Origin of the sequence: Paraburkholderia phenazinium (assembly GCF_900142845.1) — a bacterium.
In the GTDB taxonomy this organism is placed as follows: Bacteria; Pseudomonadota; Gammaproteobacteria; order Burkholderiales; family Burkholderiaceae; genus Paraburkholderia; species Paraburkholderia phenazinium_A.
In genome coordinates, this window is record NZ_FSRU01000001.1 from 3,154,485 (window position 1) to 3,269,827 (window position 115,343).

General features: G+C 62.2%; 105 protein-coding genes and 1 riboswitch (1 of these 106 only partly in view). Of the genes, 42 read left to right on the plus strand and 63 right to left on the minus strand.

All coding sequences use genetic code 11. From position 1 onward, the window contains the following. Positions 1-225: 225 nt before the first annotated feature. Positions 226-1,377, plus strand: a complete 1,152-nt coding sequence (locus tag BUS12_RS13815) for an acyltransferase family protein (RefSeq protein WP_074296200.1) — start codon at positions 226-228, stop codon at positions 1,375-1,377. 252 nt (positions 1,378-1,629) lie between these two features. On the opposite strand, the gene BUS12_RS13820 is transcribed toward BUS12_RS13815, so the two are convergent. The 4 genes from BUS12_RS13820 to BUS12_RS13835 all read right to left on the minus strand — a co-directional run bounded on the left by BUS12_RS13820 (position 1,630) and on the right by BUS12_RS13835 (position 5,262). Then, a complete protein-coding gene (locus tag BUS12_RS13820) occupies positions 1,630-1,950 on the minus strand; it encodes a pyrimidine/purine nucleoside phosphorylase (RefSeq protein WP_074296201.1) in 321 nt (106 codons plus the stop codon). A gap of 70 nt (positions 1,951-2,020) precedes the next feature. Then, entirely contained in the window at positions 2,021-2,731 is a 711-nt protein-coding gene (locus tag BUS12_RS13825) for a hypothetical protein (RefSeq protein WP_074296202.1), read from the minus strand. Between the two features lie 146 nt (positions 2,732-2,877). Further along, entirely contained in the window at positions 2,878-4,098 is a 1,221-nt protein-coding gene (locus BUS12_RS13830; protein WP_083640473.1) for a multidrug effflux MFS transporter, read from the minus strand. Positions 4,099-4,278: 180 nt separating this feature from the next. Further along, the gene (locus BUS12_RS13835; RefSeq protein WP_074296203.1) at positions 4,279-5,262 is read right to left on the minus strand and encodes an aldo/keto reductase; all 984 of its coding nucleotides are present in this window, start codon (positions 5,260-5,262) and stop codon (positions 4,279-4,281) included. A gap of 129 nt (positions 5,263-5,391) precedes the next feature. Here BUS12_RS13835 and BUS12_RS13840 point away from each other — a divergent pair, with 129 nt between their 5' ends. Beyond that, positions 5,392-6,291: a LysR family transcriptional regulator gene (locus BUS12_RS13840; protein WP_074296204.1), complete on the plus strand. Its 900-nt coding sequence runs from the start codon at positions 5,392-5,394 to the stop codon at positions 6,289-6,291. On the opposite strand, the gene BUS12_RS13845 is transcribed toward BUS12_RS13840, so the two are convergent. Continuing rightward, positions 6,288-7,292, minus strand: a complete 1,005-nt coding sequence (locus tag BUS12_RS13845) for an aldo/keto reductase (RefSeq protein WP_074296205.1) — start codon at positions 7,290-7,292, stop codon at positions 6,288-6,290. The genes BUS12_RS13840 and BUS12_RS13845 overlap by 4 nt on opposite strands. Before the next feature lie 156 nt (positions 7,293-7,448). Here BUS12_RS13845 and BUS12_RS13850 point away from each other — a divergent pair, with 156 nt between their 5' ends. From BUS12_RS13850 to BUS12_RS38795, 3 genes are all read left to right on the plus strand, one after another. Beyond that, a complete protein-coding gene (locus tag BUS12_RS13850) occupies positions 7,449-8,342 on the plus strand; it encodes a LysR family transcriptional regulator (protein ID WP_074296206.1) in 894 nt (297 codons plus the stop codon). 236 nt (positions 8,343-8,578) lie between these two features. Continuing rightward, on the plus strand, positions 8,579-9,676 hold the full coding sequence (locus BUS12_RS13855; RefSeq protein ID WP_074296207.1) for a hybrid sensor histidine kinase/response regulator: 1,098 nt from the start codon (positions 8,579-8,581) through the stop codon (positions 9,674-9,676). 207 nt (positions 9,677-9,883) lie between these two features. Next, positions 9,884-10,042: a hypothetical protein gene (locus BUS12_RS38795; protein WP_171991637.1), complete on the plus strand. Its 159-nt coding sequence runs from the start codon at positions 9,884-9,886 to the stop codon at positions 10,040-10,042. Between the two features lie 64 nt (positions 10,043-10,106). Here BUS12_RS38795 and BUS12_RS13860 read toward each other — a convergent pair whose 3' ends face one another. Then, the gene (locus tag BUS12_RS13860) at positions 10,107-11,075 is read right to left on the minus strand and encodes a response regulator (protein WP_074296208.1); all 969 of its coding nucleotides are present in this window, start codon (positions 11,073-11,075) and stop codon (positions 10,107-10,109) included. A 124-nt stretch (positions 11,076-11,199) separates the two neighbouring features. Here BUS12_RS13860 and BUS12_RS13865 point away from each other — a divergent pair, with 124 nt between their 5' ends. Beyond that, positions 11,200-11,697, plus strand: a complete 498-nt coding sequence (locus tag BUS12_RS13865) for an acyl-CoA thioesterase (RefSeq protein ID WP_074296209.1) — start codon at positions 11,200-11,202, stop codon at positions 11,695-11,697. On the opposite strand, the gene BUS12_RS13870 is transcribed toward BUS12_RS13865, so the two are convergent. Beyond that, positions 11,694-13,154 carry a sensor histidine kinase gene (locus BUS12_RS13870; RefSeq protein WP_074296210.1) on the minus strand — a complete coding sequence of 487 codons (1,461 nt, stop codon included), beginning with the start codon at positions 13,152-13,154 and terminating at the stop codon, positions 11,694-11,696. The genes BUS12_RS13865 and BUS12_RS13870 overlap by 4 nt on opposite strands. Before the next feature lie 625 nt (positions 13,155-13,779). Here BUS12_RS13870 and BUS12_RS13875 point away from each other — a divergent pair. Continuing rightward, a complete protein-coding gene (locus tag BUS12_RS13875; protein WP_074297502.1) occupies positions 13,780-14,499 on the plus strand; it encodes an autoinducer binding domain-containing protein in 720 nt (239 codons plus the stop codon). A 494-nt stretch (positions 14,500-14,993) separates the two neighbouring features. On the opposite strand, the gene BUS12_RS13880 is transcribed toward BUS12_RS13875, so the two are convergent. The 15 genes from BUS12_RS13880 to BUS12_RS13950 form a co-directional block, all read right to left on the minus strand. Beyond that, positions 14,994-15,332, minus strand: coding sequence for a hypothetical protein (locus BUS12_RS13880; RefSeq protein ID WP_143788319.1), 339 nt, complete (start codon positions 15,330-15,332; stop codon positions 14,994-14,996). Between the two features lie 637 nt (positions 15,333-15,969). Then, positions 15,970-16,992 carry a CDF family Co(II)/Ni(II) efflux transporter DmeF gene (gene dmeF, locus BUS12_RS13885; protein ID WP_074296212.1) on the minus strand — a complete coding sequence of 341 codons (1,023 nt, stop codon included), beginning with the start codon at positions 16,990-16,992 and terminating at the stop codon, positions 15,970-15,972. An 8-nt stretch (positions 16,993-17,000) separates the two neighbouring features. Continuing rightward, positions 17,001-17,276, minus strand: a complete 276-nt coding sequence (locus BUS12_RS13890) for a metal/formaldehyde-sensitive transcriptional repressor (protein WP_074296213.1) — start codon at positions 17,274-17,276, stop codon at positions 17,001-17,003. Between the two features lie 212 nt (positions 17,277-17,488). Beyond that, on the minus strand, positions 17,489-18,145 hold the full coding sequence (locus tag BUS12_RS13895) for a DapH/DapD/GlmU-related protein (protein WP_074296214.1): 657 nt from the start codon (positions 18,143-18,145) through the stop codon (positions 17,489-17,491). Positions 18,146-18,196: 51 nt separating this feature from the next. After that, entirely contained in the window at positions 18,197-18,997 is an 801-nt protein-coding gene (gene phnE / locus BUS12_RS13900; protein WP_143788320.1) for a phosphonate ABC transporter, permease protein PhnE, read from the minus strand. Beyond that, positions 18,994-19,854, minus strand: a complete 861-nt coding sequence (locus BUS12_RS13905) for a phosphonate ABC transporter ATP-binding protein (protein WP_253190072.1) — start codon at positions 19,852-19,854, stop codon at positions 18,994-18,996. Before BUS12_RS13905 ends, phnE begins: the two co-directional genes overlap by 4 nt. Then, positions 19,851-20,750: a phosphate/phosphite/phosphonate ABC transporter substrate-binding protein gene (locus BUS12_RS13910; RefSeq protein ID WP_074296215.1), complete on the minus strand. Its 900-nt coding sequence runs from the start codon at positions 20,748-20,750 to the stop codon at positions 19,851-19,853. Before BUS12_RS13910 ends, BUS12_RS13905 begins: the two co-directional genes overlap by 4 nt. 229 nt (positions 20,751-20,979) lie before the next feature. Next, on the minus strand, positions 20,980-22,113 hold the full coding sequence (locus tag BUS12_RS13915; RefSeq protein WP_074296216.1) for an alpha-D-ribose 1-methylphosphonate 5-triphosphate diphosphatase: 1,134 nt from the start codon (positions 22,111-22,113) through the stop codon (positions 20,980-20,982). 339 nt (positions 22,114-22,452) lie between these two features. Then, complete coding sequence (locus BUS12_RS13920) at positions 22,453-23,625, minus strand: ROK family protein (protein WP_171991638.1); 1,173 nt, start codon at positions 23,623-23,625, stop codon at positions 22,453-22,455. A 191-nt stretch (positions 23,626-23,816) separates the two neighbouring features. Further along, on the minus strand, positions 23,817-25,088 hold the full coding sequence (locus tag BUS12_RS13925; protein ID WP_429306974.1) for an ABC transporter substrate-binding protein: 1,272 nt from the start codon (positions 25,086-25,088) through the stop codon (positions 23,817-23,819). A gap of 155 nt (positions 25,089-25,243) precedes the next feature. Continuing rightward, positions 25,244-26,002, minus strand: a complete 759-nt coding sequence (locus tag BUS12_RS13930) for a GolD/DthD family dehydrogenase (protein ID WP_074296218.1) — start codon at positions 26,000-26,002, stop codon at positions 25,244-25,246. A gap of 35 nt (positions 26,003-26,037) precedes the next feature. Next, positions 26,038-26,814 (minus strand): L-iditol 2-dehydrogenase, encoded by a 777-nt coding sequence (locus BUS12_RS13935; RefSeq protein ID WP_074296219.1) that lies wholly within the window; start codon positions 26,812-26,814, stop codon positions 26,038-26,040. Positions 26,815-26,849: 35 nt separating this feature from the next. Beyond that, positions 26,850-28,133, minus strand: a complete 1,284-nt coding sequence (locus BUS12_RS13940; RefSeq protein WP_074296220.1) for a D-tagatose-bisphosphate aldolase, class II, non-catalytic subunit — start codon at positions 28,131-28,133, stop codon at positions 26,850-26,852. Continuing rightward, positions 28,126-29,112, minus strand: a complete 987-nt coding sequence (locus BUS12_RS13945) for a tagatose kinase (RefSeq protein ID WP_074296221.1) — start codon at positions 29,110-29,112, stop codon at positions 28,126-28,128. Before BUS12_RS13945 ends, BUS12_RS13940 begins: the two co-directional genes overlap by 8 nt. Before the next feature lie 70 nt (positions 29,113-29,182). Then, the gene (locus tag BUS12_RS13950) at positions 29,183-29,947 is read right to left on the minus strand and encodes an SDR family NAD(P)-dependent oxidoreductase (RefSeq protein ID WP_074296222.1); all 765 of its coding nucleotides are present in this window, start codon (positions 29,945-29,947) and stop codon (positions 29,183-29,185) included. Between the two features lie 972 nt (positions 29,948-30,919). Between BUS12_RS13950 and BUS12_RS13960 the strand changes: the two genes are divergently transcribed. Both BUS12_RS13960 and BUS12_RS13965 read left to right on the plus strand, forming a co-directional pair. Continuing rightward, complete coding sequence (locus BUS12_RS13960) at positions 30,920-31,642, plus strand: SDR family oxidoreductase (protein ID WP_074296223.1); 723 nt, start codon at positions 30,920-30,922, stop codon at positions 31,640-31,642. A gap of 462 nt (positions 31,643-32,104) precedes the next feature. Continuing rightward, complete coding sequence (locus BUS12_RS13965; protein WP_074296224.1) at positions 32,105-33,208, plus strand: alkene reductase; 1,104 nt, start codon at positions 32,105-32,107, stop codon at positions 33,206-33,208. Between the two features lie 242 nt (positions 33,209-33,450). On the opposite strand, the gene BUS12_RS13970 is transcribed toward BUS12_RS13965, so the two are convergent. Then, positions 33,451-34,383, minus strand: a complete 933-nt coding sequence (locus BUS12_RS13970) for an AraC family transcriptional regulator (protein ID WP_074296225.1) — start codon at positions 34,381-34,383, stop codon at positions 33,451-33,453. An 86-nt stretch (positions 34,384-34,469) separates the two neighbouring features. On the opposite strand from BUS12_RS13970, the gene BUS12_RS13975 reads away from it, so the two are divergent. Together BUS12_RS13975 and BUS12_RS13980 are read left to right on the plus strand one after the other, a co-directional pair. Beyond that, positions 34,470-35,459, plus strand: a complete 990-nt coding sequence (locus BUS12_RS13975; protein WP_074296226.1) for an SDR family NAD(P)-dependent oxidoreductase — start codon at positions 34,470-34,472, stop codon at positions 35,457-35,459. 122 nt (positions 35,460-35,581) lie between these two features. Then, complete coding sequence (locus BUS12_RS13980; protein WP_171991639.1) at positions 35,582-36,337, plus strand: Pr6Pr family membrane protein; 756 nt, start codon at positions 35,582-35,584, stop codon at positions 36,335-36,337. A gap of 71 nt (positions 36,338-36,408) precedes the next feature. On the opposite strand, the gene BUS12_RS13985 is transcribed toward BUS12_RS13980, so the two are convergent. Continuing rightward, on the minus strand, positions 36,409-37,188 hold the full coding sequence (locus tag BUS12_RS13985) for an AraC family transcriptional regulator (RefSeq protein ID WP_083640475.1): 780 nt from the start codon (positions 37,186-37,188) through the stop codon (positions 36,409-36,411). A 187-nt stretch (positions 37,189-37,375) separates the two neighbouring features. Between BUS12_RS13985 and BUS12_RS13990 the strand changes: the two genes are divergently transcribed. The 7 genes from BUS12_RS13990 (at position 37,376) to BUS12_RS14020 (ending at position 49,210) form a co-directional block, all read left to right on the plus strand. Beyond that, positions 37,376-39,658 carry a TonB-dependent siderophore receptor gene (locus BUS12_RS13990; RefSeq protein WP_171991640.1) on the plus strand — a complete coding sequence of 761 codons (2,283 nt, stop codon included), beginning with the start codon at positions 37,376-37,378 and terminating at the stop codon, positions 39,656-39,658. A 37-nt stretch (positions 39,659-39,695) separates the two neighbouring features. Then, entirely contained in the window at positions 39,696-40,655 is a 960-nt protein-coding gene (locus BUS12_RS13995) for an iron-siderophore ABC transporter substrate-binding protein (protein ID WP_074296228.1), read from the plus strand. Then, positions 40,652-42,682 carry a Fe(3+)-hydroxamate ABC transporter permease FhuB gene (gene fhuB / locus BUS12_RS14000; protein WP_253190073.1) on the plus strand — a complete coding sequence of 677 codons (2,031 nt, stop codon included), beginning with the start codon at positions 40,652-40,654 and terminating at the stop codon, positions 42,680-42,682. The genes BUS12_RS13995 and fhuB overlap by 4 nt, the downstream gene beginning before the upstream one ends. A gap of 21 nt (positions 42,683-42,703) precedes the next feature. Then, positions 42,704-44,338 carry a cyclic peptide export ABC transporter gene (locus BUS12_RS14005; protein WP_074296229.1) on the plus strand — a complete coding sequence of 545 codons (1,635 nt, stop codon included), beginning with the start codon at positions 42,704-42,706 and terminating at the stop codon, positions 44,336-44,338. Positions 44,339-44,557: 219 nt separating this feature from the next. Further along, on the plus strand, positions 44,558-45,610 hold the full coding sequence (locus BUS12_RS14010; RefSeq protein WP_074296230.1) for a porin: 1,053 nt from the start codon (positions 44,558-44,560) through the stop codon (positions 45,608-45,610). A 66-nt stretch (positions 45,611-45,676) separates the two neighbouring features. Further along, on the plus strand, positions 45,677-47,869 hold the full coding sequence (locus tag BUS12_RS14015) for an autotransporter outer membrane beta-barrel domain-containing protein (RefSeq protein ID WP_074296231.1): 2,193 nt from the start codon (positions 45,677-45,679) through the stop codon (positions 47,867-47,869). 48 nt (positions 47,870-47,917) lie between these two features. Then, on the plus strand, positions 47,918-49,210 hold the full coding sequence (locus BUS12_RS14020) for an autotransporter strand-loop-strand O-heptosyltransferase (protein WP_074296232.1): 1,293 nt from the start codon (positions 47,918-47,920) through the stop codon (positions 49,208-49,210). Between the two features lie 250 nt (positions 49,211-49,460). Here BUS12_RS14020 and BUS12_RS14030 read toward each other — a convergent pair whose 3' ends face one another. After that, positions 49,461-50,360, minus strand: a complete 900-nt coding sequence (locus tag BUS12_RS14030) for a LysR family transcriptional regulator (protein ID WP_074296234.1) — start codon at positions 50,358-50,360, stop codon at positions 49,461-49,463. 124 nt (positions 50,361-50,484) lie between these two features. Between BUS12_RS14030 and BUS12_RS14035 the strand changes: the two genes are divergently transcribed. Beyond that, positions 50,485-51,267, plus strand: coding sequence for an SDR family NAD(P)-dependent oxidoreductase (locus BUS12_RS14035; protein WP_074296235.1), 783 nt, complete (start codon positions 50,485-50,487; stop codon positions 51,265-51,267). A 42-nt stretch (positions 51,268-51,309) separates the two neighbouring features. Here the strand turns inward: BUS12_RS14035 and BUS12_RS14040 are convergent, their stop codons facing one another. Beyond that, on the minus strand, positions 51,310-52,614 hold the full coding sequence (locus BUS12_RS14040) for a GNAT family N-acetyltransferase (RefSeq protein ID WP_074296236.1): 1,305 nt from the start codon (positions 52,612-52,614) through the stop codon (positions 51,310-51,312). A gap of 48 nt (positions 52,615-52,662) precedes the next feature. Next, complete coding sequence (locus BUS12_RS14045) at positions 52,663-53,226, minus strand: histidine phosphatase family protein (protein ID WP_074296237.1); 564 nt, start codon at positions 53,224-53,226, stop codon at positions 52,663-52,665. Positions 53,227-53,289: 63 nt separating this feature from the next. Then, positions 53,290-53,421, plus strand: a riboswitch (cobalamin riboswitch). 40 nt (positions 53,422-53,461) lie between these two features. Between BUS12_RS14045 and BUS12_RS14050 the strand changes: the two genes are divergently transcribed. After that, on the plus strand, positions 53,462-53,671 hold the full coding sequence (locus BUS12_RS14050) for a CbtB domain-containing protein (RefSeq protein WP_074296238.1): 210 nt from the start codon (positions 53,462-53,464) through the stop codon (positions 53,669-53,671). Between the two features lie 13 nt (positions 53,672-53,684). After that, entirely contained in the window at positions 53,685-54,431 is a 747-nt protein-coding gene (locus BUS12_RS14055) for a CbtA family protein (RefSeq protein ID WP_074296239.1), read from the plus strand. A gap of 139 nt (positions 54,432-54,570) precedes the next feature. Here BUS12_RS14055 and metE read toward each other — a convergent pair whose 3' ends face one another. Beyond that, complete coding sequence (metE, locus tag BUS12_RS14060; protein ID WP_074296240.1) at positions 54,571-56,862, minus strand: 5-methyltetrahydropteroyltriglutamate--homocysteine S-methyltransferase; 2,292 nt, start codon at positions 56,860-56,862, stop codon at positions 54,571-54,573. 110 nt (positions 56,863-56,972) lie between these two features. Between metE and BUS12_RS14065 the strand changes: the two genes are divergently transcribed. After that, positions 56,973-57,863 (plus strand): LysR family transcriptional regulator, encoded by an 891-nt coding sequence (locus BUS12_RS14065; RefSeq protein WP_074296241.1) that lies wholly within the window; start codon positions 56,973-56,975, stop codon positions 57,861-57,863. A 66-nt stretch (positions 57,864-57,929) separates the two neighbouring features. Here the strand turns inward: BUS12_RS14065 and BUS12_RS14070 are convergent, their stop codons facing one another. Continuing rightward, positions 57,930-58,214, minus strand: coding sequence for a DUF3303 domain-containing protein (locus BUS12_RS14070; protein WP_074296242.1), 285 nt, complete (start codon positions 58,212-58,214; stop codon positions 57,930-57,932). A gap of 374 nt (positions 58,215-58,588) precedes the next feature. Here BUS12_RS14070 and BUS12_RS14075 point away from each other — a divergent pair, with 374 nt between their 5' ends. Beyond that, on the plus strand, positions 58,589-59,413 hold the full coding sequence (locus BUS12_RS14075) for a response regulator transcription factor (RefSeq protein ID WP_074296243.1): 825 nt from the start codon (positions 58,589-58,591) through the stop codon (positions 59,411-59,413). Here the strand turns inward: BUS12_RS14075 and BUS12_RS14080 are convergent. Then, a complete protein-coding gene (locus BUS12_RS14080; RefSeq protein WP_074296244.1) occupies positions 59,355-61,211 on the minus strand; it encodes a hybrid sensor histidine kinase/response regulator in 1,857 nt (618 codons plus the stop codon). The genes BUS12_RS14075 and BUS12_RS14080 overlap by 59 nt on opposite strands. 477 nt (positions 61,212-61,688) lie before the next feature. Between BUS12_RS14080 and BUS12_RS14085 the strand changes: the two genes are divergently transcribed. Continuing rightward, a complete protein-coding gene (locus BUS12_RS14085) occupies positions 61,689-61,958 on the plus strand; it encodes a hypothetical protein (RefSeq protein WP_074296245.1) in 270 nt (89 codons plus the stop codon). Positions 61,959-62,032: 74 nt separating this feature from the next. Here BUS12_RS14085 and BUS12_RS14090 read toward each other — a convergent pair whose 3' ends face one another. Then, positions 62,033-63,436 carry a DHA2 family efflux MFS transporter permease subunit gene (locus BUS12_RS14090; protein WP_074296246.1) on the minus strand — a complete coding sequence of 468 codons (1,404 nt, stop codon included), beginning with the start codon at positions 63,434-63,436 and terminating at the stop codon, positions 62,033-62,035. Positions 63,437-63,443: 7 nt separating this feature from the next. Further along, positions 63,444-63,872 (minus strand): MarR family winged helix-turn-helix transcriptional regulator, encoded by a 429-nt coding sequence (locus tag BUS12_RS14095; RefSeq protein WP_074296247.1) that lies wholly within the window; start codon positions 63,870-63,872, stop codon positions 63,444-63,446. Positions 63,873-64,800: 928 nt separating this feature from the next. On the opposite strand from BUS12_RS14095, the gene BUS12_RS14100 reads away from it, so the two are divergent. Next, positions 64,801-67,545 carry a TonB-dependent receptor gene (locus BUS12_RS14100; protein ID WP_074296248.1) on the plus strand — a complete coding sequence of 915 codons (2,745 nt, stop codon included), beginning with the start codon at positions 64,801-64,803 and terminating at the stop codon, positions 67,543-67,545. Positions 67,546-67,718: 173 nt separating this feature from the next. Here BUS12_RS14100 and BUS12_RS14105 read toward each other — a convergent pair whose 3' ends face one another. The 14 genes from BUS12_RS14105 to nac form a co-directional block, all read right to left on the minus strand. Next, complete coding sequence (locus BUS12_RS14105; RefSeq protein WP_074297517.1) at positions 67,719-68,474, minus strand: glucose 1-dehydrogenase; 756 nt, start codon at positions 68,472-68,474, stop codon at positions 67,719-67,721. Positions 68,475-68,628: 154 nt separating this feature from the next. Continuing rightward, complete coding sequence (locus BUS12_RS14110) at positions 68,629-69,477, minus strand: transporter substrate-binding domain-containing protein (protein ID WP_074296249.1); 849 nt, start codon at positions 69,475-69,477, stop codon at positions 68,629-68,631. Positions 69,478-69,519: 42 nt separating this feature from the next. After that, the gene (locus tag BUS12_RS14115) at positions 69,520-70,248 is read right to left on the minus strand and encodes an amino acid ABC transporter ATP-binding protein (RefSeq protein WP_074296250.1); all 729 of its coding nucleotides are present in this window, start codon (positions 70,246-70,248) and stop codon (positions 69,520-69,522) included. 27 nt (positions 70,249-70,275) lie between these two features. After that, the gene (locus tag BUS12_RS14120; RefSeq protein ID WP_074296251.1) at positions 70,276-71,025 is read right to left on the minus strand and encodes an amino acid ABC transporter permease; all 750 of its coding nucleotides are present in this window, start codon (positions 71,023-71,025) and stop codon (positions 70,276-70,278) included. 2 nt (positions 71,026-71,027) lie between these two features. After that, entirely contained in the window at positions 71,028-71,729 is a 702-nt protein-coding gene (locus BUS12_RS14125) for an amino acid ABC transporter permease (protein WP_074297519.1), read from the minus strand. Positions 71,730-72,070: 341 nt separating this feature from the next. Next, complete coding sequence (locus BUS12_RS14130) at positions 72,071-73,081, minus strand: 2-hydroxyacid dehydrogenase (protein WP_074296252.1); 1,011 nt, start codon at positions 73,079-73,081, stop codon at positions 72,071-72,073. 63 nt (positions 73,082-73,144) lie between these two features. Then, the gene (locus BUS12_RS14135; protein ID WP_074296253.1) at positions 73,145-73,894 is read right to left on the minus strand and encodes an SDR family oxidoreductase; all 750 of its coding nucleotides are present in this window, start codon (positions 73,892-73,894) and stop codon (positions 73,145-73,147) included. 195 nt (positions 73,895-74,089) lie between these two features. Further along, a complete protein-coding gene (locus BUS12_RS14140) occupies positions 74,090-74,857 on the minus strand; it encodes a LamB/YcsF family protein (RefSeq protein WP_074296254.1) in 768 nt (255 codons plus the stop codon). A 92-nt stretch (positions 74,858-74,949) separates the two neighbouring features. Then, positions 74,950-75,420, minus strand: coding sequence for a hypothetical protein (locus BUS12_RS14145; RefSeq protein ID WP_083640386.1), 471 nt, complete (start codon positions 75,418-75,420; stop codon positions 74,950-74,952). Positions 75,421-75,423: 3 nt separating this feature from the next. Next, complete coding sequence (locus tag BUS12_RS14150) at positions 75,424-76,419, minus strand: 5-oxoprolinase subunit C family protein (RefSeq protein WP_074296255.1); 996 nt, start codon at positions 76,417-76,419, stop codon at positions 75,424-75,426. Beyond that, on the minus strand, positions 76,416-77,087 hold the full coding sequence (gene pxpB, locus BUS12_RS14155; RefSeq protein ID WP_074297524.1) for a 5-oxoprolinase subunit PxpB: 672 nt from the start codon (positions 77,085-77,087) through the stop codon (positions 76,416-76,418). Before pxpB ends, BUS12_RS14150 begins: the two co-directional genes overlap by 4 nt. A gap of 83 nt (positions 77,088-77,170) precedes the next feature. Next, positions 77,171-78,523, minus strand: a complete 1,353-nt coding sequence (accC, locus tag BUS12_RS14160) for an acetyl-CoA carboxylase biotin carboxylase subunit (protein ID WP_074297523.1) — start codon at positions 78,521-78,523, stop codon at positions 77,171-77,173. 73 nt (positions 78,524-78,596) lie between these two features. Next, a complete protein-coding gene (locus BUS12_RS14165) occupies positions 78,597-79,103 on the minus strand; it encodes an acetyl-CoA carboxylase biotin carboxyl carrier protein (protein WP_074296256.1) in 507 nt (168 codons plus the stop codon). Positions 79,104-79,236: 133 nt separating this feature from the next. Further along, positions 79,237-80,163: a nitrogen assimilation transcriptional regulator NAC gene (gene nac, locus BUS12_RS14170; RefSeq protein ID WP_074297526.1), complete on the minus strand. Its 927-nt coding sequence runs from the start codon at positions 80,161-80,163 to the stop codon at positions 79,237-79,239. A 289-nt stretch (positions 80,164-80,452) separates the two neighbouring features. Here nac and BUS12_RS14175 point away from each other — a divergent pair, with 289 nt between their 5' ends. The 5 genes from BUS12_RS14175 to BUS12_RS14195 all read left to right on the plus strand — a co-directional run bounded on the left by BUS12_RS14175 (position 80,453) and on the right by BUS12_RS14195 (position 85,366). After that, positions 80,453-81,661, plus strand: coding sequence for an aspartate transaminase (locus BUS12_RS14175; RefSeq protein WP_074296257.1), 1,209 nt, complete (start codon positions 80,453-80,455; stop codon positions 81,659-81,661). A gap of 122 nt (positions 81,662-81,783) precedes the next feature. Then, positions 81,784-82,896: a porin gene (locus tag BUS12_RS14180; RefSeq protein ID WP_074296258.1), complete on the plus strand. Its 1,113-nt coding sequence runs from the start codon at positions 81,784-81,786 to the stop codon at positions 82,894-82,896. Positions 82,897-82,996: 100 nt separating this feature from the next. After that, positions 82,997-84,031, plus strand: a complete 1,035-nt coding sequence (locus BUS12_RS14185; RefSeq protein WP_074296259.1) for an L-idonate 5-dehydrogenase — start codon at positions 82,997-82,999, stop codon at positions 84,029-84,031. 286 nt (positions 84,032-84,317) lie between these two features. After that, complete coding sequence (locus BUS12_RS14190; protein ID WP_074296260.1) at positions 84,318-84,779, plus strand: mobile mystery protein A; 462 nt, start codon at positions 84,318-84,320, stop codon at positions 84,777-84,779. Continuing rightward, positions 84,770-85,366: a mobile mystery protein B gene (locus tag BUS12_RS14195; RefSeq protein WP_083640389.1), complete on the plus strand. Its 597-nt coding sequence runs from the start codon at positions 84,770-84,772 to the stop codon at positions 85,364-85,366. Before BUS12_RS14190 ends, BUS12_RS14195 begins: the two co-directional genes overlap by 10 nt. A gap of 43 nt (positions 85,367-85,409) precedes the next feature. On the opposite strand, the gene BUS12_RS14200 is transcribed toward BUS12_RS14195, so the two are convergent. From BUS12_RS14200 to BUS12_RS14225, 6 genes are all read right to left on the minus strand, one after another. After that, positions 85,410-86,078 carry an RraA family protein gene (locus tag BUS12_RS14200; protein WP_074296261.1) on the minus strand — a complete coding sequence of 223 codons (669 nt, stop codon included), beginning with the start codon at positions 86,076-86,078 and terminating at the stop codon, positions 85,410-85,412. Between the two features lie 147 nt (positions 86,079-86,225). After that, a complete protein-coding gene (locus BUS12_RS14205) occupies positions 86,226-87,698 on the minus strand; it encodes an NAD-dependent succinate-semialdehyde dehydrogenase (RefSeq protein WP_074296262.1) in 1,473 nt (490 codons plus the stop codon). A gap of 14 nt (positions 87,699-87,712) precedes the next feature. Further along, entirely contained in the window at positions 87,713-88,795 is a 1,083-nt protein-coding gene (locus tag BUS12_RS14210; protein WP_074296263.1) for a tartrate dehydrogenase, read from the minus strand. Positions 88,796-88,971: 176 nt separating this feature from the next. After that, entirely contained in the window at positions 88,972-89,754 is a 783-nt protein-coding gene (gene hpaI, locus BUS12_RS14215) for a 4-hydroxy-2-oxoheptanedioate aldolase (protein WP_074296264.1), read from the minus strand. Further along, on the minus strand, positions 89,726-91,009 hold the full coding sequence (locus BUS12_RS14220) for an MFS transporter (protein WP_074297530.1): 1,284 nt from the start codon (positions 91,007-91,009) through the stop codon (positions 89,726-89,728). Before BUS12_RS14220 ends, hpaI begins: the two co-directional genes overlap by 29 nt. Positions 91,010-91,106: 97 nt before the next feature. Beyond that, positions 91,107-92,654, minus strand: a complete 1,548-nt coding sequence (locus BUS12_RS14225) for a UxaA family hydrolase (protein WP_074296265.1) — start codon at positions 92,652-92,654, stop codon at positions 91,107-91,109. 224 nt (positions 92,655-92,878) lie between these two features. On the opposite strand from BUS12_RS14225, the gene BUS12_RS14230 reads away from it, so the two are divergent. Continuing rightward, on the plus strand, positions 92,879-93,856 hold the full coding sequence (locus BUS12_RS14230) for a LacI family DNA-binding transcriptional regulator (protein ID WP_083640479.1): 978 nt from the start codon (positions 92,879-92,881) through the stop codon (positions 93,854-93,856). Between the two features lie 33 nt (positions 93,857-93,889). On the opposite strand, the gene BUS12_RS14235 is transcribed toward BUS12_RS14230, so the two are convergent. Next, a complete protein-coding gene (locus BUS12_RS14235) occupies positions 93,890-94,819 on the minus strand; it encodes a LysR substrate-binding domain-containing protein (RefSeq protein WP_083640480.1) in 930 nt (309 codons plus the stop codon). A gap of 154 nt (positions 94,820-94,973) precedes the next feature. Between BUS12_RS14235 and BUS12_RS14240 the strand changes: the two genes are divergently transcribed. The 6 genes from BUS12_RS14240 to BUS12_RS14265 all read left to right on the plus strand — a co-directional run bounded on the left by BUS12_RS14240 (position 94,974) and on the right by BUS12_RS14265 (position 100,348). Next, the gene (locus BUS12_RS14240) at positions 94,974-95,891 is read left to right on the plus strand and encodes an amino acid ABC transporter substrate-binding protein (protein ID WP_074296266.1); all 918 of its coding nucleotides are present in this window, start codon (positions 94,974-94,976) and stop codon (positions 95,889-95,891) included. Positions 95,892-95,942: 51 nt separating this feature from the next. Next, the gene (locus BUS12_RS14245) at positions 95,943-96,719 is read left to right on the plus strand and encodes an amino acid ABC transporter permease (protein ID WP_074296267.1); all 777 of its coding nucleotides are present in this window, start codon (positions 95,943-95,945) and stop codon (positions 96,717-96,719) included. Between the two features lie 11 nt (positions 96,720-96,730). Beyond that, the gene (locus tag BUS12_RS14250; protein WP_074296268.1) at positions 96,731-97,417 is read left to right on the plus strand and encodes an amino acid ABC transporter permease; all 687 of its coding nucleotides are present in this window, start codon (positions 96,731-96,733) and stop codon (positions 97,415-97,417) included. 18 nt (positions 97,418-97,435) lie between these two features. Beyond that, positions 97,436-98,170 carry an amino acid ABC transporter ATP-binding protein gene (locus tag BUS12_RS14255; RefSeq protein ID WP_074296269.1) on the plus strand — a complete coding sequence of 245 codons (735 nt, stop codon included), beginning with the start codon at positions 97,436-97,438 and terminating at the stop codon, positions 98,168-98,170. A 16-nt stretch (positions 98,171-98,186) separates the two neighbouring features. Then, on the plus strand, positions 98,187-99,257 hold the full coding sequence (locus BUS12_RS14260; RefSeq protein ID WP_074296270.1) for a threonine aldolase family protein: 1,071 nt from the start codon (positions 98,187-98,189) through the stop codon (positions 99,255-99,257). 392 nt (positions 99,258-99,649) lie between these two features. Continuing rightward, positions 99,650-100,348 carry an HD domain-containing protein gene (locus tag BUS12_RS14265; RefSeq protein WP_074296271.1) on the plus strand — a complete coding sequence of 233 codons (699 nt, stop codon included), beginning with the start codon at positions 99,650-99,652 and terminating at the stop codon, positions 100,346-100,348. A 44-nt stretch (positions 100,349-100,392) separates the two neighbouring features. On the opposite strand, the gene BUS12_RS14270 is transcribed toward BUS12_RS14265, so the two are convergent. Continuing rightward, on the minus strand, positions 100,393-100,968 hold the full coding sequence (locus tag BUS12_RS14270; RefSeq protein ID WP_074296272.1) for a helix-turn-helix domain-containing protein: 576 nt from the start codon (positions 100,966-100,968) through the stop codon (positions 100,393-100,395). 507 nt (positions 100,969-101,475) lie between these two features. Between BUS12_RS14270 and BUS12_RS14275 the strand changes: the two genes are divergently transcribed. Both BUS12_RS14275 and BUS12_RS14280 read left to right on the plus strand, forming a co-directional pair. Then, entirely contained in the window at positions 101,476-102,900 is a 1,425-nt protein-coding gene (locus BUS12_RS14275; RefSeq protein ID WP_074296273.1) for an aminotransferase-like domain-containing protein, read from the plus strand. 92 nt (positions 102,901-102,992) lie between these two features. Then, entirely contained in the window at positions 102,993-103,607 is a 615-nt protein-coding gene (locus BUS12_RS14280) for a LysE family translocator (RefSeq protein ID WP_074296274.1), read from the plus strand. A gap of 82 nt (positions 103,608-103,689) precedes the next feature. Here BUS12_RS14280 and BUS12_RS14285 read toward each other — a convergent pair whose 3' ends face one another. Both BUS12_RS14285 and BUS12_RS14290 read right to left on the minus strand, forming a co-directional pair. Beyond that, positions 103,690-104,034, minus strand: coding sequence for a fucose-binding lectin II (locus BUS12_RS14285; RefSeq protein WP_074296275.1), 345 nt, complete (start codon positions 104,032-104,034; stop codon positions 103,690-103,692). A 53-nt stretch (positions 104,035-104,087) separates the two neighbouring features. Then, on the minus strand, positions 104,088-104,441 hold the full coding sequence (locus BUS12_RS14290) for a fucose-binding lectin II (RefSeq protein WP_074296276.1): 354 nt from the start codon (positions 104,439-104,441) through the stop codon (positions 104,088-104,090). A gap of 475 nt (positions 104,442-104,916) precedes the next feature. On the opposite strand from BUS12_RS14290, the gene BUS12_RS14295 reads away from it, so the two are divergent. Continuing rightward, positions 104,917-105,636 (plus strand): autoinducer binding domain-containing protein, encoded by a 720-nt coding sequence (locus tag BUS12_RS14295; protein WP_074296277.1) that lies wholly within the window; start codon positions 104,917-104,919, stop codon positions 105,634-105,636. 43 nt (positions 105,637-105,679) lie between these two features. Here BUS12_RS14295 and BUS12_RS14300 read toward each other — a convergent pair whose 3' ends face one another. Then, positions 105,680-107,098, minus strand: a complete 1,419-nt coding sequence (locus tag BUS12_RS14300) for an aminotransferase-like domain-containing protein (protein ID WP_074296278.1) — start codon at positions 107,096-107,098, stop codon at positions 105,680-105,682. A gap of 227 nt (positions 107,099-107,325) precedes the next feature. Between BUS12_RS14300 and BUS12_RS14305 the strand changes: the two genes are divergently transcribed. Then, entirely contained in the window at positions 107,326-108,654 is a 1,329-nt protein-coding gene (locus BUS12_RS14305) for an omega-aminotransferase AptA (protein WP_074296279.1), read from the plus strand. Positions 108,655-108,700: 46 nt separating this feature from the next. Here the strand turns inward: BUS12_RS14305 and BUS12_RS14310 are convergent, their stop codons facing one another. The 5 genes from BUS12_RS14310 to BUS12_RS14330 all read right to left on the minus strand — a co-directional run bounded on the left by BUS12_RS14310 (position 108,701) and on the right by BUS12_RS14330 (position 114,097). Further along, positions 108,701-109,675 (minus strand): nucleoside hydrolase, encoded by a 975-nt coding sequence (locus BUS12_RS14310; RefSeq protein WP_074296280.1) that lies wholly within the window; start codon positions 109,673-109,675, stop codon positions 108,701-108,703. Between the two features lie 46 nt (positions 109,676-109,721). Beyond that, entirely contained in the window at positions 109,722-110,135 is a 414-nt protein-coding gene (locus BUS12_RS14315; protein ID WP_074296281.1) for a cytidine deaminase, read from the minus strand. Positions 110,136-110,196: 61 nt separating this feature from the next. Beyond that, on the minus strand, positions 110,197-111,516 hold the full coding sequence (deoA, locus tag BUS12_RS14320) for a thymidine phosphorylase (RefSeq protein ID WP_074296282.1): 1,320 nt from the start codon (positions 111,514-111,516) through the stop codon (positions 110,197-110,199). Between the two features lie 73 nt (positions 111,517-111,589). Beyond that, entirely contained in the window at positions 111,590-112,864 is a 1,275-nt protein-coding gene (locus BUS12_RS14325; protein ID WP_074296283.1) for a NupC/NupG family nucleoside CNT transporter, read from the minus strand. 711 nt (positions 112,865-113,575) lie between these two features. After that, a complete protein-coding gene (locus tag BUS12_RS14330; RefSeq protein WP_074296284.1) occupies positions 113,576-114,097 on the minus strand; it encodes a DUF6496 domain-containing protein in 522 nt (173 codons plus the stop codon). Positions 114,098-114,265: 168 nt separating this feature from the next. Between BUS12_RS14330 and BUS12_RS14335 the strand changes: the two genes are divergently transcribed. After that, positions 114,266-114,517, plus strand: a complete 252-nt coding sequence (locus tag BUS12_RS14335; RefSeq protein WP_074296285.1) for a hypothetical protein — start codon at positions 114,266-114,268, stop codon at positions 114,515-114,517. 96 nt (positions 114,518-114,613) lie between these two features. Here the strand turns inward: BUS12_RS14335 and BUS12_RS14340 are convergent, their stop codons facing one another. Beyond that, positions 114,614-115,343, minus strand: the 3' portion of a protein-coding gene (locus tag BUS12_RS14340; protein WP_074296286.1) for an ABC transporter substrate-binding protein. It continues 479 nt past the right edge of the window; the window shows 730 of its 1,209 coding nt (coding positions 480-1,209); its start codon lies beyond the right edge, outside the window; the stop codon is at positions 114,614-114,616.

Here is a 115,343-nt window from a genome sequence, read left to right on the forward strand (position 1 = left end):
TTATGGCGAAAATTTTCCGGCGACGGGCGCGTCAAGCAGCCGGGACAACGCGCGAGGCCGCCGGACCAAGGCCGGCCCATGCGCATTAAATATTCCCACCGGCGAATTTTTATTCAATTTTGCTTCAATATTTTTCGAGGACACTTATCGCTGCACATCCACGTTGATTCCCACCGCGTTGTGCACCGGGCCGGGCCACCCACACTGCAGGCAGGGAACAGATCAATGAAACATCGTGTGCAAGAGCTGACGGGATTGCGTGCCATCGCGGTGACGATGGTCGTCGTGGGTCATGCGCAGCGTTTGTTCGCCGGCGGCTATACCGGCCTGCTCAAGCCGCTGCGGCTGTTTGCCGATGGCCGCCTGGGCGTGCTGGTGTTTTTCGTCCTGAGCGGGTTCCTGATTACCAGCATCCTGCAGGCCGAGTTGAAGAGCACCGGCAGCATCAAACTGCTGCCCTTCTATGTGAAACGGGCACTGCGGATATGGCCGGCTTTCTATACTTACCTCGCGGCTGTCGTCGTTCTGTCGATGATCGGATGGATCGACCTCGACCGTCGCCAGGTCCTGTTCGCGGCGTTGCATGTGTGGAACTACTCCGCGTTGGCAGGCATGTCCGCCGACAATGCGCTTCATGCCGACGGCGCCTGGTACCTCGGCCACTTCTGGACACTCGCGCTGGAAGAGCAGTTCTATTGGTTGTGGCCGCCACTACTTTTTTATATCTGGCGGCGCAATAGCCAGCGCGTGCTCGTGACGCTGATCTTCGCCGTGCCGTTGATCAGAGTGGCCACCTATTTCGCGGCGCCGCAATTGCGCGGGCAACTGAGCATGATGTTCCATACGGGCATCGACCCGATCCTGATTGGCTGTTTCGTCGCGCTCAACAAGGACCGCCTGGACGCCTGGGTTCGCTCATGGCCTGGCGGCCCGCTTATTCCTACCTTGATGGTGCTCGTGCTGTTCGTTCTCATGCCGGTCGCCGAATCGCGGCTCGGCGGATTCTGGAGCGCGACCTACGGGACGACCTTCGAAGCGGCGCTCGTCGGCCTCGTGATCGTAGTCCTCTACTATCAGCGCGATTTCTGGTGCTCGCGACTCTTCCGGACAGCGCCGTTCGTTTTCGTCGGCACCATTTCGTTCAGCCTGTATCTCTGGCAGCAACTGTTTGCGAATGTGAACCTGCCGATCGCCCATGCGTTCCCGCTCGGCATTCTGGAGGCCCTGGGGATGGCAACCGCCAGCTACTATTTCATCGAAGCCCCGTTCCTGCGCCTCAAGGACCGCGTGGCGAGCCGGCTGCGGCGCCTGCCTGCCAACGACGCGGGTCTGCTGACGCCCGCCTCCGACGGCATCGGGCCAAAGGCGCTGGAATAAGCGCTGAGGTGCGAGGTGCGCGCCGTACGCGCGACCTTTTCCCTACCAACGCGCAGGCACATGAAACTTGCCTTGCCTGCCGGATTTCTCCACCGCGGCGATCAATTCGCGCGCGGCGGCACCTTGGATATCCGCTCGAGCGCCGAACCGGGTCCCTGCTTCACGGCTCGCCTTCCGGCCAGCCAGGCCGCGTGCGACAAAGCGACGGAGGTACCCGATTCGCTTCGTCGCACGCCCTCCGCTCGTGCGTCGTTACAGATAGCTGCAGACGTAGTCGAGCGTTTCGATCACGTCGATATCGAAGCGGCTCTTGCCCGGCACCGAGAACGTCTCGCCCGCGCCATACGTCGTCCACTCGTCGCTGCCGTCGAGACGGATACGGCATTGGCCGGCCTGCACTTCCATCAGTTCCGGCGCGTCGGTGCCGAAGTTGAGCGTGCCGGGTAGAATCACGCCGAGCGTCTTGCGCGTGCCGTCGGCGAACAGCACGGTATGCGAGACACACTTGCCGTCGAAGTAGACGTTGGCGCGTTTGATAACGGAAACCTGATCGAATTGCGTTGCGGCCGTCATGGCGGTCTTCCTATGGGTCAACGTGAATGGATGCGTTGGCGCGGTCTGTCGGGCCGGCGCCAGCCCGCCATCATACAGGCACAACCGGACACCAACGGCCCGAGTCCGGACACACCGTGACCGCCTCGCCGTGCAGCCGCACGCCCTCTTCATCGGGTGGCAGCGAGCCAACAGGGGCAACGTCGAAGGCAATCTTCAGTGCGCTCGCAACGCAGGCCTCTTCGATGGGCAGCTCCCACGTCAAAAATATCTGGATGCAGTCCCGATCCGGCGCGAAGTCGGCCGCGTTAAAGCCGCTGCTGCCGCGTTGAATCACGCCATGGGGTTGACCCGTGTCGAACAGGATGACCGTGCCCCGCGTCAATGGAATGCGCTGGCCCGACGAAGGAAAGTGCACATCCAGTCCCTTGTCCTCGCTCAGGAACAGATTGCAGAAGGCGGCGCCGCCATATTGCGCACCGTCGTGGTGATACCTCGCGCCGCGACAGGCCATGAGGGCAACGTCGCTGCCGGCGAGTATCCCGGGCAGTCCAAGCGCGCCGGTCCAATCGGACACCGCTTGCACGCAGCGCGTGTAGTCGGGCCAGCGCGCCCGCGCTCGCGCCAGGGGCATGACCTCGACGTCGCCGGGCTCGAGATCCATGTGCGAGGCGATCTCGCGGTCCCAATCTGCCAGCAGGCGTGCGGAGGGCATCGGCACGTCGACCATGCCCGACAGCACGACGTCGCTCACGCACCGACTGCGGATGGCGTCGTCACTCCAGAAGTATGAGGTCAGCATGTGTTGCGCTTGATGCGGCCGATGCGGTTGAGGGGTGCATCTGCGCCATTGTAATGATTCCAGGGGGGCGCTTCGGCGTAAGCCGCGCGGGGAACCCGCCGTCAGCCATGCTGAAACCACCGGAATATATAGCACGCGACATGGAGCTAATGTGAAGATAACGCCTCGTTCGGCATGCGCGTGTCGGCTTGCACGAGAAACCGCGCACACAGCAACGAGCCGACACCCGCGAGGGCGATGACGCAGCCCATCGGCCAGGGCGTGCCGTCGGTGAAGATCCCCACCAGTGCCGATCCCAGGATGCCGGTTCCATACTGAATCGCCCCGATCAGCGCCGACACTGCGCCCGCGCGCTCCGGGAACAGGCCCAGCGCACCGGCAATCGAATTGGCCACGATGAAACCGGTTGCAGAGATAAACAGAAACAGCGGAATCACCAGACCCGCCAGGCCGCCCCAGTCGGTGCGTGCATCGACGGCAAGCAGCATGCCCGCGAGCGCGGCGCCGAGCGTGCCGACACGCATGAGGCGGTCACTGCCGAGTCGTCTCACGAGCCGCGAGTTGAGCAGATTCGTGATCATGATGCCGACAATGCCCGCACCGAACAGCAGCCCATAGAACTGCGGCGAAACGTGATGGTAGGTGATGTACGCGAACGGCGTGCCCGCGATATAGGCATACATGCCGCCGTAGAAAAACCCGCCTGCGCCGGCATAGCCGAGCAGCCGGCGATGCCGCAGCAGTTCGCCGTAGCGGCCCAGCGCGCGCGTGAGCGGTTCATGGCTGCGGCGCTGCGGCGGCAAGGTTTCAGGCAGCGCATAGAGCGCTGCCAGCGTCGCCAGACCGACGCCCACCAGCGTCCAGAAGATAGCCTGCCACGACGCCACATGCAGAATCTGTCCGCCGAGACTCGGCCCGACCAGCGGAGCGATCGCCATCACGGTCATCAGCGTGGACATCATCTGGGCCGCACGGTGTCCCACATAGAGATCGCGCACCATGGCGCGGGCCAGCACCACACTGGCGCATGCGCCCACCGCCTGCAGCGCGCGCCAGCCGATCATCATGGCCGCGCTGGTGGACACGGCGCACCCCGCCGAACCGGCGATGAACAGCACGAGTCCGATGGCCACCGGCAAGCGGCGGCCGTAGCGATCGCCGATCGGCCCCCAGAAGAGTTGCCCCACGCTGAAGCCGATCAGATACCCCGAAATCGTCAGTTCGACGGCGCCCATACTGGCATGCAGCGCCGTGCCCATGACCGGCAGCGCGGGCAAATACAGGTCCGTCGAGATGGAGGCGAATGCCATCAACATACTCAGGATTGCCAGGATTTTCAGGCTGTGCCCCTGCGCGCCCTGCTGCATGGATGCATCGGCGCCGAACACGGCCGGCTCGTCTGAAGCGGCGGAATGCGTGTGCGGCAGAGCCGATGGCGGTTCTTTCACTGACATGATTCGAAGTTCCATTTTTCATAAACGCGGCAAGCCGCCGGTGCCAGACTCGCTGGCAACCGGCGGCTTGCTGCGACAGGTCAAGCTAGTCGATCAGCGATCGACGCGCTGCTGCAAATGCGCCGGATAGCGATCGCCGACCACCTTGATCTGCTCAAGGGCAGCCTCGATCGCGGCGAGGTCCCCAACCGAGAGGTCGACCGCCGCCGCGCTGATGTTTTCCGTCAACCGGTGCAGTTTGGTGGTGCCCGGAATCGGCGCGATCCACGGCTTCTGCGCCAGCAGCCATGCAAGGGCGATCTGCGCGCGGCTTGCGCCTCTATCCTCGGCGATGCCGCCCAGCACCTCGACGAGCCCCGCATTGGCCTTGCGGTTCTCCTCGGAGAAGCGCGGCGCGATGTTGCGGAAGTCGGTTTTGTCGAACGCGGTGTTCGCATCGATGGCGCCGGTCAGGAAGCCCTTGCCAAGCGGACTGAAGGGCACGAAGCCGATGCCCAGTTCCGCGAGGGTCGGCAGCACCTTCTCTTCCGGCTCGCGCCACCACAGCGAATACTCGCTTTGCAGCGCCGTCACCGGCTGCACTGCGTGAGCGCGGCGGATGGACTGCACGCCCGCTTCGGACAAACCGAAGTGCTTGACCTTGCCCTCTGCGATCAGATCCTTGACCGTGCCGGCGACGTCCTCCATAGGCACGTCCGGATCCACACGATGCTGGTAGAACAGATCGATGCGGTCGGTCTTCAGGCGCTTGAGCGAGGCCTCGGCCACCGCGCGAATGTTCTCCGGACGGCTGTCGAGTCCCTTGAGGACTTCACCGTCCTTGAAACCGAACTTGGTGGCAATCACGACCTGATCCCGAAACGGCGCCACCGCCTCGCCGACCAGTTCCTCGTTGAGAAACGGGCCGTAGGCCTCGGCGGTATCGAAGAACGTGACGCCCTGTTCGAAAGCAGTCCGAATCAGTTTGATGCCTTCCGCTGTTTCGGTGGCCGGGCCATAGCCGAAACTCAAGCCCATGCAGCCGAGGCCGAGTGCCGATACCTCGAGACCGCTGTTACCTAGTTTGCGCGTTTGCATATCCTTTCTCCTTTCGTTAGGCCGCAAGCGGAGCCTTGCGCCGACCGTTCAATGCGATCGATCTTATGCCGTTGCACATGGCTCAACAATCCAACTAAACTTGCACGGGCTATTGAGAGAATTTCAACTATGCTGCGCGCCGGACTTGCCGAACTGACTGCTTTCGTCGCTATCGCCGACCAGCGAAGCTTTCGCGCGGCCGCCCGCACGCTCGGGGTGTCGCCGTCGGCCCTGAGCCACTCCATGCGCGGCCTGGAGGGACGGCTGGGCGTGCGGCTGTTCAACCGCACTACCCGCTCCGTCGCGCTGACCGAGGCCGGCGAACAACTCCTGTTGCGCGTGAGGCCGGCCATGGCGGACCTCGAAGATGCGGTAAATCAGGTTGCGTCCGCGCACGACCGGCCGTCCGGTTTGATTCGCATCAGTGCTTCGGAGGCCTCCGCGCGGCAGATCGTCCGTCATGTTCTTCCGGGCTTTCTTGCCGCCTACCCCGATATCCACGTGGAGTTTGTCGTCGACACGCGGCTCGTGGATATCGTGGCCGACGGTTTCGATGCCGGCATCCGGGTCTTCGAAGACGTGCCGCGCGACATGATCGCGGTCCGCTTCGGCGCCGACATGCGCTTCGCCGCCGTGGCTTCGCCCGATTACCTGGCGCAGCACGCGCCACCTAAAACGCCGGACGATCTGGCGCAGCATCGCTGCATCCGTTTTCGCTTCGAGAGCGGTGCGCTCTACCGGTGGGATCTCGAACGCCGCGGCAAGAGCGCCAGCATCGACGTCGATGGGCCGATGACGCTCGGCAACCTCAATCTGATGATCGAAGCCGCCTTGGCCGGCATCGGCATTGCCTGGATCCCGGAAAATCAGGTCACGGAGGAACTGGCATCGGGCCGGCTGGTGCATCTGCTGCCCGAGTGGAGTCCGTCCTTTGCCGGCCTGTGCCTCTATTACCCGGCAAACCGCCATCCGCCTACCGCGCTGCGCTTGTTCGCCGACGCGGTACGCGAGTGGGCCCGCAGCCGTTAAGCAACCCGTCGCCCTTCGATCGGATACCCCGGATCCGTATAGCCCGGCGTCGACGCGTGGCCCGGTGCGACAAGACTGTCGACGAGCTTCTCGTCTTCCGCTCCGAGTTCCAGCTTCAACGCTTCGCCATAGCTGTCCCACTGCGCTTCGGTACGCGGCCCCGCGATCGCGCTGCTGACCAGCCGGTTTTTCAGCACCCACGCCAGTGCAAAGGCAATCGAAGTCGTCCCGCGCTGTGCGGCGTGAGCGGCGATCGTCTGAGCGATCTTGAGCGACTCAGGCCGCCATTCGGTCTGCTGGATCCGCTTGTCGCCGCGTCCTGCGCGCGAGTCGGCCGGTGGCGGCGCATCCAGCGCGTATTTGCCGCTGAGCACGCCGCGAGCGAGCGGGCTATACGGCACCACGCCGAGACCGTAGTGGGCAGCCGCCGGCAATTGCTCGACTTCCGCCGTGCGGTCGACCAGGTTGTAGAGCGGTTCGCTTGCCACCGGCCGGTCGATGCCGAGTTGATCGGCCAGACGCGCGATCTCGGCAATGCGCCAGCCGCGGAAATTGGACACCCCGTAGTAGCGGATCTTGCCCTGGCGGATCAAGTCGGCAATCGCCCGCATGCCCTCTTCGAGCGGCGCATCCGTGACGGCGCGGTGAAAGTAGAGGATGTCGAGGTAATCGGTGCCGAGGCGCTTCAGACTCGCGTCGACCGACTGCATGATCCACTTGCGCGATTGCCCCTGCTCGTTCGGGCCCTGCGTGGTCGGATAGCCGAATTTCGTGGCGATCACCCAGCTATCGCGTTGCTGCGCCACCGCGCGTCCGACGATCTCCTCGGAACGCCCTGCGTGATAGACGTCGGCGGTGTCGATGAAATTGACGCCCTGGTCGAACGCCTTGTCGATGATGCGCTTCGCGGTTGCCTCGTCCGTCTCGCCGCCGAACATCATGGCGCCGAGGCACAAGGGGGACACTTTGAGCGCGCTACGGCCCAGATATCGATAATCCACTGTGTATTCTCCGTTCGGGCCAAAGCCCGCAATAGACATTGCGAAAACATTGGCGGGTTGCAGCCGGTTCGACTGCCTATACCGCGCAATTTAATGGCTGCAGCCGGACGTGACTAGGCGGTAGAATTGGCATGCACATATGAATTGGATTCATGAATGGCACGCGAAAATTTTAACGACCTGCTGGCGTTCCTCGCGGTAGCGCGCGAACGCAGCTTTACGCGGGCGGCGGCGCAGCTCGGCGTGTCGCAGTCGGCGCTCAGCCACACGATCCGCGGACTCGAATCGCGCCTGGGGCTACGCCTGCTGACACGCACCACACGCAGCGTCTCCCCCACTCCGGCCGGCGAACGTCTGCTCGCAACCGTGGGACCGCGCTTCGAAGAAATCGACGAAGAGCTCGCCGCGTTGAGCGAGTTGCGCGACAAGCCAGCCGGCACGATCCGCATCACCACCGACGAAAACGCCGCGCGCAACGTCCTGCGCCCCAAGCTCGCGCAACTGCTGCGCGAGTATCCGGACCTCAAGGTCGAGCTGATGGTCGACTATGGCCTGACCGATATCGTCGCGCAGCGCTTCGACGTCGGCGTCCGGCTTGGCGACCGGGTGGCGAAAGACATGATCGCGGTCCGCATTGCGCCGGACATGCGCATGACGGTGGTCGGCGCGCCTTCGTACTTTGCGAAGCGAACGCGGCCGAAAACGCCGCAAGACCTGACCGACCACAACTGCATCAATCTGCGGCTGCCAACGTATGGCGGCCTCTATGCCTGGGAGTTCGAAAAGTCGGGCCACGAGCTCAAGGTGCGTGTCGAAGGCCAGTTGGTGTTCAACGCAAGCACTCAGATGCTCGATGCCGCTGTAGATGGTTGCGGCCTCGCGTATGTGCCGGAGGAGATGGCGCGACCGTATCTCGCCGACGGCAGCCTCAAGGCGGTACTCAAGGACTGGTGCCCGGCGTTCCCTGGCTATCACCTGTATTACCCGAGCCGACGTCAATCGTCGCGGGCTCTCGGTGTGCTGATCGATGCGCTGCGCTATCGGGCGTAGTGGTGCGTGCCGTCAGGTCAATTAACCATCCTTAACAGATTCAGCGCTTTCCGGCGCCGGGCTTCCCTTTACACTGGTTCGCCTGCTCGAACTATCGACAGGGCAATGCTCCGGTACCGGCCTTTCCTGTCCCCCGCCTGATCCACTCAAGGCGCAGCGATGCAGACAGCCCGATAGGTCGATGACGCCGATGTCACCGTGCATCTCGCCTTGATGCCTGATCGCTTATCGCCATCATGAATACACTGCCGACTTCAATCGCCCCTGCGGCAACCGTGCTACTGGTCGACGATCAGCCGATTGTGGGCGAAGTGATCAGGCGGGCGCTGGAGAGCGAAAGCGGTATTCAACTGCATGTCTGCATGGATGGACGCGAGGCCCTCTCTACAGCGTCGCGCGTGAAGCCGACGGTGATCCTGCAGGATCTGATCATGCCTGGCGTGGACGGCCTGGATATTGTGCGCAGCTATCGCGCCAACCCGGTCACGGCCAATGTGCCGGTGGTGGTGCTGTCTTCGAAGGAGCAGCCGATCGTCAAGAGCGAGGCCTTTCTTGCCGGCGCCAACGACTACCTGGTCAAGCTGCCCGACGCGATCGAACTGATTGCGCGGATCCGCTATCATTCGGCTTCCTATATAAGTCTGCGTCAACGCGACGATGCGATCGACTTTCTCTCGCATGACATGCGTTCGCCGCAGACGTCGATTCTCTCGCTGCTGGAGAGGGTCCGGCTGGAACAGGGCACGCTCACGCCCCTGCTCGAACGGATTGCCACGCACGCCACCCACGCGCTCGAGTTGGCGGACGGTTTTCTGCACCTGGCGCGCGCGCAATCCGAATGGCGGCAGTTCGAAACGATCGACCTGAACGAGATCGTGGTCGTTGCGGTGGATCAGCTCTGGGAAAAGGCGCTCGCCAAAGGCTGCCGCATCGCCATCGATGCGCCCGCCACTTCGCTGACGCTGTTCGCCGACCCGTTGCTGCTCACGCGCCTCGTCACGAACCTGCTCGACAATGCCCTGAAGTACGGACCCGACGCTTCAACCGTGCGCTGCATTCTCGCGGATACGCAAGAGGGCGTGCTGATCGGGGTCGAGGACGAAGGGACCGGCATACCGGCACGCGAGTCGGACCGGGTCGCGGAACGCTTTGTCCGGCTGCCGTCGGGCGTGATCAATGAAGGCAGCGGCTTCGGACTGGGCCTCGCCTTCGTCAACTTCACCGCCACGAAACATCGTGGACGCGTGATCATGAACCGCACCGAGCGAGGATTCATGATCGGCGCGCTGTTTCCCAAAGCGGAGTCGCCGGCGCGAGCCACTGTGGGACGGTGAGTTCAGGTCGAAACGCCCGGCTCGTACATCGGGCCATGGCGAACGAACGGGCACGCCAATTTCCGACGCTAAAGCCCCGCTAACTTTCGAAGTCTTTCGAACCCTCAAGCGTGGGCAAACTCAGGTCGTTATGCGAGTGGTCAGAGCAATGCACAACAGACCTACGCCGATCAATCCATGGCCGCAGCGACGGCCGGAGATGCCAGGATGAAACGTTCAGAATCGCTGTCACGCAGGAAGCGCGCACTGTCGACATTGAAGCTAACCAAACTGCTATGGTATTTCCGGCTTCGGCTCAACCTGCACGACCTCGACGCCATACTGCGCCGCGCGCGGCGTCTGAACCGCGAACCGGCGGGACAATGAAGCCGCTCAAGCTACCCACATCGCCGTTCGTACCCAAGCCGCGGATGCTCAAAACGGTCTGACCTCAAGAATACAGCCCTAAGGTCTGGCGTTGCCGCCATTGCGCGCAGGTCTGCAGGTCCAGGTCGAGTTCACGCGGATCGATCCGGCTCCAGCAATAGAACGCACCTGGCCAGTCGGGAATCGGTACCGGCGACTCGAAGCGGATGTCCGACAGGCCGGCGCGATAGGTCTGGGACGGCCAGAACAGCGGCATCACCCGGCGCGCCTCCATTTCCCTCAGCAGTTGGGGGGCGCCGCCCTCGTCGGTCAGCACACCGCACTGGAATCGCCAGTCGCCCTCGGCCCACGCGAGAAAGAGGCCTGGATTGCCGTCGGCGTCGAACATCAGCACGGCGTCCTGCTCCGGGCGCCAGTAATACTCCGCAATGTGTTCGCGGGCAACGATCTCGTCGAGGGCCTTCAAGGTGCGCGGATCGCAGTAAGTCGAACCGACATCGTGAACGCTGATGTAGCCACGCTGCGCGCAGTGCCTGGCTTTGGCTTCCGCCAACGCGCTGAGCAGTTTGCGCGTCATCCCGGCATCGGTCTTCTTGAGGTAGAAATCGATCAGCCCGGCATTGAACGCGTCGACGGCCTCGGTCTCTCCGGCCGCTCCGGTTAGCAGGATTTTCGTGCACGCGATGCCGCGAATCGAGGCGAGAAACTCGATGCCGTCGATTTCCGGCATCTCGTAGTCCACCACCACGGCCGCGACCTCTTCGAAGCGCGCGTCGTCGATCAACACGTCGCGCCCAAGCGCGCTTCCCCCCTTCTTCTCGAACTCGGAATAGTCCGCGCCCGACAGCCGGTTAGGCAAGCTCGCCTGCGCACGCGACGAGATGAAATTGAAGGCCTCGCGAGGCCGCGTGAAAAACCGGTTCAGATGTCCGTCCGGGACAATCCCTCGCAGCGCATGCAGGAAGTCAGCACTGTCGTCGAGAAAAACAGCGGACACAGGATAGAGGACAGGCTGCCTGACAAAGCTACTCATACATTCCTCGAAGAACGTGTTTATAGGCACAGATAAAACGCTTGGCATACCAAAATAATGCATTCCTCCACTCAGGAGGAATGCGTGGCTGCCGCTAGCAGCCATTACGATTCAGGAGTTTTTCATGTTCGTTCGAGATGCAATCCCCCAGGTTCTCTCTCGCGGTACCGCACTGCTTTCGCAGGAAATGCTCAACGCCACGACCGAGAAAACGTTTCACCACAGCATCGACGTCTATCTCAAGGATTCCAATGCCTTTATGAACACCTATTTCGCCCGTTACTTCGAATGGCAAGGCGTGTGTCGCGAACGCTGGTTCCATGATTGCGTGCACAACAATCTCCTTGCCGCCGGCGGCATGTTCGTGACGAAACGCGCCCACCAGGAATATGTCCAGGAGACTTTTCCGTTCCAGCGCGTGGACTGCTACCTCAACACTTTCCAGGTCAGGCAGTGTTCGGCCTACCTGCTGTTCCGCTTTTGCGTGGACGGCAAGCCCGTTTCGATGGGCTACCAGCAGATCCTGTTCGCCGACACCAACCGGCGCATTCAGCGTTTCCCGTCTGGGATCGTCGAACGGGTCAAGGAATATGAACTTCTCATGCCGTCTAATGTGAGCTAACTGACATAGTCCTGCCTTTTGCTGTACCAACGGTGGGACCTGTCCGGCGGGCCGCGCTGCGCGCGGTCCGCCGACGAGCCTGGCTCCGGCAACCTCAACGTGAAGGTCGTATGCTCGCGCGGCACCGATTCGCACGAGATGCTACCGGAAAACACCTCGCAGACGCGCCGGCAAAACACCAGCCCCATGCCCGCGCCATGTCCATGCGACTTGGTCGAGTAGAAGGGATCGAAGATATACGGCAGCACGTCCGCCGCGATGCCCGGACCCGTGTCGCGAAAGCTCAGCACGCAGAAGCCGTTTTCCTGCTGCGCGCGGATCTCGATCTTTCCGTCGCCGCTCTCACGGATCGCGTACAAGGCGTTCTTGAGCAGATTGAAGATGACGAAGACGATCAACGAATCGGAACCGGAAAAACGCAACAGCGGATCGATGGGCGCCACGAACACCAGATTGCGCTCCCCAGGGTGAAAGGGAAAACGTTCCAGCGCCGAGTCGATGCAGGTGCGGATCGAATGCGGCGCGAAGCTTCGGGGGTCCAGCCTGTCCAGCGTAAACGACGCCAGCGACATCTCGACCACCGTACTGGTACTTTCAACCTGACGGCGAATCGCCGAGGTGAGACTGGCGAGCCGCTCGGATTGACCGGGGTACAGGCCTTCACTGCACAAGCGGTGCTGCACGGCCAGATGGTAGCCACGCAGCAGTTCCGGCAGAACCGTGCCGATCTCCTCCGCATGCATGCCAATGGCCGCAAGCGGCGTGGCGACCTCGTGCGCCACCGTAGCCGCCAGCAGAAATGGCCGCATCAGCCCGTGACGAACGATCGTGATGCCGAGAATGCCCAGTCCTGTTGCGATGAAGATGACGCCCGGCGGATAGAACGTGTAGCCATAGTTCACGGCGTAGTCCACCGCCGCGAGCGAATACAGGCACAGGCTCAGCAGACACAGGTCGAGGAGCCGGCGTTGCGACTTGCCGCGCACCTCGCGCCGCGCCGTCACCAGCAGCCAGCCGCTCCGGCAGGCGAGGAAGAGGGTCTGCAGGACGTGCACGGGATGGAGAACGCCGGCCTTGGGATAAGGGCCGAAGAAATGCATCTCGAAGCCGGCCACTACCCCGTCGCCCGTGAGCAGCAGAATGGCCAGCAATACGCTCAAGCCGTAAGAAGCAAGCAGCAGGCGGCGCTCGGCGCGCCGCCCCGTCACTTCGGTGACGAAGTGATAAAAGGTGGTGGGTAAAAACAGAATGAACAGGTAGCCCAGCTTGACGAGCGGCGCGGCGACGTCGGCGCTGGTGGTCTGGAACAGGAAGGCCCACGTACCCTGCCAGGCAAAGGTGGTGACGCACATCAGCGCAAAGGGCACGGACAGGCGCGTCGCGCCCTCGGTGAGCAGCACGTATAGCCCGAACCCCAGAAACAATGCGGAGACGAAGGCAGGCAATATCGAGTACATGGCGCTCTGTTTGCGTGTTCGCTGTTTACCAGTCGTGATCGTTCAGGAGCGGCCGCCACGACGAATCGACCCCGGTTCGTCACGGGCCGCGGCGCAAATCGTATCATCCCGGCCGTCAACGCCGACCGCGAAACCGCCGCCAACCCCGGGCGGGCATTTGCAGGAGCGTATTACAGCCACATAGTGGTGAGGTAACTGTCAATGTTGACAGGGAACACCCGTGCGGCCCCTTTTTACATGGTTTGCCGCAGCCTTGAATGGAGATTGAAAACCGCTGCGATTTTGTTTATAAGTGAACTTTGGCGTGGTTTATGCCGAAAAGCGCGCGCAACGCGCGTTCGGCCCGATGGTGAGATACTCGCTGTCATTCTGCGCTGCCACGCTGTTTAACCGGTGTACCGGGCGCCCATGGCGCCGCCGCGCCGGTCTGCCGTCAGTCTCATGTCTACGGTCGATTACACGTGAATCAGCAGCAACCCGGTCAGCACATGCCCGGAAACAACTACAGAGCCAACAGGCAACAACGGATGAAGGTGTATTGGCGAGGGTTTTTTGCGGGCACTGCACCTGTTCGCGGGATCTGCGGCGACCCACTGCAACTCGTCGTCGCTACGGGGAGGTGATGATGGACCCACGCTTTCATGATGCTTACCAGCGGTTTCTCGCTGCGAAAGACGAAGATCAGCTGTTCAAGCAGATCGCGTCGTTCGCGGAACAGCTCGGGTTCGAATATTGCTGTTACGGCATCCGCATGTCGGTGCCCGTATCGAAACCCGTGGTCGCCATCTTCGATACCTATCCGCGCGGCTGGATGGAGCACTATCAGGCGAGCAGCTTTCTGGACATCGACCCGACGGTCCGTGCCGGCATGCGCGGCTCTGAGCTCATTCTCTGGCCGGAGTCCGAGCAAGGCGACGCGGCGCGGTTGTGGAGCGACGCGCACGATTTCGGCCTGAAGGTGGGCGCCGCCCAGTCGAGCTGGGCCGCGCAAGGCGCTTTCGGCCTTCTGACGCTGTCGCGCCCGGCGGACACGTTGACGGGAACCGAGGTCGATTCGTTGACGTTGCCGATGAGCTGGCTCGCGAATGTCTCGCACACCCTGATGAGCCGCTTCCTGATGCCGGTCCTCGCCCCCGAAAGCGCCGCGACGCTGACGCTACGCGAACGCGAGGTGCTGTGCTGGACCGGTGAAGGAAAAACCTCGTACGAGATCGGGCAGATCCTCAGTATTTCCGAGCGCACCGTCAATTTTCACGTCAATAACGTGCTGCTGAAGCTCGCCGCGACCAACAAGACCCAGGCGGTCGTCAAGGCGATCGCCATGGGCTTGATCTATACCACCTGAGCGCGCCTGAGCCGCCTGGGCCAACTGACAGCTCCGCCCGGAAGCGGTGTTGCGAAACTTGACGTCTTGGTCGAGCACCTCAGTATGGATCGGGATGTGCCGCCCGTTCCACTCGCCCCGGAGCGCCGGCGCGAAGGCGGCGACTAACCCTGATCCGGCGCCATGCGCATCAATGTCAGCGCTGAGATCCCGGATCAGCCCTGGCACGGCCTGGCGGGACGCCGGGTCGCGGCTCTTGGGATAAACCGTCAATACCGGCCCAAACACGGAGCGCATCGGCAAGCCGCGTTACGCCCCTTCTAGCGTTGCGTCGAGCGTCATTGCAAGGTCTCCATGTGCTCGTGTGCTGCCCGTTCGGAATTTTTATGTCGCAACAAAGCCATCGCCCGGCACGCTAAAACGATATCAGCCAATCTGAAATGGGGGTGTTCTGCGAATTGCGTCAGACGACATGGAATGACTCGCCGCAAGCGGGTCATTCCGGCGCGCGGGCATTATCTGCAGCGGTCGCGCGCGAGCAATGCAAGGCGCGAGCGGGCGGCCAGCTCCTGGTCATAGTTGGACAGGCAACCTTCGACGTTGCGCGTGACGGGAAATGTCGCCACGGCGCGGCTATCCACACCGCCCGATTGCTGCGACTCGGGCAGTTCGCGTGTGAAGTGGATGACCCGTGAGTTGGTGCGTGTGACTTGCAACTGGCCTTCGTCGACCAGCGCACGCAGCATGCCGAGAACCGTCACCCGCGAGACAGAAAACAAATGGGACAGTTGAGTGGCGGTGTATTTATGCCCGCATTGCATGCGGCTTAGCAGCGAGATTTTTGTCAGTGTCATGGAGCCTCGAATCCAACTGGTGATCCGGCAACGCGAGAACCGCGTTGCCGCTAGACCAACAACATGACCGGCTCTGCTGAATACCAGTCAATCCGGAAAAAGGAGAAACCCTGCCACTTTTTCGCGTATCGAGACACGCGCATCTTTACAAAACACCAACAGCGGCGCGATCCGCGCATTCCTTCTTGCGGCTTGCCCGTCGCGACGCTCGTCGCGCGGGCCTGCTCGCGTTTCTTATCGTGCTCTCAGGTTCCAGCAGCCCTCGGTAAGGCTCAAAACTCTTCTTGGCGCCGCGGGGCGCAGCGCCATGCTCGCGGGGCGGTACAGCGGAGCCCTTTGCTACGCAGGACAGGCTTTCACCATCCCGGAGCGCACCGACCGATCCACGAAATCCGATTATGCGCGTCGACTATCCGGCGGGTAACTGTCAGAAATGACAGTGCCGTTGTAGGGCTGGGCGTGGTGTGGGTCAGAGCTCGGCCGGGTCACGATGACTCGATCCGCTCGCTCTCTCTGCTCCCGCCATCCATTGGCCTAAGACACCTTTGCCGCCGTCACCGTCACCTCGACCAGCCAGCCGGGTTCGACGAATCGCACAGTCAGGGCCACCAGCGCGGCGTAGTTGCGACGTTGCAGTTCACGCCATCGCATTCGCGAGCTGGACCTCGACCGTAACATGCGACAGTCCCTTGAAGCGCTCGAGCACCGCATGATAGAAACGGGAATCCCGCTGTGACTCGCTGGTCGCCACAGACACAACCGCGCTCATGTGACCTGGGCCCACCCGCCACACATGCAGGTCGATCACCTTGTCGCCACCGTCTTCGATAGCATGGCGGACGTTCTCCGCCATGCGCCGGTCCGGATTGATGTCGAGCAGGATTGCACCGGTGTCGCGCATCAGCCCATACGACCAGTTTGCAATCACCAGAGCGCCAATGACGCCCGCGAGCGGGTCCATCCAGAGCCAACCGAACGCACGCGCCAGGACGAGCCCCAGGATTGCCAACACGGAGACTGCTGCATCGGCCATGACGTGGATGTAGGCCGAGCGGATATTGTGGTCCCGGGTCGCGGCGTCGTGGGCGTCATGGGCGTGGTCGTGCTCATCGGATTCGACCTCATGCTCATGCCCGTCATCACCATGAGCATGATCGTGGCCATGAGCATGGCTATGCCCGTGGCTATGCCCATGATGGTGGCCGCTCAGCAGCCACACACTCGCCAGATTGACGAGCAGTCCGACAACCGCGATGGGAATCGCCTCGCCGAAATGAATCGGCACAGGCGACAGAAAGCGCGCCACTGCCTCATACCCTATCAGCACGGCGATCATGGCCAGCACGATGGCACTGGTGAAGCCGGCCAGGTCGCCCAGCTTGCCGGTGCCGAACACGAAGCGGGAATCGGCGGCATGCTTGCGCGCATAGGTATAGGCGAGGGCGGCAATCAGCATCGCGCCCGCATGCGTCGACATGTGCAGACCGTCGGCGACCAGCGCCAGCGACCCGAACATACTGCCGCCGACGATTTCAACCAGCATCATCGCGCTGCACAGCGCGATGACCGCCCATGTTCTGCGCTCGTTCTGCTCATGGGCCGCGCCCAGAAAGATATGGTCGTGGCCCGCCCCAAACGCAGCGTCTTCGAAATCACTCATGGTTTGCTCTACTTGAAATAGCTGTGCACGACTTCGATGAGCTGGTCCGTCGCACTGACGCCCGGCTCCTTGTGGGATTCGGCGTCGACGAGATGAGAGCGGATATGGTCTTCGAGCACGACGGCCAGCAGGCCGTTCATCGCCCCGCGGCAGCCGGCTATCTGCTGCAGCACATCGACGCACTCCCGCTCTTCCTCAAGCGCACGTTCGATGGCCTCCACCTGCCCCTTGATGCGGCGGACGCGGTTAAGCAGCTTCTGTTTCTCGCGAATGGTATGGCTCACTGATCACCTCCGATATACCCGGGGGGAGTATATATCAGATAGGGGGGAGGGGTATATGATCAGGGCCGCGCAGGCGGTCAGTCGTAATTCAGTCCGCTGCTCGAAGTGCAGGCGTCGCCGTCGCCGCAAACGCTCTCGCTGCAGCAATACGTGCTCGACAATCGGCATGTGAATCACACCGTGAGCACGCTTGCCGACTACTTATCGCCAACCTAACTCCCATACTTCTCCGCAAACTCCTCCGCACCAAGCGCGCGAAAATCGGCCAACGCCGCGTCGATCTGCTGAGGACTCCAATCCCACCACGCAATCTGCTGCAGACGCTCCGCAACATGCGGCTCAACCCGGAAGCGCAGCACCCGCGCCGGCACGCCCACGACGATCGCAAACGGCGGCACGTCCTTGGTCACAACGGCTCCCGACCCAACCGCCGCGCCCGTACCAATCTTGACGCCCGGCATGACGATGGCGTTATGCCCAAGCCACACGTCATGGCCGATCTCGACCTGATCCTCGGCGCGCCATTTGAATATGCCCGCGTCGTCGTCGAGAGACAGGCCATAAGAACGCGAGCGATAGGTGAAGTGATGATGCGTCGCGCGCCACGTAGGATGATTGGGCGGATTCACCCGCGCCCCGGTGGCAATGTTGACGAACTTGCCGATCACCGCATGAGCGATCTGATTGTCGCCCATTGCATAGCCATAATCGCCCATGACCGTTCCGGCAACGTAACTGCGTGGACCCAGATACGTATAGCGGCCAAAGTCGCTGGCCCGAACCACCGCCGTCGGATGGATCTCCGGATCTTCCGACATGACGCGACCTTGCGTCCACGGATCCACCGCGACGCCATGATTGATCAACATAGCAGTACGAATTTAAATAATGAGGTATTGAAGATGGCCTTCGCCGCGCACTCACAAAACGAGGCTGCGCAGCCAGGCAGAAACGCGCTCGGCGCACGCCACCAGCAGGAACGTGGCGATCAGCAGAAACGACACCGTCTGGTACTGGAACAGGTTCATTGCAGTCAGCAACTGAAAGCCAATGCCGCCCGCGCCGACAAACCCCAGTACCAGCGAAGAGCGCAGGTTTTCATCGAAGCGGAACAGCCCAATGCCGAGCAGCGACGGCAACACGCCCGGCACCACGGCATGGCTCAACACCTGCAAGCGGCCGGCGCCGGTGAGTGTCAGCGCTTCGACCGGCCCCATGTCCATGTCTTCGATCACTTCCGCAAACAACCGCCCCAGCATGCCGACCGAGTGCACGGCCAGCGCGAGCGCACCCGGAAACGGTCCGAGCCCGACGGCGGTCACGAACAGCAGCGCCCACACCAGATCGGGCACCGCGCGCGTGACGCCGATCAGCGCGCGCGAAACGACATACAAGGGCTTCGCCGGCGTGACATTCGCGGCGGCCAGAATGGCTAGCGGGAAAGCCAGAATGACCCCGAACACGGTGCCGAAAATCGCCAGGTCGATCGTCTCGAGCACGGGCCAGAGATTCGGCACGAACTGATCGAATGCCGGTGGCATGGCGCGCGAAATGATGTCGGCCATCCCGTGGGCGCCGGTCACCAGGTCCTGCGGACGCGCCTGCACAACGATCCACGCCTGCACGAACAGCGCAAGCGCGACGACGATCACGCACACCGTCCAGAATGGGCGTGCGCCCGGCGAGCCGGTCGGCGCGCGCATTGCCAGAGCCTTGTTCATGAGGCCTCGTCGACGTAGAGCTGCGCGATCTGCTGGCTGGAGACCTGCGATGCCGGCCGGTCGAATTCCATCCGGCCACGCCGCAAGCCAACCAGCCTGTCGGCATAACGCGCCGCCAGTTCGGGCTGGTGCAGGACGCAGACCACGGCAAGGCCGTCTTCGGTGGCGAGGCGGCGCAACAGCCGCATGACTTCGTCGGCGGCTTCGGGGTCGAGGCTCGCTACCGGCTCGTCGGCGAGCAATACATGCGGACGTTGCGCGAGCGCGCGTGCGACCGCCACCCGCTGCGCCTGTCCGCCCGAGAGCGTGCCGGCGCGCTGGCCGGCCAGATGCAGCAGGCCGACTTCGTCCAGATACGCGCGGGCCGGTTCGATTTCCTCGCGCGGCACGCGTCCCAGCGCGGTCCCCAAGGTCCGATGACGCCCCAGCGTGCCGCAGCACACATTAGCCAGCACGCTGCGGCGCTTGACGAGATTGGCGTTCTGCGAAATCAGCGCAAGCGGCAGACGCGCCCGGCGCAGAGCCTTGCCCGAGAGCGCGGCCAGATCGCGTCCGGCGACCTCGACCGAGCCGGACGTCGGCCGGTTCAGTCCGACCACGCACTTCATGAAGGTCGACTTGCCGCTGCCGTTGCTACCCAGCACCACCACCATCTCGCCGCCGCTGACCGAGACATTGAAATCGCGCAGCGCGGTATGACCGTTCGCGTAACGCATCGTCAGGTCGTGGACGGCCAGTTTCTCGCCGGGAGCCAGCGTGGTGCGCGGCGCCATCGCGCGTGAGCTGGACCCTGCGACGCCGAATGCGGCCGCGGGGTCCAGCGGCAGATCGCCGGATGCGCTGATCGAGGTATTCACAGTTTTGCCAGATCGATATGGAGCGTGGACACCAGATCGCGAATCTGGTTGTAGGCGGCATCCGATTGCGGCACCGTCTTCAGTTCCGGGTTTTCGTTCGACGCCAGGAACTTCTGATCGGCCTCCGGCAATTGATGCAGATCGAGCGAACTCAGCACGCTAGCCAAACGGGCCTTGAAATCAGCGGGCAAATCGGCGCGCACGGCCAGCGGATCGAGCGGAATGGGCTGCGACTGCCACAGCGTCACGTAAGCGGCGGGATCGTACTCGTTGTGCAGCTTGGCGCTGGCGATTTCTTCGCTGTTCAGTTCGCCCGCGTCGACCTTGTGGTTGCGCAACGCCTCGAACGATGCCGTGTGGCTGCCCGCATAGATGGCCTTGATGCCCTTGTCGGGGTCCACACCGTTTTTGCTCAGACCATAAGCCGGAAACAGATGGCCCGAAGTGGAAGCCGGATCGGCGTACGCGAAGGAGCGACCGTTGGTGTCGGCGAGCGTCTTGATGCCCGAGCCGGGCCACGTGACGATGGACGCGTAATAGGTAGCCGGCTTGCCCTGCTCGCCGGCGAACGTCGCCACGGCCTCGGCATGCGCGACCTGATGGGCGAGCACGTAGCCGAGCGGGCCGAATTGGCCGAATTCGAGCTTGTTGTTGCGCATCGCCTCGATCTCGGCGTTATAGCTGGTTGCCACATAAAGCTGTACCGTGCAGCCGAGCTTGTCGCCGATCATCTTGGCGAGGTCCGTGTAAACCGGCAGCATGCGTTGCGCCGATTCGTACGGTTCGACGCCGAAGCGAACCACGCCGTTGTTCGGGCAGGTGCTGTCTGCATGTGCCGCGCCGGAGGCGAGACCCGCCGCAAACGCCAGGACTGCGAAAACTTTGGATACCTTCATATTGTCCTCAAGTCATGTTTAAAGCGTAGCGTGCGATTCAACGACGTTTTCCCGCTTCCGCGCGAACCGGCCCGTGACGGCGGTCGGCGCGGCCCTGCTGTCCAACCTGGCGCATTCTAGAAATCGCATGTGACACATCCATGTCTACATGGAGACGTCTAGATGAATGGAATGCCGTTGCGCTACCTGACTGCCCTGCCCGTGTGCATGATTCGCCGCATGACGCGCTTCAAACGACGCGCTCGCCGGCGCGCCAGGTTTCGCGCGGTACGGGCAGCACATCGTGCATCCGCACGCGCACAAAGTCGGCCCGCAAGCCGGGCTCGATCGCACCGCGGTCGTGCAGTCCCGCTGCGCGAGCCGGTTCCGCGGATACGGTTGTCATGGCGCGCGGGAGCGTCCAGCCGGCCTTGTCGACGAGCTCAAACGCCGCCGTCAGCAGACTCGAAGGCACGTAGTCAGACGAAAGGATGTCGAGCAAGCCGGCCTGCGCGAGTTCGAGTGCGGAGACGTTGCCCGAGTGCGAGCCGCCCCGCACGATGTTGGGCGCGCCCATGATCGTCGCGATGCCGTGCTCGCGCGCGGCTTGCGCGGCGACACGGGTGGTTGGGAATTCGGCCAGCGCGACGCCTTCGGCGGCCGCCTGTTCGACGTGCTCGACCACCGTATCGTCATGGCTCGCCACCGGAATGCCGAGTTCGACGCAACGCGCCACGATGTTTCGGCGGTGCTGATCGGCGTAGCGCTCCTGGCCGTCCGCAAGCTCGGCCACCACGGCGGCGAAGCGTTCGTCGGTCAGCTTGCCATGGCGTTCCTGCCAGCGGCGCCATTGATTGGCATCGTGCCATTGCCGCTGTCCCGGCGTGTGATCCATGACGGAAACAAGCCGCAGCAGCGGATGCGCGTAAAGCGAATCGAACACCTCGACCACGTCCGGTGCGGCGATTTCGCAGCGCAGGTGCAGGAAATGTTCGGCACGGAGCAACTCGCTCTGCGACAAGCGCGCGAGTGCCTGCGTGCACTGCGTCTGCAGTTCGCGGTGGTGCATGTCCACGTCGGAGCGCGCACCAATTCTGAGCGAATCGAACACGGTGGTAATACCGGCGGCCGCGACCTGCGCATCGTGAATCACAAACGCCGCGTCGATATTCCACCGCACGCCGGGGCGCGGCGCGAGATGCTTCTCGAGATTGTCCGTGTGCAGTTCGATCAGGCCCGGCAGCAGATAGTCGCCGTCCCAGTCGACGGCATCGCGCGCGGCCGTGCTGCCGCGTTCGACGTCGCGGATGATCCCGTCTTCGACGCGCACGGTCCCGATAAACTCTTCGTCTCGCGTCACCACGCGAGCGTTACTGATCAACATCGACTGACTCCGTATGCGAATCCGCCCCGCGGAGCGTTGCCGCAGGGCACAGTAATGGCGGTTGCAATTAGCGGCGGCGCGGCGCTCAGAGGCATCCCGATCTTCCAGAGCACGGTTATCGCGCCCCTAATATCATCTAAACGTCTAGATGTATAGGGATGAACTGATAACGCCGGTAACGCGAGCAATCCACGTCACATTTCCGTCACGGCTCGCGCACGAAAATGCGCAGGCAGCATGATCATTTGATCCGTTGGGAATGACAACACAATGACATGGGCCGAGAAAGTCGCGCCGCGCATCGTGAGCGGGCCGCGTCGCCGGCCCGCCGGGTTCAGTTCAGAACAGGTTGCCGTAGAGCGGCACCGTGGCGGCGCCGAGCGCAGCCGAAATCTCCCGGTTGGCGCGCCCCTGGTGGAAGGTAAGGCGCCCCGGTCGGCCGTTCATCTCGTACTCGGCCGCCACCTCGCGCGTGCGCGCGAGCAGGCGCTGCAGCAACTCGGGCGGCAGCAGGCCGTTGACGATGATGTCGGACACGTCGACCACATTGGATACGCCGGCAAGCACCCGGCCCAGGTCGGTGCCGGCCTGTTCGACCCATGCATCGAACGCCTCGCTTTGCCTGGCGTGCAGCGCGGCAAGATCGAGTTCCGCGACATGGTCATGCCCAAGCGCATGTGCCAGTCCGCGCAAGGACACCACGGTTTCGAGGCAGCCGCGTGCGCCGCAGAAGCAAGGCTTGCCCTCTCGATGGGCATTGACGTGGCCGATCTCGCAGCCGTTGCCGGTGAGGCCGCGCACCGCGCGGCGATTCATCAGCAATGCGCCACCCAGGCCGTTGCCGATAAAAACATGGAGATAGCTGCCGAGGCGCCGGCCATCGCCGAACCAGTATTCGCCGAGGCCCGCGGCCGTGCCGTTGTTCTCGATATGGATTTCATGGTCGACCAACTGGGACAACGCGTCGCGAAAGCCGAACTCGCGCCACGCAGGGTATTCGGCTGACTGGCAAACGAGGCCGCGCACGGGGTCGATGGCGCCCATCACCGACACGCCCACGCCTAGCAGTTTGCCGACGCGGCGCGGATGGTCGCGCAAGCCGTCGTACAGCTTGGCAAGCACTCGCACCGCGCTGGCGGGATCCTCGATCGACAATTGTTGGCGTGCTTCATGAATCACATTGCCGGCCACATCCACCAGCACGCCGGTCGCGAACTCGTGGTCGAAGTGCAGGCCGATCGTAGCCGCATAGCCGGGGATGATGCGCAGGCTGCGCACCGGCTGACCGGTGGTCCGTGCTTCGCGTTCAGCCGCTTCTTCGACGGCGCCCTCCCCGATCAACGCGGTGACGATATTGGTGATCGTCGCGGCGGTCAGGCGCGTAGATGCCGCGATCTCGGCACGCCCGATGCCCGGGTCCTGGCGGATGGCTTCGAGCACGAGCGCCCGATTGAGGTCGCGCACACGAGGCCCGTTGAATCCATGCTGATGTCGGGAATGCTTGATCGACACGCGAATATGCTCCGTTGCAGTTGAGCCCTTCGCGAGCTTGCGCAGTACGAGGGCGGTACGTTTCGGCAGGTAGTATACCTACCGTCAAGCATCGGCACTTCGCCGGTGGTCACGTAGCGGGCGCGGGCTGACAGGCGTCAGCCCGCGCATGCCACTGTCGACCAGTGGCTGACTTCCGCATGACTTCTGCTTTACTTCTGATAGCCCGCCTGTTTCACCGCGCGATCCGCGGCGGCCTGACCCGCGGCCAAGGCCTGGTCGACCGTCAACTGCCCCGCCACCGCGCCGGAAATGCTCTGCCCGACCACCGTACCGAACGACTGAAACTCTGGAATGCTAACGTATTGCACGCCGGTGTACGGGACCGGCTGCGCGCTCGGATGGGCCGGATCCGCGGTCTCGATTGCGTTACGCACGAACTCCGAAAACGGCGCCGCCTGTTTGTATTCAGGCAACTGGTAAGTCGAGAGACGCGTACCGGGCGGCAGCGAGGCCCAACCAATATCGGCGCCCACCAACTTGATGTATTCCTTCGAAGTCGCCCACTCGACAAATCGCTTTGCCGCATCTTGCGAGCGCGACGTCTTCGGGATCGCGAGCGCCCAGGACCACAACCAGTGCGAGCCCTTGGGTGTCGCCTGAATCGGAGCGGCGGCAAATCCCACTTTGTCCGCCACCGTGGACTCGTTCTTGTTGTAGAGAATGCCGGCAGCCGAAGTGGCATCGACCCAGATCGCGCACTTGCCGCTCGACATCAGGGAGAGATTTTCGTTGAAGCCATTCGAACTGGCGCCAGGCGCACCGTCCTTCTGCAACAGGTTCGTATAGAAACTAATGGCGCTCTTCCATTCGGGCGAATTGATCTGCGCATGCCACTTCTCGTCGAACCAGCGGCCACCGAACGTGTTGACGAGCGTACCGACGTAGGCCATGTTCTCGCCCCAGCCTGCCTTACCACGCAGGCAGATGCCGTAGATGCCGTTGCTCTTGTCGGTCAGCTTGTCCGCGAAGTCCTTGATCTGTTCGTAAGTGGGCTGATCGGGCATGGTCAGGCCTTTTGCCGCGAACAGATCCTTGCGATAGAACGTCATCGAGCTTTCTGCGTTAAACGGCAGCGCATAGAGTTTGCCGTCATAGGACAAACCCTCCCGCACGGTCTTGAACATATCGTTGAGATCATAGTCTGCCGGCAAACCGCTAATCGGCACGAGCCAGCCGCGTTTGCCCCACAGCGGCGCCTCGTAGGTTCCGATGGCCAGCACATCGAACTGACCACCGTTGGTCGTGATGTCCGTCGTCAGGCGCTGCCGCAAGACGTTTTCTTCGAGCACGACCCATTTCAGCTGAATGTCCGGGTTAGCCTTCTCGAACGCCGTTGACAGCTTCTTCAGTTCAATCTGGTCGTTATTGTTGGGAACGCCGACTGTGACGGTGGTTGCCTGCGCAACGTTGCTTACCGCCATGACACTGCACATGGCGGCAGTCATTGCGACACCACGATATAACGTGCGCAGGATTCCCTCTCTGCGATAGAGCTTTGCTTTCATTTCGTCTCCTGGAAAATTATCTAGCACCTAGATCGAACAGAGAACTTCAATCACGATGAGTCGTGCCAGGCTCAAGTGATGGTGTAACCGCCGTCAATCAACACGTTGGCTCCGTTTATCATGGCGGCGTCCGTGCTAGCCAGATACAGAATGGCGGAAGCGATTTCAGCAGGCTTGGCAAAACGGCGGGTTGGAATGGCGGCTCGGGCGCGCACTCCCGTCTCCCCTGCCCATCCGCTTAGTCCTAACTCGGTCTCGACCACAGTCGGTGAAATGGCATTCACGGTGACGCCATGAGGTGCCCATTCGAGCGCCATGCAATTGGTCATGCCGAGAATGCCGGCCTTGCTGGCGCAGTAGGCAAGATGGCCTTCGATGCCGATCACGGCGGCTTGCGACGCCAGGTTGATGATCCGGCCGCTTTTGCGCGCGAGCATGCTTGACGCGAAGGCACGCGCAATTAGAAACGGTCCGGTCAGATTAACGGCGATCGTTTTATCCCAGGTCTCCAGGGGGAAATTCTCTGCGGGCGCGAGTGGCCCGATACCCGCGTTATTGACCAGCACGTCCACGTGGCCGAAGCGCGTCAAAATGTCGTTCGCCGCCGCAGTGACGGATGCAGCATCGCTCACATCGACAATCCAGCCGGCGTGTTTGGCGCCGAGGCTCGATGCCACTTCCGTCACCGACTGGGCGCGGTCGATCAGCGCCAACGTGGCGCCCGCCTCTGCGAAGAGCTCTGCGGTCTTGCGCCCAATTCCGGCCGCCGCGCCGGTGATGACGACGACCGCATCCGTAAAGTCATAAGTAGTGTTCGACTTGAAAACCATGATGGTTCCTTGCTCGTGTGATCCGAAGGCTGCGGTCAGCTCATCCAGTTGCCGCCGTCGACATTGAGCGTCTGGGCGGTGATGTAATCCGCGTCCGCCGACGCGAGGAACACGGCGGCACCCGTCAACTCGGACGGACGACCCATCCGCCCCAAAGGCACGGCCTCTCCGACAAGACGCTTCTTCTCGCCGACCGGACGGTTTTCGTAGCGCGCGAAGAGCGCGTCGACGTCCTTCCACATGGGCGTGTCGATCACGCCCGGCGCAATGCCGTTCACGTTGATGTGATGAGGCGCGAGCGCCAACGCGGCCGACTGGGTGTAACTGATCACGGCAGCCTTGCTCGCGCAGTAGTGCGCGACCAATGCCTCACCACGGCGTCCCGCCTGCGAGGCCATATTGATGATCTTTCCGCCGCCGCCCTGCTCCACCATCTGGCGGGCCACGCGTTGCATCAGAAAGAACATGCCCTTCACATTCACCGCAAAGACACGGTCGTAGATCTCCCACGACTCCTCCAGCAGCGGACGCATGTCAAAGATGGCGGCGTTGTTGAAGAGGATGTCGATACGCCCGAAGCGCGCAAGGGTGGTGCGGACAATCTCCTCGATACCCTCGCGCGTCGTGACGTCGGCGCGCATCAGTACGATCCGCTCGGCAGGCACGTCGCCATAAGTTGTTTCGAGCTCGGTCTGCGGCTTTACATCGACGACCACCACCTTGGCGCCTTCATCCAGATAGCGACGCACCACGGCTTCGCCAATGCCGGCCGCCGCACCTGTCACGATCGCAATCTTGTCCTTGAGTTGCATTTACGTCTCCTGTCAAAAATTCGTACCGTTCACACTCACGCGCGGCATGCCAACGCATACATCCCGATGACGTCTCTCACCTTGCTTTGAATGATGCTCATGGGAGAGCCGTCGATAGCGCCGCGGCGCAATGCCCAGTATTGGGCGGGAAGATAGCGGCTCAGCAGATTCTCCGGAATCGCGCTTGCCGTAAGGTTGTCGATCAGTTTTTTGGCCGCGGCTTCGATCTCGGGGTCGGCCCAGTAGTAACGCACCCGGTCGCTATAGCTGTAGGTGCGGAGAAGACGGCGCTCGTGGTCGTCGCCGTGGTAGTACTTCTCCCAGTTCCCGGGTTTGGTGAGCATGACCGCTTCCACCACTTCGCGCAGCTTCGAACATTCGCTTCCGTTGATAATCTCGGCCTCGATGTCCGCCAGTGCATACAACGCCTCGCGTAGCGCAAAAGTCACGCCTGGGCCGACCTTCAGGATTCCGAACCCATCACGAACGAGTTGCCGGAGCGCTTCGGGCTTCTGATAGTCCGTCGAGTGCGCCTCGAAGACCATGCCCGGCAGTTGCGTGAGTACGTTGGAAAGCTCCGTCGCAAGCTCGGGCTTGTAATCGATCACCTTGGTGTGATCGAACTCGACACCCGGTTGAACGACCAGCGCAATCACGCGCTCCCACGCTTCATCAAGCCCCTGTTCACGCCACGCGTCGCGATGAACGGCGACGGTGTCGAGCGCCCCTTCCCAGCGTGTCACCTCCACCGCTTCCAGCTCTTCGCTCGCGCCGCCCGGAACAGGGACTTCGGTGCCGATGACATACACTGGCTTCGTGGCTGTGCCCTCGCGCGCGGCCGCTCGCTCCGCAACAGCGCATAGACGCGAGGCGCGCTCCGCAACGACGCCATCCGACAGGCGTGCGGGATCGCCGCCGCAGCTCATGCTGGTATCCAGATGGATCTTCGAGAAACCCGCCGAGACATACGCGTCGATCAGCGCCTCCGCGCGCTGCATCGCTTCTTCGGCGGCAAAACCTCGCCACGCATTCGGTCCAAGATGATCTCCGCCGAGAATCAGACGGTCGCGTGACAAGCCGATCCCATCCGCGATTCGATAGACGAAGCGTACGAAATCTGCGGGCTTCATTCCTGTGTAGCCGCCGAACTGATCCACCTGGTTCGAGGTCGACTCGATCAAAAGCGGCGTGCCGTCGTCCAGTGCCTGCTTCATGGCGGCGCCCAGCACCCATGGATGCGCCGAGCAGATCGAGTAGATGCCCTTCAAGGTTTGCGCCGCGGCGCGATCGCCGGAAAGGCGTGCAACGACGTTATGCATGATGGTGCTCCGACGCATGTCCAATGAACTCGTCCAACTCTGCGAGCGTCGCGGTTCCCTCCATCGGCCCCTTGGCGGTCACCGCCAAGGCTCCACTAGCGCTGGCGTAGCGCAACGCCCGTTCGACTTCCATGCCCTGCGAACGGCAGGCAATGTACGTCGCGCCGAAGCAGTCGCCGGCACCGGTTGGGTCAATCTCTTCGACGCAGAAAGCAGGAAGATGCCGCTCCATCGTGCCGTCGTAGAAACTGCAACCCTCCTTGCCCCGCTTGACGACCACTTCGCGCACACCACGCTTGAGCAGCTCGTCGATTGCCTCCGCCTCCGAGCTCGCCGTAGCAAGCAAGGTCACTTCGTGGCCACTGGGCAGAAAGACGTCCGTGTAGTCGAGAACGAAATCGAGTGCCTCACGCATCTCAGGAATCCGTAGCATTTCCTTGCGGACATTCGGATCGAAGCTGACGGTGCCGCCTTGCCCTTTCACCGTCTCGATCACCTTCTTCATCGCTTCGATGATGCGCGACGAGAACAGCGACGACCCCATCACGTGGAAGTGCCGGCAATCCTTCAGGAGATCGTCACGCAGGTTGTCGACCGACAGCAGGCCCGACGCACTGTTGGCAATATTGAAGATGAAATCGCGCTCGCCATCCTGCCGGTAGGTGACGAACGCGCTGCCGGTCGTCGCGGTTTTGATGACGGCAATGCCCGAGACGTCGACACCGTCCGCACGCAGTCTCTCCACATTCAGGATGCCGAAATCATCGTCGCCGACACAGCCGATCATCGCGCAGCGACTACCTGCATGGGCCACCTGGTCGATGAAGATCGCCGGCGCACCGCTGGCGTACGGACCGATAAGCGTGCCGGGCCGGCGAAACGACTGTCCGCGCTCGACCGCCATAATCTCGACGAGTATCTCTCCCATCGTCAGGATGTAGCCGGTGTCGCCGGCCTTGTACAGTTCGGAATTGACCATAAGACGTTTTCACTTGCAGTGAGCCCCCTGCCGTCTCGCAGCGCGAGGGCGATAGATCTCAGCGCGTCGCTCAGCGCGTCGTATAACCACCGTCGACGACCAGCACTTCGCCCGTCACATAACTGGCCGCCGGCGAGCAGAGGAACAGTGCGGCGGTCGCGACTTCTTCCGGCTGGCCGACCCGCGCCATCGGAGTCATGTCGCGCCAGATCGGGAACCACTCGTCATTGGCCATGCCACCGCGCGACATGTCCGTGTCGATGTAGCCGGGAGCCACCGCGTTCACGCGGATGTTTTCGGTGGCGAGTTCGCTGGCGAGGCTCTTGGTCATCATGTGAACCGCTGCCTTCGAGCTGTTGTAGGCGACCTGGTTCTGCGGAATGTTGGAGATGAAGCCGGAGATCGAGCCCACGTTGAGAATCACGCCGCCGCCTTGCGCACGCATCGGCGCGAGCACGGCCCGGCAACCGCGGAACACCGCGTCGACGTTCAGGCTCATGATGCGACGCCAGCGCGTTTCGTCGAAGTCGCCGGTATCGCCGTGAATCGCCACGCCGGCGTTGTTGACCAGCACGTCGATGCGTCCGTGGCGCTTGAGCACTTCGTCGACCAGTTGCTGGGGCGCCGCTTCCTGCTCGAGGTCGGCTGCGATGAAGTCGACCTCGTAGCCGGCCTCGCGCAGACTGCGTTCGGCTTCGGGCACCGGACTGCGGCTGCTGATGACGAGGCGCGCGCCGGCTTCGCCGAAGGCATGCGCGATGGCGAGCCCGATGCCGCGCGTGCCGCCGGTGATCAGCGCGAGCTTGCCGTCGAGGCGGAATTTTTCAAGGATCATGACGTGTCTCGTGAAGGGTTGATAGATCGACTGCTTGACGATGGCGTTCGGCGCAGGGCGCGGGTACGCATGGTTTTGTCTGCTGTTCTTTTCAGATTAAATCAATTGATTTAACTACGTCAACGGCATTCGCCCTACTTCGGGGAAACACTGATGGGGAGGGAGTTACGGAGAGTCATACAGCGCCGGCATCACGCGCCGAGTGTGCCGATTTGAGGCAGACTGCGGCGTTGTGCGGCATAATGGATCCTCTCAGGTTCTGGCACGGCCCTCGGAATAGCCAGAATCCTTTAGCCGACCGGAATGCGGTCGGCTTTTTTTTGGGGCGGATGGTGATGCCCCACGAGTGACGCGTCGTGGTTGCGTACCGTCGTACGCAAGCCTGTGCCCCCTTGAGCAGCGAGCAGGGTCGTACATGGCCTGCATGTAACGACTCGCTACCTCTACGGCGCCCTTCTACCATCCGGGACATCACCCATCAGGCTCAACACCCGTTCCAGTTTCTCGATATGCGGGAAGTGCCCCGCTTCCGCAGGCTACTGCTCCGTGCTCAGGCCGAGGGAACGGCGCGCGCCGATATGGATGTCGGCGCTCGGCTGGCTCGTCGACCAACCCGCATTCGCGCCACGGGCCGATCATCTCTTTCACGTTATCGCGAGCGCCATCCTGGCGAATCGGCCTGGCGACGATATCAAGAAGGCAACGTAACAGAGCGCAACGAACGGTTGTCTGCAGTGCGTAGGATGGCGTCCTCTATGCCCGGCAGGAATGACAGTTATGCACTCGTGCGGTCTTCTCTGCGGCTTTGAGTTGCCCGACTATCTGGTCGATCTGTACAAGAACCGCAAGGCACCTTGCCGGTTCTCCGCAAGAAAGTCGCTTCGGCGTCTTGACCCGGTCCTGCTTCGTTCCCGGCCACGAACCGTCGGGAACGATTGGACAGGCAATCTGATACATCACCATCAAGGCAATATGAAATCACGTACTTTTCTCGTAACCGGTGCCAGCAAAGGCATCGGCAGGGCCGTCGCACAGCGGCTGAATGCGGACGGGCACCGCGTAGTGGGGCTGGCACGTCAGGGGGACGACCCAGGATTTCCAGGAAGGCTCGTTTCTGTCGACCTGTCCGATCGCGCGAAAACGCAGGCCACACTCGACAGGCTTGCGGCGGAATACAGGTTCGACGGCCTGGTCAATAACGTTGGGCTGGTCAAACCGCAAAGGCTGGGCGCCATCGATCTAGACGCGCTTGACGCCGTCATGTCGCTCAATCTGCATCCAGCTATCCAGGCGGCGCAAGCACTCCTGCCCAATATGAGCGCCCAAGGCTGGGGGCGAATCGTCAACGTATCGAGCCTCACTATCCTTGGCATCGTGGAACGTACGGCTTATGCCGCCGCCAAGTCCGCCCTGGTGAGTTTTTCACGCTCCTGGGCGCTTGAATTGGCGACCACCGGCATCACAGTCAATTCCGTCGCTCCCGGCCCCACGGAAACCGAACTGTTTCGAGCCAACAACGCGCCGGGAAGCGCAGGGGAGCAGCGCTATCTCGCCTCCGTCCCAATGAAACGCTTCGGCAAGCCAGACGAGATTGCCGCAGCCATCACTTTCCTGCTGTCCGAAGACGCTGCGTTCATCACGGGCCAAACGTTGTTTGTCGATGGCGGCGCCTCGATAGGCAAGGCTTCAATTTGAGGGCAGAACATCTCCTCAATCCAGGAGACGAAAGGGCGTGCTTTTACGCTGACCATGCGCCCACTGGGAAAAACGGTCCACAGGTCGATACCCGCGGTTCGCCGGCTTGTGCGAACCAGGTTCGCGTGCCAACGACGCAACGCCGACCGTGAGTGACCTTGCGTGCCGTCGTGCTCGAGTCGCCAGGCCCCCCATGCTGAGTGCTACGTCGATGCCGCGTTCCGGCAGACCGGAGTGAGGTCCACCCGATATGCCCCTAGGGAATGACTGTTATGCCGTCATGCTGCCTACCCCGGCCAGTTCATTTCAACGACGATGTTTCCATGTCTGGCGAACCGCTACCAGGAGCTCGTCTGACAGCAAGTCGTCGTTGTGGCTCTCCCCGCAGTCGCAAGAGCCAACGAACGTGTTACCGCGCTCGTCCTGCTAGCCGGTACTAACCGATCCGCAAGGAGTAACTCCATGAACAAGCTGTTTTCAGCCGTCAAAGTCGGCCCCTACACCCTTTCCCATCGCGTCGCGATGGCGCCATTGACACGCATGCGTTCGGAGCCGGGTGACGTGCCGGGCGATCTGATGGTTGAGTACTACACGCAGCGCGCAACCGAAGGCGGCCTTATCGTCACGGAGGCAACCCCCGTTTCGGTACAGGGCTACGGCTATGCAATGGCCCCGGGGATCTACTCCGACGATCAGATTGCAGGATGGCGCCGGATCACCGATGCCGTGCACGCTAAAGGCGCTCGCATCTTCCTCCAGTTGTGGCATGTCGGCCGTCAGTCTCACCCCGATCTTCAGCCAGGCGGCGCGGCGCCCGTCGCTCCGTCCGCACTGAAAGCCGAAGGCCATGCCTATTCAGTGAACGGCGAAGTTGAATTCACGATGCCCCGCGCGCTTGAATTGCACGAAATCCCCGCCATTGTCGAGGACTTCCGCAGGGGGGCCGAACGGGCGCTGCGCGCGGGCTTCGACGGTGTGGAGCTGCACGGCGCAAACGGCTATCTGCCGGATCAGTTTCTGCAGGACGGTTCGAATGCTCGCACCGACGAGTACGGCGGCCCGATCGAAAATCGCGCACGTTTCCTCCTCGAAGTAACGGACGCACTGATTTCCGTGTGGGGAGCGGATCGGGTTGGCGTGCGCATTGCACCGAGCGGCACCTATGGCTCGATGCATGACAGCGATCCGGAAACCACCTTCGGTTATGTGACGGAGCAGTTGGACAAGCGTGGCATCGGCTATCTCCACGTGGTCGAGCCACGCGTCAAGGGAACGGAAACGATCGGCGAAGTTCACGATCCGGTCGCGGCGCGCCATCTGCGCCCGAAGTTCACCGGCACGCTCATCGCCGCAGGCGGCTTCACGAAAGAGACTGCGGACGCGATCATCGAAGCGGGCCACGCGGACATCGTCGCGTTTGGCCGCCACTTCATCGCCAACCCCGATCTGCCCGAGCGCCTACGGTTGAATCTGCCGCTCAACCGGTACGACCGGAGTACCTTTTATGGCGGCGACGCACGCGGTTACACCGACTACCCGTTCCATGCCGAAACGCAGGCGGCGTAATTCTGCAGCCCACCATCGGGATCCGGAAGAGCGGATTCCGGTACTTGACTCCCTTCACACAAGCACGCCCTGAACGACGCAGCGACCCGCGCTAACGTAGCGCCGGTCGTTGCGTTGGCCGCTACGGCACGGCAGGGCGAGCGTTTCCAATCTATCTCGCAGGACTCGATATGAGCATTCTGGTTCCGTATCCTCGCGGCTTCGCCTTCGACACGGACGTCATTCAACCCGTCTCCAGCGCTTCAACCAGACCATCCCGCCCGCCTGTAATCGCTCGGCGACACCCCGGACACCCGCTTGAACGCGCTGCTGAATGCGCTTTCGGATGCGTAACCCAACCTTGCCGCGAGAACGGCAATGGGTGTTTTCTCGTCGATTAGCGCCTGCTTTGCCATGCGCATGCGCCACTGCGTGAGCCACGTGAGCGGAGCCACGCCCGCGACAGACCTGAAATGCACGCAGAACGCCGTACGCGACATTGCCGATGCGGCCGCAAGCTCATCCAGCCGCCACGCCCGGCCGGGATCGCCATGCATCAACCGTAGCGCGGGCGCAAGCCGCCTGTCGCCGATAGCGCGCAGCCAGCCGTCGGGGACTTCCGTGCCGCTGTCGAGATAGACGCGCAGCATTTCCACAAACATCAGTTGTGCCAGGTATGCCGAAGCAAGGCCGCTGCCCGGCAGGCCCGACGCGAACTCATTCACTAGCCGCGCAAGCAGCCATTGAAGAACGGTCGCCTGCTCGCAGTCCGCGCGGATGTGTATCAGCGGCGGCAGGACGTCGACCAGCAGCGCATCATTGGACGGTGCGAGCCTGATGTGCCCGCCGATCTGCGTGCAACCGTTGCCGTCGCCAATTTTCGCGGTCCGGATCCCGTCACCTGAGAAGACGGTGGCCGCATCGACCGGTTCCGCGTTCGGATCGCTTGCGAGGACAAACGAACGTTCACCCGTCAACAGAAAGACGTCTCCTTCGCGGACTGACACGGGTGCAGTCTGCGCATCGAGGCAAAGCCAGCAACTTCCCTTGACCAGTGCAAAGAATTTGATCTTTTTCGGCCGCGGAAAGCGGATCGCCCATGTGCCACCGGCGGAGAAGCCACCTGCCACGACGGGTTGGGCGCCGAGCAGGCGAAGGATGTCCGACAGTGGATCGTTGTCGAATTTTGAACTCATGCGACAGTATCCCGTACTTTTGATTATTCATCGTACCGGAATTTGAGCCCACACTGTGCGCATCATTGTTCGTCCAGGAAGACGCCATGCTGACGCCACAACAACCGCTTGGTTCGGGTTTCGGAGCCGCCACCACCACCGATGAAGTCATGACCGGCATCGATCTTTCCGGCAAGACCGCGATCGTGACCGGAGGCTACTCAGGCCTCGGGCGTGAAACCGCGCGAGTCCTGCGCGCCGCCGGAGCACGCGTCATCGTTCCCGCGCGTGACCTGAGCCGCGCCCGCGAAGCACTGGCCGGCATGGACGTCGAAATCGCGCCGATGGACCTGCTCGATCCTACGTCTATCGACGCCTTTGCTGCATCGTTTCTCGAATCGACACCGGCGCTGCACATCCTCGTCAACAGCGCCGCGATTATGGCCGTGCCGGAATTGACACGCGACGCGCGAGGGTATGAGTATCAGTTCGCGACCAATCATCTCGGCCACTTCCAGCTCACCACGCGGCTCTTGCCGACGCTGCGCAATGCGAATGGCGCTCGCGTGGTGTCGGTCTCATCGATCGGTCACCGCTATTCGCCGGTATTTCTCGACGATCCGCATTTCGAGCACCGTCAGTACATCCCGTTGGCAGGATATGGGCAGTCGAAGACGGCCAACATCCTGTTCGCCGTTGCGCTTGACCAGCGGGAGAAGGCCCATGGCGTACGCGCATTTTCGCTGCATCCGGGCGCCATTGCGGATACCGGGCTGGGGAAATACATACCGCTCGAACACAGGGTGGCAGCGGGCGTCATTGATGAACAAGGCAAGCCCGTGCGTGATCCGGCAAGACAACTCAAGACCATCGGGCAGGGAGCGGCCACGCAAGTCTGGTGCGCAACAAGCCAGCAACTGAACAGCCTGGGCGGCGTGTATTGCGAAAATGTCGACGTGGCCCCAGTGATGAAGGAACAGCCGGAGAAGATCGATATGGCGGATGCCATGAGGCTTACGGGCGTAGTGCCCTATGCCATCGACCCCGCCTCCGCCGATGACCTTTGGGAACTCAGCGAGCGGCTTCTCAACTGGTAGCATGAAACCCGGCTCAGGCGCCGTGGACCCGTATCGCAGCCAGTAGCGGCAGCTCACGCCGCATACGCCTCGAAGCGGACAGGCTTATACTCGGTCGACTCCCACGGACTCACACCTCAGGCATGCCAAAGCACACCGCTCATCCTGAGCGGCATCCATCCGAATTGCCGCTCGCTACGCCGAGCTTCGCGTCAGTGTCGATGGCCTCGCTGATTGCGGTTCTTGCGTGGCTGGCCTTCGTCGCACAGACCGACATCACGATTGGAAGAATGCTGATGCGCGGTCTGGGCGTGATCGAGGGTATCGAGCGGATCAGCAGCTATCTGACGAACCTCACGGTCCTCGCCGTCGCCATCGGTTTTACTTGTGTGGCACTGCGAGCACGCTCCGCGCCCGGGCGCTTTTTCCGCAAGCCGCCGGTGCTCACCGCTGTCGTCGTGTATATCGTGTTCGTCGGCATTGCCTATAACACCCTGCTGCGCCATCTATGGACGCCAGCCGGCTTCCGCTCGCTGCTCAACGAATCGCTGCATACGGTCATCCCGCTGCTGTGCGCGCTGTACTGGCTGCTGTTCGTTCCGCGCTTTCATCTGCAATTGCGCCACTGCCTCTTCTGGCTGGTCTATCCGCTCGGCTATCTGTTCATGACACTTTGGCGCGGCAGCGAAACCGATTTCTATCCTTATCCGTTCATCAACGTCAGCGAGCTCGGTTACGAGCGTGTGCTCGTCAATACCCTGTTGCTGCTGCTCGGCTTCGTCCTTTTGATGGGCGTCTTCATCGCGATCAATCATCGCCGTCCGCGTCCGGTGCCAGCCGTCGATGCTCGCCAACCTGATGGCAGCGATCGCATCAAGGACCGTTCGCTGAACCCTTGAGCCGCGACTCGGCAAGTTCTTCGCACTGCATCGCATTGAATCGCGACGAAGGCGGCCACGCCGCACCAACGCTACAGCTTCAAATACCGCTGCGGCGTTTCCCCCATGGTCCTTTTGAACATCGTGATAAAGGCACTGGAGTTGGTATAGCCGAGTTTGGTGGCGATCGTCCCCACCGCCACGCCCTGCGCAATCAGCGAAACCGCCTCGACCAGTCTGAGCTGTTGCCGCCATTGTCCAAAGGTCAAACCGGTCTCGTCGCGGAACAGACGCGCAAGCGTGCGCTCGCTAGCACCGGCACGCTCGCCCCACGTGCCAAGCGAATCGCAGTTATCCGGCTCGTTGAGCAGACGTTCGCAGATCTGCCGCAAGCGGCGATCGTTCGGTAACGGCAGGCCGCCCTCCGTCGCCTCCGGTGCATCCAGCATTTCCTTGAGCAGCAACGGCGTGATCAGCGCGGCGCGCCGGTCGGGATCGTCCTTCTTGTCTTCGATCATGGCCGCGACGAGTTCGCGCAACAGCGGCGATATCGACAGCACCCGGCAGCCGGCCGCAGGCCAAGGCGAGGCTTCCGGTTCAAAGTAGACGCTGTGCATCAAGACCTCGCCCGTCGCCCACAACTCGTGGCCGATACGCGGTGGGATCCACAGACCGCGACGCGGCCCGAGCGTCCACATGCCGGTCTGCGTCACCACCCGCAGCACGCCGCGCACGGTGTAGACGAATTGCGCCTGCTCGTGCGAATGCCACGCCTGCCTATCTCCATCTCGATAATCATAGCAACTGGCTATGATGTCGCGCGACTGCCGCGGATATCGGATGTCGGGGGTTAAGCGCCACGCCTGGTCCACCTTCTACGCTCCTCGAAAAACCGCCAGAAATTGTCTGTTTCACGAAGTTTGTTGGCGATACCTCGTGAGACCTCATCGGTTATCTTATTTTGCACTTGATGGGAACGAACTGGCAATGCAAATAGTAATGATTCTTAATAGCATTGGCGGGCGTTTGCGGCCTTTTAAATTAAACCAGGAACAGGAAATGACTCGGGGAAAGGAACACACCGGCCAGCCGGACACGGCGGGCTGCCTGCGCACACGGAAATTCACATGCTTCCGGCTGATGCCGATTGCGGCAGGCCTGCTGCTCGCGAACGCCGGCCACGCCCAGTCGCTGCCCGCAGGCGCCGCCCCGGCAACCGGCGCGTCCGAGCCGCGTGCCGCCTCCGCTCATGCCGCAGAGGATGCGCAACTTCCCGTCGTCCGCGTGACCGACGCCCGTGCGGCCGAGACGGGCACCGGACCGGTAGTCGGCTATGTGGCGCGCCAGAGCACCGCGGGCACCAAGACAGATACGCCGCTCATCAAGACGCCGCAGGCGGTGTCCGTCGTCACGCGCGACCAGATGGACATCCAGGACGCGCAAAGCGTGGCGCAGGCGTTGCGCTATACGTCCGGCGTCAATCCGGAACAGCGCGGCACCAACACGGATTCGCTGGAGTATCTGTATGCACGCGGCTTTCTGATCGACGAGTTCTGGAATGGTCTGCGCACGCCGGGGCCTGCTGGCGGCTTCGGGTTCAATGTGACCAGTTTCGATCCGTATATGTTCGAACGCATCGAGCTCGTGCACGGCCCGGCTTCCGTACTGTATGGGCAGGGCTCGCCGGGCGGCGTCGTGAATCTCGTGAGCAAGTTGCCGACCGCGGAGCCGTTGCATGAGATCGGCTTTCAAACCGGCAGTTATGGACGTGTGCAGGGTTTCTTCGACTTCAGCGGTCCGCTCGATCAGGACGGCAAGGTCCTCTACCGTTTGACGGCCGACGGCTTCAACACCGGCACGCAGACCGACTACGTGAACCAGCAGCGCTTCGCGATCGCCCCCACCATCACGTGGCGACCGACGAAGGACACCACGCTCACGGTCTATGCAAACTACCAGGCCGATCCGGAGGCCGGGCTCTACAACACGGTGCCGGTGGTCGGCACAATCCAGACCGGTGTGTCGCAACTGCCCCGCAGTTTCAATCCGGGCGAGCCGACTTTCGACAGCTTCCGCAAGACCCAGGAGTCGATCGGCTATCAGTTCGACCAGCGTCTGAACGACATCTGGTCGCTCAGGCAAAGCTACCGGTTTCTGCACAACAGCCAGACCGTGCAGTACGTGGCCGACGACCTCGGCTACGTGAACAACGGCACGGAGCTCGCGCGCGAGGCGTACCTGAACTACGGCATGGTCAACTCGAACACGATCGACAATCAGGCGATCGCCCGATTCGGTACCGGACCCGTGTCGCATCAGGTGACGGTGGGCGTTGACTACCAGAACATCCAGTTCGATCACCACTTCTACGGCTCGGCGGACAACAACGTGCCGTCGCTGAGCATCACGAATCCGCAATACGGTCTCGCGATTCCGTATCCGACGTTCCTGTTCGGCACGTCGCAGGCGGAGTCCGTCAAGCAACTGGGCACCTATGCGCAGGATCAGTTCGATATCGGTCGCTGGTCGTTCCTGCTCGGCGTGCGTGAAGACTGGACCAACGAAGATTCGACGTCCTACGCGAACGGCTCGTCCACAAGTCAGTTCAACCGGGCATTCACCTGGCGCGCCGGCGGCACGTATCAGTTCGACAACGGCATCGCGCCCTATGCTAGCTATACGAAGTCGTTCCTGCCGCAAGTGGGCGCCGACTATAACGGCAAGGCGTTCGATCCGACCACCGGCGAGCAATACGAAGTCGGCGTGAAATTCCAGCCGAAGGGTTACAACAGCTTCGTCACGGTTTCGGCGTTTCACCTGACGCAGAACGACGTCCTGACGACCGACCCGGTGCACACCGGCTTTCAGGTCGAGACCGGTCAGGTGCGTTCGCAGGGTTTCGAAGTTGAAGCGCATGCGAGCCTGACCAACAACCTGCAACTGATCGCGAGCTACACCTACACGAATCTGCTGAACACCAAGAGCAATACCGCCGATCTCGACAAGGTGCCGGTCGGTATTCCGCGCAATACGGCCTCGCTGTGGGCGGATTACACGCTTCATGCCGGTCCGCTCGCCGGGTTGCAGTTCGGCACGGGCGTGCGCTATATCGGCGGTTCGTATGGCGATACGGCGAATACGCTGCTGACGTCGTCCGCGACGCTGGTCGATCTCGCCGTGCGCTACGACCTTGGCCAGGCGTTCAGCAGCTTGCGCGGCTGGACGGCGTCGCTCAATGCAAGCAACCTGCTCAATCGCGAATACATGGCGTCCTGCAGCAATGGCTCGTGTTATTGGGGCGAAGGACGGCTCGTACTGGCGGGGTTGAAGTACCAGTGGTGATCACGCTGAGGCAAGCGGTTCTCGAGGGGTTGCGGCGATGAACCGCCGTACATGGCTGGCGGCGCTGCTCGGTGCGGTTTCGACAGCGGCGCTCGGCGCGTCCGGCGCCGGCGCGCGACCGCCGCAACGCATCGTCGTACTCGACTGGGCGCTGACGGAGATGCTGTTGTCGATCGGCGTGGCGCCGGTCGGCGCGGCAAATACCACGGGGTTTCGCCGCAACTTTCCGGCTAGCGATCTGCCAGCTGCCGTGGTCGATCTCGGGCTCATGTTCCAGCCGAACCTGGAACTAATGCGTTCACTAAATCCGGACCTGATCGTCATCTCACCGGCTCATGCGGCGTTGCGCGCGTCGCTTGAGCGGCTCGCACCCACGGTCACCTTCGGCCAATACCGGTCGAGCCCGACACCTTACACGGCCGCACGTAACGAAACGCTGCAACTAGCGCGGATGCTCGCTTGCACACCCCGTGCACAGGTCATGCTGGCAAACGCCGACCGCTCGCTCGACGACGCGCGCATCCATCTCGCCGCACGACATGGCGCGCGCAACATCGCGCTGTATGTCGTGCGATTTCTCGATGAGACGCATCTGCGTGTCTACGGATCGCAGAGCCTGTTTGGCGAAATGCTGACCACACTCGGGCTGCAAAACGCGTGGCAAGGCTCGCCTCGCGCGGGCGGTTACTCGACCATTCCATTTGAGGCACTGGAGCCGGCGCCGGGTACCGCGTTGCTCTATCTTCAGCCATTGCCGTTACCTGTCGTGAACATGATGAAAAGCAGTCCCCTGTGGGCCGCCATGCCGTTCGCAAGAGCCGGCCATATGATCGGCGTGCCGGGCGTCCCTCCCGAGGGCGGCGTGCCCTCAGCAGTTTATTTTGCCAACCTGCTGGTCGACGCACTCACGCAGACAAGCGCACGCTCAAGCCTCACAAGTACGGTGTCCTCCCTGCCTGGCAATGCACGTGACGATGCAATGGAGGACCTCGCGTGACCTCTCTCGCGGCCACACCCGGCGCGTCGCTGCGGCGCACGCCGTTGCTCCCAATCTGTCTTGTGATGGCGATTGCCGTGCTGTTGACGCTGCATCGGCTGGAGCACCGTCTGCCTGTCTCGCTATGGTGGCAGGCGCTGCTCGCCCCGGACCCTGCAGACATGCGGCAACTGCTGGTGCATTACAGCGAAATGCCGCGCATCGCCGTCACATGGCTATGCGGCGCCGCGCTGGGCATCGCAGGTGTGGCCACTCAACAGGTCCTTCGCAATCCGCTGGCCGAGCCGATGACACTCGGCGTATTCCCCGGCGCCTATCTCGCGCTTTCGCTGGCGAGCGTCTACGCACCGGGCCTGCTCGGTTCGGGGCGCGACGGCGTGGCGCTCGCGGGCGGCGCGGCAGCGCTGGCGATCGTGTTCCTGCTCGCGGCGCGGCGCGGGATCTCACCGCTCGCGTTGATATTGGGCGGCATGATCGTCAACCTGTGTTGTGGCGCATTGAGCCTCGCGCTGGCAATTTCGCACTACGATCTGTTGAGCGGCCTGATGATCTGGGGCGGGGGTTCGTTCGTCCAGCAGGATTGGCACATCGCACTCGCCCTCCTCGCCCGGCTCCTGCCGTGCGCGGTCTGCTTGCTGCTGTGCGTGCGCCCGCTGACCGTGTTCGATGCGGGCGACACCATCGCCGGCAGTCTTGGCGTTTCGCTGCGCGCGACGCGCGGTGTGGCGCTTGGCTTGACGTTGCTCATTACGGCGTTCGTGGTGAGCGCGGTCGGCGTGATCGGCTTTATCGGCCTCGCGGCGCCTGCGCTTGCACGTTTGAGCGGCGCACGCCGCCTGCGCGACCGGATGTTATGGGCGCCATGCCTTGGCGCCGCGCTGCTATGGCTGGCCGATCAACTCACGCAACAGATCTCCAGCCTGTACGGCACGACGATCCCGACTGGCGCCGTCACCACCTTGCTCGGCGCACCTCTGCTGCTGATGTTGCTACGGCGATTGAAAGGGCGTCCGGACATCGCCTCCGCTTCTGCGTTGCAATCGGGAACGTTATCGCCACGAGCCACACGCGTGACGATGGTAGGCAGCGTCACGCTGCTTCTACTTTTGACCGGCGTATCGCTCAGCGTGGGACGCGACCTGACAGGCTGGCACCTCGACAGCCCGGACGAGATTGCCGGCTTGCTGTTTCTGCGTCTGCCGCACGTCGTCGCGGCAGCGGGAATCGGGACACTCCTCGCGCTTGCCGGCGGCATCATCCAGCGCATGACCGGCAATCCGATGGCGAGTCCCGACCTGCTCGGCATCGCCGCGGGCGGCGCGTTCGGGTTGACTGCGGCACTCTTCCTGACCGCGCATCCCACGCTGCCCATTTACCTTGTCTGGTGCGCGTGCGGCTCGCTGATCACGCTGGGCGGCCTGATCGTGTTCGCTCGTTCGTCCTCCTACGCACCGGATGCGCTGGTGCTGGCCGGCGTCACGATCAGCGCGGTGTTCCAGGCCGTGTCGACCCTTGCCATGGCAAGCGACGATCCACGCGTGATCGTCCTGTACAACCTGCTCGCCGGATCCACTTACAACGTCAGCGCGACGTCCGCAGGCATCGTCGCCACCGTCGCGCTCGCGGCGCTCGCTATCATTCCGTTTTGCCGACGCTGGCTGGATATCCTGCCGCTTGGCGGCGCCGTGTCAAGCGGTCTCGGTGTCAACGTCACCGTAGCCCGCTTTGCCTTGCTGGTACTGAGCGCGTTACTCACAGCAGCCGCGACGCTTGTGATCGGGCCGCTCTCGTTCATCGGCCTGATGGCGCCGCACATGACGCGCCTGCTCGGCGTGCGCCGTCCCATGCCGCTGCTGTGCATATCGGCCGCTATCGGCGCGGCGTTGATGGTTGCGTCCGACTGGCTCGGTCGCTGGGTTCTGTTCCCGCAGGAAATGCCGGCGGGCGTAATGGCGACGCTAATCGGCGGCGCGTATCTCATCGTCGCCATGTTCATGCGCGGCGTACGTCAACAGCCCGCTTCTTGAGCCTTACTTTTCAGGAGTTCCATGTCTGTCCTGCTGCAACTCGCCCGCAATGCCCGCGGGATCCTGCTGGTCGCGCTCGCAACGAGTCTGATCAGCGGTTTCGGTAACGCCGGGCTCGTCGCGCTCATCAACCAGGCACTCGGCGCCTCGCGCACGCGGCTCGGCGAACTAGGCCTGCAGTTTCTCGTGCTGGGCGTCGTCGTACTGCTCACCCGCACGTTGTCGCAGACGCTTTTCATGTATCTCGGCCAACGCGCCAAAGCGACACTGCGGATGCGCACGATCCACCGTATCGGCGAAGCGTCGTACCGTCATCTGGAGCAGCAAGGCGCGGCGCGTTCCATTTCCGTGTTGACCGGAGACCTGGACCAGATCGTGATGTTCTTCGTCAGCATGCCGGCGCTGGCCATGCAAGGCGCAGTGATCAGCGGATGCCTGATCTATCTCGGCTACCTGTCCTGGCAGATCCTGCTGTTCGCGCTGCTTACCATCTGTATCGGCGCAGTGGGCTTCCGGATCGCGAACGGCCGCGCACTGTTTCATCTGCGAGCGTCGCGGCGTCGCGAAGACGATCTCGTCAAACACTTCCGTGCGCTATTCGACGGTGCAAAAGAATTGAAGCTGCACCGCGAACGCCGGCAGACGTTCATTGCGGATACGCTAGCGACAAACGTCGAAGCGGTGCGCGTGCAGCGTACCCGTGGCTACGTGCTGTATGCCGCTGCGGCGAGCTGGGGCAGTTTCATCCTGCTGGCGTTCATCGGCATCACGGTATTCGTTCTCGCTCGACTGTACCCGGTCAGCCTGCATGTGGCGTCCGGTTACGCGATGGTGTTCCTCTACATGATCATGCCGATCGAAGCGCTGCTCTCGGCCATTCCGAGCGTCAGTTCGGCCCGCGTGGCGCTCGAACGGATCGAGCAGATCAACGCCGACTTGCCGGTAGAGCGTGCGGATGCGGCGACGGATGCCGTTGCATCATCGTTCACCAGCATCGCGCTCGACGGTGCGACGCATCGCTACTTCCGCGAAAAAGAGAATGAAGTGTTTACGCTGGGGCCGATCGATCTGTCGTTCCGGCCCGGCGAAATCGTCTACCTTATCGGCGGCAACGGCAGCGGCAAAACCACGCTCGCGAAGATGCTGGTGGGCCTCTACAAGCCGGAGAGTGGTCACATCCGGCTCAACGGCAACACCGTCGACGAAGGCGCGTGGGACATCTATCGCCAGCATTTTTCGGTGGTTTTCAGCGACTTCTTTCTCTTCGACAGCCTGCTGGGCATGCGCGACGCCAATCTCGACGACAAGGCGCATGACTATCTGAAGCATCTGCAACTCGATCACAAGGTCAGCATCAAGGATGCGGCCTTCTCTACACTCGATCTGTCGCAAGGACAGCGCAAGCGGCTCGCGCTGCTCGTTGCGTATCTCGAGGACCGGCCTTTCTATGTGTTCGACGAGTGGGCCGCCGACCAGGACCCGCTGTTCCGCGACGTGTTCTACCAGCAGCTGCTGCCCGAGCTGAAAGCGAAGGGCAAGACCGTGCTGGTGATTACGCACGACGACCGCTATTTTCATCTCGCCGACCGCTACGTCAAGCTCGATTACGGTCAGATTGTCGAGGCCGGCGCGGGCGCAGAACTGACCGCGCACTAAGTCGCACAACGAAGCCTCACCGCTCCCGCCTCTCCGCTTCCATCCATCGCCCGTGTGCACCACCCATATCTCTTACATATGGATGGTGCATCACATATGTATTTTACATTTGCGACAGCCGCCACTACGATCTGCTCCATTGCGTTGTTTGCCTCCCGTTGCCGCCATGTCATCCGGATCGCGACGCAAAAGAAAATAGAAATTTCAGGAGACTGTTCAGTGAAAAAGCAATGTCTTGTCGCTGCGCTTGCAGCGACCGGCTGTGTCTGTGCGCACGCGCAATCGTCCGTCACCCTCTACGGCGTAATCGACACCAACATCGAATATCTGACCCATGCCAGCGCGACCGGCGGCTCGCTCATTCGAGAAAATTCAGGTGGACTGAGCAACTCCCGGTTTGGTTTTCGCGGCACGGAAGATCTGGGCGCCGGCACGACGGCCTGGTTCGTGCTGGAGGCCGGCTTTAACAGCAACGACGGCACGCCCGCCACCGCCGGCACGCTGTTCAACCGTACGGCGGCGGTGGGGCTATCGAACAAGCTGGGCTCGCTGTCGGCTGGCCTGCAGTACACGGCCATGTACGATCTGCTCGAAAAGTACGATCCGATGGGCTACGCACCCCAGTACACGTGGTTTCCCACCACGGGTTCGTCGGACGACTTCTCTTATAAGGCGCGTCTCGACAATTCCGTGAAGTACACGGGCCAGTTCGGCGGATTGAAGGCCATTGCCGACTACAGTTTCGGCGGCGACGCAGGTTCGTTCCAGAGCAGCGCGGCGTATGGCGGCGGCCTCGAATACGACGCCGGCACCTTCTCCGCAGCGGTGGCCTACGACTATCGCAACGGTGCGGTCAATTCGAGCGGCACGTGGACCAAAAGCCGTAACCTGAGTCTCTCGTTCCTGCAGCGGATCGGCGACGGCGAGATCGTCGGCGGCTATGAGCACTACCTGTATAACCCGACCAAGAGCGCGTCGGTTTCGGCCGCGCTGTGGTTCGGCGGCGTACGTTATCGTTTCACGCCTGGCTTCCAGCTGACGGCCGCCACCTACTACCAGTCCAACAAGACGGCGGACGTGTCGAACTCGTGGATGGGCGTTCTCAGCGCCGACTATTCGTTCACCAAGCGCACCGACGTCTACGCGACGGTGGCCTATGCGGCTGCCACACGCTATGCGAACGGGACCTATACCCCCGTCGGCGTCACCGACGCGACCGCCTTTGCCTCCAACCAGACGGGCGTAACGCTGGGCATCCGGCACCGCTTCTAGGCATTGCGTGCGTGACGGCAGTCGGTTTTCCGGCGCAGATCGAATCGGTATTATTCAGGAATCCATATGATAAATCAAAGATCCTTGTTGAATCCGGGTTGGGTGGGAGCGCGTTTGCCCTACCCGGGGGCGCACGTGACGCGTACCTTGCGCCCGGCGGCGGTATTGGCCGCCCTGCTGCCGTTCGTGGGACCGCACGCCTACGGCCAGGCCTGCAACAATCAGATCCTGCCGGGCGGCGCATCGTGTGCGGCGACGGTATCGGCGGGCAGCACCGTCACCAACACAACGATCAACGCGGGTGGGGTGCAGAAGGTCAAGGGCGGCACCACGCAGTCGATCGTCAACTCCGGCGGCAGCCAGACCGTCTCCAGCGGGGGTGTCGCGACCGGCACGGTACTGAATCCAGCCGGCGTACAGATTGTCTATTCGCGCGGCTCCACCCTCGGCACGGTGATCTCCGGCGGCACACAATACGTGTCGGCCGGAGGCACCGCGGTCAATACGATCGTCAATTCGGGCGGCAGCTTCGGCGTATCGAACGGCGGCCTTGCCGTCAATGCGGTGGTCAGTTCCGGCGGCCTGCAACGGGTGTATTCAGGCGGCAGTGCGTCCGGCACCACGGTTGCGGGCGGCAAGCAATATGTGTCGGCGGGCGGCTCGGCGTCGGGCACTACCGTGAACGGCGGCTTCCAGGTGGTCTATACGCGCGGCGCGGCCACCGGAACCGTGGTCAATATGAGCGGGAATCAGACGGTGTCCAGCGGCGGCAAAGCGACCGGAGCGTCGATCAACAATGGCGGCACGCAATTCGTCTTGCTTGGCGGCTCCGCCGCAAATACCACAGTAGCAGCGGGTGGCACGATGGTGGTCAACGCCGGCGGCACCACCGCGAGCGGCACGGTCGCCGCACTGCCGGTCAGCGGCATTACGCTCGCCGGCACCTTGAGTGTGATCGAGTCGCCGGGCGACGGTCTGAGGGGTGCAGCGGCGGCCACGCTCAATGGACTCGCCATCAACGGCGGCACCGTGACGCTCGGCGCGCCAGGCACGGGAGGCTACAAGACGTTGACTGTCAACGGTTTGTCCGGCAACGGCCAGTTCGTGCTGAACACGAATATCGGCGCGATGCAGTCGGACCAGCTTGTGGTCAATCAGGGCTCGGGCAGGTTTGTTCTCTCGGTACACGACTCCAGCGTGACCGCGCCCACGGGTCCAGGCGAACGACTGTTGCTCGTCAACGCTACCAATAGCACCGCGACCTTTTCGCTTGCCGGCAGCACGATGGACGTGGGCGCCTACAAGTTCGGCCTGCAGGATTCCGGCAGCCAGTACTACCTGTACAACACCGGTCGCGAGAGCGACATCGCCTCCGTTGTGCAAGCCGCGGCCAGTGTGCCGACCATGTTGTGGTACCAGCAGCTCGAACAGACCTTCGCCCATCTGGCGGATTACCGCGACGGGGCGGCCGATGGTCAGTTCTGGGTACGCAGCTACGACGAACGCATGCGCACGAGCCCCGGCGACACGTCGACGACCACGGATTTCTACGGCGTGCAGGCAGGTCGCGACTGGCGAATCTCTAGCGCGCTGGGAGACTTTCACGTGGGCGCAACCGGTGGCTTCGCACAGGCGAGCGAGGACTTCGATCCGGTCGGCAACGGTACTGCGCGGCCATGGAACCTTGGAGCGTACGGCGGATTTAACGGCTTCGGCGGGATCTTTGCCGATGCCGTGGTGCGCTACCTGGGCATGAAGCAGGAGGCCAGCGTGAGCAGCGCGGCTAACCCGGCCAGTGCCGGCTACGATCTTTCGGGTTACTCAGCATCGATCGATGGCGGCAAGCGCTGGCAGCTCGGCAGCCACTGGTGGGTCGAGCCGCGCGTCGAGCTGACCTATCAGCGCAGCGGTAGCGTCGAGTATCAGACCACATTCGGCACGCTAGTCGGTCTGGAAGCGACCAACATGGTCATCGGCAGTGCCGGCGCAACCGTAGGCGCGTCGCTCGCAGTGGGGCAAATCACCCTCGTACCGTTCCTGAGCATCGCGGGCACCCATGTGTTCAATGGGAACGTGAGCGATACCGTCGGCGGCACGCTCCTCACCACCTCCGTACCGCAGACATGGGTGGTGGCCAACGCCGGCGTAAGCGCCGCGCTAAGCCGCCGCGTACGCGTGTACGGCGCCTTCGAATACGGCAAGGGGCGCGACTATACGCAACCGTGGGCAGTCACGGTCGGCCTGAGCTACGTCGACTAACGCGTGGTAAGAACGGGGCGGCGGGTTCGTCGCCGGAGAAACCAAGTCATGCTAATCGAAACTGAAGCCGAAGCCGAGGTCGTTGCCGTACCGGCCCCGTCCCTCTCCGCCACGCCTGACCACCCGGCAGCGGCCATGCCCGGCGCGCCTTCCATGGTCGATACCGGCCCTCCGTCATGCGCAGGACCATACGGCATCCGCTACGACTTCAACTACGGTTGCCGGGTACAGGTCCCCGCCGGCGACTGGCGCGTGCGTTTGACCGATATCGAGGCAGACGTCGTATTGTTCGACGAGATCGTCAACGACGGCACGGTCAATAGCCTGAAAAAGTACTTCGTGCGCTTTCGCATTGAAGTACTCCGCGGCGACGAATGCGTGTTCGAACACGACTATGACGCAGCCGGACAGCAGGTTTACATGCGGCTACCGGTCGGCACCCTCGGCGACATCATTGCCTGGTTCCCGTATGTGGACGAGTTTCGCAAGAAGCATCGCTGCAAGATGCTGGTCTCGATGGGCAAGGATATCTGGACGCTATTCGCAGCCTGCTATCCGGAACTTCACTATGTCGCGCCCGAAGATGAGAGCACATTGCGGCCGCAGTGCTATGCGAGCTACTTTCTGGGCATCTTTTTCCCATGCGACGACCGTACGCATCAACCGACCGACTTTCGCGTCAGCGGCTTGCAGAAAACGATCCCGTTCCTGCTCGGTCTCGCGCCGGTGGAGCGTCGTCCGCGCATCGCGATCGAGGATCCGACGCGGCGCATTACCGAACCCTATGTGGTGATTGCCGCGCAGTCTTCGTCGCAGTGCAAGTATTGGAATCATCCGACCGGCTGGTATGAGCTGATCAAGCAGCTCAAGGCGATGGGTTACCGCGTGCTGTGTATCGACCGGCAGCACGCGCACGGCGAGAAGCTGTTATGGAATCTGATCCCCTATGGAAGCGAAGACTTCACCGGCGATCTGCCCTTGCAGGAGCGCGTGAGCCTGCTGCATCACGCGGATTTCTTCATTGGCCTGTCGAGCGGCCTGTCCTGGCTCGCCTGGGCGCTGCACAAGCCGGTGGTGGTGATCAGCGGCTTCACGCATCCGCACAACGAGTTCGAGACGGCCTATCGCGTGATCAACTTTCACGCCTGCAATAGTTGCTGGAACGACACGGGCGTCGAGTTCAACCACGGCGATTTCGCCTGGTGTCCACGTCATGCCGGCACTGAGCGGCAATTCGAGTGCTCGCGTCTGATCACACCGCGTCAGGTGATTCGAACCGTGGAAACGTTGATGACGGACCTTGATCTGGATCCACGCCGAGGACCGGAGCGCTCGCTTTAAAGGACCCGAGATGAGATTCAGGAAGCGCAACTGTGTCGTTGAAGCTGTCCAGTGGCATCAGCCCGGCGATCATCCTGCAGTCGAATGGCAAAACGCCGGGTGGTGCATGGCGACGCCGGACGGATGGCGCAAGGTTCTGCCTGGCGACTGGATCGTGACGGGCTGCGACGGATCGCTATACCCCATGAGGAATGAACTTTTCTGCAATCTGTATGAGCCGGTTGCGGGCGGCGTAGCGGGATGAGAAAACTCACGCAGGCGCGAACAATGTCGCGGCCCAATCCGCAAACACCCTTACCTTGGTGCTATACCTTCGGCTGGGCGGATACGCGATATAGACATTGATTGGGTCCGGTCGCCAGTGCGTGAGAATGGGTACCAGCCGCTTTTGTTCGATGAACGGGCGAACCATGAAGTCCAATGTGTGGACGATCCCCAAGCCCGCCAGTGCCGTTGCAAGGTGGGCATTGCTCTCGCTCACCAGCACTTCATTGCGTATGTTTTCCAGGGTGATCGTCTCCTTGCCCCGGCAAAACATAACAGGCTGCGTCAGACCGGAACTTGCAGAAAAATACCCCACCACAGGCATGTTCTTATCCACGATGTCCTGCGGATGCTTCGGGGTGCCATACATCCTGAGATAGGCGGGACTCGCACAGGTGGTCCACGCAAGCGTGCCGATCGGATGCGTCACGAGGTCCGGGGCGTCGGCGGTACTTCGAATCGCACAGTCTATGTTCTCTGCGACAAGATCCACGGTACGGTCAGTGACGCTTAGCTGAATCTGTATGTCCGGATAACGGGTGCGAAAAGCCGGCAATGCAGGAATGAGGATGCCGCTTGCGACCGACCCTCCCGTATCCACTCTCAGCACGCCACGCGGGCTCGCCTGCCCCCGACCGAGCGTGGCTTCGATGTCATCCAGGTCGCTGAGCATCTGCCGGGTGCGCTCATAGTAAGCGGCGCCATCGGTCGTCACGCTGACGCGCCGCGTATTTCGCTCCAGCAATTTCACGCCAAGATGCGCCTCCAGCGATTGGACCCATTTGCTCGCTGTGGCATTGGGGATGTTCAGAGAAAGCGCCGCCCGCCCGAAGCCGCCCGTCTCGACTACACGGACAAAGATACGGATTGCCTGCAAATGGTCCATCGATCGGCCTCGCCCATTATCCACACACATGAATAGATAAACCACAATATACCGATTTATCTGCACGGGTGTTTAAACTAAGCTGAGGTCATTCATTCACGCAGGCAAGCCAAGGAGCCCTGAAATGACCCCCTCTCTTTACGACAACATCCATTCGACCCGACATGCGGGAAAGGTAGCGCTTGTGACCGGCGGTAGCACCGGAATCGGTCTGGCGACGGCCAAGCGCCTGGCACGCGAAGGTGCGACGGTGTTCATTACCGGCAGACGCCAGGCGGAACTGGACGCGGCAGTCTCCGAGATCGGCCACGGGGCGCGCGCGATTCGCGGCGACATTTCGTCGGCTGCCGATCTTCAGACCATCGTCGACAAGGTGTCCGCGGAGCACGACCGGATCGACATTCTCTTTGCCAACGCCGGCGGCGGCGAATTCGTGCCGCTCGGCGAAATCACCGAAGCACAGTTCGACAAGTACTTCGGCATCAACGTGAAGGGCACCTTGCTGACCGTGCAGAGCGCATTGCCGCTCATGCGGCCAGGCAGCGCCATTGTGATTACCGGATCAATCGCGTCGATAAAAGGGACGCCGGCGTTCGGCGTCTACGCGGCCACCAAGGCGGCCCTGCGCTCCTTCGCGCGCACCTGGGCATCGGACCTCAAAGGGCGGGACATCCGCGTCAATGTGGTCGCGCCGGGTGTCGTGGTCACACCGGCATACAAGTCTGAACTCAAACTGAACGACGAACAGATTGAAGCGTATAGCAAGGAAGTCTCTGCAACGACGCCGCTTGGCCGGGTGGGTCAGGCCGACGAGATCGCCAAGGCCGTTTCCTTTCTCGCGTCCGACGATGCCAGCTATATCACCGGGACAGAATTGTTCGTCGATGGTGGGCTCGCGCAGATCTGAACGACTGCGCCTCGACGGCTCAGGATAACGGGCAGGCTTTTTCTACTGTTCGCTCCGTGTATCGGAAGAGGCGCTCGGCGCAACGACGTCGCCCGCCTTTTCCTTCGCATCCGATTTCAGCGCCTTTGAAGCGTTCTTCGTGCCCTTCGAACGCGTCTGAAGTCGCTCTGCAACGAGCGCATGGAGCTTGCGCTTCACGCGCACGGCCTGAGCAAACAGCAAGGGCAGTTCGACGAGACGGCCACGCGCGCCAAGCACGATCAGGTGTTTCTCATGCCATGTCTGGCAGTTGGCCCAGCGCGCCTTGTAGTCGCCATGCAAGGGACGAAAGTCAAAATCGCGGCCATGCGCGTGCGACCACTCGACCACGAAGTCAACCAGCAAAGCGCCGACCGAGTAAGTGCCGAATGCCTCGTCATAGGTGGTGATGAAATACTCGACCGATTTCGAGCCGACCAGATTCACCGATGCCGCAACCGGAACCCCCTCCATCTTCACAAACGCGACGAACGGCGTCGCCGCCAGGTCCACCCGTTGCGCCAGTGCGATAAAGAAATCGCGCACCTGATTGTCCATCAGGTAGGGCGTAGCGACGCCGCGACTGATGGCCCATTTGCGTTTGTTGGCGAATAGCCATGTCAGCACGGTCTCGGCGTCGCCGGTCGTCTTGCTCCAGCCGCATTCGAGTGTGCCCTTCGCTTCGAGCCGCTTGCGGCTATAGCGCAGACTGGAGCGAAGCGACTTGGGCAGCGTCGCCATGAAATCGTCGTAGCGGGGAAAGTCATGCAGGCGAATCGAGTAGCCATCCAATCCGCGCCATCGTGCCGGTAGCCGCGCCAACACCCACGACTGCGGCATGCCTTCGAGCGATTTGTACAGGAGTCCGTCTTTTTGAACCATCCCCATCTCAAGGATGTCGGCATTCACATGCATCACCGCAGCGGTTGCCACAGCGTAAAGCTCAATGCTCGCGCTTCCCTTGAGAAGCGGACCACCGTATTCTTCGTCGCTGCCGCAGGTCAACGCCTTGGCGACGCGCAGCACACCTTTGCGGACGATCGAAACGGGCCATAAGGCCAGCAGTTCCCCATTGCGCCACACGAGCGCCACATTGACCACGCCACCCGCGACGATGACATGGGTCGCAGCAAGTTCGCAATACGGGAACATCAGACCTGCCGGGCAATTTTCGGCGGTAGCGGCGAGTGCGCTCCACGGCTGACGCAAAGCGCTAAACGCAGCCAGCGTGTCGATCACGATCACTTCTTGCCGAAGCGCAGCGCCCTCACCTGATTCGGACAGATCGCTCCCCGCGCCAGGAGCCCGATCGGTATTGACCTCGTCCATTGCCGCCATATGAGCGCCCTCTTCCGACGAAACACCCTGAACCACGCACTACGACTGCGCCGGCCACCATGCCCATCCGCGAGCCGAGCGCCGTATTTCGACCACCGAGAGCGGCGCGATCTCAATGTGAGCGAACGACACCGCCGGTGCGTTCAACGCATGCAGCAAAGCAGCCCGGATGACCGGGGCATGGGTGATAGCGACCACGCTCGCCGTCTCGTCCAACGCATCGAGCCAGCCGCCTACCCGCACAAGCACCTGCGCAAACGACTCGCCACCCTGCGGCGGCGCATCGGGATTGCGGCTCCACGCTGCAAGTTCGTGCGGCACGTCTTCCGCAAGCTCGGCGAGCCGCCGGCCGCACCACTCACCATAGTTCATGTCCGCCAATTCGGGCGTTACCTGCACCGCAAAACCGAGTGCCTCTGCCGTCTCGCGTGCGCAGGCCGCAGGACTGCTGAGTGCGATCGCAGCACCGAGCGAGGGCATGCGTTCGCGCCAGGCCCTGGCTTGCGCGATGCCGCGCGCGTCCAAAGGATCGTCAGCGGGAAATCGGCCCTGACGCATCGCAGCGGTCGCGGCGTGGCTGACGAGTAAAACACGTGTATCCATTCTGCCCTTTCAGTTGAAAACCCTGCCCACGATGCGTACGGCAACTTGCATTTGCCCAACCATTGAAAGCTTAGCGCGTAGAATACGCCTTAGCGCGGAGCACGGAAGCCGGTGCAAGCCCGGCGCGGTCGCGCCACTGTAAGCGGTTCATCGCTGAACCGAAAGCCAGACCCGAGCTCCGCGCAATTTCAGCCATCCACTTATCGGGGCGCGTAACCCCTGGAGAAAACCCATCATGACTGACGTTGTACTGCATCCGGCCGCCGAGCCAACCCCCATTCCCCTGCGTGAACTGCTGCCATGGATCGTCTTTGGCGGCTTGATCATGCTGCTCGCCATTTACTTCGTCGGCGCCGAAGAGGGTGCAACCTCGCTCGTCCCCGGCATGTACGTCCATGAATTCGTTCACGACGGCCGCCATCTGCTTGGCTTCCCCTGCCACTAACGCGGAGTCCATCATGGTCGGTAAATTGTTGGTACGCGGCATGCTCGCAGGCATCGCCGCAGGACTGCTCACGTTCAGTTTCGCCAAGCTAGTCGGCGAACCCCAGGTAGATCAGGCGATTTCCTTCGAGGAAAAGGCCGACGCGGCAAAGGGCGAAGCCCCTGAGCCGGAAATCGTCAGTCGCCACACGCAGGCAGGCCTGGGTCTGCTGACCGGTGTGGTGACGTTCAGCGCAGCGGTGGGCGGTCTGTTTGCCCTGACGTTCGCCTACGCGTTCGGCCGCGTCGGCAAACTGGGGGCGCGGCCCTTGTCTGCCTGGCTCGCCCTCGCGGCGTTCATCACGCTGGTGATCGTGCCGAACATCAAGTACCCGGCCAATCCCCCCTCGGTGGGTGACCCCGAGACGATCGGCATGCGGACGGGTCTGTTCTTCCTCATGATTGCGATTTCGATCGTCACCATGGTGTTTTCGCTCAAGGTGCGCAAGTACGCCATTGCCCGTCTGGGTCAATGGAATGCGTCGATCGTGGCGGGCGTCGTCTTCGTCGCGATCATCGGCGTCGTGCAGTTGAACCTGCCCGTGATCAACGAAGTGCCGGCGGCTTTCCCGGCGGTTCTGCTGTGGAAATTCCGGGTCGCGGCAATCGGCATGCAGGTGATCCTGTGGACCACCATCGGCCTGCTGTTCGGCGCGCTCGCCGAGCGCGTCCAACGCGCGGCATCGACGGGGCGGATCACCGGCAAGTCGGCTTACCTCTAAGGCGCGGCAACCGCTCGCGCGGTTGCGCCCTTGCGTCTGCATCCGCAGACGTGTGCGGCATTCCGGCGAGGCCCGTCCCGTCGCGACAGGGCGTCTCAACAGGCACGCCGGAATGCGCCGTCGAAGCGGCGCGAATGCCTTAAGCGGACGCGCGCAGCTTCTTCGCAGCGGCCACCATGTTGGTCAGCGCCGGAATGACTTCTTCCCACTGGCGCGTCTTCAGGCCACAGTCCGGATTCACCCACAGGCGTTGCGCCGGGATGCGTTCAGCCGCTTTCTTCATCAGTTGAACGATATGTTCTTCGCTCGGGATGTTCGGCGAATGAATGTCGTACACGCCCGGGCCGATTTCGTTCGGGTAGTTGAAGTTGTCGAATGCGTCGAGCAACTCCATATCCGAGCGCGAGGTCTCGATGGTGATGACGTCGGCGTCCATATCGGCGATGGACGCGATGATGTCGTTGAACTCCGAATAGCACATATGCGTGTGGATCTGCGTTTCGTCATCCACGCCGTTGGCGGTAATGCGGAACGAAGTCACGGCCCAGTCGAGGTATTCCCCCCACTGCGACTTGCGCAGCGGCAGGCCTTCGCGCAGCGCGGCTTCGTCGATCTGGATCACGCGCACGCCGGCCTTTTCGAGGTCCAGCACTTCTTCGCGGATCGCCAGTGCGAGCTGATAGCACGATACCGAACGCGGCTGGTCGTCGCGCACGAAGGACCAGTTCAGGATCGTCACCGGGCCGGTCAGCATGCCCTTCATCGGCTTGCTCGTGAGCGACTGGGCGTACTTGATCCATTCGACCGTCATCGCTTTCGGGCGGCAAATGTCGCCGAACAGGACAGGCGGCTTCACGCACCGCGAACCATACGACTGCACCCAGCCAAACTGGCTGAACGCGTAACCATCGAGCTGCTCGCCGAAGTATTCGACCATGTCGTTACGCTCGGCCTCGCCATGCACCAGCACGTCCAGACCCAGCGCTTCCTGCTCGCGCACGCTGCGTTCGATCTCGGCGCGCATCGCGGCCTGATAGCCGGCTTCATCCAGCGCACCGCTCTTGAACTGGCTGCGCGCATGACGGATCGTGCCGGTCTGCGGGAACGATCCGATGGTCGTGGTTGGATACGGCGGCAGCTTCAACAGCGCAGCCTGCTTGTCGGCACGCGCCGGGTAGGGGTTCTTGCGCTGACCAAGGGCCGGGCTGATCTCGGCGAGGGCGGCCTTGACTGCTGGGTTGTTGACGCGCGGCGACGCACGACGTGCAGCGATTGCGGCGCTGTTCGCAGCCAGTTCCGCCTTGACGGCGTCGCGGCCCCCGTTCAGGGCGGCGGCTAGCACCTTCAGTTCGTCCAGTTTCTGCAGCGCGAATGCGAGCCACGAGCGGACTTCCGTATCCAGCTTCTGTTCGCTTTCGAGGTCCACCGGCACGTGCAGCAGCGAGCACGATGGTGCGACCCACAGACGCTCGCCCAGTTGCTGCGCGACCGGCTCGAGCCAATCGAGTACGCTCGCCAGATCCGTCTTCCAGATGTTGCGGCCGTTGATCACGCCCAGCGACAGCACGCTATCCTTAGGCAATTGCGCAATCACCGCCGCCACTTCGGCGCGGGCGTTGATCGCATCCAGATGCAGGCCCTGCACCGGCAGTTTGCAAGCCAGTGGCAGGTTGCCGAGCAATTGGCCGAAGTACGTCGCCAGCAATAGCTTGACCTTGCCGTTCGACAACGCTTCGTACGCCGTAACATACGCCTGCTGCCATTGTGCGGACAATTCGGTGACGAGGTTCGGCTCGTCGATCTGCACCCATTCCACGCCTTGCGCCGCGAGCGTAGCCAACAGTTCCGCATAGACCGGCAGCAGACGCGGCAGCAGGGCCAGCTTGTCGGAGTCGTCCTTGGTCTTGCCGAGCGCCAGATACGTCACCGGGCCGACGATCACCGGCTTGACCTTGAGGCCTTGCGCCTTGGCCTCAGCCAGTTGTTCGAGCAGGCGCGACGGGTCGAGCTTGAATTCGGTGCCTGCGCTGAATTCGGGGACGATGTAGTGATAGTTGGTATCGAACCACTTGGTCATCTCGCCGGCCGCGACGCCGCCGCAGCATGCGCTATGGTCTTCGGCGCCCTTGGCCGAGCGGCCGCGGGCGACGCGGAAAGAGTTGTCGAGGGCGTCGCCATGAAAGCCCTGCACGCGCTCCGGCAGATTGCCCAGCGTGAAGCTCATGTCCAGCACCTGGTCGTAGAAGGCGAAATCGCCTACTGCAGCCAGCCCCAGGTCAGCCTGGTGCGCCCAGTGACGCTGGCGCAACTGGGCGCCCAGCGCCTTTAGTTCGCCGAGCGAGGACTCGCCTTTCCAGTAGGACTCGAGTGCGAACTTCAGTTCGCGCTTCGCGCCGATGCGGGGAAAACCCAGATTATGTGTCGTTGCCATCGTGTCGCCTTGGTTCGATCAGGTTGCAGATGCGTGGATCGTAGCGAAGGCGGCATATGAAGTAAAATGGTGGTAATTCAACGAACCATTAATTTTGTTCATACATCATCATGCTTGAGAGAATTCATCTGGCCATCGTCCAGGCGGTGGACAAGCACGGCTCGCTCACCGCAGCGGCGGATATCCTGTGCGTGACGCAATCCGCTCTCAGCCACTCCATGAAGAAACTGGAGCAGCAACTGGGCACGGACATCTGGTTGCGCGAGGGGCGCAGCCTGCGCCTGACCCAGGCCGGTCAATATCTGCTGGCCGTAGCAGGCCGCGTGCTGCCGCAACTCGATCTCGCAGAGGAACGCCTGGGCCAATACGCGCAGGGCGAGCGCGGCGCGCTGCGCATCGGCATGGAATGCCATCCCTGCTACCAGTGGTTGCTCAAGGTGGTTTCGCCCTATCTCGCGCGCTGGCCGGACGTGGATGTCGACGTCAAGCAGAAATTCCAGTTCGGCGGCATTGGCGCGCTGTTCGGCTATGAGATCGACCTGCTCGTGACGCCGGATCCGCTCTACAAACCAGGCTTGCGCTTCGAACCCGTGTTCGACTACGAGCAGGTGCTGGTGGTCAACCGCGAGCACCCGCTGGCCGGGGCCGACTATGTGAAGCCCGCGCAATTGACGAGTGAGGTGCTGGTCACGTACCCGGTGGAAATCGACAGGCTCGATATCTACAATCAGTTTCTGATGCCGGCCGGTGTCACGCCCCGGCGCCACAAGGTGATCGAGACCACCGACATCATGCTGCAGATGGTGGCAAGCGGCAGAGGCGTCGCGGCGCTGCCGCGCTGGCTGGTGGAAGAGTATGCCGACAAGATGAACGTGGTGCCGGTACGCCTGGGGCGCAAGGGCATCGCCAAGCAGATCTTCCTCGGCGCCCGCGAAACCGATACTGACGTCGACTACCTCAAGGCCTTCGTCGAACTGGCCCGCATGCCGGCGGCGGCATAGAACGCCGCGACACGGCGCTATACCGCGACGTAGCGCTCGCGCCTCCCTGTTGTTCCTTGAGGCATTCTATTTCGACGTGGCCCGATGAGCGGACAACGCGCCGCCCAGTTCTTCGTCGGTCAGTGCGGGGGCCGTGGTGAACGAAAACAGATCGCCCCATTGAAGCACCCATGCGGCCAGTCCACTGGCATCCGTTGTTTCGACAATCGCGACGCCGCTCAATTCGCCGATCGCATGCCAGCGTCCTAGCAGTTGCACATTCTCCGGCGGACGGCCACCGGTTGCCATGAAACGCTCGATTGCGGGTTGCTGCGTCGGCGGCAGGCCCTTCCATTGAACAATGAACTTCATTTCAGCCTCCAGAACGGAGATTGAGGACGCCGGCTCGTGGCGGCCCAGCATCACCGCTCACACCGCCGCCTCGTGACGCTTCGACGACTCTTTGCCAGGGGGTGTTGCTTCGTTCACGTGATCGGCATGAGGCTGCGGAGCGCATGAATCATCATAGGTGGCCTCGCGCAACGGGGACTTCCTAAATACAGCCGCGAATAGCCAAGTGTTAAAGCAACGCCGCCATCCTTATCGTCTGAACATAGCTTGGCGTCGCGGAGCGCCAGGATAGTCTGGAGACCGAACATCCTGGCGAGCCGTCGCGTGCAGACAAGTCGTGGACACTGTCCGGGGCACCGGTGCACTGCGTGTACTATTCGATTTGAACGCAGCGGATGATCGCTACCTATGCAGCAACATCCACAGTGTCATTGCAGTTCGTCGCGAAAGCGGTCCAGGGAGACGATGGAATGCGCGTACTGATCGTCGATGACCACGAGCTGTTCAGGGCCGGATTGGCGCTTTTACTAAGAGAACTGTATCCGGGCATCGAGTTGTTGCACGCGAGTACGCTGTCGCAAGGCTTGCATCACGCGCGCGGCGAACTCCTGAACATCGTTTTTCTCGATCTCGATCTTCCCGATGGTCACGGTTGCGAGGCGCTTGCCGAACTGAAGGAGTCGCGACCGTCGTTACCGGTGATCGTGATATCGGCTGACGAGAGCATGGAAACCATTAGTCGATGCATCGAACTCCGTGCCATGGGATACGTACCCAAGTCGTCACCTCCTGAAGCGCTTCATGCAGCGATAAGCGCGGTGCTTGTCGGAGGTGTGTTCCTGCCCGCCTCCAGCATCGCGAGGTTCAGGCACGACATCGGCACAAGCGAAACGCCGGCAAATGAACCAGGGCACGAGCGGCCGGGCGGCAGTTCGGAAATAAGCAACGCAGCCGGGCTAGGACTCACGCCGAGAGAGTTCGAAACGTTGACGTGGCTGGTGCGCGGACTGCCATCCAAGGTCATTGCCTTGAAGATGGGACTCGAGGACGTCACGGTACGGAAATACGTCAGTCATCTGCTTGCGCACTTCAATCTGCGGCGCCGTACGGAACTCATCGTCATGCTGGCCGATAGAGGGATCAAACTCGGCGTCCCGCCAGTCACGGATCCCGAGCATGATCGAAGCCTGTCGGCTGTTGCGCGGCAACGAACCGACTGACTTCCGCAAGCGTGCTCTCCGGCGCGGAAGACTTTCGCAACAGCACGAACGGCTCGGGGAAATCGCGAAGTGCGTGAGGCGACACCAGTTCGCCCGTGATGAACGCAACGGGAAGCACGCCCGCCCAGGCGAAATGCTGCCTGATCCGTTCGGCGACCTCGATGCCGGTCGGCCCGTCGCGCAGCCTGATATCGGTGACGATGATGTCGGGTGCGCGGCCGTCGTCGGCGAGAATCGCTTCGAATCCCGCCATCGACTCGGCGGTATCCACCAGTGCGCCAGCACTGAGGAACAACCGGCGCAGGCCCTCGAGAACGGCCGGTTCGTCGTCGCAAAGCAGGATGTACTTGTCCTTGAGGATCGACGTGAACGCGTCGTTGCTCCGATTGTCTGTCTCGACGACGGGTGTAATTTCCGATATCGGAGCGTACATGGAAAAGCGCGACCCGCGCCCTTCGACCGACCAGAAACGCATGCTGTGCTTCGGCAGAATCCCGACAACCCGATGGACGATAGACAGCCCGAGTCCCAGGCCCTTCGAGCGATCGCGACCCGGGTTGCTGATCTGGTAGTACTCGGCGAATATCGCATCCCGATGCTCGGCCGAGATACCGACGCCTGTGTCCCATACGTCGATGCGAAGCCGTTCTCCGATCTCCACCCAGCCGATTACGACGCCTCCCGCAGCGGTGTTCTTGATCGCGTTCGATACAAGATTGGACAATGCCCGCTTGAACAAGGCGCGGTCGCTGTCGATGGGCGGCGGCCGCCGCTGCCGCACGCTGCTTCTGAATTCGATGCCCCGCGACCTCGCCGGTTCAAGGTATTGCTCGAAAACTTCCGTCAGCAGATCCTGCGTATCGACCGGCGCCAGGTGCGGGACGTATGAGCCTAATTCACTGTAGTCCTGGATATCCTTGAACATGTCGAGAATGTCGCGTGCCGTTTCTTCGATGACATCGAGATCATGGCTTGCGGCGTGTTCGTCTTCGAGTTTTATCCGCGCGCTACGGATGAAAAGATTTATCGCGGCGAGGGGCTGCTGGATATCGTGGTAGGCCGATGAAAAGAACCGCTCCTTCTCTTTGACGAGTTCTCTCATGCGTTCGTTTTGTTGCCTGACCACGCGGGACGCGGCGTCGACGCGCGCCTTGGCTGCGTGCAAGGTGCGCCGGAATATAAATTCGCGCCGGGCAGCGCGTTCAAACTGAATGCTGACAACCGTGCCGACGATATACATCATCGGCACCATACGTCCACGGGTAATCCAGTCGTCCCACTGCGTGGCAGCGCTGCCCCGAGGCCAGAGGTAAAGCGTCATGCGGAACGTGACAACGCATAGTCCGACTAGCCACGCCACCGTGATTGCACGGAGTCGGAACGACGTGAATATCACGAAAAGGGTCAAATATAAGAAGGGGAAGACTTCCCGAATGGCCAGGTCAATCGGGTAAGTTACGATCATCCTCATAAGGGCGAGCCAGCAGCTCAGCGTCCAGACGCACATCAATCCGACCGCCCATCGCTCGTCAAAGGCACGCGGCCCCCACGTCAACCATACCGGGATCGCCATACCCACCGCGCCGGCAAGCTGCACGAGGCCAACGTGGTTGATGCCGCCGGGATCGAGCCTGTCCAGCCGCCAATAGTCGTGGATGGAAAACGCTATCCACATCAGCGTGAAGATGGTGCCGGCCAGCCTGCGTTGGCCCGCGTAGCGACGCGCATAGTCCATACGGAAAGCACGCTCCACAGCCTCCGAGCCGAACTTGCGTACTACGAACTGTGACCATCTCATGAGGCTGCTCGATCGGAAAGCCACCGTGGCTGGATGGTGCGCGGTATCAGGCGTAGCCCCCTCGTGCGTAGCCAACGTGCGGCAAAAGCAGCATAACAGGTCGCCATCGGCGCCATCAGCCACAAATGTATCGGCACCGTGGTGTGTAACTGCCCGCGCCGTTCTGGGTCAGGAAGGTGCTCCGGCACGCGAGGTGACGACCCAGCACGTCACCCGGCACGTCACCCGGACCGGACAACAGGAGTGCCTACATCTTTCGCCAGTGGCACGCCTCCGTTGCCTACGCATGTGCGTTGCGACAGTGTCTCGTCTGACGAAGAATAAGTATGACAGCAACGCTGAAAGGGCACGCGTCCGAATGCACCCAGACCGGTTGATCCTCGCAACTAGCCGAATCTGCTTTGGCCCCTGCGAGGACTGCTGTCGATCAACGAATGATGCACGGACCCATCCATCGGACTCCGAAGGAGAATTTTCATGAAATTTTATCGATCGATCCCTATCTGTCTTGTCCTGATAGCGGGCGGCATCGCAGACGGATGTTTCGCCCAGACCGCGATCAGCCCGCAAGAGTCCGTGGCGGATACCAGCGCCCCGCCGGTTCCAGCGGTCGCGCTTCCGTCTGTCGCACCGGTCGCCTCTGTTTTCCCTGGAAAGACACGCGAGCAGGTGACGCGCGAGCTGGAAGACTTTCAGCATAGTGGCCAGGCGGCGCAGATGCTGGAGCTTTACAAAGGTGGCAGCTAACGAACCGTCGGACCGTCCCGGGTCAGAAGAAGGGGTTTTCTACCAATAGCCCGCCACCGGATTCGCTCCGGCCCTCACGCCTCAGCCGCGCGATGTATCCGCAGCGGCAGCAAAGTCGCCGCCCCAAAAGCCAATAGATGAAGGCAGGAGAGCATCGCAAACGCCATCAGAAACTGCTGTGGCTGAGCGCTCATATGATCGTGCATGCTCAACGAAATGACCACGGCGAGGAGCGTGGTCACCACCGGCCCGCCTACCCTTTGCGCAATGTTCAATGCCGTATTCGCCACCGCAATCCGTGCTTTCGGAATCGACGCATACGCTGCCGATATCGACGGTATCGCGATCGTTCCTTGACCCACGCCGGCGAGGAAAAGACTGATCACAGCCCATGTCGACGAGAATTGATGCCCTGGCATCCAGAGGAACGCGATCGTGCTCAAAAAAGCCAGCAACGCCCCTCCTGCCGAGACCGCGCGGCAGCCATATCTTTCGGTCAGGAATCCCAGCAGCGGAAACGAGCACATCATGCCGACGCCCGTCGAAGCCACGAGCCAACCCGCTTGCGCCGCGGACAAGCCACAACCTGCGATCAGGTACAAAGGCACCACCAGTTGCCGGCCAAACAGAACACCGTTGGCGAAAAATTGCGTGACCGCAGCGACAGAGAAGGTTCGCTCCGCGAAAACCCGTATGTCGATTAGCGCCGAACTGCCCTTGCGGAAGGCGTGCCGCAAGAACCCCGCAAACAACACCGCGCCGGCGAACAATACCCACCGCCCCTCTGCCCGCGACGCATTTTGCAGCCCGTAAATGAGCGCGACGAGGCCAGGTGAAATCATCGCGAAGCCGAAAAAATCGAACGGACGCTTCTGTACAGATACGGTATCGCGCGCGAGCAGCCACGCAGCCAGTCCGACACCCAGAATGCCGACAGGTACGTTGAGGTAGAACAGCCAGGACCACGCCGCGTGCGCAAGGATCGTCCCCGCCAATACCGGACCGAGAATAGGGCCGAGCAGAATGGGCAGCGCGGCGTAGCCCATCACACGCGCCATGTTCTTTCCCGCTACGCGCGCAATCATCATCTGGGTCATGGGGGCCAGCACGCCGCCCACCAGCCCCTGGAATACGCGCGCACCAATCAGTTCGCCCATCGTGCGGGACGCGCCGCATAAAACCGACGCCAGGGTGAACGTCGAGAAGCAGAGAATGTAGAGCCGCTTCGCGCCGACGCGGTCCACGAGCCAGCCGTTGAGCGGCAACATCAGCGTCATGGCCAGCAGGTAGCCGCTCACGATCCACTGCGCAGTCGCAATCGGTGAGGCCAGCGTGTGACTGATGGTCGACAGCGACACATTGACCACGGTTGAATCGACCTGGGTCATAAACGGCCCAATCACCGCGACGATGGCCACCTTCCAGACAGACGGACTGATCCCGTCGGACACGCTAGCGTGCTTGTCGATATGGGTCATTGCTCGCTCACGTCTCGGCCAGCCGCTTGATGATCCCCGCAGCCCTGAATAGCGTGTCGCGCTCCTCGGCGTCGAGTTCGGCGATCACTTGCGACAACCACATCAGCTTCGCTTCGACATTCTTCTTGCGCAACTGGACACCCTTCGGTGTCAGTTCGATCAGCATCTGACGACCGTCGGTTGCGTGCGGCGTGCGCGTGACGATGCCCATGTCCTCAAGCGAGGTAATGGTCGTGCCCATCGACTGCGGCTTCATCTTTTCGGCGCGCGCGAGTGCTGCAGTCGTGGCGGCCCCGTCTTTAGCCAGCCGTGACATGACGAGCGCCTCCGTCATGGAGAGTTCTCCCCCATAGGACTCGTTGCGGGTACGTCGAATCAGCAGGCCTAAGGCCTGCATGAGATCGAGAACGGACTGCTCGAAGGTACTGGTAGGCATGGTCTTTCAGCGGCAAGTGAATTGAGCGTGCGGCAATAGTGAGGGTAGACAGCCAAACTTGCAAGTTAACCTTTTAAGTTTGACTGTCTAGTTCGAGTCGCTATGCGTGCTGGCGCATGCCATTCATGACGGTTCAGGCGCGCTTCAGATCCTGGCGCTTACGGCGCTCAAGCGGATTGGGTGCGTCTGCATCGATTTTTCTCGCCTTCCATGTTTACATTTTATTTTCATTTGCATTACACTTTCTCTCACTTACTCCGACGTAAGTGCACTTGTCAGTGTTTCTCGACCTGCCTCCTTCCCTTGGGTGTGCAGGTCTTTTTTTGTCCACTCGCCTCGGACACACACCCTCCCTCTCCTCAAACTGCGCCCTCACCGTTCGCTCAACGCCCCCGCCCACGGGCTTGACGGCGCGCTGGACGCGGCGATCGCCCGGGCCCTCAGCGCCACTGCGGGCGTGTCGTCGGAGAAAACATGCGGCCTATTCATGTTACGAAAAGCACACACTTTATTTACCTATCTCAAACAAATTTTGACGAAATATTTCTGCCCTGATATGTTTCCGTACACGAAATGAAAGACAGACGCAGCCCTGTTGTTGGGCGGCAAGAGCAGTAGGGGTCGCAAGCGGGCGCAACGCATCGTTGCCGGCATTGCAGAGACACGAGGGGCGCCCGGCAATTCCATTCATTGAGGATAACTAATTCCCTACCCTGATAAACGGGGTGAGGTGGGTATTGCTCGTTTGAAAAAGCATCCGGGGCTTCCTTCTATGGAAGCTGACACGTCTTATGCCGGATCAGGCCTATTAATTAGTATACCTACTCAAATTATCGAGAAACCAGGCAAGGCGGTGGGGTACCGCGAACGAAGGGGCTCGCCAGGCCTCTTCGTATAACAACCGGCGTTAGTGGCAAGAGAGAGAAACATGAGACAGAAGGCTTTAGGTTCGGCCATACGAAAAATACTTTGGGCCGAAGTGGCTTTAACGGCTGTGGTGGGCAGTTCCGCCTTCGCCCAGAGTCAGCCATCGGCAGCAGGGGCTGTGGCTGCATCGAGCGCGACGGTCGCGCAGGCGAGTACGCAAGACGGTGCCACGGCGCCTGCTGCTGCAACGGACGCCGCAGGCACGCCGGGTGTCAAGCAGCTCAAGAAATTTGAAGTCACGGGTTCGCTGATCCGCACGTCGGACAAGGTCGGCAATATCGAAGTTCAAACCATTACGGCGAAGGACATCCAGCAAAGCGGCTACACCACCGTCTCCGACTTCCTGCGCGGTACCGCGGCCAATTCCGCGAGTAGCTGGTCGCAGTCCACGATGAACAGCTCGGCGCCGGGCGGAGCCGGCATCGCACTGCGCGGCCTGAGCGAAAAGTACACACTGGTGCTGGTGGACGGACAACGGGTCGCCAACTACGCGCAAGCGGTGAACTTCACCGACACCTTCTTCGACGTCAACTCGATTCCGCTGAACATCGTCGATCATATCGATATCGTCAAGACGGGGGCGGTGTCGATTTACGGTTCCGATGCCATTGCCGGTGTCGTCAACATCATCACCAAGAAGAACTTCCAGGGCCTGCAGCTCGACACCCAACTGGGCAAGGCACAGCACCCGGGCAATGGCCAGGGCAGCTTTAGCGTGCTGGGCGGTTTCGGCGATCTCAACTCCGATCGCTTCAACGTGACGGCCGCGGCCAGCTACTACCGCGACAGCGGCTCGACACTTGCCGATCGCGACATGACGTCGGGTCAGGATTTCACGCAGTACGACGGCGGCCACGCAGCGCCGTTTGGCCCGAACCAGCAATCGTACTGGGCCACCCCCGGCGGCAATGTGGCGTTGAACCCCTGCCCGCCCGGCAGTACCGCGGCGAAGAACGCCGGCCAGTCATGCACGTACAACGTCGCTGCCGGCACCTCGTTGACACCCGCCGTAACGCGCCTGAACGCAAAGGTTCGCGGCACCTTCAAGCTCGACGAAGACACCGAAGCGTACGCCGGCTTCTGGGTGAGCCGCGACGAAAACGTGCAGTTGCAGGGCCCTGCTTCGATCAGCAGCACCACCAACGTGTTCAACCCATCTGCGGGTTCCGTCTCCCCGCTTCCGCGCACGGTGCCGGCCTCGAATCCGTTCAACCCGTTTGGCGTGGCGACGCCGATCAACCTGACGTTCCCGAACAACGTCGGCGTGGCGGATACCGTATCGACGTTCTGGATGGCTTCGACCGGCGTCAAGGGTTCGTTCAACACCGCGAAGCTCGGTAACTGGGACTGGTCCGCTGATTACGGCCACTCGCAAAGCACGGTCGACACGACGTACTCGAACCGCCTGAACGTGGCGGGCCTCGAGAATATGCTGATGAACGGCACGTATAACTTCGCGAATCCATCTTCCACGCCGAACGGCCTGAATGGCGTGTTCACGGACGACAATCAGCAGTCGATTTCGAAAGTGGATAGCCTGACCGCCAAGACCTCGACGGCGAACCTGTTCACCTTGCCGACGGGTAACGTCGGTCTCGGGTTCGGCACGGAATTCCGTCATGAGTCGTCGGTGATCAATCCGCAGACGCTGTCGTCGCAGGGCATCACGGCGCCGGCCAACGTGCAGTCTGTGGATAGCTCGCGCAATGTGGCCGCGGCGTTCTATCAGATCGATATTCCGCTCCTCACTAACCTGACCTTCACGCAAGCCTCGCGCTACGACCACTACAGCGACTTTGGCGGCGCCTTCTCGCCGAGCTTCGCCCTGCGCTTCCAGCCGATACGCATGCTGACCACCTACGCATCGTTCAGCCGCGGCTTCCGCGCGCCGACGGGCGTCGAAAACTCGCAGGCGGTGTATCTCGGTCACCAGAACCTGGTCGATCCGTACGATCCGAGCGGCGTGCCGACGAAGCACTTCACCACGGAGCAGACCACCGGCAATCCGGATCTGCAACCCGAACACACGAAGAACTACAACATCGGCTTCCAGTTGTCGCCCGACGCGCTGACCGATATCGGTGCGGCGTTCTACAAGGTGCACATCGACGGCGTGATCGGCACGGCAGATCCAAACGCGGAGCTTCAGGCGAACGATCCGTCGACCGTGGTGCGCAATCCGGATGGCACGATCCGCTATATCGTGCAGCCGTTCGTCAACCTCGGCTCGCTCGACACCGACGGCTTCGACATGAACTTCCGTAAAGCGCTTCGCACCACTTACGGTACGTTCACGCTGACCGGCGACTGGGCTTACGTGTGGCACTACAAGCTGCGTAGCCCGGGCGCGGCGCCGCAGGACTTCGCCGGCAACAACCTCGCGTATCTGCAACCGTTCGGCGCCAGCACGCCGCGCTGGAAAGGCAATACGACGCTGGCCTGGGACTTCCACAACCTGACCACCTCGTTGACCTGGCAATACACAGGCCCTTACACGAACGCGGTGGCGGCGGAGTTCGGCGACGGTGGACCGGGTTCGGTGGCGTCGTACAGCCAGTTCAACTTGATGGCAAGCTATCGCGGCATCAAGCACTGGACGATTTACGGCGGCATCACCAACCTGTTTGACCGCAAGCCGCCGTTTGACGTCGAGTGGCAGGCGACGCCGGACATCACGGGTTACGACCAGTCGCTGTACACGGACCTTGGCCGCTTCTTCCAGGTCGGTGCGACATACCGCTTCTGACGGTCTGACTGAAGTAGTAACGACTGAGTAGTAAGCTGCAAGCTGCGCCGCTTCCTGTGCGATTTAAGCAGGAAGCGGCGCAGCGCCCCGCAGACCTGTCACGTTTGTCCATTGCTCGCCGCCTCGGGCGAGCGCTGCAATTCGCCCTCAATGACGCGCCAGGTCCCACGCCTCTACAACGTGGCCGTAACCCCGCCATCGACATACAGGATGTGACCGTTCACGAAGTTCGAAGCGCCGCTCGCCAGAAACACGGCGGCGCCGACCAGATCTTCGACATCGCCCCAACGCCGCGACGGCGTGCGGCCGATCAGCCACTTGCTGAACGTTTCATCCTTGACGAGGGCCTCGGTCAACTCCGTCTTGAAGTAGCCTGGGCCGAGACCGTTGACCTGAATGCCATGTCGCCCCCAGTCGATGGCCATGCCCTTCGTCAGCATCTTGACCGCGCCTTTGCTTGCCGTGTAAGCCGCGATATTCGGCCGGCCCAGTTCGCTCTGCACGGAGCAGATGTTGATGATCTTGCCGCGCTTGCGCTCGATCATATGCCGCGCCACCGCCTGCCCGACCAGAAATACGCTGTCGACATTGGTCTTCATGAGCTCTTGCCATTGCGCATGAGTGAACTGCTCGAGCGACGCGCGGCGCTGCATGCCGGCGTTGTTGACCAGAATATCGATCGCGCCGATCTCACCTTCGATGCGCTCGATCGCTTCCTCGACGGCGCCTGCGGACGTCACATCGAAGCGCGCCGCGTGCGCGACCGCGCCCTCGGCCTGCAACCGGCTCACCGCCTCCGTGAGCGGCGCTTCGCTGCGGGCATTCAGGATCACCTCGGCCCCTGCGGCAGCAAGCCCTCTTGCCAGCGCATAGCCAATCCCGGCACTCGAACCCGTGATCAACGCACGACGTCCCGATAGATCGAACATCTGCAGAATGTTTTCCAACTTGAATCCTCCTGATTTTCGCTGCCGGCGGCGCGCGTCAAACGTCGTTCATCGCCGTCGGCACACCCCGCCTGCGGCACGTCCGCCAGTTTACGCGCAAACGTCGTCTTGCCGCAGCCGGAGATCCCATTCGTCCTCAGGACACCGGCGTGAACTTGAGCTGGCCGATCGGCGTCACCTTGTCGGTGCGCACCAGACCATAGGCCGTCTTCGGGCCAAGCCACTTGTCGAAGATGGCGCTCATCTCGCCGCTCTGCTCCATCGCCTGGAGCGCCTTGTTGACCGCATCGAGCGCGGCCGGCTCGTTCTGGCGCAGACCCACGGCGATCGGCTCGATCAGCATCGGCTCCGCGGCAATCGCTACCGCGCCGTCGGTGCCGTCGACCTGCTTCGCGATCTTGGTAGCGGTCATCTGGTTCGTGACAAAGCCTCGCACCTTGTTCTGCTCGAGCGCGAGGAAGGCCGAGCTGGTGTCGTGGAAGGTGACAGCCTGGCCGTCCTTGATCGAGAGCGGAATCGACTGTGCGGACGTGGAGCCGTCCGCCGCGCTAATCTTCTGCCCGGTGAAATCGGTCAGCTTTTTGCTCGCATCCGCCTTCTTGACGACCAGCACTTCCTTCGTCGAATAGTAAGCGTCGCTAAAGGCGATCTGGGTCGCACGCGTTTTGGTGTACGCGAGGTTCGCCACCACCAGATCGACCCGCCCCAACTTCAGTTGCGGAATGCGCGCTTCGACGGCGAGCGGTTCGAGCTTCGCCTTCACGCCGATGTGCTTCGCGATGGCGTTGCACAGGTCCACGTCCATGCCTTCGAGCTGACGCGTCTGCGCATTCGGATACGAAAACGGTTCGACGTTCGAATAGACCCCACAGGTCAACTCGCCGTGGCTCTTGATATCGGCCAGTTGATCCGCGTAAGCCGGGGTAAAACACGCAGCGCCGCCGCCAAGTACCAGCATCCCCGCCACCATCTTCTTTACGTGCATCGTTGTGCTCCAGAGGTATATGAGTAACGCAATCAAACCGGATCAGTGCGTGCGCAAGTCCGAGAGGAATCGCTGCGCGCGTGCATGCTTCGGCGACGAAAAGAATTCGCCGGGCTCCGCTGTTTCGAGAATCTTGCCGGCGTCCATGAACCAGACCCGATCGGCGACCTCGCGTGCGAAACCCATTTCGTGGGTCACGCACATCATCGTCATGCCGTCCTGAGCGAGGCTTTTCATGACGTTCAACACTTCGCCGACCATCTCCGGGTCCAGCGCGCTGGTGGGTTCGTCGAACAGCATCGCGGGAGGATCCATCGCCAGGGCCCGGGCAATGGCAACGCGCTGCTGCTGGCCGCCGGAGAGTTGCGGCGGATACGCCTTGCCCTTGGCGGACAACCCGACGCGCGACAGCAGATCCGCGGCCTTGCGCTCCGCCTCTGCCCGCTTGAGACCGTTCACACGCATGGGCGCGAGAATGATGTTCTCCGTCACGGAGAGGTGCGGGAACAGGTTGAACTGCTGAAACACGAACCCAATGCGGCTTCGGTAAGCGTTCAGACCGAGCTTGCGGTCGTGGATGTTCTGCCCATCGAACGCAATCTGCCCGCGGTCGATTTCCTCAAGCCGGTTAACCGTCCGAATCAAAGTCGACTTACCCGAACCGGACGGACCGCACACGACGACCACTTCGCCTTTGCGGACCTCCGCGTTGACGTCCACGAGCGCGTGATATTCGCCGTACCATTTGTTGACGCTGGAAAACTTGATCATGGGGATTCCTTCGAAATGCTGAAGCGCCTAGTTCTCGGTGGGCAGCGGGTGGTTCATCGAAGCACTCGCCGTCCTGCTGTTCTTCGCCGCCTTGCCGGCCCGCTTGCGCGTGACGCGGCGCTCCAGATACTGCGCGAATTGCGTCAGCGCATAACACAGGACAAAGTAGCTCAACGCCAGAATCAGATATACGGCGAACGGTTTCGTCAGCAGGCGGTTGTTGATCTGATCCGCTGCGAAGGAGATTTCCTGAACGTTGATGATGTAGCCAAGCGAGGTCTCCTTCACCGTCGAAACGAACTGCGTGACCATGCTAGGTACCACGTTATAGAGCGCCTGCGGCAGGATCACCGCGCGCATGGTCTTCAGGTAACTCATGCCCAGCGCACGCGAGGCTTCGGCCTGTCCTTTAGGCAGTGCTTCGATACCCGAACGAATGATCTCGCCCAGATACGCCGAGTCGTAGATCACGAGGGCGCACAGCATCGTCACGAAACCCGTGACGGGGTAGCCCGTCAAGACGGGCACCAGAAAATACACCCAGAAGATCACCATCAGGAGCGGGATGCCCCGCACCATGTAGACGAGTCCGGTAGCCGGCGCGCGCAGGAACGCGAACGGGCTGATCCGCGCGAGCGCTACCAGAATGCCGAGCGGGAAGGCGATCACCAGCGCCGATAGCGACAGCAGAATCGTCAGCACAATCCCGCCGATCGGACCATGCGGATACTGCCCGATCAGCAGCAGCGTCCAGTTGTCGCGCAAGATAGCGAACATGATCACTTCACTCCTGGAATGCGGTAGTACGTAGCGAGCTTCGCTCCCAGCAGCATGATGACGAGCGAGATTGTTAGGTAGACCACCGTCGCCACAAAGTACGATTCGAAGGACAGGAAAGTTTCGTTCTCGATCTGCCGCGTCACGTAGGTCAGTTCCGCCGCCCCGATTGCCATGGCCAGGCTCGTGTTCTTGAAGAGCACGACCGCGTGATTGACCATCTGCGGAATTGCATTGCGCAAGGCCTGAGGCAAAATCACAAAGCGCAGACCGTCTAGAAAGTTCAGCCCCAATGCACGCGACGCCTCGTACTGGCCATAGGAAATCGCGCGCAAGCCGCTGCGGATATCTTCGGAGAGGTAAGCACCGCTGCACAAACCGATCGCGACGACGGCAAAGATAAACTGGCCGTTGTAGTCGTTCAGAATCGTCTGCAATCCGGTGGGCAGAATGTACGAGATGCCGAAGTACCAGAACAGGATCTGCACGAGCGTCGGGACGTTGCGATGGTAGGCAACGAAGGCCGCCACGAAAGCGGTCGCGACTCGATTGTGGGTCAGGCGGATCAGCGTGAGCAGAATGCCTACGAACAACGACAGTAGCCACGCTAACGCGGCCATCGCCAGCGTAAGTTCGACCCCGTGCAGAAAGAGCGCGCCGTAGTCACCTTGCAGCACGGTTGCCAGGTCAAAATGAAGTTTCATGTTGCACGCCCCAATGATTCGGATCGGACCGGTGCCGCGCGTTAGACAATCGGCGGCCACACCGTTTTCAATGCGAAGACACCGTTGACTCCTGCATTGATTTCATACTAGCTCGCGAAAATTCAAGGTTGCAGACGCCTTTCTTCTGGTCCAATAAGTTTCGCGAATGATGCGGGTGAGGCCCGTGGGACGGCCCTCTGGGCGAGGTTGTGCATGTCTTTTGTCTCCGTTGGATGGCGCGTTTTGCGCCACCCTTATTTTTAGACGCGCGTTGGCATCGAGGCCAACGCGCGTACCGAATCGAATCGGATCAAACGCGAGCAAGCGCGCGCGCAACGCGCTCAGACAGCGGCCGGTGCGCCCGTCAGGACTCGCGGATTGACCGGTGTCGGCGGCTTGCCGGGCGTGGCGCCAAGACCGAGCGCCGCAAGCAGGTTGTCGACGCACAGCGAGGCCATAGCCCGCCGCGTGCTGACCGAGGCGCTGCCGATATGCGGTGTGAGCACCACGTTGCTCAGCGCCAGCAGCGCCGGGTTCACGGCCGGCTCGCCTTCGAACACGTCGAGCCCTGCCGCCGCGATGCTGCCCTCGGCCAACGCCTCCGCCAGCGCGGCATCGTCGACCACGCCGCCGCGCGCGATATTCGTAAGCGTCGCCGAAGACTTCATCTTGCGAAGTTCCTGCAGGCCGATAGCATGGTGGGAACTGGCCGAATACGGTACGACGATAACGAGGTGATCGGCTTCGAGCAGCAACGTATCCTTGTCGACATAACGCGCGCCGCAACTCGCCTCGATATCCGGCGAGAGCTGCGAGCGGTTGTGATAGATCACCCGCATGCCGAAACCGAGCGCCCCGCGCCGCGCAATCGCCTGACCGATGCGGCCCATCCCCAGGATCCCCAGGGTTGAACCGTGCACATCGCTGCCGACGAACATGTCGTAGCGCCCGGTCTTCGTCCACTCTCCGCGGCGCAGAAAACGTTCGGACTCCGTGACGCGCCGCGCGGCCGCCATCATCAACGCAAAGCCGAAATCGGCCGTGGTGTCGGTCAGCACGTCCGGCGTGTTGGTGACCAGCACGCCACGGGCCGTGCAGGCTTCGACATCGACGTTGTTATAGCCCACGCCGATATTGCAGACGGCCTTGAGCTGCGGACAGGCGTCGAGCAAAGTTGCGTCGATCCGGTCGCTGCCGGCCGTCAACGCCGCGCTCTTGCCTTGCAGGCGCGCGATAAGTTCGGGCTGGGTCCAGAGGGTGTCGTCGGGATTGTCGGTAACGTCGAAATGAACCCGCAGGCGCGCCACGATATCGGGAAACGACGCGCGGGTAACGAGGACCGATGCTCGCATGAAAAGGCTCCTGGTAATGCTACTCGGATGATGTTCTCGCGGGCGAGCCGCAGCTTGCCCGACTTACTCCGCCGGCTCGCGTTTGATGGTCGTCAGTCCGCCCGGCACCTGCAGCGTGGGCAGAATTTCCATATTGCTGATATTGACGGCGAGCGGTGCGGCGATCGCGAAGGCGATGGCGTCGGCGATATCCGACGGCAGCGGCAATTCGAAACCGTCGATGAATTTCTTGCGCGCCTCTTCAATATCGCCGTGGACGTGGCCGAAGATATCGGTAGCCACGCGCCCCGGGCAGATCTCCGTGACGCGCACGCGCCTGCCGGTCGCATCCACCCGCAACTGCCGCGACAAGGCATGAATCCCGGCCTTGGTCGCGTGATAGATCGAATTGCCGTTGAAGTTGTAGATGGCCGCGATCGAGCTGATGTTGACGATATGCCCGCGATCGCGTGCCACCATGCCCGGCATCGTGAGGCGGACCAGGTGCAGGACCGCCTGCAGATTCACCTCAACCTGCACGTCGATATCTTCAACGCCCGCATCGAGAATCGAGCCCTTGCGCGACACGCCGGCATTGTTCACGACGATATCGAACGGTACGTCCTGAGTCAGCTTCGTCACGGCGTTCAGATCGCAGACGTCGATCGCATGCGGAATGCAACCCGTGCGCTTTGCCAGCTCGCCCAGACGGTCGGCGTTGCGTGCCAGCGCGTGCACCTCGAGTCCTTCGCGGCAGAAGCGCTCGACGATCGCTGCGCCCATTCCCGTCGAAGCGCCAGTCACCAGCGCGGTCTTATAGTCTGAAAACGGCATGAATTACCTCTATCTGGAGTTCTACGAAATGTCGTACCTGCGAAATAACGTCCTTCGGGGTAGACGACTGCCTTACTGATCAATGTATACGGCGGGAAAAACCGCCGCCAAGACGAGTTGGGTTTGAAGGGATAAGCGGGGCTTATGACGAACCGCCATGGCCTTGCAGAACCGAACGAAGCCCACTGAAGCCGCTCACCGCACCAGCTTCGATATCGGCACCACCCGTCCGCCCGCGGCTTCGATTCCGCCCCGCACCGTGCGTGCGAGCTCGACTGCGCCAGGCGTATCGCCGTGCAGCAGAATCGACTGCACGGTGACCTTGAGCTTGTTACCCGCAATCGTGGTGATCGTGCCGTCCTCGAGCAGCTCCTTGACGCGCGCGAGCACGGCGACGCGGTCCTTGATCACTGCCCCTTCGAGCTTGCGCGAGACCAGCGCACCCTGATCGTCGTAGGCGCGGTCGGCGAGGAAAGTATTGGCCGTGCGAATGCCGATGCGCTCGGCGGCCCGTTCGATTTCCGTATTGGTCGACACGCTGATGATGAGGTCGCGGTCGAACTCGGCGACCGCCCGCACGAGCGGCTCGGCCAGTTCATACGACGACGCCGCCATATTGCCGAGCGCCCCATGGAAACTCATGTGCGTGACGCGGTGTCCCGCAGCCTTCGCAATACCGGCCAGCGCGCCCATCTGATAGAGCACGTACTTGGCCAGTTCCAGCGGGTCCGCCTGCATCTGCCGTCTGCCGAAACCCAGCAGGTCGGGAAAGCCGACATGCGCGCCAATCTCGATCTGCCGCGCCAGGGCCATGCGCACCGTCTTGTCCATGATGACCGGGTCGCCCGCGTGATAGCCGCACGCAACATTGGCCGACGAGACGATATCGAGCATCGCTTCGTCTTCGCCCATGGTGTAAGGCCCGAAGCCTTCGCCGAGGTCGGCGTTTAGATCGATTTCCATCGTCCACTCTCCGTTTGTCTGATCAATCGATGTCCGGTGAAGCACCGCCGCGCGTCATCAGCCGCAGCGGAATGCGCGTATGAAGCCGTTTCCTATGGCGACGACGCTGACGATGCAGCAAGCTCCAGCAATGGCGTGCCATAGCCGACGTGGCCGGCATGCGGCGCGAGCCATCGGATCACCTTGCCGTCCACGGGCGCGACGACCGGGACACACAACTCCGCGATCCGCAGCAGACCTACGACATCGCCCCGCCTGACGTGAACGCCAACGGCCGCAAGCGGAACGGAGGAGCGCGCAGGGTGTGTAGTGAGAAAGACCCCGACCGAGGATGCGTTCACCTGTGTCGTCTGCTTCCGCGAATCCTGTGCATCCTGCGCGCGAGACGCACCATGCGCAGCGGGCACCGGGCACACGCGCTCCTCGTCATCAACTTCCCGCTCCATCGACAACCGCACCACCGTCCCGGGCCGGCTGATTTCGATGAATTCGATATCCACCGCCGCCAGCCACGAAGTGACTTGCCGAAGTTCGCCGAGTTCCACTTCGATGTTCTGTGTCATGTGTCAATGTCTGGAACTGCGAAAAAGGCCAACGAGGTTGCGGACCTTGAGCAGGTAGCGCTCCACTTCTTCGAGGGCCGCCACCGCCTCCGGATAGGTCGTCTGCACGAAACGCAGCTTCGTGCCGATCCGTGCCTGCGCGAGTCGCCACAGGTCCGCTTCGATCACCGTGCCGATCTTCGGATAACCGCCGGACGGCTGCGCGTCGCGCAACTGGATGATGGGCTGGCCGCTATGCGGCACCTGAATCACGCCGGGGACGATGCCGTGCGAACGCTTTTCGATCGTGTGCGTCGCACTCAATACCGGCCCCGCCAGACGATAGCCGTAACGATCGCTCTGCGGCGTCACCTTCCATCCTTCGCGCCAGAAGGCATCGAGCGATTCCGGCCGGTAGCAATCGTATTCCGCCGCCGGCAGCACGCGCACCACCGTTTCCGCCGCATCGGCCACAGGCGTAGCAAGCGGGCCCGGCAGCGAGTACTCGGGCGGCACGGCGCCAAAACCCACCTCGGGCAACGCCGCACAGCCGTCGCGGCCGAGCGCCTGCACCACGTCCCCTTTCTGAAGCTGGCGACCGTCGTAGCCGCCGAACTGCCCCCGCAACTGCGTGCTGCGCGAGCCGAGCACCACCGGCACGTCCACGCCGCCCGCGAGCGACAGATAGCAGCGCGTGCCGCTGGCCGGCACGCCGATCGTCAGCACGTCGCCCGTCTTCGCCTGCGCGGTCCACCAGGGGAGAATGGGACGGTCGCCGAGCCGCACGGAACAATCGGCTCCCGTAATGGCGAACGCCTGGTCGTCAAGGAAGCGCACACGAAACGGGAACATCGGAATCTCGATCCCCGCCGCGTCATCAGGATTGCCAAGCAACAGGTTACCCACCGACAGCGCCAGCCGGTCCATCGCCCCGGCCGTGCCGACGCCGTAACGCAGGTAGCCCTCGCGCCCCTGGTCCTGCACGGTGGCGAGCGCCGATGAAGACAGAATCTCGATCATGGGACGATCCTCTCGACGCGAAAGCGAATCATGTCACCGGGCGCCAGCGTGGCCGGGTTGTCGCGGGTCGGGTCGAAGAACGACATCGAGGTGTGGCCGATGGTGTTCCAGCCGCTCGGCCCCGCCGATGCCGACACACCCGTCTGCACGCCGCCTATCGACACCGCCCCGCCCGGCAAGCCGAGTACCGGCACCTTGCGGCGCGGCGTGGCGATACGCGGATCCATGCCGCCCAGATAGCAGTAGCCGGGATGGCTGCCGAGCGCATAGACCGTATAGAGCGGCGCGCAGTGCATCCGCACGACTTCGGCGACGGACAGGCCGGTGTGCGCCACTACGTCGTGCAGATGCGGCCCGAACTCGCCGCCATACGCCACCGGCAGCTCCACCACTTTCCCTTCGACCTGCAACTCGGCGGCCGCATCCCATGCCTCGCGCAACGCGGCGCCGAGCGCATCGGGGTCGGCAGGCGGCGTGGAAAACGTCAGCATCAGATTGGTCACGCCGGGTACTGCCTCGCGCACGCCGGGCCACGCCTCGACCTCGCGGGCAAGCGTCCAGATACGGCGTTGCACACGCAGATCGAGCGCGCCGGGCGCCTCGAACAGCATGGCCGTCGTGCCCAGCATGCTGATACACAGTTTGGCGTCCGAATCGTCCTGTTTCATTACGGTGGCGGTCCTGTTTGAATCCGGTCGCATCCATCCGGTGATGTCGGCATGCGTGATCGACGCCTGCTCAATGGTGGGCGTCATGCCTGTTTCCTCTTTGCCAGCCAGCGTTCCAGATGATGAATGTCGACGCCGCCCGCACAGAATCCCTCGTCCTCCAGCACCGCCCGATGCAACGGCACATTGGTATGGATGCCTTCCACGCGCATTTCCGCCAGCGCTAGCCGCATGCGCACGACGGCCTCGTCGCGAGTGGCCCCATGCGTGATGACCTTGGCGATCAACGAATCGTAGTACGGCGGCACCACCACCCCGCTGCTGACATGCGAATCCACCCGCACGCCGTTGCCACCCGGCAATTCCCACGCCGTCACCTTGCCGGGGCAAGGCGCAAACGTAAACGGGTCTTCAGCGTTGATGCGGCATTCGAGCGAATGTCCCACTGCGCGAATCTCCGGCTGCCGCACGGTCAACGCGTGGCCTTGAGCAATGCGAATCTGTTCCCGCACGATGTCGATGCCGGAGGTCATCTCCGTCACCGGATGCTCGACCTGCAGGCGCGTGTTCATTTCGATGAAGTAGAACTCGCCGTCTTCAAACAGGAATTCAAACGTGCCGGCGCCGCGATAGTTCGTCTGCCGGCAGGCCTCCACGCAGCGCTCGCCGACCTGGCGGATGAGCGCCGGGTCGATGCCCGGCGCGGGCGCCTCTTCCAGCACCTTCTGATGACGCCGTTGCATCGAGCAGTCCCGCGAGCCGAGCCACAGCGCATTGCCGTGGGTATCGCAGAGCACCTGGATTTCGACGTGGCGCGGATGCTCGAGGAATTTCTCGACGTACAGTTCCGGCTTGCCGAATGCGCGGCGCGCTTCCTCGCGGGTCACGGATACCGCTTCCAGCAGTTGCGCGGCACCGTGCACGACCCGCATGCCGCGGCCTCCGCCACCGCCCGCCGCCTTGACGATGACCGGATAACCGATCTCTTCCGCGACCCGCAGGATCGCTTCAGGGTCATCGGGCAAGCTGCCATCCGGACCCGGCACGCACGGCACACCAGCGGCGCGCATGGCGCGTTTGGCCGCCACCTTGTCGCCCATGGTACGGATGGATTCGGGTCGCGGGCCGATGAAGCTCAACCCTGCGGCTTCGACCTGTGCTGCGAAATCGGCGTTCTCCGAGAGGAAACCGTAACCGGGATGCACGGCCTGCGCGCCGCTGACATGGGCCGCAAACAGGATCGCGGCGATGTTCAGATAGCTCTGGCCCGGCGCAGCGGGACCAATGCACAGCGCCTCGTCCGCGAGGCGCACGTAGCGCGCCTGCGCGTCCGCCTGCGAGTGGACCGCCACTGTCTTCAGACCGAGTTCGCGGCAGGCACGCTGGATGCGAAGCGCAATCTCACCGCGGTTAGCAATCAATACCTTGTCGAACATCGTCATTCAACCGAGAAAATAGCCACGTCGTCACATTCGAATGGCGATAGGCGATTCAGCTCACGCATCGTCTTCACGCCCCCACGCGGAACAACGGCTGGCCGAGGTCCACTTCGTCGCCCGGCTTGACGAGAATCTCGACCACCGTGCCGCCGAATTCGGCTTCGAGCGCGTTGAACATCTTCATGGCTTCGATCGTGCACAGCACCTGGCCTTCTGCGACCGTGTCGCCGATGTTCACGAACGGCGCTTCGCCCGGCGCCGGCGTCAGATGGACGATGCCCGACATGGGTGAGCCCACCAGCCGCGATTCGCTCACGGCCGCAACCGGATGAGGCATGGTTCCTTCAAGCGGAGACGGCGGTACCGTGCCTGTCAGCGGCACCGCTATACCCTCATCCTCCACCGGATCTGGACCAATCGCGGTAGCCCGATCGCGACCATCGCCGGAGCGCGCCACCCTGTCGCGCCGCAGCGCTTTGACAAGCCGGATCTTTTCCTCGCCCTCGATCAGTTCGAGTTCGGCGAGCGGCGAGTCGGCCAGCAGGTCTATAAGGCCCTTAATCTTCTGAAGATCCATCTTTGAGTCCATGCCCCGTTAGACGCATGTCGCGCCCACCCATCTGGAGCCGGCGCGACTGACGATGGACTCAATGTATCCGGCGCATAAAAAATGCGCCAAGACGGTTTGGGTTTGTAGCGATAAGGCGCGCTTATGTATCGGCGCCGGACTCCGAGCGCACGTCGAGCGCGAGGTCTCCCGCCAGCTCCAGCAGGATGTCCTTGACGGCCGCGGCGGGCTCGGAAAGAGGAAGGTGGTCGGACAGGCAGACCGACAGCGGGATCTTGATCACGGGGGACACGATGCGGCACTGCACGACGTCGCCGGCCGCCGCCACCACGCGAGCGGTGGAGTCCGGCAGGATGGTCGCGCCGATGCCCGCACTCACGGCCGCCGACAGCGTCGACGCCGATTCGATCTCGGCGACCACGTTCGGGATCATCTGCACGCGGGCGAATCCCTCGTCCACATACTTGCGCAGGTAGTTGTAGGGGCGCGGCAGCAGCAAGGGCACGTCGCGCAAGTCGGTCACGTTGATCTGATCCTGCGCGATTCCCATGCTGCGCGGCGCAACGAGGAACAGTTCCTCGTTCATCAGCAACTGGAACGACAACCCATGGACCGGCTTGTCGCCGTAGAGGACCGCCATGTCCATGCGACCGTTCATGATCAGCTCGCTCAACGTGGTGCCGAAGTTCTCGTTGATGTAGAGAAGAATGTCCGGATGACGGGCACGCACCGTGCGCAACAGAGGCAGTGACAGCGCAGACGCACCCGTGCCCGGCGCCAGGCCAACCGACACCTGGCCCGATAAGGTCTGCCCCGCGCTCTTCACGTCGGCCTGCGCCTGCTCATACTGACGCAGGATCAATTGCGCGTGGCGATACAAGGTGGCACCCGCCTCCGTGGGCGTCACGCCGCGTTTCGTGCGGACCAGCAACTGCTGCTGGAACTCGTCCTCGAGCGTGATCAACTGCTGACTCAATGCGGGCTGGGCGATATGCAACACTTCGGAAGCCTGGGTCAGGCTGCCGATATCGACGATCTTCACAAAGTACTTCAAACGCCGCAGGTTCACGCTGGTCGCATCCATCACTGTGTACGGGATGCAACAATCATAAGGCAAGCGCTACGTCGCGCACAGCCCGAAAAAAACCCCTACACCGACGTTTCGCCGAGGCGAGCATGCTGCACCGCTGCGCAACGGCATCAACGACAAGGCGTGCGATCTGGGTGCACTGCGGCTAGAGCACGCACGTCATCGCGTCATAAGTGGATGTTATTACCCCAGCGGAAAGACGTCTTAGCGTCAACTTTTTCGCACGCTTACTGTTAGGGCTCGTTAAACGCCGTCGAAGGAGTCCAGTGTGAGTGCATCGCGTATCGCCGCCCGTGTCCAGCGCATCAAACCTTCGCCTAGCAGTGCCGCGGCCGACCGTGCCGCCGAACTGCGGCGCCAGGGCAAGACCATTGTGAATCTGGTAGTGGGCGAGCCCGACTTCGATACGCCCGAGCACATCCGCCGCGCCGCCTTCGAAGCCATGGAGCGCGGTGAAACACGCTATACGCAAACCGCCGGCACGCCTGCACTGCGCGCCGCGATCGCCGACAAGCTCAAGCGTGAAAACGGGCTTTCGTATGATCCGAAGCACATCATCGTGACGTGCGGCGCCAAGCACGCCATCTTCAATGCTCTGGCCACTACCGTCGAAGCCGGCGACGAAGTGCTGATTCCCGCGCCCTACTGGGTCTCCTACCCGGACATGACGCTGGCCTGCGACGGCGTGCCGGTGGTCGTGCCCTGCACCGAGAAAGACGGCTTCAAACTGACACCCGCGCTGCTCGAAGCCGCCATTACGCCGCGCACGCGCTGGCTGGTGATCAATTCGCCCACCAATCCGACCGGCGCAACCTATACGTCCGCTGAACTGCGCGCACTGGCCGACGTCCTGCTGCGCTATCCGCGCGTGCTGGTGATGATGGACGATATCTACGAGCATATTCGCTTCGATGGCGACGCCCCTCAACACCTGCTGTCCGTCGAACCTGCGCTGGCGGACCGGACCCTCGTCGTCAACGGCGTGTCGAAGACCTATGCGATGACCGGCTGGCGTATCGGCTACGCGGCCGGCCCGGCCGATCTGATCGCGGCTATAGATACGCTGCAATCGCAGTCGACCAGTAACGCCAGTTCCATCAGCCAGGCCGCGGCACTCGCCGCGCTCGCCGGCGACCAGAGCTTCGTCGCTCAATCCGTACGGACCTATCGCGAGCGGCGCGACCACGCACTGGAAGCGCTCAACGCCATTCCGGGCATCAGTTGCCGGACGCCGGGCGGCGCGTTCTATCTGTATGTGAATTGCAGCGGCATGATCGGCCGCACGACGCCGCAAGGAAAACTTCTCGAGGGCGACGCCGACGTCGTGCTTTACCTGCTCGAACAGGTCGGCGTAGCCCTCGTCGCAGGCTCAGCCTATGGGGTATCCCCCTACTTCCGCATGTCGATTGCCACCCGCGTGGAGATCATCGACGACGGCTGCCGAAAAATCGCAGCCGCGGTGGCCGCACTGAACTGAGAGAACAAGATAGGACGCGGCAGCTCGCGTCACATCTTCGAATAAAAACACGCCGCGCCCTTCCGACGCGGCGGTTGACCTGAAATTTTCCATTCTTTCTCAAACGGCAAGGGGATCTTCTCGTGAAAAATAATACATTAGGTGTACTGACTGCATTGGGATTTGCATTGTCGGGGTCGGCCTATGCGCAGTCGAGCGTCACGCTGTACGGCATCATCGACGAGGCCGTGCGCTACGACAACCATCAGACCAAGACGGGCAGCGGCTCGCTCTTTACGATGGGCAGCGGCGGCGAAATTCAGGGCAGCCGTTGGGGCTTGCAGGGTAACGAGGATCTCGGCGGCGGCATGGCGGCGATCTTCCAGTTGGAGGGCGGCTTCACACCCAACACCGGCGCGACCCAGCAATCCATGCCGTCCGGCACGGCACGGCTGTTCGGCCGCACGGCTTTGGTTGGCCTCACCACCTCGTACGGCACGGTGACGTTGGGACGCCAATACACCCTGGTGCACGAAATGGGCTGGACGCATGACATCTATGCGTTTGCCAATTACACCGGCACGGTGGGCTTCCAGGGCGCCGGCGAAACCGGCGGTGGACGTCTCGACAATACGGTTCGCTACACCTCACCGACCCTGGCCGGCTTTACCGCCAAGACCGCCTATACGTTCGGCCAGACCGCCGGCAATTTCCACCAGTACTCGTCGCCGGCCGTCAGCCTCTCGTATGACCACGGCCCCTTGAGCGTGGGCGCGGCCTATCAGGTCATCAACGATATTGGCGGCCTGACGCCGGCCACGACCGAGTATGGCAGCACCTACTTCGGTCTGACGATTCCGGACAGCTCGCAAAAGGTCTTCACCGCGGGTGCAACCTATACGTTCGGCGCGGCAAAGGTTTACGGCTCCTATATCTTCAGCCACGTGTATCCGGCGGACTACCGCAACGACTCGTTCTCCACGGCCCTGATGTACTACATCACGCCTGCGGCCGTGCTCGATCTGCCCGTCTATGTGGACTTCGTTCATCACGCCGGACAGAGCGGCACGCGCATCACCGGCGGCCCGACGTTCGACTACTTCCTGAGCAAGACCACGGATGTCTATATCGGTGCCGATTACAACCATCTGACCGGCGCATGGATTCCGCTGGCCGCCGCCTCCGGTTCCAATCAGCCGTTCTATGGCCATAACTCGCTGTTCGAAGCGGATATCGGCCTGCGTCACAAGTTCTAACGTTCATCCGAGCCACGCTCTGCTTCGCATCGCAGGAGGTGAAGCAGATCTTGCAGCGGGACTCGACCGATTTCATCGATTCACCGACAAGGCCTTTGCCATGCACGCACTCGTCATTCACGCACCGCTGGATTTGCGGATTGAAGACCTTCCGACGCCCGAGCCGGAAGCCAACCAGTTGCTCATCCGCGTGCGGGCCGGCGGGATTTGCGGCTCCGATCTGCACTACTTCAATCACGGCGGCTTCGGCACCGTGCGCATCAAGGAACCCATGGTCCTTGGGCATGAGGTATCGGGTGTCGTGGCGGGCATCGGTTCAGGGGTGACCGATATGCCGGTCGGCACCCGGATCTCGATCAGCCCGAGCCGTGCATGCGGTCTCTGCCAGTACTGCCAGCAAGGCTTGCAGAATCATTGCCTGGATATGCGCTATTACGGCAGCGCGATGCGCACGCCCCACGTTCAAGGTGCATTTCGCCAGGAGATCGTCATCGACCGTAGCCAGGCACATGTCGTTTCGGATGCGCTCAGCGATGCCGAGGCCGCCATGGCCGAGCCGCTTTCCGTTGCCCTGCACGCGGTGCGACGTGCGGGCCCGCTGCTCGGCAAGAAAGTGCTGGTGACAGGATGTGGTCCGATTGGCGCCTTGATCGTCGCGGCCGCACGTCGTGCGGGTGCGGCGACGATCGTCGCCACCGATGTCAACGCGCTGCCGCTCGAAAGCGCGCGACGGGTCGGCGCCGATCTCGCCTTCAATGTCGCGGAACAACCCGATGCGCTCGCACCGTTCGCCGTCGACAAGGGCACCTTCGACGTGCTGTTCGAGGCGAGCGGCAATGCTGCCGCCTTGCGTGGCGCATTCGACGTGCTGCGTCCCCGCGCGGTGATCGTTCAGGTGGGTCTTGGCGGCGACATCACGTTGCCGATCAACGTCGTGGTCGCGAAGGAGTTCGATCTGCGCGGCGCATTCCGCTTTCACGAAGAGTTCGCGGTGGCGGTCGAATTGCTGAACAAAGGCCTGATCGACGTCAAGCCGCTGATATCCCGCGTGTTTCCGTATCAGGATTCGGTGGCGGCGTTTCAAGCTGCCGGGGACCGGAGCAAGTCGATGAAGGTGGTCGTCAGTTTCGAGTAGTGCGCATCGGTCTGCCGTCGCCCGCGGGCGACGGCGGAAACGCTGGCGGAAAGCAAAAAGGCGCCGCCTTACGCCCGACCCGTACCACAAAGGTGTTGGTTTTTGAGCTAATTAACGCTGAGACCCGCGTCCCAAAGGGGATTGCGGGTCTTTTTCATGCGAACTCCGATGCCCTATAGTGAAGCAGAACAGTATTTTTTGATTCACTATAATGAAGCAAAACTTGTTGATTGCTGGCCTATAGGCTATCATTTATTGTGTTTTTGATAGCCTATAGGCCAGCAAAATGAACTCCAGAATGAGGCAACTCCGGCTTGAGCAGGTCCAGGCGTCGGTCGCAGCGTACTCGGATTTGACCGACCGTCGGCCCCCGCCGCGTGGATGGCTGAAGGCCATCCGAGAATCGTTAGGGCTCACCGAGCGACAGCAAGCCGACAGGTTAGGCATTGCCGGTTCGACCCTGCACAAATCGGAGTTGGCGGAAGCTGAGGAGCGAATCACGCTCGGACAACTGCGCAAGCTGGCTGCCGGGCTGGACTGCGAGCTGGTCTATGCTTTGGCGCCCAGAAAGCCACTGACTCAAGTGGTCGAAGACCAGGCGCGCTCAATCGCCCTGCAGGAGGTGAGCGGAGTTGCGCACACCATGAGTCTGGAAGACCAACGTCCGGCAACCGACCGACTTCGCAAACAGGTTGAGCAAAGAACGGCGGAACTGCTCCGGGGTCGCTGGTCCGACCTATGGCGATAGATTTAGACGAGCAGGACGGCCAGACACCGCTCGACCCTGACGAGCTTGCAGGGCTGATACCGACGCACCTGACCACCAAGGGCGACCTGAATGACTGGGAGCAGGAGAACATCCTGCAAGCCGTGCAATGGGCTCGCCGTCAACGCAAGGCCGATGTCCTCAGTGAAGTGTTCTGTCGCAACCTTCACAAGAGAATGTTCGGCCACACCTGGTCGTGGGCAGGCACGTTCCGCAAGTCCGACAAGAACATCGGATGCGACTGGACGCAGGTCAGCGTCAAACTCAGAGATCTTTTCGGTAACACGCGGTGGTGGGTCGACAACGACACATTCCCGCCCGATGAGATTGCCGCACGATTTCACCGCGAGCTGGTGTGGATTCATCCCTTTCCAAACGGCAACGGCCGACACTCGCGAATGATGGCTGATGCGCTCTTGCGCAGCATGAAACAAGAGGCGTTTTCATGGGGTGGCGGCGGAACATTGGTTAAAGCGGATAACGCCCGGTCGGATTACCTAACCGCCTTGCGTGCAGCGGATAAAGGCGACTACGGTTTGCTCCTGGTCTTCGTGCGAAGCACTGCTTAGCCGTCGCCGCGCCGCGATCGCAAGCGCAGCAGCGCTCGACAACTCAGTTATTGCATCGCGCTTCGAGTGCATCGATAAAGGCGCGATTCCAGCGCCCTTCCTTCATCGCACGCATGGTTTCAGCCTCCGCCTCCAGAACGGCGCGCGCCTTTTCGATGACCTGCTCCACCTCGTCTTGCGGAATGGCAAGCAGACCATCCTGATCGCCGACGATGATGTCCCCCGGATTGACGACCATGCCGCCGACCGACACCGGCACGTTGATCTCACCCGGGCCATCCTTATACGGGCCGCGATGCGTAACGCCGCGCGCATACACCGGAAAATCGCGCTCGCGGATCTCGGCGACATCGCGAATCGCACCGTCAATCACGAGGCCCGCCATCCCCGCAGTGGCCGCGTAGAACGACAGAATGCCGCCGACGACCGCGTTGTTCAGATCGCCGCCGGCATCGAGCACCAGCACGTCGCCGGCACGGCAAAACTCCAGCGCCCGCAGATAGGTGAGATTGTCGCCGCCGCGCGACCTGACCGTAACGGCGGTGCCCGCCATCGTTGCCTTGCCGGGCCGTTGATACGGCAGCAAACCGGTCGTGCCGATATTGCGGTGCATGTTGTCGCTCAGCGCCGACACCGGAATGTCGCGCAAGGCGCTCAGTATCTTCGGGTCGGCTTGAGCAGCAGAAGGATTTTTTCGAATGGCTTTGTACATGATCGGATTTCGTTTCGGGAGGAGTTTTACCGTCATAACGGTATGCCCCCGACGCCGCGCGCGCAAAGATGAAATCGATCTGTGGCGATACAAAACACTTATGGGCACCCGGTCTGCGCAGCGGGTGCCCTTGTTACATCCCCTCGCTTATTCGAGTCCGCCCTGGCAGAGATACTTGATGGACAGATAATCGTCGAGGCCATACTTCGATCCCTCGCGGCCGTAGCCCGATTCTTTCACGCCGCCAAACGGCGCGGCCTCACTCGCCAGCGCGCCCTCGTTGATGCCGACGATACCCGCCTCCAACTGCCTTGCGACGCGGTCGATGCGACGCACGTTCTGGCTGTAGAAATACGCGGCAAGACCGAACGGTGTGTCGTTCGCCGCTTGGATGGCCTGCGTTTCGTCGTCGAAGCGGAACAGCGGCACGACAGGGCCAAAGGTCTCCTCGCAGCTCAACTGCATCGCGCCGGTGGCATCGGCGAGGACCGTCGGCGCATAGTAGTTGGGACCGAGCGCCGTAAGCCGCTTTCCGCCGGCGAGGACACGCGCACCCTTCGACACGGCATCGTCGACGTGCCGTGCGATCTTTTCGACGGCGCGCGCGTTGATCATCGGGCCGATCTGGGCGTCGGGGTCAGTGGCCGGCGCGACCTTCAGCGCTGCGACGCGTCGGGCCAGCATGTCGCCGAATCTCTCGTACACCGACGACTGCACGTAGACGCGATTCGGGCACACGCAGGTCTGCCCGCCGTTGCGGAACTTCGACACCAGCAGACCGCTGACGGCCGCTTCGAGATCCGCGTCGTCGAACACAATGAACGGTGCGTTGCCGCCCAGTTCGAGCGAGAGCTTCTTGAGCGTATCCGCCGACTCGCGCGCCAGATACTTGCCGACCGGCGTCGAACCGGTGAAGGTGATCTTGCGCACACGGCTGTCGTGCAGCCACGCGGCCACGGCCGGCACCGCACTCTCGCGCGACGCCGCAATCAGGTTCAGCACGCCGGGCGGCACACCCGCTTCATGCGCGAGCATCACGAGCGCAAGCGCCGTGAGCGGCGTATCCTCGGCGGGCTTGCCCACCACCGTACATCCTGCGGCGAGCGCCGGCGCGATCTTGCGCGCAATCATCGCCAGCGGGAAATTCCACGGCGTGATGGCCGCGACAATGCCGATAGGCTCCTTCACCGCGCTCATGCGCTTGCCACGCTGCTGCTGCGGAATCAGATCGCCATAGATGCGCGTCGCTTCATCCGCGAACCACGCGACATACGATGCGCCATACAGCACTTCGCCGCGCCCTTCCGCGAAAGGCTTGCCCTGTTCGAGCGAGATCAGGTGCCCAAGCGCGTCGGCGTTCTCGAGCATCAGCGCGTGCCAGCGGTGCAGCACGGCGGCGCGCTCCTTGGGCAGCGCATCGCGCCAGGCGGGGAAAGCGCGCGCGGCGGCATCGGTCGCGGCGCGGGCATCGGCCTCGCCGCCGTCCGCGATGGTGGCGATCACTTCACCCGTGGCCGGATTCGTCACGTCGAAGCGCTTGCCGTTTGCAGAGGCCACCCACTGACCGTCGATAAAGTGCCCGGTGCGGATCAGCTCGCTCAATTCGAATTTCGTTGCCATGGAAAACTCCTTGTTCAGGCGAGCCGCTCGGCGATCGCCTTGCCGACTTCCGTGGTGTTCGCCCGGCCGCCGAGATCGCCGGTATGCGGGCCTTCCTTCAGCACCGCCTCGATCGCGGCCAGCATGGCGTCGTGTGCCTCGCGCTCGACGCCCTGGCCATTGCCGAGGAAGTCGAGCATCATCGCCGCCGACCAGACCATCGCAATCGGATTGGCGATGTTCTTGCCATAGATATCCGGCGCCGAACCGTGAACCGGTTCGAACAACGAAGGAAACTTGCGATCCGGATTCATGTTCGCCGAGGGCGCAAGACCGATCGTGCCGGTGCAGGCGGGACCGAGATCGGAAAGGATGTCGCCGAACAGGTTGGTGGCCACGACCACATCGAAGCGGTCCGGATTCAGCACGAAACGTGCGCACAGGATGTCGATATGCTGCTTGTCCCACGTCACATCCGGATACTGCGCCGCGATGCCGGCCGCGCATTTGTCCCACCACGGCATGCTGATGGCGATGCCGTTGCTCTTGGTCGCAACGGTGATCTTCTTGCGCTCGCGCCGCTGCGCAAGGTCGAAGGCGAACTTCAGCACACGCTCGCTGCCGTGCCGCGTGAACACGGATTCCTGCAGGACGAATTCGCGCTCCGTGCCTTCGAACATCACACCGCCTACCGACGAGTACTCGCCTTCGGTGTTCTCGCGCACGATCCAGAAATCGATGTCGCCTGCCTTGCGCCCTGCTAGCGGCGACGGCACGCCGGCAAAGAGACGCGCCGGACGCAAGTTGATGTACTGGTCGAACTCGCGGCGAAACTTCAGCAGCGAACCCCACAAGGAAACATGATCGGGTACCGTGTCCGGCCAGCCGACGGCGCCGAACAGGATCGCATCCATGGGTTGCAATTGCGCTTTCCAGTCGTCCGGCATCATCTGACCGTGCTTCGCGTAGTAGTCGCAGCTTGCCCATTCGATATGCCTGAATTCCAGCGCGATGCCGAATCGCTTGCTGACGGCTTCGAGTGCGCGCAGGCCCTCGGGCATCACCTCCTTGCCGATGCCGTCCCCAGGAATGACGGCAATGCGGTACGGCTTGTTCATGTGACTCTCCTCTACAGATAACGAATGGTTCGTGCGGCGGCCCGGCGAGCTTTGCGGAGATCGGCTTCAAGGGATGGGGGAGCACGGGGAGCTATTGTCGCTCCAATACGCGCTTCGTGCCGGCCGACGCCACCTGTCGGCCCACGGCGTCGGGGGGAGCATAGCTCGCCCCTGCTTCACTGCTCGATAAACTCGCGGGCCAGCTTGCGGGCCGCGTTCGCGAACATAAGGATATCCACGCCGGTCGCAACGAACGTGCAGCCAAGCTCGAGATAGCGACGCGCCAGTGCCGGGTCCGAGGTCAAGGTGCCGGCCGCCTTGCCGGACGCAATGATGGTGCGCATCGCCGTCTCGATCGCCTGCTGCACCTCCGGATGACCCGGCTTGCCGCGATGCCCCATCGACGCAGCCAGATCCGCCGGTCCAATGAAAACACCATCGACACCGTCCACCGCGCAAATCGCCTCGAGATGGTCGAGCGCCGTGACGGTCTCCGCCTGCACGAGCAGGCAGATTTCGCTGTCTGCGATATCCAGATAGTCGGTGCGCGAGCTCCACCGCGACGCACGTCCCACTGCGCTGCCCACACCGCGAATGCCATGCGGCGGATAGCGCACGGCGGCCACACACGCACGGGCCTGCTCCGCGGTATCGATCATCGGCACCAGCAGATTGCGCGCGCCGATATCGAGCAGGCGCTTGAGCAACGCAGGGTCGCCGTTCACCGGCCGCACAACCGCCTCGGCGCGATACGGCGCCACCGCCTGCAGTTGCGCGAGGATGCTGCGCACGTCATTGGGGGCGTGCTCTGCGTCGATCAATAGCCATTCGAAACCGGCCGTTGCACTGACTTCGGCCAGATAGGCATCGGCCATCGAAAGCCAGAAGCCAATCTGCTTTTGGCCGCTGGCAAGCGCCGCCTTGAATGGATTAAGCGCGGACGTCGACGTTGCGTTCATCACGATTTCTAGCCTCCATGGGGATGGGATTGAACTGGATGGGTTCCACCCTGCCGAGCAGGAACAGATAATTGAGCATGGCAATCACAATCAGTGCCGACGAGAACAGCAGCGCGGGAACGAACGATCCGGTTGCGCCCACAATCGCACCGGTAACGACGGGACCAACCACGCCCCCCATGTTCGAGACGGTGTTCTGGATGCCCGCGACCCGCGAGACCATATTCCGTGGTGCGACGTCGCCCGGCAATGCCCAGACCTGCGACGCGGCGACGGTGGTGCCCGACTTCGCCACGCACAGCAAGGCCACGGCCACCAGCGGCGAAGCGGCGAACGCCGCAAGGCCGATGCTTGACGCCATCAACAGGCCGACGATGAGAAACAGTTTGCGGGTCGCGGTGAGCGACAGCCGTCCGGAGGCATACACACGATCCGAGGCCCAGCCCGCCAATATCTCGACGACCATCGAAAGAATGAGCGGCAACGAAGCCATGAAACCCATCTCCATCATGCTCATGCCGCGCGCCTTGACGAGATAGGTCGGCAGCCATGTGATGAAGAAGTACGAGTTGTAGTTGATCATGAAGAAGCCGATGCACATGGCCCAGATGTTTCGGTATCCGAACAGTCTGTACCAGGGTACTTCTGCCAGCGCATTGTCGCGACGCGGCGCCTCTGCGCCGTCGCGGATATACGCGAGCTCGGCCGCGTTGACGCGCCGGTGATCGGCCGGCGAGTTTCTGAACGCCACGACCCAGACGACGCACCAGACAAGCCCCAGCGCGCCGGTGATCGCAAAAGTCACTTTCCAGTCGAAGGTGGCCAGCAACCAGGCGATCAGCGGAAGCGCCACCGCCCCACCCAGTTTCGACCCGCTATCGAAGATGCCCGCCACGGTGGCGCGCTCCTTGCGCGGAAACCATCGCGTGGCGATGCCCGCGTTGCTGGGATAGGAACCCGCCTCGCCGACACCCAGCATCACCCGCAGGGCCACGAGCGATTTGAAGCCGGTAGCAAGTCCCGTGACGGCCGTCGCGAGCGACCACCAGAACACGGCCATGCCCAGTACAAGCTTCTGCCCGAAACGGTCGGCCAGCATCCCGGCCGGCAGTTGCAGCAGCGAGTACGACCAGAAGAACGCCGACATCACGATCCCCATCTCCATGGCGCCGAGATGGAACTCGGACTGCAGATGTGGGGCCGCGGCGGACAGCACAGTACGGTCGATATAGTTGATGGCAATGGCCGACCACATCAGGCCGGCCACCAGCCAGCGCACTTTGCTGCGAGGCGCCTGTTGCAAGGCTTGATTCAATCTCTGTCTCCGGTTTTTTTGTAGTGATGGCGGCGGCTCAGCTCACGATGCCCATATGCCAGGGCACGAATTCGTGGTCGCCCAGCCCGAGCAGTTCGCTACGGGTACGCTCGCCCGAAGCGGCGCGCAGGATGTGCTCGAAGATGTCCTGCCCCATCTCTTCGACAGAGCGTTCGCCATCGAGGATCAGGCCGCAATTGATATCCATGTCGTCGCGCAGCCGCTTGAACATCGGCGTGTTGCTCGCAAGCTTAAGGGTCGGCGCGGGCTTTGAGCCGAACATCGAGCCACGGCCGGTCGTGAAGCAGATCAGGTTTGCGCCGCTGGCAATCTGCCCGGTTACCGCGACGGGGTCGTAGCCGGGCGAATCCATAAAGACGAAGCCGGCGCGGTCGATCGGTTCGGCGTACTCATAGACGGCCTGCAGCGGCGTGGTCCCGCCTTTCATCGCCGAGCCGAGCGATTTTTCGAAGATGTTGGCGAGTCCGCCCTGCTGATTGCCGGGTCCCACGACACCGTTGAACTGGCCGTTGTGGCCGCGCGTGTACTGCTCCCACCACGCCAGCCGGTCGAGCAGTTTCTGGCCCACCGCCGGCGTCACCGCGCGGCGCGTCAGCATGTATTCGACGCCGTGAATCTCGGGCGTTTCGGAAAGGATCGCCGTGCCGCCATGGCGCACCAGAATGTCCATGGCCGCGCCGAGGGCAGGATTCGCGGTGATGCCCGAGAAGCCATCGGAGCCGCCGCATTCCAGACCGATCTTCAGATGACTCGCCGATACGGAACGGCGCTCGATGTCGTTGGCCGCCGGCAGCATCTGCTGGATGGCGGCGATGCCCGCCTCGATCGTCGCACGGGTGCCGCCTTCGTCCTGCATCACCAGCGCGTGAACAGCGGCGCCGGTGTGCAGACCTTGTGAATCGAGCAAGGCGCCAACCTGATTGCGCTCGCAGCCCAGCCCGACAATCAGCACGCCGCCGAGATTAGGATGACGCGCATAGCCCGCGAGCGTCCGGCGCAACACATCGAAGTGCTCGCTCGGCGAGGACATGCCGCAGCCGCTGGTCTGCGCGAACGCCACCACGCCGTCGACATTCGGATAAGGCGCCAGCCGTTCCGGCGTAAACCACGCGGCAATATTCTTGATGACGGTCGATGAACAGTTGACCGAGGCGAGGATGCCGATGAAGTTGCGTGTCGCGACGCGCCCATCGGGTCGAACGATGCCCTTGAAGGTGGCGCGTTCAGCTTGCGCAACGTACTCGACCGGGCGCACATCGAGGCAGAAGCCCGGATCGCGTTCGAAGTCGATCAGTTCGACGTTATGGGTATGAACGTGGTCCCCCGCCTCGATGTCGCGCGCGGCCCGGCCAATGATGGTGTCGTATTTGCGGATCGCCGCGCCGCGCGAAATATGTTGCGCGGCCACTTTGTGCCCTGCGGCAACCTGGGCACGCATGCGGATGGTCGCATCGCCCAAGCCGAGTAACTGCCCGATAGAAAGCGCCTCGCGCGCAATCAGCACATTGTCCGCGGCGTTAAGCCGGATGAGCGGTTCGTTGACCACCGCGCTCGCCTGCGACATACCTGTCTCCTAACTTATGCACGACCTGCTCTTCGCCTGTTTGATGTTACCGGTTTATGTAACCGGTAACATAGAGCGCATGCTAATATGCTTTTGCGCTAATTACCAGCAACTTTTTTTGGGCTCGAGTGATCCACGTCGTGAGCAAACCGCCTACCTCCCTGCTTGCCCCTATCGAACGAAGCGCCCCTCGCCGCGCCCGCAAAAACTCTGGCCGCGTCACGCTGAGCGACCTCGCGGCGCTCGTCGGCGTGACGAAGGTGACCGTTTCTCGCGCGCTGAATACGCCGGAACTGGTCTCGGTAGAAACGCTGGAACGCATCCAGGCCGCCGTGCGGCAAACCGGGTATACCCCGGACCTGATCGCAGGGTCGCTGGCATCGACTCGCAGCGATCTGATCGTCGCCTTGATCCCCGCCATGGCCGGCAGTGTGTTTCAGGAAACCGTCGAGGCTCTGACCACCCAGCTTGCCGCGTCGGGCTATCAGTTGCTGATTGGGCAAAGCGGATACGACGAGTCGCGTGAGGACGCCCTGCTCGATGCGGTGATCGGTCGCCGGCCCGCCGGCATCGTGTTGACTGGCGTCGTCCACTCGCAGAGCGCGAGACAAAAACTGCAGGCAAGCGGCATCCCTGTGGTCGAGACATGGGACCTGACCAGTGAACCGATCGACATGCTGGTCGGCTTCTCGCATGAACAGGTTGGCAAGACCGCGGCGAAGTTCCTGAAGAAGCGCGGCGTGCGGCGCCCCGCTGTCGTCACGCCGAGCGACCGGCGCGCACAGGCTCGTACCAAGGCGTTCCTCGAAGCGTTCGGCGGCGCGAAAACCAGCGCTGCGATTCCCGTGGTGACGGTCGAGTCGCCCGCGAATCTGGGCGACGGACGACGTGCGTTGAGGGGCCTGCTAGAGACGAATGCCGATATCGACGCCGTATTTTGCGGCGCGGATAGTCTGGCGCTGGGCGTGTTGATGGAGGCGGATTGCCAGCGCGTAGCGGTGCCTGGCCGCTTGCGCGTGATCGGCTACGGCGATCTGAACTTTGCGAAGGACACGACGCCGCCACTGTCCACCATGCGAATCGACGGCACCCGCATCGGCTCGCTCGCGGCGACGATGCTCGTCGAGCGCATTGAAAACCGTGCCGGCAGCGAGCAAATGGTCGACGTGGGGTTCAGCCTGATCGAGCGGGACAGCGCCTGACGCACAGCACAGAGACGGGTTTGCGCACCAGCCTCAAGCAGGCGTTTTCTTCAGATCGGCCATTTCGTCGCGAATAATCGGCCGTGCGATCTTTGCGAACGCGTCGACCAGACGCGTCTGCGCCTGATACGGCGGGTACAGCAGCGCCACTTCAGTGGGAATCTCCACGCTGAACGGACGCAACTCGATCCCTCCATTCAGTTGCTCGTCGCGCGCGGCCAGCATGTTCACCAGACTCACGCCGATTCCCGCCCGCACCATTGCACACACCGAAGAGCCCAGGCTGGCCTCGGCCACGATCTGCCGCTTGACGTGCTCGGCGGCGAACACGTCGTCAATCGTCGAGCGCAGCAGGCTCTCGCCGGTCGGCGAGATGAAGGGCTGATTGTCGAAGTGCGACGGCTTCAGCTTGCGAAACCGGCACAGCGGATGTCCGGCCGGCAGCACGGCGACGCATTGCAGCGTGGAGATCCGTTCGACGCGAATCCCCGGCGCATCCCCCGTCAGCAATGCCAGCCCGGTGTCGCAAAAGCCGGAGCGGATCCAGTCTTTGACGTTCACTGCGTTACCTGAATGAATCGACACCAGCACGTCCGGATGGGCCGCGTGAAATTGCGCCACGATCTTGACCAGCAGATCGCCCGCAAGCCGCGGCATCGCCGCCACGCCAAGACGCGCGGCGCTGAACGAGCGGATATTCTCGGCCACTGATTCGAGCTCGGCAAGACCGGCAAAGGTCTTCTCGACTTCGCGGTAAAAGCGCAAGCCGTCCTGGGTCGGACTCAGACGGCTGCCGTTGCGCTCGAACAGCGAGAACTGGGTGATGGCCTCCAACTGCGAGATCAACCGGCTGATCTGCGGCTGCGAGGTATGCATGGCCCGCGCCGCGACGGTCATCGAACTCGTCGACATCACAGCGCGAAACGCTTCCACATGGCGCACGCCCAGCTTCAATTTCGGCATATCAATTCTGTATTGAAGGATGCTAGACAGGTATTGGACTTTAGCATAATGGCGACTCATATTGAGGCCGTCGGCATGCAGCGATGCCACTCCATTCACGTTTGCAATGCGGCCCGCGAGGCGGGTGCGCCCTTGATCCAGGAACACCACGGATATGAAACCCCTCTCGTTGTTGACGACGGCTGCCTTGATTGCCGGGTTCGGTCTGGTAGCCGGCGCGCACGCGGACACGTCGAGCCGGCTCGACCGGATCAAACAGAGCGGCACCATCTCGCTCGGCTATCCGACGTCGTCGTTGCCGTTCGCCTACCTCGACAACGAGCAGAAACCCGTGGGTTATTCAGTCGAAATCTGCCAGCACATTGCCGACCACCTCAAAACGGCCCTCGGCATGCCGACGCTGAACATCCGCTATGTGCCGGTGACCTCGGCCACGCGCTTGCCGTTGCTGACGAACGGCACCATCGATCTGGAATGCGGCAACACAACCAATACGATCGAGCGGCACAAGTTCGTCTCCTTCTCGCCGACCACCTTCGTCGCGAAAGTGGTGTTGCTGGCGCGCAAGGACAGCGGACTGAATGCCAACGACCCGGCCGCATTCAGCGGCAAGACCATCTCGAGCCTGGCGGGCGGACTCGACTTTCAGGTGATCCAGCAGATCAGCAACCAGCAGCACCTGAATATCGCCGTGCTGCCGGTGAACGACGCCGCGTCTTCGTTCCTCTCGGTGAAGACCGGACGCGCGGCAGCGGTGTCCACCGACGACGGCATCGCCTATGGCCTCGTCGCCACCTCGGGCCAGGCGCAGGACTACGTGATCGGCACCAAGCCGATGATGGTCGCGCCGTACGGCATCGTCGAGCCGAAGGACGATCCGCGCTTCAAGCAGGCCGTGGACGGCGCGGTGCTCGACCTCATCAAGAGCAAGCAGATCTACGCGATCTACGACAAGTGGTTCAACTCGCCGGTGCCGCCGGCCAACATCAACCTCAAGTACCCGATGAGCGCGGAACTGAAGCACGCATTCGAGCATCCGTCCGACTCGGGCGACCCCACCGTCTATCAGTGACCCTCGCTGCGCCGGCACGCCCTATCCACCGATTCCGACCATGCGACGACCATGAAATACCAATGGAGCTGGGCCAGTTTCAACGATCTGTCGCCGGACGGCGTGCACACGTATCTGCAAACGCTGCTGATCGGCGCGGGATGGACGATTGCGTTGTCGTTGTGCGCCTACGTGTTCTCGCTGCTGCTGGGTTCGGTGGTCGGCGTGTTTCGTACGGTCGAATCGAAGCCCGCCCGTCTCGCAGCCACCACCTACGTCGAACTGTTCCGCAACGTGCCGCTGCTCGTGCAGATGTTCCTGTGGTACTACGTGCTGCCTGAACTGCTGCCGAAAAGTCTCGGCACCGCCATCAAGCAGATGCAGCAACCGTGGGGGCAATTCTTCCCCGCGCTGCTGTGCCTCGGCTTCTACGGCACCGCGCGCATCGCCGAGACGCTGCGCTCGGGCATCCGTTCGCTGCGCACAGGCCAGCGGCAGGCCGCGGTCGCGCTGGGCCTCACCACGTTTCAGGCGTATCGCTTCGTGATCCTGCCGCAAGCGTTCCGGATTGTCGTGCCGCCGCTGACGTCGGAATTCATGGCGACGATCAAGTACTCGTCGGTGGCCATGACGATCGGCCTCGTCGAGCTCACCGGCGCGGCCCGCTCCATGCAGGAGTTCAGTTTCCATATCTTCGAGGCGTTCAGCGCCGCCACGATCGTCTACTTCGCGATCAATACCGTCGTGGTGTATAGCCTCGCGCGGCTCGAGCGCAAATCCGCCGTGCCGACCTCCGGTTCGAGTGCGGCGCCCGGTGCGCTGACGATCGTCGAAGCCGAACAACCCTGAGGGCCGCTACGATGAACGCTTCAGGCATCCATCAACTCGTGACGTCGTTACCGTACCTGTTCAAGGTCGGCATGACGTTTTCGCTGACGCTGACCGCACTCTCCGCCGTCCTCGGTCTTGTGCTCGGCACCCTGCTCGCGCTGTGCCGCATGTCGCCCTCGCGGCTGCTGTCGGTGCCGGCCACGCTTTACGTGAACGGCATGCGTTCGGTGCCGCTGCTGCTGGTGATCTTCTGGTTCTACTTTCTTGCGCCCTACGTCGGCGCGTGGCTGACCGGTGCGAATTCACCCATCGAAGTCGGCCCCTACCGTTCCGCCGTGATCACCTTCACGCTATTCGAGTCCGCGTATTTCTGCGAGATCATGCGGGCCGGCATCGCGTCGGTGCCCACGGGGCAGATGAACGCAGGCGCCGCGCTCGGACTCACCTACGCGCAGACCATGGTCAGCATCGTGTTGCCGCAGGCGCTACGCAACATGACACCCGCACTGCTCACCCGCGTGATCACGCTCTTCCAGGACACCTCGCTCGTCTACGTGCTCTCCATGACCGATTTCTTCGGCGCCGCCTCCGACGTCGCCAACCGCGACGGCAGCACCGTGCCGATGTACGTGTTCGCGGCCGCCGTCTACTTCGTCATCTGCTTCGGTGCATCGCGTCTCGTCAAACGCTTCGACGGCGCACTGCAGGCCCATTAACGCCCCCTCTCTCCTCTTATGATCCAGATCGACAACGTCAGCAAGTGGTATGGCGCCTTCCAGGTACTCACCGAATGCAGCACGCGGGTCGCCAAGGGCGAGGTCGTGGTGGTGTGTGGGCCATCCGGTTCCGGGAAGTCAACGCTCATCAAAACCGTGAACGGCCTCGAAGCCGTTCAGCAAGGCGAGATCCGGATCGACAACATGGACGTCACCGGCGCGCGGGCCAATCTCGGCAAGATCCGCTCAAGGGCGGGCATGGTCTTTCAGGGCTTCGAACTGTTTCCGCATCTGAGCGTGCTCGACAATCTGTGCCTTGGGCAGATAAAGGTGCTCAAGCGCAATCGCGACACGGCCCAGGAGCGCGCGATGCAATTGCTGCAGCGTGTCGGCCTCGCGGCGCACAAGCATAAATTCCCGGCTGCCTTGTCCGGCGGTCAGCAACAGCGCGTCGCGATTGCGCGCGCGTTGTCGATGGATCCGATCGTGATGCTGTTCGACGAGCCCACTTCCGCGCTCGATCCCGAGATGGTCAACGAAGTGCTCGATGTCATGACCGATCTCGCGCGCGACGGCATGACGATGATGGTCGTGACGCACGAAATGGGTTTCGCGCAACGCGTCGCCGACCGGGTGATCTTCATGGACGGCGGCCGCATCCTCGAGGACTGCGACAAAGCGGACTTTTTCGGCAACACGGCCGGACGCACCGAGCGGTCCCGCCATTTCCTGTCGAAGATTCTTCACCACTAACTCTTTCAGAGCCAACATGCAGGACTTCCCCCTTTCCGAATCCAGTCACGCGCACCTGACCGATCTGCGCAGCGACACGGTGACCCGCCCTACCCGCGCGATGTACGAGCGCATGCAGAACGCGCCGATTGGCGACGACGGCCTCGACGGCGATCCCTCGGTGCGCGAGCTCGAAGAAGCCGTTGCGGCGCGGCTCGGCAAGGAAGCCGGGCTGTATGTGCCGACCTGTACGATGGCAAACCTGCTGGCCGTGCTGTCGCATGCACAACGGCATGAACAGGTGGTGCTCGAAGCCAACTCGCACATGTACACCACCGAACGCGGCGGCTCCTTGCTCGCCGGTCTCGCCTACACCCCGGTCGAAGGCCAGTCGGGGGCCATGGATCTGGACCGGCTCGCCGCCGCCATCCGTCCCGGTGCGTACCGGCTCGGTGTCGGCCTGATCGCGATGGAGACCTCGCACAACAACGCCGGCGGCGCCATCCTGCCGCCTTCGCACATGCGCGACGTGCATGCGCTCGCCATGCAGGCCGGCGTGCCGGTCCATATCGACGGCGCGCGTCTGATGAATGCCGCCGTGGCGCTCGGCGTGCCGGCCACGACGCTCGCCGGGCATGCGGAGTCGGTGTCGTTATGCCTGTCCAAGGGACTGAGCGCGCCGGTCGGCGCGGTCCTCGCGGCCAGTCGCAGCGTCATCGCGACGGCCCGTTCGTACCGCAAGATGCTGGGCGGCACCCAGCGTCAGGCAGGGATCGTCGCAGCAGCCGGTCTCGAAGCATTGCAGACGATGAGCGCGCGTCTTACCGAAGACCATGCCCGGGCGCGCAAGCTGAGCGAAAGTCTGAACGGCCTCGGCGCCTCGCTGCAGGCCAGCGAGCCGCAAACCAATATCGTCCAGGTGAAGGTCGGCGAGACGGGGATGACGAGCCATCAGTGGGTCGATGCCCTGAGCGCGTTAGACGTGCTGACGCGGCCGTGGGGCGAGCGGATGCTGCGCTGCGTGATGCATCGTCATATCGACGACTCGGACATCGAGCATGCGGTAGCAGCATTCGCAAGCGTACTCGAGCGCTGCGGGCGTACTTAAGCGCACATAAGCGCACATAAGCGCACCATTGAAACCGCCTGCGCGGCGGTCCTGCGACAAGTCGGGATGCGCTGAAGCCGCGGATTCTCGCGACCCGTCCAGCCGTGCTCTACGGCTTCTGAGGCGACGGCCGCTCATTCGGCCGTCTGCCGGTTCTCCGCCGGCTCGAACAGCCAATCATCTCCATAGCGGGTCCCTATCTGCCGCCGCGGCAGAAAACGCCGTGCGCCTGGCAGTGTTGCACGGTCTCTCGTCGTTGCCCGTCAAGGGGTGTTGGCCAATACTGGCCTCCAACAACACGCGCCCGGATGGACGCCATGAAGCAGCCTGTCGACGCACGGCTGCGGCGCTCGCCCCTGACTGTTTCGTCTCTTACCCTCAAGGAATATCGTATGACTACCACCATCGCCGGCATCAAGATTCCCGATAGCATCATGGCGCGTGCCGCCACTGAACTGGTACGCGACACCGAACCGGACCTGCTCTACAACCATTCGCGCCGCGTGTTCCTGTTCGGTGCGCTGGCCGGCGAGCGCAAACAGCTCAAGTTCGATCCGGAACTGCTCTATGTGGGCGCCATGTTCCATGACATGGGTCTGATCGAGGCGTACAGCAGCAAGACCGACCGCTTCGAGGTGGATGGTGCGAACGCCGCGCGCGACTTCCTCAAGCAATACGGCGCGAACGAATACGACATCGAACAGGTCTGGGCCTCCATTGCGCTGCATACGACGCCGGGTGTGCCCGAACACATGAAGCCGGTGGTCGCACTGGTGACCGCGGGCGTCGAGATGGACGTGCTGGGCCTCACGTATCACGAGTTCAGCGAAGAACAACGGATCCAGGTCGTGGCCGCCCATCCGCGCGAGCAGACCTTCAAAAACGACATCATCGACGCCTTCGCACAGGGCACCATCCGGAAGCCCGAAACAACCTTCGGCAACGTCAAGGCCGACGTGCTCGAGCTTCGCGACCCGACGTACAAGCGTCTGAATTTCTGCCAGATCATCCTGGGTTCGGCATGGGACGACAGCAACGCCGGCCATGCGCATCACGCCGGCTGCGGTTGCGCGGACACCGGCAAGGCATAGTTGATTCGCAGCCCGGTTCCCAGTATCTGGTCACCTCAGGATCCCTAAAGTAACTTCGGTGTGCCGACCCAAAGGGCGAGCGCCTCCATGCGCTGGTTATTGTTCCATTGATGCGGCAGCGTAGCCGGGTAATGTGCACTGTCTCCGGCTTGCAAGACAAAGGTCTCGCGCTCCAACGTCAGCGACACCTCGCCGGATATCACGTACAGAAACTCTTCTGCGGCACTCGTGGGCATGTCGGTCGGCTGCCTTTGCCCGGGCGGGAACCTGACGAGAATCACCTCGAGTTGTTGGTGCGGCGATGCCCGCGTGAGTTGCGCAAACAGGTTCTCCGACTCCGCAAACCTGAAGAACTTCAACTGATCGCTGCGACATACCGGCTGCCGATCACGCGGCGTATCCACGAAGTACTGCGCGGCGACCCCGAGCGCGCGGGCGATCCCGTTCAGCGACGCGATCGACGGTTTGGCCAGCCCTCGCTCAACCTGCGAGAGAAAGGGCTTCGAAATCCCCGCGGCGGCGGCCGTGTAGTCGAGCGTGCGTTTTAACCTCTGCCGTAACGCACGAATCTTTCCGCCAAGCACGATCGCCGGCGTCGTTTCTTTAAGTTCGGAGAGCATAGAGTCAAGGCGATGAGTCGATAGTCGTACCCGAATCCGGCAAGGGTTCTCGCGCGCCGCGCACTAGCGCCAGAGGTGCCGTATCAGGCGCTGCAATCGGGCCGCCTGCTCGAGGCGCTCCTGAATCGAAGCCTTCTGTCGTGCATCATCCCGGTTTGCCGGCGATTGCCATTGACTCCGCCAGAGATGCCCTATCCGTTGCCAGAATGGGGGCGCCGGATAAGAACGCACTGTGGCCGGATGCTCCACTACGACATGACCCCGGTTTGAACATAATTGCGGCTGGTTCATGGTGAATATCCCTGGAAGGTAGCGTGGGATCATTTTGCGCATGGGCAACGCCGCGCGATAGAACCAGGCATCGCAATCTGAATCGGGACACTGCATCCGTTTTGCAATCTGTATCCCTCGGTGGATCGATACAGGGGCGATGCCCGACCTCACAGGCCCAGGGCGCACTGTTAGAATTGCTTATATTGTGGCGTTTCGAAAACAGGTGGATCGCGGATGTGGGACCGGACGACTCGTTACGGCGAACTTGCCAGCCAATTGCACGAAGAGATCTGCTCCGGTGCGTTTCGCCCCGGCGACAAGTTGCCGTCGATCCGCGCCTTGTGTTCGCGCTTCAAGGGAAGTAGCGCCACCATCACCCACGCGCTGTACCTGCTCGAAGACGCGGGGCTGATCGCGGCGCGCCCGCGCTCCGGCTTCTATGTTCGAGAACGCCAGGCAAGCATCGGTCAGCCGCAGCAACCTCGGCCGGAAACCGTCGCGCAGCCCGCGCTGCCGGCGCAACGCGCCTTGCTGCGCGAACTGGACCGGCTGGAGGTTCACGAGCAGCCCATGCTGTTTGCCGTGATCGATCCGGATCTGTATCCGGTCCTGGCCCTGCAACGCATCATGACGGCCCAGGCTCGTCGCAATCCCTCGTTTTTTACCTTGGGGGACATGTGCGCTCAATCGCCGCTCGCGGGACAGTTGGCGCGCCGGGGACGATTGATGGGCTGCAACTGGCGCGCCGAAGACGTCACCGTTACGCCGGGCGGCAAATTCACCCACCGCGCGCTACTACGAGTGCTAACCAAACCGGGCGATACGGTTGCCATTGCGTCCCCGGCCTCGATGAGGCTGTTAAGGGACCTGGATGCAATGGGACTGAAAGCGCTCGAGATACCCGCGCACCCAGAACACGGCCTGTCCACCGACACGCTCGATTTCGTCCTGAAGCGGGAGAGCGTGGCGGCGTGTGTGTTCTCGGCCAACTTCTCGCATCCGACCGGAGGGCTGATGAGCGACAACGCCAAGCGCCGTACCGTCGGCTTGCTCGCGAAGCATGGCGTGCCGCTGATTGAAGACGACCAGAACGGCGAACTGTATTTCGGCAAGAGCCGTCCGTTGCCTTTCAAGGCGTTCGATCAAGCCGGACTGGTGCACTACATCACGAACCTGAGCGACCTGATCAGTCCCGGCATGTCGATAGGCTTCGCGGTGACAGACCTGCGGAAGGAACTGGATTTTTTCCCGGAGCCGGCGCCGCTGTTTCAGCACACGTTAGCCGCGTTTATGGCTAGCGGACTATTCGAGCCGCACTTGCGACGGTTGCGTCAGACGCTGGCGGGCTATGCCAAGGTGCACCGGGCAGCCGTGCAACGTCACTTCCCGCCGGAAGCCTGTAGCCATGAAGTCTCGGGAGGGCATTGGCTGTGGGTCGAACTGCCGCGCGGTTTCGACACCGTGGCTTTACTGCACAAAGCGCTCGCGCTGGGCATCGCGTTTGCGCCGGGCCAGTTGTTCTGCACCGACGGCAGCCTGAATCATTGCTTGCGGCTCAATATGGGCATGCCCCTGACCGATCGGACCGAACGCGATATTGCGGCCCTGGGTCAATTGATATCCGAAGAGCTGGTGCAACTGCGCACCGCGTCCGCCTGATCTGTACCGGACCCCACCCGCCAATCTGTACAGTTACTGTACCGGCTCCTGTCGATAAACTGCGTTAAAACGCATTGTCACCGGAGCCACCGATGTCCTTCGAATCCCTCAGCGCGCTGCCTGCCGGCATCCTGTTCGCGCTCGTCACCAGCATCACGCCGGGGCCGAACAACACCATGTTGCTCACCTCGGGCGTCAATTTCGGTTTTCGCCGCACGCTCCCGCACCTGTTCGGCATTAGCTCGGGCGTGGTGGTGCTGATGCTGGCGGTCGGCTTCGGTCTTGGCGAGGCGTTTCAGCGCTTTCCGGTGCTGTACACGGTGCTGGAAGTCGCCAGCGTCGCGTATCTGCTGTATCTGGCGTGGAAGATCGGCACCTCGGGTCAGGTCAAACTGCGCAACGGTGAGCGCCGGCCCATGAAGTTTTACGAAGCGGCCGCCTTCCAGTGGGTCAATCCGAAGGCGTGGATGATGGTGCTGACCGCTGCCACGACCATTCACGTCAGCGAGAACTTCAACAGCAATGTCCTGTTGATGGCGGTGGTGTTCTACGTGGTCGGCTTTCCGTGCATCTCGCTGTGGGCCGGCTTCGGCACGGCAATGCGGCAAGTGCTCGCGGACCCCAGGCGGCTGCGCATCTTCAACGTGGCGATGGCGCTGCTGCTCGTGATGACGCTGTATCCGATTGCAGCGCGGCTGTTGAGCTAAACGTCGAGCCGCGAATCGTGGTCCGTAGGGTTGCCGCGCGATTGCGCCGCTACGGACCACCTCGTTTAGTCAGCCGACACTATCAACCAATCGCCCAGTTGAGGATGGCAACGCAGTCGTTGTAGTCGCCGTCGCCGCCGTCCTCTGATGCCAGCAGTGCAAAGTTCGCTTTACCGCCCAGGACGACCTGGGTCGATACCAGATCAGACGCACTGCCGTGCGCGCTAACGGTCACCTGAATCGCACCCTTGCCGGAATTGAAAACCTTATGACCGAGTGACACCTCATTGGCCCCGGTTCCCGAGAAGGTTCCTTTCGACACACCATCGACCAGGACGGTCAACGTCTCCGTATACTGGGAATTTGCATACGCCGTCACACCGAAACTAATATTCGCAGGAAGAGTAAAAACACCTTGCTTGGCCATAATAAATCCCTAAAAGTCGTTTTTTAAATCAATCAGATCTGATAATTGAGTGATCAACGCAACGGCCAGTTGAGCTCGATTATGCTGTCATTGAAATCTCCATCACTCCCTTCGTCTGCCGCAACCATTCCAAAATTAACGCGATTGGCTAAAATTGCACGCCCCGAAATCAGGCTGGATGGAGTCGCGCCACCAGAACCGGTACCCACGGTTACCTGAACGGCACCTTTTCCGGAATTCAATACCTGGCTTCCAATGAGGTTATTCGACATGCCATGCCCCGTAAACGTGGCCTTGACCTGCCCATCGATGAGAATTTTGACGGTCTGATCGAACGTCGAATTGGTAAATGCCGACACGCCAAAATTCGTATTTGCGGGAAGTGTGAATTTGCCTTGCTGATCCATGATTAAACCTTCAGAGAGATTTGTTTCTGCAGACCATCGAAGCCAACCAGCATTCATCCGACTTCTGGACGACACCTCGCAGGTATCGGTGCCGTCGCAGCGGACTCGAGTGGAATCGCGCCGCCGGTGAACCCAATTTAAGTCATGCGAACATGCCCATCTAGCTGTCATCGGTTACAGGGTCGGGCATCGTGATCGCTCCAGGCGTTTGCGGCCAATGCGTCGAAACGATGCCACGTTATCCATATCAATAATAAGGAAAATGACAACCTGCCGACAACTGCTAACGCCCTCACAAAGCAGGAAAATCCGCAAAAAATACCATTTCACTCCCCCAAACCCCTTTCATCTGCACGCAACCACTATCTCTATAATCAACATCTAAAAAAATAAAATTAATCCCCCATTTACTTCGCACAACTCTCCGACCAGAATAGTTATGCCGGGATGCGTAATCAGGTATGGAGATATCGCAATGGAACCTGCCTTTCTGGATATTTACGAGGCATTCTCCTCCGCAGGAGACGAATATCAGATTTTCGAGCGAATCACATCATGCGCGAAAAAACTCGGATTTGAATATTGTTGCTACGGCATACGCACGCCAATTCCCGTTTCGAATCCTTCTATCGCAATCTTCGAGACTTACCCAGAAGGCTGGATGAAGCATTATCAGGAAAGCAACTATTTAGGCATTGATCCAACGGTGAAGACCGGCGCTCGCCATTCGCGCCTGATGGTTTGGTCCGAATTGATCGCGACCGAGACGCGTCCGTTTTGGGCCGATGCGCATGACTTCGGCCTCAGGGTAGGTGTCGCCCAATCGAACTGGTCGGCCAATGGTGTGTTTGGGTTGTTGACCATGTCCCGGCACGCGGACACATTGAGCAGAACTGAAATCAATCGGCTACCGCAACCGATTAACTGGCTAGCCAATCTGTCGCACGTCACGATGAGTAATTTCCTTCTACCCAAACTGATACCCGAATCACAGGTCCAGTTGACCGCACGGGAGCGCGAGGTGTTGTGCTGGTCGGGAGAAGGAAAGACCGCCTATGAGGTCGGAAAAATTCTAGGTATCTCCGAACGTACCGTTAATTTCCATATTGGCAACCTGCTGTCAAAACTGGAAGCCACTAACAAGATTCAGGCCGCAGTCAAAGCGAGCGCGATGGGACTGATTCAGTTGGGTTGACGCATGGCCGTCGGGTTGCTGTGCGATGGCACCGGCATGAGTGTCATCGTCCACCCGCTTCCCCCACCCGCTCGATAAACCGCCACAACGCATCGTCCGTCGAATACGGCGCGTTGAAGCGGAACCAGGCGCTGGCCGCATCGTCGGGCCTGAAGTACGACCCCGGTGCGAGCCAGATGCCATGCGCGAGCGCCGCCGTCGCCACCTCACCGGCCCGCTCGGGCTCGATGGGCAAGCGCGCCCACAGAAACAGCCCCGCACGCGGCCGGTGAAACAGCTCCAGCCCCAACGCATCGAGCCGCTCTTCCACCACCGCATGCGCGGCCTTGAGCCGCTCGTTCACATCCTCCACGTGACGCGCATAGCGCCCTTCGAGCAGCACCTTGTCGACGATCCGCTCGATCGTCTCCGACGAAGTCAGCCCCACCGCCATCTTGGTGCGCGCCAGTTCGCGCAGCACGTCGCGCTCGGCTACCACATAGCCGCAGCGTAGTCCGGGTGTGACCGTCTTCGAGAAGCCGCCCACATAAAGCACCCGCTGCAGGCCCTCCAGCGCGGCAAACAGCGGCGCGCCCGGCGGCGCGAGTTCGCGGCTCACGTCGTCCTCGATCACCCACATGCGCGCCCGTTCCGCGATCTGCAGCAGACGGAAGGCGGCGGCCATGCCGAAGGTGGCGCCGGTCGGATTCTGCAGCGTGGTGTTGACGAACATCGCCTTCGGCCGATGCGTCGCCACCAGCGTCTCCAGCACATCCGTATCGACGCCGGCCGGCGTGCGCGGCACGCCGTACACCACCAGCCCCGCCAGCTTGAGAATCTGCAGCAGGTTGCAGTAGCCGGGATCTTCGACGAGCACCACATCCCCGGCGCGCAACAGCGTGCGTACGATCAGATCGAGCCCCTGGGTCGCGCCCTGCGTGAGCAGCACGTTCGACACCTCGACCGGCAAGCCGTACCGGTCGAGCTGGCCGGCAATCCGCTCGCGCAGCGGCGCAAAACCATACGGATGACCGTAATCGCCCATGCGCGGCCCCGGCACCCGGCTCATCGCCCGCAGCGCATGCTGCAGACCGCTTTCGTTGATCCATTCGTTCGGCAGCCAGCCGCCGCCCGCCTTGATCGGCACCGAATGGTCGGCGAACACGTCGGACAGCAGCCAGGTGGCGGTCAGGCTGGGCGGCTGCCAGTCGGTGGCGCTCGCGCGCGCGGCCTGGGCGCGCGCCGCCACCCGGTATCCCGACCCGCGCCGGGCCACCACCAGCCCCATCGAAACCAGACGGTTGTAGGCCTCCGTCACGGTGAACGTGCTCAGGTCCTGGCTCGACGCCAGTTGCCGGACCGACGGCAGCAGCGCGCCGGCCCGCAGCGACTGCGCCTCGATAGCGCGCGCAAAGCCCTGCACGAGCTGTTCGACGAGGGTGGGCGCGGTGCGGCGGTCGCGTTCCAGTTCAAGTTCAATCATGGCGAGGGACGCAAGGTTGCGATGGGAGCCTCATGGGGCAAGGTGCCGGGCACTCAAACGACCAACACAGTTGCAGCAACTTCGCCTGCACAGTTAGCAGCGCAGTGCATCAACTGTTTATGTGCGCCATTTAACCGCGGACGCTACAGTTTCGCAACGCCCCGTCCCACAGGGACTTCCTCCGTTGGAAGGAAGTCTCCTTGGGGGATCACTTCAAGGAGAACACCATGACTTCGCGCCCTGTCATCGACGATCTGTCGTCTTTCTGGATGCCCTTCACCGCCAACCGCCAGTTCAAGGCCGCGCCGCGCCTGCTGGAATCGGCCAAGGGCATGTACTACCGCACGACGGACGGGCGCGAGGTGCTCGACGCCTGTGCCGGTCTCTGGTGCGTGAACGCGGGCCATAGCCGCGACGAGATCGTCGCCGCGATCACCCAGCAGCTTTCTACGCTCGACTTCGCGCCGACCTTCCAGATGGGCCACCCGCTCGCGTTCGAAGCGGCATCGAAGGTGGCCGAGCTGATGCCGACCGGCCTCGACCGGATTTTCTTCACGAACTCGGGTTCGGAATCGGTGGATACGGCGCTGAAAATCGCGCTGGCTTATCACCGTGCGCGCGGCGAAGGGCAGCGTACCCGTCTGATCGGCCGCGAACGCGGCTATCACGGTGTGGGCTTCGGCGGCATCTCGGTCGGCGGCATTGCGCCGAATCGCAAGACCTTCTCCGGCGCGCTGCTGCCGGCGGTCGATCATCTGCCGCACACGCATAACCTCGAACACAACGCGTTCTCGAAAGGCCAACCCGCCTGGGGCGCGCATCTGGCCGACGAGCTCGAGCGTATCGTCACGCTGCACGACGCGTCGACGATCGCCGCGGTGATCGTCGAACCGGTCGCCGGTTCGACCGGTGTGCTGGTCCCGCCGCAGGGGTATCTGCAGAAGCTGCGCGACATCTGCACCAGGCACGGCATCCTGCTGATTTTCGACGAAGTGATTACCGGCTTTGGGCGTCTGGGCAAGGCCACGGCCAGTGAGTACTTCGGCGTCACGCCGGATCTGCTGACCATGGCGAAGGCCATCAACAACGCCGCGATTCCGATGGGCGCGGTGGCGGCGAGCCGCACAATCCACGACACCATCGTGAATGCCGGCGCGCAAGGAGCGATCGAACTGTTCCACGGCTACACGTATTCGGCGCACCCAGCTGCGGCTGCGGCTGCAGTGGCCACGCTCGACCTGTATCGCCGCGAAGATCTGTTCGGCCGTGCCGCTTCGCTCGCTCCGGCGTTCGAGAGCGCCGCACACGCGCTGCGCGATGCGAAGCATGTAAAGGACATTCGCAATCTGGGCATGGTTGCCGGAATCGAACTCGAACCGCGCGACGGCGCACCGGGCGCGCGTGCCTATGAGGCGTTCGTCAAATGCTTCGAGGCGGGCGTGCTGGTCCGCTTCACAGGCGACATCCTCGCGTTCTCGCCGCCGCTGATCGTCAACGAAGAGCAGATCCAGCACATCTTCAAGACCGTGCGCGACGTGCTCGCCACGGTGCAGTAACGACACCATCGGGCAGCGGCGTCGCGCCGCTGCCCGCCTGACGTACTTACGCAGCAGTCCCGACGATGGTATCGAAGTAGAGCTTCAAAAAACCGTCCACGTCGACATCCACACACACGTCCTGCTTGCTCGAGTTGTCCCAGTCCGGCGCAGGCACACCCATGCTCTCCGGCTTCTGGATGGTCTGGCCGACCGCCAGCCCTTCGACCACCACCCGTACCGCCCCACGCCGGATCCGATAAAGCTCGGGCGCCACCAGATAAGCGACCGCCGACGAATCGTGCACATAGATTCCATGGACGCCCGAGCTGTCGATGTGGAACTGCTCGTACAGACGCGACACGTCCCAGACAAACTGCCCCACCTCGCCGCCGTGCTGACGGATACGGTCCAGGTAGGCGGTATCCATGATGGCCTTTTGCGTCACGTCCAGCCCCACCGCGGTGACCTTCCACGCGGCGGCAAAAACCTGATCGGCCGCCTCCGGGTCTGCGGAGATATTCGCCTCTGCACACGGGCTGACATTGCCCAAAACGCCGTTCATGCCGAACGCGCCGCCCATGATAATGACCTGCTTGACCAGTTGCTGGATCTCGGGGTCTTCCTGCAAGGCCAGCGCGAGATTGGTCATCGGGCCCACGGCGATGAGATTGATCTCGTGCGGGTGCTTGCGAATCTCGTCGATGATGAAGCGATGCGCGGGGCGCGCATCGAGGCGAGCGCGGCCGCCGTCGGCCAGCGTAGGCAGCACGATGTCGCCGAGGCCGTTGTGTCCGTGAATATGCGGAATCGGTTCGGGGGTCGCGCGGCGCAGCGGTTTGCCTGCGCCACGTGCGACGACTACCGTAGGGTCCGCAAACCGTTCGACGAGATAGACCGCGTTACGGGTCGTGGTTTCGATCGTCGCATTGCCGAACACGGACGTCACGCCGATCAGTTCGATCTCCGGATGACGCGTCTGGAACACCAGCGCCATCGAGTCGTCGACGCCGGGGTCCGTGTCGAAAATTACCTTGTGCATGATTGGGCACTCACCTTGTTTGCGGAGGACAGCGCGGCGTGCGTGCTTATGCAGCCGACACGCCGCCTGGCTCCAGATAAAACGCGCCGGGCAATAGCGCGGCGGCGCTGGTCACCTCGACCTTGCCCGCCAGGTTGCTCAGTATGACTTCGAGTTTGGGCGAGCCCAGTTCGATCATCACCTGACGGCACGCGCCGCACGGCGCGATGGGACCGTCGGTGTTGCCGATCACGGCCAGCGTCTTGAACTGCCCCGGACGATAACCTGCTGCCACCGCGCTGAAGAACGCCGTGCGTTCGGCGCAATTGCACAGGCCATATGAAGCGTTCTCGACGTTGCAGCCGTGAAAGAGCGTGCCGTCGTTCGTCTCGAGCGCCGCGCCCACCAGAAAGCCCGAATAAGGCGCATAGGCACGCTCACGCGCTTTGCGGGCTTCGTCTATCAGATGTTCGTGTGTCACTACTCCTCCCCATCAAAATCAGGAATCCGCCGGTTCTTCGCTCCGTCACGCGATCATTCGATCACTCGATCAGGCCGTACACGGTGGGCGGCATCGTCGTTGCGGTTGCGGCGAGGGTGAACGCCGCCTGGATCTCAGCGGCCGCGTGTTGCGCGGCAGATCGATCGCGTGCGTGAACCCGCGCAATCGTTGCGCCCGCATCGACGTATTGTCCGAGTTCGACGAGGTCTGTCAAACCGGCCTGATAGTCGATGCCGTCTTCGGGACGGCGTCGGCCGCCGCCCAGCCCCACCACCGTCAGTCCGAGCGCCCGGCAATCGATCCGCGTCACGTAACCCGCATGCGGTGCGGCGACCTCAAGCACAACCGGCGCCTCACCTAGATGATGCTGAGACGCTTCGATCAAATCAGATGGCCCGCCCAGCGCGCGCACCATCCGCGCAAAACGCTCGGCAGCCGCGCCCGAATCGAGCGCGGCGTTCAGTTTGACATAGGCGTGCGCGGGATCGTCGGCGAGGCCGCCCGTGACGAGCATCTGCGAAGCGAGCGTCAGCGTGACTTCGTGCAGCCGTGCCGGACGACGGCGTCCGGTGAGATAGTCGATCGCACAGCGGACTTCCAGCGCGTTACCCGCGCAGGGGGCGAGCGGCTGGTTCATGTCGGTCAGCACGGCGACGGTCTTCATGCCGGCGCCGTTGCCGACGTCGACGATGCTTCTCGCCAGTTCCAGCGATTTCTCGTAGTTCGGCATGAAAGCGCCCGACCCGACCTTGACGTCCATCGTGAGGCTCGCGAGTCCCGCCGCGAGTTTCTTGGAGAGGATCGACGCCGTAATCATCGCCACGGACTCGACCGTCGCCGTGACGTCGCGGATCGCGTAGATCCGCTTGTCCGCCGGCGCAAGCTGCGCCGTCTGGCCGATGATCGCTACCCCGACCTCGCGCACGACACGCTGGAACGCCGCGGTTTCAGGCACTACGTTGTAGCCGGGTATGGCCGCGAGCTTGTCGAGCGTGCCGCCGGTGTGACCGAGCCCGCGCCCGGAGATCATCGGCACGAAGCCTCCGCAGGCGGCCACCAGCGGGCCTAACAGCAACGACGTGAGATCGCCGACGCCGCCTGTCGAATGCTTGTCGATCAACGGCCCTGGCAGATCGAAGTCGCGCCAGCCGAGTACCTGACCCGAGTCGCGTTGCGCGAGCGTCAGTGCGACACGCTCGTCGACGCTCATGTCGTTGAAGTACACCGCCATCGCAAACGCGGCGACCTGGCCGTCGGTGACGCCGCCGTCAGCGACGCCCTGCACGAACTCGGCGATCTCGCTGCGGCTCAACGGTTGCCGGTCACGCTTCCTGCGAATGATTTCCTGTATCAACGACATGATGATCGACCCAACCCAAGGTAGGAGACCGTGGCGTCATTTCACTTCTCGCCGCTCAATGCGTTTAACGCGCTCAATGAAACGACAGGAAAATGCCGGCAATCGCCGCACTCATCAGATTCGACAGCGTGGCCGCTGCGACCACGCGCAAGCCATAGCGCGCCACTTCCGCGCGTCGCTCCACCGCCACCGCGCTAAAGCCACCCGTAAGAATCGCGATCGACGAGAAGTTGGCAAATCCACACAGCGCAAACGAGACGATAGCCAGCGTCTTCGGATCCAGCACTTGCAGGCCGGCCGCGGCGACCGACTGCGCGCCCTTCAGGTACGGCGACAGATCCACATACGCCACGAACTCGTTGAGGATCAACTTCTCGCCGATGAAGTTACCCGCGAGCGGTGCATCGTGCCAGGGCACGCCGATCAACCACGCCAGCGGTGCAAACACCCAGCCAAGCAGACTTTGCAGCGTGATCTGCGGATGGCCGAACAGGCCGGCAATGCCGCTGACAGTGGAATTCAGCAATGCGATCAGGCCGATGAAGGCGATCAGCATCGCGCCGACATTGATGGCGATGCGCAGGCCGATGGCCGCACCCGACGCGGCCGCTTCGATCACATTGGCCGAGCGCCGTTCGTCGAACGTGAGTCCTTCCAGCACGACGCGGCTTGGCTCGGTAGTCGGGAAAATCACCTTGGCGAACAGCAGGCCACCGGGAATCGCCATGAACGAGGCGGCCAGCAGATACTCCAGGTTGACGCCTAAGCCCGCGTACCCGGCCAGCACCGACCCCGCTACCGAAGCCATGCCGCTCGACATGACGGCGAACAACTCGGCTCCGGTCATCTGCTTGACGAACGGTTTGACGAAGGCCGGCATCTCGCTCTGGCCGAGAAAGATGGTGGCCACCGCGGAGCACGCTTCGACGCGGCTCACGCCGAGCAGCTTTTCGAACACGACGCCGAGACCGTCGATGATCCACTTCATCACGCCGATGTGATACAGCACCGCGATCAGCGCGGTGACGAAGATGATCATGGGCAGCACGCGCAGCGCGAACACAAAGCCACCGCCGCCGAACAGCGCGAACATCTTGTCGTCGACGAGACCGCCGAACATGAACGAGACGCCACGGTCGCCCATCTGCAGCACATGATTGACGCCGCGCGCAGCGGCGGCGAGGGCGGCGCTGCCGAGCGGCACGAACAGCACCAGCGCGCCGATCGCCACCTGGGCGGCCAGCGCGGGAATCAGCGTGCGCAGACGGATGCCGCTGCGATTGGTCGAGAGCACAAAGGCGATCAGCAACAGCAAGGCAATGCCACACAGACTACGTACGATATCCACGTTGTGCTCGCTCTATCGGAATGAGGATGATCGGGGGAGTTGCCAGCCGGGCTGACGGCACGAGACCGGTCTCTCCAGCACGGTGGCGTAGGGATGCGTGGGCCGTCTAGCAGGCCCGCTTTGGGTTCAGCACGAGCCGTTCGGAACGACGGCGCGGTTGACAGCGCGGTTGAAGGAAAATTGGGTGGGATGGGGGACGTGCAGCACGACTGACTTTACTTCGCATACCTATCTTCCTCCTCTTTGTCTCTTTTGTTGGTCCAGCGGGCATGTCGCGGCGGCGTGCCCGTCCGTGCACCGTATAGTGCAGCGCAAAGTGCGCCGCGTCCAGCCTTGGCAGCCGCGCACGGCTCTGCATGTTGAGATGACGCAATGCAGCGATGCTCGCCGTTTTGGCGGGCAGGATGCGACCCATGCATAGCGCATCCCACAGGCAACGCCGCGACTTCACCTTTAATCCTGTCCTATCGGTCAGGTTATAGATGACCAAAAAAATAAAGTACAAGGCTTTTCGTGGAGAGGCGAAGGCTCTATGCCAAGCCGCATGCGAAATGCGTGAAGTGAGCCCTACGTGTGGAATCACCGAGGTTCACGGTAAGGCTTCCGTATTTTTTACGCGCGGCACGTCCGTATCAGCGGCGTGCGGCATGACGGGCGGCGGCATTGCACCGCCGCCCTCGACACCCGCCTCAAAGCGTCACGACGCATGCATCAATGATGCGAGCGCGCGGCCCGCGTATGCGCGGCCTTTTTCGCCGCCGCCGATCGACCGGCGGCGCCCTTGGTACTGGCCGCTTTCTTCGCCGCCGCTGAGCGGCTCGCGGCCGGCCGGCGAGCGGCAGCCGTCTTCGTCTGCCTCGACAATGCCGCGCTCGACGCACCCTGTCCGCTCTCGCGCTTGAGCGCCGTGGTGGCGGCACGCGCGCGCTTCGTCTTCGATTCGGTGCTGGTACTTTTGGCAGCGCTTTTGTGCTGACCCGCCGCGCTATCTTTGGCCGCCTTTTTACGGGTCGCCTCGCTGGTCGTACCCTTCTTCGGCGCCTTCAGATCGACGCCGGCGCGGCGCGCCTTCGACAAGCCGATGGCAATCGCCTGCCTGGCCGATCGCACGCCATGCTTGCCGGCGCGCACGCGGTCGACCTCTTCCTTGACGAACTCCCCGGCCTGGGTGCTCGCGGCTTTGCCGGCGCGCTTGTCGGCCTGGGCACGGTGGATGGTTTTCTGTACTGGCATGACAGTCCTCCCAATGGGTTGTTGGCCTGCATTCATGCAGCAACCCCTGTGCCTTACGAAAAAGCCCACGAATCCGGTGCGCCATTCGCGCGGACGGCGTATGGTTACAGCAAGGGCCGGCGCCTGGTGTCCGGCTTGACGGCCGTCCGGCCATCCGGGAGAAGCCGCATGAAGATACCCACCTTACGCGCAGGCGCTCATATTGAGGGAGTGCACTGGATCGCCGAATATGCCGAGGACGTCCACGAAATTCGCGTGTTTCGCGAGGGGCAGGAAGTGGATGTGCACAACGCGCCGTCCACGCTGTTCGGCGACGAAGAGAACGCCGGGTCGAAAAGCTGCGCCGATCATCGCGCGGCGGAGGCGGCGGTGCTGGCGTATTTGCGGCGCTTCGTCGCCGAGCACGACGCGGAAGAATAGCGAGCGGCCAGGGCTAAATCATGACGATTTCGCCCTGGCCAGGGTTTTACCGCCGCCATTGACCAACCCTGGCGGCGCCTGGTTCGACGGAGGCAGTCAGTCAGCAGGACGCAGCTTCTTCACTTCGGCGTCCGAAGGTTGCACGCTCGCGCCGTCGATATAGTGGAACGACGTCATTACACCCTTGCCGTCCTTCACACCCGTCACGCCCACATAAGCGCCCATGGTCGACTGGTTGTCCTGCGCGCGATACGTGACCGGCCCAAACGGCGTATCGACGTTCAAGCCCTTGAACGCGGCGGCAAGTTTGTCGGGATCGGTGGAACCGGCTTTCTTCAGCCCGTCCGCAATCGACATCAACGCGGAATAACCGACCACCGAGCCGAGACGCGGATAGTCGTGATACTTCGCCTGATACGCATCGACAAACTTCTTGTTGGCGGCCGTATCGATCGAATACCACGGGTAGCCCGTGACAATCCAGCCGGTCGGCGCTTCGGCGCCAAGCGGGTCCAGATAATCCGGCTCGCCCGTCAGCAACGACACCACGCTGCGGTCCTTGAACAGACCCGTCGTATTGCCCTGACGCACGAATTTGCCGAGATCCGCGCCGAACAGCACGTTGAAAATTGCATCGGGTTTCGCATCGGCGATGGCCTGGGTCACTGCACCCGCATCGAGATTGCCGAGCGGCGAGGCCTGATCCGAGACGAATTCGATGTCAGGCTGCGCAGCCTGCATCAGGCGCTTGAACGTCGCCACTGCCGACTGGCCGTACTCGTAGTTCGGATACACCAGCGCCCAGCGCTTTTTATGCAGCTTGAGG

What these genes read in the sequence shown, in the direction of transcription:
- BUS12_RS13875 (WP_074297502.1), top strand. Translation starts at nt 13,780, where the DNA reads ATGGACCCACGCTTTCATGATGCTTACCAGCGGTTTCTCGCTGCGAAA.
- BUS12_RS14205 (WP_074296262.1), bottom strand. Translation starts at nt 87,698, where the DNA reads ATGGCAACGAAATTCGAATTGAGCGAGCTGATCCGCACCGGGCACTTT.
- BUS12_RS14300 (WP_074296278.1), bottom strand. Translation starts at nt 107,098, where the DNA reads ATGATTGAACTTGAACTGGAACGCGACCGCCGCACCGCGCCCACCCTC.
- BUS12_RS38795 (WP_171991637.1), top strand. Translation starts at nt 9,884, where the DNA reads ATGAAACGTTCAGAATCGCTGTCACGCAGGAAGCGCGCACTGTCGACA.
- BUS12_RS14290 (WP_074296276.1), bottom strand. Translation starts at nt 104,441, where the DNA reads ATGGATCAGCAAGGCAAATTCACACTTCCCGCAAATACGAATTTTGGC.
- BUS12_RS13945 (WP_074296221.1), bottom strand. Translation starts at nt 29,112, where the DNA reads ATGGTCAATTCCGAACTGTACAAGGCCGGCGACACCGGCTACATCCTG.
- BUS12_RS14115 (WP_074296250.1), bottom strand. Translation starts at nt 70,248, where the DNA reads ATGATCAAGTTTTCCAGCGTCAACAAATGGTACGGCGAATATCACGCG.
- BUS12_RS14200 (WP_074296261.1), bottom strand. Translation starts at nt 86,078, where the DNA reads ATGTACAAAGCCATTCGAAAAAATCCTTCTGCTGCTCAAGCCGACCCG.
- hpaI (WP_074296264.1), bottom strand. Translation starts at nt 89,754, where the DNA reads ATGAACGCAACGTCGACGTCCGCGCTTAATCCATTCAAGGCGGCGCTT.
- BUS12_RS13975 (WP_074296226.1), top strand. Translation starts at nt 34,470, where the DNA reads ATGCTGACGCCACAACAACCGCTTGGTTCGGGTTTCGGAGCCGCCACC.
- BUS12_RS14070 (WP_074296242.1), bottom strand. Translation starts at nt 58,214, where the DNA reads ATGAAGTTCATTGTTCAATGGAAGGGCCTGCCGCCGACGCAGCAACCC.
- deoA (WP_074296282.1), bottom strand. Translation starts at nt 111,516, where the DNA reads ATGTCGTTGATACAGGAAATCATTCGCAGGAAGCGTGACCGGCAACCG.
- BUS12_RS14275 (WP_074296273.1), top strand. Translation starts at nt 101,476, where the DNA reads ATGTGGGACCGGACGACTCGTTACGGCGAACTTGCCAGCCAATTGCAC.
- BUS12_RS14245 (WP_074296267.1), top strand. Translation starts at nt 95,943, where the DNA reads ATGAAATACCAATGGAGCTGGGCCAGTTTCAACGATCTGTCGCCGGAC.
- BUS12_RS14075 (WP_074296243.1), top strand. Translation starts at nt 58,589, where the DNA reads ATGATCGCTACCTATGCAGCAACATCCACAGTGTCATTGCAGTTCGTC.
- BUS12_RS13970 (WP_074296225.1), bottom strand. Translation starts at nt 34,383, where the DNA reads ATGAGTTCAAAATTCGACAACGATCCACTGTCGGACATCCTTCGCCTG.
- BUS12_RS14100 (WP_074296248.1), top strand. Translation starts at nt 64,801, where the DNA reads ATGAGACAGAAGGCTTTAGGTTCGGCCATACGAAAAATACTTTGGGCC.
- BUS12_RS13840 (WP_074296204.1), top strand. Translation starts at nt 5,392, where the DNA reads ATGCTGCGCGCCGGACTTGCCGAACTGACTGCTTTCGTCGCTATCGCC.
- BUS12_RS14330 (WP_074296284.1), bottom strand. Translation starts at nt 114,097, where the DNA reads ATGCCAGTACAGAAAACCATCCACCGTGCCCAGGCCGACAAGCGCGCC.
- BUS12_RS14165 (WP_074296256.1), bottom strand. Translation starts at nt 79,103, where the DNA reads ATGGATCTTCAGAAGATTAAGGGCCTTATAGACCTGCTGGCCGACTCG.
- BUS12_RS13980 (WP_171991639.1), top strand. Translation starts at nt 35,582, where the DNA reads ATGCCAAAGCACACCGCTCATCCTGAGCGGCATCCATCCGAATTGCCG.
- BUS12_RS13855 (WP_074296207.1), top strand. Translation starts at nt 8,579, where the DNA reads ATGAATACACTGCCGACTTCAATCGCCCCTGCGGCAACCGTGCTACTG.
- BUS12_RS14190 (WP_074296260.1), top strand. Translation starts at nt 84,318, where the DNA reads ATGAACTCCAGAATGAGGCAACTCCGGCTTGAGCAGGTCCAGGCGTCG.
- BUS12_RS14295 (WP_074296277.1), top strand. Translation starts at nt 104,917, where the DNA reads ATGGAACCTGCCTTTCTGGATATTTACGAGGCATTCTCCTCCGCAGGA.
- BUS12_RS13815 (WP_074296200.1), top strand. Translation starts at nt 226, where the DNA reads ATGAAACATCGTGTGCAAGAGCTGACGGGATTGCGTGCCATCGCGGTG.
- BUS12_RS14135 (WP_074296253.1), bottom strand. Translation starts at nt 73,894, where the DNA reads ATGCCGTTTTCAGACTATAAGACCGCGCTGGTGACTGGCGCTTCGACG.
- BUS12_RS14140 (WP_074296254.1), bottom strand. Translation starts at nt 74,857, where the DNA reads ATGGAAATCGATCTAAACGCCGACCTCGGCGAAGGCTTCGGGCCTTAC.
- BUS12_RS14150 (WP_074296255.1), bottom strand. Translation starts at nt 76,419, where the DNA reads ATGATCGAGATTCTGTCTTCATCGGCGCTCGCCACCGTGCAGGACCAG.
- BUS12_RS14145 (WP_083640386.1), bottom strand. Translation starts at nt 75,420, where the DNA reads ATGACACAGAACATCGAAGTGGAACTCGGCGAACTTCGGCAAGTCACT.
- BUS12_RS14105 (WP_074297517.1), bottom strand. Translation starts at nt 68,474, where the DNA reads ATGTTCGATCTATCGGGACGTCGTGCGTTGATCACGGGTTCGAGTGCC.
- BUS12_RS14015 (WP_074296231.1), top strand. Translation starts at nt 45,677, where the DNA reads ATGATAAATCAAAGATCCTTGTTGAATCCGGGTTGGGTGGGAGCGCGT.
- BUS12_RS13865 (WP_074296209.1), top strand. Translation starts at nt 11,200, where the DNA reads ATGTTCGTTCGAGATGCAATCCCCCAGGTTCTCTCTCGCGGTACCGCA.
- BUS12_RS14285 (WP_074296275.1), bottom strand. Translation starts at nt 104,034, where the DNA reads ATGGCCAAGCAAGGTGTTTTTACTCTTCCTGCGAATATTAGTTTCGGT.
- BUS12_RS14130 (WP_074296252.1), bottom strand. Translation starts at nt 73,081, where the DNA reads ATGCGAGCATCGGTCCTCGTTACCCGCGCGTCGTTTCCCGATATCGTG.
- BUS12_RS13935 (WP_074296219.1), bottom strand. Translation starts at nt 26,814, where the DNA reads ATGCAACTCAAGGACAAGATTGCGATCGTGACAGGTGCGGCGGCCGGC.
- BUS12_RS14335 (WP_074296285.1), top strand. Translation starts at nt 114,266, where the DNA reads ATGAAGATACCCACCTTACGCGCAGGCGCTCATATTGAGGGAGTGCAC.
- phnE (WP_143788320.1), bottom strand. Translation starts at nt 18,997, where the DNA reads ATGAACAAGGCTCTGGCAATGCGCGCGCCGACCGGCTCGCCGGGCGCA.
- BUS12_RS13915 (WP_074296216.1), bottom strand. Translation starts at nt 22,113, where the DNA reads ATGTTGATCAGTAACGCTCGCGTGGTGACGCGAGACGAAGAGTTTATC.
- BUS12_RS14035 (WP_074296235.1), top strand. Translation starts at nt 50,485, where the DNA reads ATGACCCCCTCTCTTTACGACAACATCCATTCGACCCGACATGCGGGA.
- BUS12_RS14270 (WP_074296272.1), bottom strand. Translation starts at nt 100,968, where the DNA reads ATGCTCTCCGAACTTAAAGAAACGACGCCGGCGATCGTGCTTGGCGGA.
- BUS12_RS13930 (WP_074296218.1), bottom strand. Translation starts at nt 26,002, where the DNA reads ATGGTTTTCAAGTCGAACACTACTTATGACTTTACGGATGCGGTCGTC.
- BUS12_RS13830 (WP_083640473.1), bottom strand. Translation starts at nt 4,098, where the DNA reads ATGCAGCAGGGCGCGCAGGGGCACAGCCTGAAAATCCTGGCAATCCTG.
- BUS12_RS14085 (WP_074296245.1), top strand. Translation starts at nt 61,689, where the DNA reads ATGAAATTTTATCGATCGATCCCTATCTGTCTTGTCCTGATAGCGGGC.
- BUS12_RS13910 (WP_074296215.1), bottom strand. Translation starts at nt 20,750, where the DNA reads ATGAAGGTATCCAAAGTTTTCGCAGTCCTGGCGTTTGCGGCGGGTCTC.
- BUS12_RS14310 (WP_074296280.1), bottom strand. Translation starts at nt 109,675, where the DNA reads ATGCACAAGGTAATTTTCGACACGGACCCCGGCGTCGACGACTCGATG.
- BUS12_RS14250 (WP_074296268.1), top strand. Translation starts at nt 96,731, where the DNA reads ATGAACGCTTCAGGCATCCATCAACTCGTGACGTCGTTACCGTACCTG.
- BUS12_RS14260 (WP_074296270.1), top strand. Translation starts at nt 98,187, where the DNA reads ATGCAGGACTTCCCCCTTTCCGAATCCAGTCACGCGCACCTGACCGAT.
- BUS12_RS14305 (WP_074296279.1), top strand. Translation starts at nt 107,326, where the DNA reads ATGACTTCGCGCCCTGTCATCGACGATCTGTCGTCTTTCTGGATGCCC.
- BUS12_RS14080 (WP_074296244.1), bottom strand. Translation starts at nt 61,211, where the DNA reads ATGAGATGGTCACAGTTCGTAGTACGCAAGTTCGGCTCGGAGGCTGTG.
- BUS12_RS14030 (WP_074296234.1), bottom strand. Translation starts at nt 50,360, where the DNA reads ATGGACCATTTGCAGGCAATCCGTATCTTTGTCCGTGTAGTCGAGACG.
- BUS12_RS14265 (WP_074296271.1), top strand. Translation starts at nt 99,650, where the DNA reads ATGACTACCACCATCGCCGGCATCAAGATTCCCGATAGCATCATGGCG.
- BUS12_RS13835 (WP_074296203.1), bottom strand. Translation starts at nt 5,262, where the DNA reads ATGCAAACGCGCAAACTAGGTAACAGCGGTCTCGAGGTATCGGCACTC.
- BUS12_RS14040 (WP_074296236.1), bottom strand. Translation starts at nt 52,614, where the DNA reads ATGGACGAGGTCAATACCGATCGGGCTCCTGGCGCGGGGAGCGATCTG.
- BUS12_RS13990 (WP_171991640.1), top strand. Translation starts at nt 37,376, where the DNA reads ATGACTCGGGGAAAGGAACACACCGGCCAGCCGGACACGGCGGGCTGC.
- BUS12_RS13995 (WP_074296228.1), top strand. Translation starts at nt 39,696, where the DNA reads ATGAACCGCCGTACATGGCTGGCGGCGCTGCTCGGTGCGGTTTCGACA.
- BUS12_RS14110 (WP_074296249.1), bottom strand. Translation starts at nt 69,477, where the DNA reads ATGCACGTAAAGAAGATGGTGGCGGGGATGCTGGTACTTGGCGGCGGC.
- BUS12_RS14280 (WP_074296274.1), top strand. Translation starts at nt 102,993, where the DNA reads ATGTCCTTCGAATCCCTCAGCGCGCTGCCTGCCGGCATCCTGTTCGCG.
- BUS12_RS13940 (WP_074296220.1), bottom strand. Translation starts at nt 28,133, where the DNA reads ATGCATAACGTCGTTGCACGCCTTTCCGGCGATCGCGCCGCGGCGCAA.
- BUS12_RS13820 (WP_074296201.1), bottom strand. Translation starts at nt 1,950, where the DNA reads ATGACGGCCGCAACGCAATTCGATCAGGTTTCCGTTATCAAACGCGCC.
- BUS12_RS14235 (WP_083640480.1), bottom strand. Translation starts at nt 94,819, where the DNA reads ATGCCGAAATTGAAGCTGGGCGTGCGCCATGTGGAAGCGTTTCGCGCT.
- accC (WP_074297523.1), bottom strand. Translation starts at nt 78,523, where the DNA reads ATGTTCGACAAGGTATTGATTGCTAACCGCGGTGAGATTGCGCTTCGC.
- BUS12_RS14185 (WP_074296259.1), top strand. Translation starts at nt 82,997, where the DNA reads ATGCACGCACTCGTCATTCACGCACCGCTGGATTTGCGGATTGAAGAC.
- BUS12_RS14090 (WP_074296246.1), bottom strand. Translation starts at nt 63,436, where the DNA reads ATGACCCATATCGACAAGCACGCTAGCGTGTCCGACGGGATCAGTCCG.
- BUS12_RS13895 (WP_074296214.1), bottom strand. Translation starts at nt 18,145, where the DNA reads ATGTTGATCAATCATGGCGTCGCGGTGGATCCGTGGACGCAAGGTCGC.
- BUS12_RS13870 (WP_074296210.1), bottom strand. Translation starts at nt 13,154, where the DNA reads ATGTACTCGATATTGCCTGCCTTCGTCTCCGCATTGTTTCTGGGGTTC.
- BUS12_RS14055 (WP_074296239.1), top strand. Translation starts at nt 53,685, where the DNA reads ATGGTCGGTAAATTGTTGGTACGCGGCATGCTCGCAGGCATCGCCGCA.
- BUS12_RS14220 (WP_074297530.1), bottom strand. Translation starts at nt 91,009, where the DNA reads ATGTGGTCGGCCATTGCCATCAACTATATCGACCGTACTGTGCTGTCC.
- BUS12_RS14065 (WP_074296241.1), top strand. Translation starts at nt 56,973, where the DNA reads ATGCTTGAGAGAATTCATCTGGCCATCGTCCAGGCGGTGGACAAGCAC.
- BUS12_RS13880 (WP_143788319.1), bottom strand. Translation starts at nt 15,332, where the DNA reads ATGACACTGACAAAAATCTCGCTGCTAAGCCGCATGCAATGCGGGCAT.
- BUS12_RS14095 (WP_074296247.1), bottom strand. Translation starts at nt 63,872, where the DNA reads ATGCCTACCAGTACCTTCGAGCAGTCCGTTCTCGATCTCATGCAGGCC.
- BUS12_RS14240 (WP_074296266.1), top strand. Translation starts at nt 94,974, where the DNA reads ATGAAACCCCTCTCGTTGTTGACGACGGCTGCCTTGATTGCCGGGTTC.
- BUS12_RS13825 (WP_074296202.1), bottom strand. Translation starts at nt 2,731, where the DNA reads ATGCTGACCTCATACTTCTGGAGTGACGACGCCATCCGCAGTCGGTGC.
- BUS12_RS14125 (WP_074297519.1), bottom strand. Translation starts at nt 71,729, where the DNA reads ATGAAACTTCATTTTGACCTGGCAACCGTGCTGCAAGGTGACTACGGC.
- BUS12_RS14020 (WP_074296232.1), top strand. Translation starts at nt 47,918, where the DNA reads ATGCTAATCGAAACTGAAGCCGAAGCCGAGGTCGTTGCCGTACCGGCC.
- BUS12_RS14195 (WP_083640389.1), top strand. Translation starts at nt 84,770, where the DNA reads ATGGCGATAGATTTAGACGAGCAGGACGGCCAGACACCGCTCGACCCT.
- dmeF (WP_074296212.1), bottom strand. Translation starts at nt 16,992, where the DNA reads ATGAGTGATTTCGAAGACGCTGCGTTTGGGGCGGGCCACGACCATATC.
- BUS12_RS13960 (WP_074296223.1), top strand. Translation starts at nt 30,920, where the DNA reads ATGAAATCACGTACTTTTCTCGTAACCGGTGCCAGCAAAGGCATCGGC.
- BUS12_RS13965 (WP_074296224.1), top strand. Translation starts at nt 32,105, where the DNA reads ATGAACAAGCTGTTTTCAGCCGTCAAAGTCGGCCCCTACACCCTTTCC.
- BUS12_RS13925 (WP_429306974.1), bottom strand. Translation starts at nt 25,088, where the DNA reads ATGGCGGTAAGCAACGTTGCGCAGGCAACCACCGTCACAGTCGGCGTT.
- BUS12_RS14225 (WP_074296265.1), bottom strand. Translation starts at nt 92,654, where the DNA reads ATGTCGCAGGCGAGCGCGGTGGTCAACGAACCGCTCATCCGGCTTAAC.
- pxpB (WP_074297524.1), bottom strand. Translation starts at nt 77,087, where the DNA reads ATGAAACAGGACGATTCGGACGCCAAACTGTGTATCAGCATGCTGGGC.
- BUS12_RS14045 (WP_074296237.1), bottom strand. Translation starts at nt 53,226, where the DNA reads ATGGATACACGTGTTTTACTCGTCAGCCACGCCGCGACCGCTGCGATG.
- BUS12_RS14255 (WP_074296269.1), top strand. Translation starts at nt 97,436, where the DNA reads ATGATCCAGATCGACAACGTCAGCAAGTGGTATGGCGCCTTCCAGGTA.
- metE (WP_074296240.1), bottom strand. Translation starts at nt 56,862, where the DNA reads ATGGCAACGACACATAATCTGGGTTTTCCCCGCATCGGCGCGAAGCGC.
- BUS12_RS14005 (WP_074296229.1), top strand. Translation starts at nt 42,704, where the DNA reads ATGTCTGTCCTGCTGCAACTCGCCCGCAATGCCCGCGGGATCCTGCTG.
- BUS12_RS14050 (WP_074296238.1), top strand. Translation starts at nt 53,462, where the DNA reads ATGACTGACGTTGTACTGCATCCGGCCGCCGAGCCAACCCCCATTCCC.
- BUS12_RS13860 (WP_074296208.1), bottom strand. Translation starts at nt 11,075, where the DNA reads ATGAGTAGCTTTGTCAGGCAGCCTGTCCTCTATCCTGTGTCCGCTGTT.
- BUS12_RS14210 (WP_074296263.1), bottom strand. Translation starts at nt 88,795, where the DNA reads ATGAACAAGCCGTACCGCATTGCCGTCATTCCTGGGGACGGCATCGGC.
- BUS12_RS13950 (WP_074296222.1), bottom strand. Translation starts at nt 29,947, where the DNA reads ATGATCCTTGAAAAATTCCGCCTCGACGGCAAGCTCGCGCTGATCACC.
- BUS12_RS14120 (WP_074296251.1), bottom strand. Translation starts at nt 71,025, where the DNA reads ATGTTCGCTATCTTGCGCGACAACTGGACGCTGCTGCTGATCGGGCAG.
- BUS12_RS13850 (WP_074296206.1), top strand. Translation starts at nt 7,449, where the DNA reads ATGGCACGCGAAAATTTTAACGACCTGCTGGCGTTCCTCGCGGTAGCG.